We start from the raw sequence: 110,491 nt of genomic DNA on the forward strand, positions 1-110,491 counted from the left end.
GCCGTTTCCTCTCGGGTTACTCGTCGCGCGGGCGCTTAGGCCGCTGCCGCCCACTGGCTGTTGCCGTAGGTTGGACGACATGGCTTGCAGCGAGGTTCGTAGTCCGCACGGGCATAGCGCTGAAGCCCGCAGTCTTTGACAGTGCACGTTCTCATGCTGCGGCCCACCATCTTTTGAATGGCGCGACGGACGCCAGGACGTCGGCGTCGAGTTCCTGGTTTCCCGATGCCGCCCAGCCGTATTCGACGTCGTCAACGCGGTGCTTGTTGAGCGCGCCGGCGACGTTTTCTCTGCGGTCATAGAAGCGGCTCGCCTGGACCAGGGTGGCGTACTTGATTGGGTAGGGCACGTTGGCCCAACCGAATTCGGCGGTTACTGCCACTTCGCCGCGCGGGCCGGTGTACTCGATGCGGGTCCACGGCCGGCCCTTGGCGGGTGCGTTCCTCGGTAGCAGCGTGACGTCGACAACGGTCCCCTCGACCTCGACAACGGGCTCAGTGCATATGTCGTCGGTCGAGACCGTCCAACGGTCGCGGTGCCATTGCGGTGCGTAGTAACGGGTTTGGGAATCCGTTCTACCGAACTGTCGGCTGCAGGCCCGGTCGATGGCGCGTGATGCGGCGTCGATGGCTAGGACGAGCTGGTCGGTGTCCTCATCGACACCGAGCCAGCTCGCCAGCTCGTCGGCAACCGCGTAGGCGGGTGCCCACATTTTTAGACCCCCGAACCGACCGCGTAGACCTTCGCCGTGGCGGTAAAGCTGTCGGCGGTGCCCACCTTAGAGACACGGCAGCGCAGCCACGGCCGCCCCGACTGCACGCGCACGAAGGTGTGTGCATGCGCGTCACCGGGACCCAATTCGGTCAGCGTGCCATCGGTGGCCGCAGCGGCGGGGGTGCCAATGCCGTCGTCGTCGGGTGCGTCCTGCACCGAGAACGACACCAGGTCACCGCTTCCCGACGTGGTGGCGGTGAACACGACAAGCACCTTGTCGCTGTGGGCGTAGGCGGTGTCGGGCAAGTGGATATCGTTGGGGTCGCCGAAATCGAAGTTGTTCCAATCGGTGTTGGACACGGCGACCTTGGCCGACCCCAATAACTTGAGGTCGGCGCTCGCAAGATCGTTTACTGCCATAGGTTTACTGCTCTCCCGTCAGGGCAATGTAGGCGTGGGGATTCTGCGGAACGGCGTCCATGCGGGCATAGACGGCGTACTGGACCTCGCGGTTGGACGCCATGCGGGTAATCGGGTCGACAATCAACTGAATGTCGCGCACCCGGCGGATCACGTAACCCTCCGCCAAGTTGCCGAACGCGCCCCAGTTGACGGTGTTGTTGTCGACGTCGATGTTGGCGAAGGCCTGATCGACCACGACCGGGTAGCCCAGCAGCACACCGCCACCGGTCGAGGTGGCCATGTCGGCATCGGCGGGACGCCAGATGGGATCACCGTGGGAGTCTTTGATTTTCTTGATCGCGGCCAGCGACTGGTCATTGAACGCCCACACCGCACCGTTGCGGTATGACGGGTCCACGGAGTGGATGAAGGTGATCAGGTCGTCGTAGGTCACGCCGTCGGTGTCGTCGGCCAATTCGACGCCTGTCTTGCCGTGGATGAGGCCCTTGGGCTGTCCCGTGCCACTACCGGTTACCAGGTGGGTCGACTGCAGACGTGCCACACGTTCGCCGAGCTTGCGCGCCACGAACGACTCGATATCGAAAGCGCTGTCCTGCAACAGTTCAATCGACACCCGCAAAGGGTTGTTGCCAGCCCCGCCGGCAGTGTAGGTGTAGGCGCCAAGCGAGGCGGTGCCGAAGGTCAGATCAGCGCCAGAGGCGAAGGTGCCGCCCTCGGCGACGATCTCGCCGACGTTGGCGGTGTCGTCCACGGTTGGCCACTCAAGGGACTGACCGGTTTCGGTGTTGATGGTTTCGGCGACATTGGCGATTCCGCCGAACGCCTTCATCCGGTCGATGATCTTGGTGCGGAAGCCATCGGGCACGGTGTAACCACCGGCCGATGGGGTGCCTTCACTCTGGGCGCGAAGCTCGGTCAGGTCAGCGTTGGCCTGTCCGGTGCGCAGATATGCGGTGAATGCACGCTCAAGGGTGTCATCTTCCTTGGGCGCAGCGACATGCACAGTGGCCTGCGGGGTCACATACACCGCGTGACGGGCACGGAACTCCTCGGTTTCGTTGGCTCGCTTGAGCTGGGTTTCCAGATCCTTGGCGCTCTCGAACTCGTCGTCGGTGAGACTGCGCTTCTCGGCGATCTCGTTGAGTTCATCGAGCTTTGCGAGGATTTCCTCTTTGGTCAATTAGATACCTTTCGGGTGAGTGCCGCGAATCTTGCGCGGAACAATTGGGTGCGGCCGTTGATGGCCGGGGTGAGCGTGCGCACGCTCGCTGAGGTGGTGGGGTTGGCGCCGAAGTTCACGACCGAAACATCGCCCTTGTTCAGGTCGACGCGCTGAATGATGCGCAGTGACTCGGGATCGGTGAAGCCGGGCGCGGCTTCCCATTTCTGTGCTTTGACGCGGAAGGCGAAAGACATTTCGTCCATATCTCCGCGGCGCATCTTCGGCTCGAGCCGCTGCACGTCGGGGTCTGAGCGGTCCAGTACGGCAACGACCTTGAGGCCATGGTCATCCACGGACAGGCTCAAGGTGCCCGACTTGGTGCGCGCCAGGGGCATTCCCTGGTGGTTGATCAGCAGATGCAGATCGGGTGTGGCGCGTAGTGTTTCATCGAACGCATGCCGATCCAACTGTTCGATCCAGCCGTGATTAGCCGGCCCGCCGTACATCTCGTAAGGCTGAAACGTGGAGGCGTATCCGGTGAGGGTCAGCGTGTCGGGGTCGCTGTTGACGTCGAACGGGGTCCGGTATTCCCAGAGGTTTAGATCAAGGTTGTGTTTCGTTGTTCTGTTCCTGCTCTTGAGGTTCCGGTAGCGGTGGCCGGTTCAAAATGGCTCGCGCCTCGGCTTTGGTCAGCAGACCGGCGTCTGTCTGCTTGATCAGAAGGTTGATTTCGGTCTCGGGGTCAGGTGACACCAGGGAGCGGAAATCAAACTCAGCCTTACGCCCTTCCGGCAGCAGCCGGGTCAACCGTGCCTCGATGCGGCGCGTCCACGGTTCCAGGGTGTACTTGGCGTAGCCGCGGTTTTGTTCTGACAGACCGGCGCCGAAACTCGTCTGCTTCTCGGTCTGTCCCAATAGGTGCGGCGGGATGCCGAACCATCGGGAGACCTCATCGACAGCGAACGCGCGGCTTTCCAGAAACTGTGCCGCCTCGGGGTCGATAGACCACGGCGTGACCTTCAGCTTGCGGTTGATGACGCTGATGCCGCCTGCGTTGGTCTCACCGCCGGATTTGCGGTCCAGGGCTTCTTTGACCGCGGTGGCTTCGTCTTCGGTCAGCGTGTCTTCGGGGGTGACGATCGCTGATGCGAGCAGCCCGTTTTGAAACAGTCGGGTGGCGCTGCGTTCAGTCGCGATTGCTTGCCCCAGAGAGTTTTTCGCAATCTGGATCGGGGAGACGCCGGTGCAGCCGTCAAGCGAGATGCCGGGGATATGGACGATCTCGCGGTCGCTGAACTGTTGGGTCTGTCCGTTGTCCAGTTGGACGCGGTAGAGCTTGCGGCCGTTCTTCACCTCGACACCGACGCATTGCGGCGGGATGGGTTGCAGCCCGAGCAACTGCAGTGCACCGCCGCGTTGCTGAAAGAAGTAGGCGTTTCCGTGCAGCAAGAGGCTGACCATGAGGAACTCGACCCATTCAAAGCCGGTAACCCCGTCGGGTCCGGCCGGGTCGTCGAGCCACGATGTGGCGCGTTGGGTGGTGCCGTCTGGGTTGGTGACGACCGTACGTAGGGGTAGCGATGCGATGGAGCCGCTGATCAGCGAGACGCATCGGTAGACCGCCGATAACCCCAACGCGGAGCGGTCATTGACCGAGACGCCGGCCAGCGACGGTGCGCCGCCGAACAGGGTGACGATCTGCGGGTCGCTGATCGACCAGTTGCGGGTTTCGGGTGGTTCGTAGGGTGGATCGGGTGCGCGGAATAGCCGTGAGAATAGGCTCAAATGGTTCTCCGAATGCGTTAGAGGCAGACAAGTTTGGGAAGTGGCTTCACCGGGTGCTGGGCACGGTCGTGACACATCGCCAGCGCGGCGGCGGCGTCGATCTTGCCGCGGGACTTGTTCTTGGACAGCACAAACCCGCGCTCGTTGGGTCGCGGTATGGCGTTCAGTATCTGGCGTGCGTACTGTTCGTTGCCGTCGTGGCTGATCGCGCCCTTGACGATCGCCTCGTAGAGGCTTACGTAGGCCGGGGTCATGCGTTCCAGCGATTGCGGGAACTCGACCATCGGTAGGCCCTCGTCGGCGAGCATCTGGCCGGGGATCTCGAAAAGTCGAGGGTCGTAGGCACACTCTTGAAGGTCGTAGTGGCTATCCAGCTCGCGCAGAAACGCCATGACTGACGACAGGTCGATTCGTTCGTCTTTGGTGGGCTGCCAGATTCTGGCGACCGTGTGCAACATGCCGTCTGGGCGGCGTTGTGCGTACACCACGGCGGTCGTGTCGCGCTTGATACCGACGTCGATGCCGACCCACGTCGGGGCCTTCGGGGCGAGTTGGTAGTCACTTTCCAGTGCGCCCCACACGGTGCGTCCGTCAGGGCCTAGCCAGCAGTCGGTCCCGTCGACCCAGCGGCCCAGGTGAAAGATCTCGAAATGACTTAGGGGTGAAGTCTCAATCGCCACCCGCAGCGCGTCAATGGACTGATAACCCGCATCCAGTGCGGGACAGGCGATGCGCCAGGTCTTCTCGTCGTAGGGGGCGAGTTCCTCGGGGGCGCTGTACTCGGTGAACGAGAACCCTGGTGGGCGTTTGCCGTCGAGCCAGGCCTCCCGCAGATGCCACAGGGCGTTGTCGCGGTCCAGGCCGGGTGTGCCGATGGCCACGATCACCGAACGGGATCGCTTACCAGAGGCCAGCACCATCGAGGACCACGACTCGATGGGCTGGAATCCGATCTCGTCCACGACAGCGATAGGGCCGGGGTCCAAGCCCTGCAACCCATCGGGGTCGTGGGAGACCGGGAAGCAGACGCCGCCGTTGTAGCCGACGACGAAGCGGCTATCGCTGATGGCGGTGTAGCAGATGCTTCTACGGGACAACTCCAGTTCGGCCTGGATCATCGCCACCGCGACGTCGTAGACACTCCGCTTGGCTTGTCCCACAGTCATTGCCATCACCGGCACCTGTGGCGCGCCGTCCTCGTAGCGGTCGAACGTCGCCCACACCGCCAACGCGGCCAGCAGCGTTGACTTTCCCTGTCCGCGCGGACACTGCAGAACCGCCTGCCGAACACCGGGCGCCAGGATTTCGGCGAGCCACTCTTTTTGGAATCGGGCCAACTTCAAGGGCTTGCCGTAGCCGTGACCCTTCGGCGAGCGGCAGTAGGCCTCGATGAAGCGGATCGCGCGCTTGACGGGTTCTTTCGTCTTCCAGCGGTACCAGGGCGGTTCTGACAGATCCTCGAACTTGGCTCGCGCGTTACCGCCGAGCGCCACTACAGTTCGATGTCCCGCCAGCGTGCGGCGGCCTTAGCGAACATGTAGAACGCTTCGGTGGCGCCGTGCTCAGACGTTGCACCGCGGCCGTATTCCAGGGTGTTCACCTTGGCCGGGTCATCGTCTGAGCGGACGGTGCCGATCTTGATCGGCCGGTACCCGATCCGCTTGTACGGGGTGCGGCGAGCCTTCACGTCGATGCTGGCTTTCGCGGTGCCGGTATCGACGGGCACGAACGACCGAACCGTCTCGGCCACCCGGTCGGGGATGCGCTCCAGTTCGGCGCGTAGTTCGGCGTCGTTCGCGATCTCGCTGAGGATGGCTCGCTCGATCTCGTCAACGTCCATTGTTTGCTGACTTCTGCATAAAATGCTGCATGAAAATTCCTTTATAAGCGTGCGGGGCGGGCCGGGCGTCCAGCAGGGCCTTTGACCTGCGAACTTTTAATGCCCTCTGACCTGCGAATATGGCGTGCTCGACGCGATAGGTGCCCGTTGACCAGCGGCAATGCGAAGGCATAACTATGCACGACAGTATTCGGCGAGAATTTGCTGGTCAGCGGTCAGCGGTTTCCGCGGCTGCTGTTGCAATGGGCACAGGCGGGACGCACGTTGCCCCGGCCATGCCCGCCACCCTTGGACACCGCCACGATGTGATCCCATGTGCTCGCCCGTCCGGTGCATCCCGGTAGTCGCAGTTGACACGGACCCGATGGGCGACCCAACGACCGATAGTCGCGATGCCCATACGTGGCGCGTTTGCGGGCGCGTCGACAGGTTGTGCAGCGGCTGGCGTCTGTCAGTCGTCCGCAGTCGAGGCACGGGCGCTGGACCTTCATGCCATGTCGATCAGTAGTTGGTTCTGCAGTGCCTGCATCGCCGGTTCAGCACCGCCGGCCAGCATGGCCAGATGCGTTGCGGACGTGGCGAGTAGCCGCGCCGCTACTCGGCCTAGGCAGTAGCTGCAGTCGCGAACATCTTCCATCATCCATTCGACAACATCGGGTGCGGCGTTCAGCGTGGCTAGTAGAAGCCGCTGCACGCGAACCGATTCGGCGTTCTCGGCGCGGGTCGGGTCGGCCTCCCACAACGCGCAGCGGCTGCAATCGACTGTATGTGACGTAGTCATCGGCCCAGCGCCGGAACCCCTGCGCTGAACCGCATATCTGAGAGCGACTTAGCAGTGTCCCGATGAGGTGCCTGCACCCAGCTCTCGATGTTGATCATCGGCGCGTTCGGGTTCTGCCCCTGCTGCTGCTGCCCTTGCTGGGCTTGCTGACCCTGCTCTTCCGGAGACAATGGCGCCTCGGTCTGGCCCGAGGTGTTAGGAATCGCTGGACGCGCTCCGGCGAAGCCGGCTACAGCGCGGCCGAACCATGAGTCCTGCAGCGCACCGAGGCCAAGGGTTTCCATCACGCCCTGAACCCCGATACCGCCCAACTCTCCGCCGAGTTTGATGGTGCGTTCGAGCATCTTCTTGCCCGTTTCGGCGGCGATGGCTGCGGCCTGGCCTGCGCCGGGCGCCTGGGCGTCAATTGCCAAGGCACCTGCGGTGATACCGGCGCTCAAGGCGCTTGAGGCTAGGCCGGGCATTCCTAAGCCGCCACCGCTGGGCTGCCACCCCTGACCGGCCGCCTGACCAACAACTTGCGGTGTCGCCGTGGTGTTGGCGAACGGGGCGGCCTGGGGCATGCCGGCGCTTAATGGGCCACCGGCCATCGAGGGGACTCCGGTTAGCGGCCCTGGTGCGGTTGGCGGGTAGCTAGGTGCGTACTGCGGTGCGCTGGGATACGTGGGCGCGACGGGGCGGTAGTAGTGCTGCGTGAGCGCCGGATCGTCTGCCCCTGTGCCGCCGATGCCACGATTCGCCGCCGCGGAGTCGCTGCCCCAGTTGAACGGTGTACCGCCGGGCAGGGTGGCCTGCATGTGCGAATCGTTGTATGCCACACGGAAGTCTCCAAGCCCACCCGTACCGGGCAGGAATCCACGTGAGCGCAGCCATTCGGCGGCGTTGCCGGTGCTCATCGAGCGCCCACCTGTGGGCCGGCCGTCCAAGATGTTGATGAGATCTTCAATGGCGCTAGAGCAGTCGGCCAAACCCTGTGTGAGGTCGGCGCCTTCGGTCCGCGTGTAGCGGCCCGCGGGGACATTGGCCAGCAGCGCTGTGTCGCCGGGGTAGTAGCCCTGCGCTGCGTACTGGGGATAGGCGTACTGCTGCGGCGTCCCGGTGAACTGCGGGCCGAATGTGCCTTGCGCGGCAAGCATTCCGAATAGGCCGTGGCCACCCTGAGCCGTGCTGGCCATTGCGGACAGTTGTCCCAAGGCCGGTGCTGCGGCGAGCGTGGCGACAAACCGAATCAAGTTGTCGGCGATGCCCGCTAGGCCGTTTGAGATACCAAGATCGTCATCGAGTGCGGCGCTGATGTTGTCGAATTGCTTGGCAGCGCCCTGCATTTGGTTGGCGAACTTCTCGGCGCTTGATTGCTTGGCCTCTTGGAGTCGAAGCTCTGCCTCGTAGGCCTCGCGCTCGGCCTTCGCGCGGTCGTTACGCGCGTCTTGGATCTCCTCGGCGGTCGCATCGTTGCGCTGCAACAGCGCGTTAAGTTCGGCTTCGCTCTGGGCCAAGCGGTGACGAGCATCGAGAACGCTCCCGGCGGCGCTGTAGAGGCTCGAAGAGACCGGGAAGCCTTGCAACAGTTCCATCGGGTCGCCCGTGAACGGCACGACGGGTTTGGTCGCATCCGAGCCGGTGCCACCACGGGCGGAACTCGGCGGATCGAAGTAACTCCCACGCGGACCCCAACTCGGACCCCGCTCGTTGAGACCACCGACAGAGGCCCCGATACGGCCAGCGGTCGCCCCCGGCGGAAGCGGCAGACCGGTGAACGGGTCGATACCCGCGGTGGGTAGCGGGTCGGTTGGCTTGGGTATCCAGCTCCCGCCGCGCTCGGGGCCGGACAGGTTCAACGGTCCCGCGTTTTGCCACTTCGGGATATTGGGGAAGTCGATTGGCGAAAACTTGTTGGCGGTGTCGATTGCCTTCCGAATGGGGTCCAGCATCGCGTCAAATGCCTGGCCGATTTTATTGATGATCGGCAGCACGGCATTACCGACGCCCTCGACAATCCCCTTAAAGCCCTCCATGGCCTTGGACGCCAGGTCAACGTATTTCGCCCAGGGCAACAAGGTGCCCGACACTATCACCGCGCCAGCGCTGATCGCGGGCATCATCGCGTTAATCGCAGGCAGCAACCGGTTGATCTCGGGGAGAATCTTCTGGCCGATGGGCGCCAAGGAAAAGAACGCCTTTCCAAGCTGCCAGGCAGCCTCACCCAGTTGCTTGACGGTGGTCAAACCCTCGGCGAGCCACTGCTGAAGTTGGCCGGATTGCTGTGCTTCGCGCACGAAGGCGGCAAACGACTCCGCAGCCCGCGCAGCCGAATTGGCCAGATCGGGCAGAAAGTCCGACCCGGCCGCCATCAGGTCGGCCAGCGCCGATGTCAGCGGCCCAGCGGCACCGCTGAGATTCTGGAACGCCGACACGATGTTGCTGACCGTGGTCGATATCGCCTGCTGAGATTCCGGGGTTATTAGCTGATCGACAACACCGGCAAACATTTGGTTGAACGCACCCGCAACACCGGTCGTCAACCGCTGGATGGTGGGCAGGAATTGGTTGGTGAGAGCGGTAAGCTGCTGGCCCACATCGGCGAAGAGCGCATTCTGCGTCGCGTTCTTCAGTTGGTCGAACCGCGGCAACAGATTCTGAATCGCCATTGCCGCCTGCTGGGCATTAGGGGCCAACTCTCGCAGGGCCTCGGCGAACTTCTCTGGGTCTGTGATGTTCTCAAGCGCATCGCCGAATCCCAGAGTTGCGATTTTCAGCGCCCCGAACCCGGCGGCGGCAGCGCCGACAGCGCCGGGCAGCAGCCACAAGGATTGCGCCGCCGATGCCGCTATGCCAGCGGCATGCACCAGGGCCGCGCCAATGGCGCTAATCGCCACAGGCGCGCCAACGGCGCCCAAGGCGCGAAAGACGGCCCCAGTGCGTACCACCTCGTTGCGGACATGCTCCCAGTCGAACCCGCGCGCGGAGTCTCCGACGTTGGCCATCGCCTTTTGCGCCGCCCGCGCATCAGATTCCAGGCCTCCGTACGACGTTCGTAAGTCACGGACGGCGCGATCATGCTCACGGTGGCTGCGCAGAACACGATCCGACGCCTTGGACAGCTTGTTCATGTTCTGCTCGCCGGCGTCCAGCATCCGGTTGAGATTCCGTTGCTCGGTCTCGACTTTGCGGGTGGCGTCGGCCAACTTGAGCTGCGCGGCTTGGATTCTCGCGCTACGCGACTCGTACCCGCGGCCGAAATTGGTGGCGAAGTGTTGACCCGCGACGCGGCCTGCCTTTTCGAGCGGGCGCTTGATGTTTTCCGCGGCGCGGTCGATCGAGCGCCGATGGACGCGCGCCAGGACGTCGACGTGGACGTCGGCCAATGGGACTCCTTAAATGGAAAGTTGGAAGACGACGCCGCGCCCGCTGGAACCCGGCGAGCAAGCTCAAGCGCGGGTTGGCACACCAGCGGGCACCGGGCGACCGAAGAGGCTTAGGAGGTCGCCACCGGAGTGCGGCGTCGTCGTAGGGGTTGGGGGAGAAGGCCCAACCCACGAAAGGCGGTTTAGTTCACGGGGAATGCGGGATTCCCCCGTGTCAGCGAAACGCTGGGACGGCGAACAGGCCGCCCGGGTGAAAGGATGGGCGATGGCGTCTCTGCCGTCAGATATTTTCTGCTGCGCTTAATCGAGTTGTTCGGCGGCATCGACTAAGGCATCGGCGATGGCAATCGCGTCGGTGGGGCCGATGATCAAATGATGCGTGCGCCCGCGCACGGTGCGGCTCAAGCGGATGAGACCCGAGTGCGTGCGGTCGACGACATATGGCCCGCCCACCGTCGCCGGGATAGTCGTCGTCATTGCGTCGGGGCGGTGGGGTCGGTGCGCACGACGGTGACATAGACGGCCGTGCCGTCGTATGACCCGTGCCATCCGCACGGGTCGGCCGTAAGTGGAATGTCGACCACCGAGCCGTCATTGGTAGCGGCGATGATCGCGATGATGTTCAAGTCTTGAGTTCCCCTATTGGTGTGAAGTCGGCCCAGCGGGAAGCCTTAAGCGAGCCGGGATGGCCCCGACTCGCGCTCGGCGCTGCTGTTCAGTTGGGGCGAGCCATTTTTCCTCGCTGATCAACCCGGTCGCTGATCATCAACCGGCGACCGCCGTCAACGACTCGACGACAGCTCCATTCGGAAGGTGAGTGCCTCCGCAACGGGAGGTGCAACCTCCCGAAGGGAAGAAACCCCGAGATTTCTTCAGAGGTGTCGGTTCGCTTCGCGAGTGCGTGCCTGCGCGCTGCCGCGCGTGCGGGGCGTGTTTTGCCTTCGGTCGACCCTCAGCGGCGTCGGCCCGTAGTAGGGGCGAATGCCCCACTGGTACGCAGTGAAAGAGAGTCATATAGCGAACTGCCTTTGCGCAGTTCAGAGGGTATGGCTGTCACAGATTTAATGACATTTGTCATAGATTCTGTGACAAATTCCAGCGTTTCCGCAGGTCGCGTCATTTTGCCGTCACAGATTCGGTGACGGGGTGCAGTTGGCATTTTGCGTGGACGTTGCCCTCGGCCCCACCGCAGATGCCGCTCGGCAAGACAAGGCACATGATGTTGGACCCTTCATCGAGGAACCCGTTTTTGACGGCCTTGCGCACCTCGTTTTGTGCGTGACGCTTACTGATGCCGAGCGTCTCGGGCAACGTCGATTCACCATTGAGGCAGAACTTGGCATGGCCATTCTTGGTGTGCCCCGAGTAGGCCAACCCGACCACGCGCAGCCAGTGCGGTAGCGACTTATCCTGCGCGCGTTCGAACCAAAATTCGAAGAAGTGAATCCCGGCCGGGTCGGCTCTGCCCATATCTGACGGTCGTTTACGATCGAGTGTCAATCTTGTTCATCGTTTCCGCCCGTGGTGGGCTATCAGCGGATATCAAGTTCTGCATATCGGCAATGAGCTTTAGCGCTTCATCGCGATCAAGCAGGACAAAGCTTTTCCCTTGGATGATGTGCACGCCACCGTTTTGGCGCTTGGACAGCCGAATTGGGTTATTCACTGGTCCTGTTCCTTTGTCGGTGCGGCCGAGATAAAAGACGCCGCGACCTCGAAGTCGCGAATTCGTTCCTCAATTTGTTCAATCGTCGGCTTATCGACACCTTGCGCCCATAAAGTACAAAGTGCGGTCGTTCGCTGGAAATGGACTTCGTCAATTCCGCCATTCGCGTACGCGGCTGCGGCGCCGAGCGCTATTGCGGCAATGTTGTTCACCGGATGCCCCGCGATTGGCATTCCTGCAATGTTTTGTAATCGGCGTTCTGCAGCACGGCGATAGCTTCGCCGCCCGACAACCCGCGCGCCTCCGCGGCGTGCAACAAGGCCATTGCCAGCCGCTGCCGGCGGCGATATTTGGCCTGCCGCGCCCGCGTGGCCTCTTTCGATTCGCCGGTACTCACGTAGTACTCGGTACTGCTTAATGTCATCTGGTCGCGTCCTTTCGCAGACGATCGCCATACGGAAAAAGGTCAAAAAAATAGCGAGAGGATGTTTCTCTCTACCCCTAGGGTGAAAGTGGAGAACTAATCAACCAGCGCCGATGCCGACCATTGGCGACAGGCAACCCGGCGACCATTTACTGCCGCCCCACGGCGTCCCGGCGACCTCGCAGAGCAAGCTGACCCATTCGCGCGGCATGACGTGTACCCGCGGGAACTCGCCGCGGGGGTACTCACCGCTCAATGTCTTGATCTGCCAGCCGTGGGCCGAAGCGGTCATGTCGTCCACCTCAGGGGCCAAGCGCGGAGCGATCCTCATCGTCTCCCGCTGGGGCGGATGCTTGCACGTCTTCGGCGGGGGCTGCCAGTCGGGCGAACAAGTTAGACAGACACGGTTGCCTGTGCCCCATACCGCGACGTTTTCACCGATCAGCGGATGCCCGCGGCGGCAATGGAATTGAGCCTTCCCATAGCCGATCTCGGGCCAGTAGCGCCGGTAGAGCGCCGCCACCGCCACCCGCATCGTTGCGCCGTCGATGCGCAGCGACACCCGGCCAGCACCATCAGGCCTTAGCCGCCGAGCTTGCAGGACTCGTAATGAGCCCGCCTTGCCAGCCACGGTGCGCGGACGTGACCAGACTTCGCCGCCGGCGGTGATGGCATATGCCGGGGCCTCGGTGATGGTGCGAGTGGTGCTGTCGGCGTCGGTGAGCGGGACGCTCACCGACCGCCTTGCTGCTCGCTATGTGCAGCAGCTTGATTCAGTAGGTCCGCCAGCTCCCGCGCCTTTGTCGGGGACAGCTCAAGGTCGCCTGCTACTTCATCGGTGACGCGAATCCGAATCCGATGGTTGCGGTACCTAACTGTGCCGCCGTCAAGGTATTGATCACCGATTACCGTCACGACAATGCGACCGTCGAGTGTCGAGAAGCCCCCAACCCAAACATCGGCGCTCATCTGGCATCACCCGGCCGTGTCGTCTCCCGCTTGTCCATCGCGCCACGACGGCGACGGGCGCGGGCGGACTTGTAGGCCAGCTCGGCAAAATACGCCTTGCGCAGACTCTCTGCCCGCACCGGATCTCCGCCGGCCTCGGTGAGGAATCGTTGCTCGAATGCCCTGCGGGCCGGTGCCGTGCGGGCGGTGCGGTCGATGGTGCGCGCCCAGCTCAAATGTGCTCGATGCTTGGCGCGAAGAGAATTTTCAGCGGTTGTCATTGAGTCTCCCGTTTCAGGCAGGTTTCGCACGACGGCCGAAGCCGTCGCGGGGTCACAAGGCGCCTGATTACGGGAGATGCTGTGCGCGCCTTAGCGGGCGGGTGCCCGCTCCGATGCTTACTTTATCGCGTCGATGCGCTGTGCCAGCCCTCGAAAAGTATCAAAAATGACAATCGCCGTGACGTCGGTCACAGGTCGCCGAGCCCGAGTTTGCGGGCCTCTGCGATTGAGCGTTCGGACGCCGACGCCGATGTGTAGCGGTCCAGCATGGCGCGGTCCGACCAGCCAGCCACAGCCATCAGGCCCGCCTCCGAACCACCCGCACGTAACCAACGGGTCGCGGCGGTGTGGCGAAGAAGGTGCAAATGAAAGTTGTTAATACCAGCGGCCTTGGCACGCTTGCCCAGTGTCAACCGCATCCCGTAATAGGCGAACGTGGTGCCCCGTGCGCCGACCCACAGCGGCCCGTCATCGGGTACGCCTTGCCGCCTGCGCATCCGTAGGTAACGGTCGATAGCAGCGGCGCACTGACTACTGAACGGGACCACACGGCCTTTGCCGCCCTTGCCCTTGCGGATGACTGCCGTCATCGCGGCGAGGTTCACATCGGCCGTGTCCAGCGCCAGCGCTTCACCCGCGCGTACGCCGGTTTCCACCAGCAGACGCACCAGCGCTTCGTCCCTGCGATCAACGAACGCCTTACCTTGGCAGGCGCGGATCATGGCGCGCACCTGGTCGTCGGTCAGCGCTTCGGTGACCTTCGTATTCAACTTCGGCGGTGGAAGATCCTTGATGAAGTTCTCATCAATCTCGCCCTCGTCGGCGAGCCATTTGGAGAACATCTTGAGGGCGTGCTGGCGCGCCTTGGCGGTAGTTGGTTCGGCCCCACTAGCCAGCATGTCGGCTACGAACCTCGTCACTGTCGGCTTGTCCAGCGTGGGCGTCGTGCCGGTGTCCTGGCACCACTTTTGGAAGCTCCGCACCCCGCGGGTGTACGTTTCGACTGTGCCTTTCGACTTGTTCGCCGACACCAGCGCCAGTTGCCAACTGGGCAGCAGATCCAGCAAAGATGCACCCATACCGTTTATTGTGACATGGAGCGGTGTGCAAGGGAAAGTTTCATTGATTTTACGCCAAAACCGCTGGTAGCGTCACTGACCAGCCAGGGTATCCTACTCAAAGAAATCTGGATATTCGTGGACCTCATTCCGCCGCGGCTCAAAGAACCGGCGTACCGGATCTATGAGATGCGGTTGCGCCATGAGCTGGCGCAGTCCAAATCCCAACTGCCCCGGCATATCGCGGTGCTCTGCGACGGCAACCGCAGATGGGCACGTGATGCTGGTCACGATGACGTCAGCTACGGCTACCGGATGGGTGCCCGCAAGATCGCCGAGATGCTGCGCTGGTGCCAGGAGACCGGCATCGAGATGGCCACCGTGTACCTGCTGTCCACGGAGAACCTACAGCGTGACCCCGACGAGCTGTCATCGCTGATCGAGATCATCACCGACGTCGTCGAGGAGATCTGCGCGGCCGACAACCGGTGGACCGTGCGCACCGTGGGGGACCTGGAACTGATCGGCGAGGAGCCGGCCCGGCGGCTGCGCGACGCCGTGGAGTCCACGCAAGCCGGTGGGCCGTTCCACGTCAACCTGGCCGTCGGCTACGGCGGCCGCCAGGAGATCGTCGACGCGGTGCGTCAACTGCTCAGCAAGGCGCTGGTCAACGGCGCCAGCGGCGAGCAACTGGTCGAGGCCGTCACCATCGACGCGATCTCGGAAAACCTCTACACCTCCGGGCAACCCGACCCCGACCTGGTCATCCGCACATCGGGGGAGCAGCGGCTGTCGGGGTTCTTGTTGTGGCAGAGCGCCTACTCGGAGATGTGGTTCACCGAGGCGTATTGGCCGGCGTTTCGGCGGGTGGACTTTCTGCGGGCGCTGCGTGATTACACCGCGCGCCACCGCCGTTACGGCATGTGAGGGAAACTGGAGCCATGGCTGCGCTGTCGGCGGTGGTCTTCGCGCTCAGCTGGTGGTTGGGGCTGTATCTGCTTGCCCGCGATCCGCGCAAACCGGTTCTGGTGCTCGCCGCGCTCGGCCTGACGAGTTTTGCCGTGGTGGTGGCGCTGGACGCGGTGCGGGTGGTCGCCGGTTCGGACACGCTGAGCCGCATCGAGATCTATCTCGTCGCGGTGCCGGGCATCGCGTGGTTCGCGGTGCTGCTGGAAATGTCGCGGCCGCGGGAAACGTGGCGCAGCCGCGCCGGTGAGATCGCGCTGGTGGCCGCGGTGGCCGCGGTGGCGTTCGTCGGCGCGGCGATGGTGGGCAGCGTCGACGGCCCGCTGCGCGCGGGGCACTGGGTGATGTTCGCCGCGATCTCGGTGTCCGCGCTGGGCGCGATGGTCCACTGGGTGCTGCGGCGGTCACAGCCCGGGCCGGTGGTGGGCTTCGTCGTCATCGCGACGCTGTTCTTCGCGCTCGGCAACGCGATCCTTATCATTCCGCTGGGCCTGGTGCCGAGCTGGTTGGCGTTGGCAGGCACCGGTTTTGACGTGGCGCTGTTGGGGGTGGCGGTCGCGATCGGCGATGCGTTCGACGAGGGTCAGGCGTTGCGTGCCGACATGTTGCGCTCCTTCGCGGCGACGGCGGTGGTGGCGGTGCTGTTCGGCGGGCAGGCGCTGATCGGGTTGGCGGTGACCGGCTACGACACCGCGTTGACGGTGCTGCTGTTCACCAGCGTGGGCATCGCGATCGCGATCAACGTGCTCGCCGACCCGCTGGCCGGTCTGCTGGACCGGCTGGCGTTCTCGCGCTCGCCGACGCTGCGCGCCGACCGTGCCGCCCTGCGCGATGCCGAAGCCGCGCTGCCGCGCCGCTCCACCAACCCGCTCGACGACGTCGACGACGAGACCTTCGTGCGGCTCACCCGCCGCGCGCTCGGCCACTACGGCGACCTGTCCAAGCTGGTGGCCAGCCCGCTGACCGCGCTGCCGATCATCGACGAGCGGCTCGCCGCCCGCGGCGCACCCGACCAGCCGCTGGAGCGAGCCAACGAACTCAAGGCGCTGCTGGCCGACCGCATTGCCCGGCTCAAGCCGCGCGACGGTGGCGACTTCGGCACCACCGAGCAATGGCGTTACTACAACTCGCTGTACTTCCCGTACGTGGTGGGGGTGCGGGCGTACGCGCAGAACGCCACCGCGTCCGGGCTGGATCCGGTGGCGCGCCAGGCGTGGCAGTGGTTCGTCACCGAGGTGCCGCAGCGCTCGCTGCACAACTGGCAGAACGCCGCGGCCCGGCTGATCGCCGCCGATCTGCGCGGCAGCCTGGTGGTCGCCCGAGACTAGGCGGTGCCGCTGACCTGCGGTTGGCAGTGGTTGGCAGCGTGTGGTGTCGATCTGGCAGCACCGCGACAGCAGCATCGGTGTCATGACCGCAATCGCCACCCGCCCGGTCCGGGATACGACCGGGGATGCCCTGTTACGTGTCGCGCTGCGCGCCGACGCCACCCTCTGTGGTGCGCTCGGCCTGCTCGTCGTGATGGCCTCCGAGCCGCTCTCGGAGCTGTCCGGATTGTCGGCCACCGCCGAATGGCTCGGCGGCACCGCGCTGGTCGGCTACGGGCTGCTGCTGTTCGTGCTCGCCGGTCTGCCCGACGTCCGCCCCGTCGGGATCGGCGTGCTGGGCGCCAACATCGCGTTCGCGGTGTCGGTGGCCGTCGTGCTCGTCGCAGGCTGGCTGCCGCTGACCGAGTTCGGCGTCGCGGCCACGATCGCGTTCACCGTCGTCACCGTGGCTTTCGCCTACGGCCAGTACCTCGGGGTGCGTCGCCTCGGCGCGCCTCCTTCATGACTGGTCCGGAGCCGCCGTCGTCAGAGGTTGCGGCGTCGGCTCCGGAACGGTCCCATCCACCCCCACAGAAAGGAACAGTTCGATGGCCGCTGTCACCACACCGAAACTCAACGAGTCCACCGACTCGCTGCTGCGCTTCGCCATGCGCGCCGACGGGATACTCACCGGCCTTGCCGGTATCGCGGCGCTTCCGCTCGCCCGCCGGCTCGCCGACATCTCCGGCACCACAACCGCATTCGAGTACGCGATGGGCGCGTTCTTCATCGCCTACGGGGTGTTGGTGCTCGGGCTCGCGGCGCTGCCGTCGGTGCGCGCCGCCGGCATGGCGGTGATCATCGCCAATGTGGTCTACACGGTCGCCGCGGTGGTGTTCGTCCTGGCCGGCGTGTTCCCGCTGACCACGATCGGGGTGGTGCTGACGCTGGCCACCGGCGCCTACACGCTGGTGTTCGCCGAACTGCAGTACCAGGGCTGGCGCCGCATCGGGTAGTTCTTTTCGCCGAGCAGACGTGAAAACCCCCAAAAAGTACCACTTTTGGGGGTTTTCACGTCTGCTCGCGCCGGCGTGGGAATGCTACAGCTTGCGCAGCCGCAGCCGGTTGATCGAATGGTCGGCGTCCTTGCGCAACACCAGCGTGGCCCGCGGCCGGCTCGGCAGGATGTTCTCGATCAGGTTGGGCCGGTTGATGGAATGCCAGATGTCGCGGGCGGCGAACACGGCCTGGTCGTCGGTCAGCGTCGCGTAATGGTGGAAGTGCGAGGCGGGGTTGGCGAACGCCGTCGAGCGCAGGCCGAGAAACCTGTTGATGTACCACTGTTCGATGTCCTCGATGCGGGCGTCGACGTACACCGAGAAGTCGAACAGGTCCGACACCATCAGCGTCGGCCCGGTCTGCAACACGTTCAGCCCCTCCAAAATGAGGATGTCAGGATGGCGAACCACCTGCTTCTCGCCCGGCACGATGTCGTACAGCAGGTGTGAGTAGACCGGCGCGCACACCTCGTCGGCGCCCGACTTCACCGAGGTGACGAACCGCATCAACGCTCGGCGATCGTAGCTTTCCGGAAACCCTTTGCGGCCCATGAGGTTTCGACGGACCAGCTCGGCGTTGGGGTAGAGGAACCCGTCGGTGGTGACCAGGTCGACCCGCGGGTGGTGTTCCCAGCGGGCCAGAAGTGCCTGCAGCACACGGGCGGTGGTGGACTTGCCGACGGCGACGCTGCCCGCCACGCCGATGATGAACGGCACCGGGCGGTCCGGGTTCTGCTGCGGCTCACCGAGGAACTCCGCGGTGGCCTCGAACAACCGCTGCCTGGCGGCGACCTGCAGATGGATCAACCGCGCGAGCGGCAGGTAGACCTCCTCGACCTCGAGCAGGTCGATCTTCTCGCCGAGGCCCCGCAGTTTCTGCAGTTCTTCCTCGGTGAGCTTCAACGGCGTCGACATGCGCAACGCACGCCACTGACTTCTATCGAACTCCACGTAAGGGCTGGGTTCGCTCAGCCGCGCCATGCGCCCAGTGTTGCATTTAACGTTGAGGCCATGGGCGCCAGCACCTCATTTTCGATCGTCCGGGAGTACCTGCTGCTCGGTTTGCGCTTCGACCGCGTGGAAGAGGGATACGTCGACGCGTTCACCGGCGACCCCGAGTTGCGCCGCGTCGTGGCGGCCGAACCGCAGCCCGACCCGGTTGAGCTGGCCCGCCAGGCCGAGCGGCTGCTGGCCAAACTGCCTGCTGGGTTGGAACCGGCCCGTGCCGATTTCGTCGCCGCCCACCTGCGCGCGCTCGCCTGCGCCGGACGCAAGTTGGCCGGCGAGGACGTCGGGTTCGTCGACGAGGTCGAGGCCTATTTCGACGTGCGCATCAGCAAGGGCGACCCGGAGCGCTATCGGCAGGCGCACCGGCAGCTCGATGAGGCGCTGGGCGGCGACGGGCCGCTTGCCGACCGGATGCAGGCCTACCGCGCCGGCGAGGAGATCCCGCCCGAGCGCCTCGAGGAGTGCATACACGCGTTCTCCAGCGCACTTCGTGATCGCGTGCGCGCCGAGTATCCGCTGCCAGAGACCGAGACCATCACGTACGAGGTGGTGACCGACAAGCCGTGGTCGGGGTTCAACTACTACCTGGGCGACTACCGCTCCACCGTCGCCGTCAACGCCGACCTCAAGCAGCAGATGTCCAACCTGCCCCGGCTGGTCGCGCACGAGTCCTATCCCGGCCACCACACCGAGCACTGCCGCAAGGAGGCCGGCCTGGTCGAGGGCAAGGACCAGCAGGAACAGACGATCTTCCTCGTCAACACCCCGCAGTGCCTGATGGCCGAGGGCCTGGCCGACCTGGCGCTTTACGCGGTGGTCGGGCCGGACTGGGGACCGTGGGCCGCCGAGATCTACGCCGACCTGGGGTTGCGGTTCGACGGCGAGCGCGCGCAGGCGGTGACGGATGCGACGGCCGCGCTGGCTGACGTGCGCCAGGACGCGGCGTTGATGCTGCACGACGAACACCGCGACGTCGACGACGTCGTCGAGTTCCTCGAGCAATGGCTGCTGGTCGACGACGACCGGGCCCGCCAGATGCTGCGGTTCTTGTCGTCGCCGCTGTGGCGGGCCTACACCAGCACGTACGTCGAGGGTTACCGGTTGCTGCGCGGCTGGCTCGACGACCGCCCGGCCGGCGTCGGGCTGACCGAGCGGTTCGCCAGGCTGCTGGACGAACCGTTGATCCCGTCGGCGTTGCGGACCGCCTGACTTTCTCCCGCCGAACGTGGGTTACCCGCACGCCTTCGGCGCATGTGGCGTGCGTTAATCCCACACTCGGCGGCCTGAGGCGCCCGACTAGGCTGGACCCCATGACTGCAGACCCCGCGACCACCCACGGTGCTGCTCCCGGTGCGGAGTACGCCGAGACTGCCAGCCAGGCCTACCGGGCAGCGCTGCAGGTGATCGAGTCCGTCGAGCCGCGCATCGCCGCCGCGACCCGCAAAGAGCTTGCCGACCAACGAGATTCGCTCAAGCTGATCGCCAGTGAGAATTACGCGTCTCCCGCGGTGCTGCTGACGATGGGCAGCTGGCTGTCGGACAAGTACGCCGAGGGCACGATCGGGCACCGCTTCTACGCGGGTTGCCAGAACGTCGACACCGTCGAGAGCGTCGCCGCCGAGCATGCCCGCGAGCTGTTCGGCGCGCCGTATGCATACGTCCAGCCGCACTCGGGGATCGACGCGAACCTGGTCGCGTTCTGGGCCATCCTGGCCACCCGGGTCGAGGCGCCGGCCCTGGCCGAGTTCGGCGTCAAACACGTCAACGATCTGTCCGAACCGGACTGGGAGAAGCTGCGCAACAAGCTCGGTAACCAGCGGCTGCTCGGGATGTCACTGGACGCCGGTGGCCATCTCACGCACGGGTTCCGGCCGAACATCTCCGGCAAGATGTTTCACCAGCGCAGCTACGGCACCGACCCGAACACCGGCTTCCTCGACTACGGCGCCGTGGCCAAGGCCGCCCGCGAATTCAAGCCGCTGATCATCGTCGCCGGCTACTCGGCGTATCCGCGGCGGGTCAACTTCGCCACGATGCGCGAGATCGCCGACGAGGTCGGCGCGACGCTGATGGTCGACATGGCGCACTTCGCGGGCTTGGTTGCGGGCAAGGTGTTCACCGGCGACGAGGACCCGGTGCCGCACGCCCACGTCACCACCACGACGACGCATAAGTCGCTGCGCGGGCCGCGCGGCGGGATGGTGCTCGCCCAGCCGGAGTACTCCGACGCCGTCGACAAGGGCTGCCCGATGGTGCTGGGCGGCCCGCTTTCGCACGTGATGGCGGCCAAGGCCGTCGCGCTGGCCGAGGCGCGCCAACCCGCCTTCCAGGCGTACGCGCAGCGCGTCGCCGACAACGCCCAAGCCCTGGCCGACGGGTTCCTCAAGCGCGATGCGGGCCTGGTCACCGGAGGCACCGACAACCACATCGTGCTGCTCGACGTCACCTCGTTCGGCCTGACCGGTAGGCAGGCCGAGTCGGCGCTGCTCGACGCGGGCATCGTCACCAACCGCAACTCCGTGCCCGCGGACCCGAACGGGGCCTGGTACACCAGCGGGATCCGGCTGGGCACCCCCGCGCTGACCACCCGCGGATTCGGCGCCGACGACTTCGACCGGGTGGCCGAGCTCATCGTCGACGTGCTGACCAACACCACCCCGGACGGCACCTCGAAGGCCAAGTACAAGCTGGCCGACGGCACCGCCGACCGCGTGCACGCCGCCGCGGCCGAGCTGCTGAGCGCCAACCCGCTGTATCCGGGCCTGACGCTCTGAACACGCGCGACGCGACGTGCCGCGTGGGAATTTTACGATTCCCACAGACTTGAGTTACTGTAACCGCATGGCACAGAAACCTGTACCTAATGCGTTGACCGTTGAACTCGAGCCGGTCGTGCAGCAGGAGTTGCGACGCCACATCGACTCCGAAGACCTCTGGTACGCGCACGACTATGTGCCGTTCGACCAGGGCGAGAACTTCGCCTTCCTCGGCGGCAGGGACTGGGATCCCTCGCAGGTGACGCTGCCCAAACACGTCACCGACGCACTGGAAATCCTGCTGATCACCAAGGACAACTTGGCCAGCTTCCACCGTGAGTTCGTCTTCAGCTTCATCCTCGAGGAGAAGTGGGGCCGCTGGATCGGCCGGTGGACTGCCGAGGAGCACCTGCACGCGATCGCGCTGCGCAACTATCTCGTCGTCACCCGCGAGATCGATCCGGCTGCCAACGAGGACGTCCGCGTCGCGCACGTGATGAAGGGCTATCGTGCCGACACCTACAGTCAGATCGAGCGGCTGGTGTTCATGGCGTTCTCCGAGCGTGCCCACGCGGTGTACTGCCGCAACCTCGAAGCGCAGATTTCCGAGCCGGTGCTCAAGAGCCTGATGGGTCGGATCGCCAGGGACGAGGAGCGCCACGAGGAGTTCTTCGCCAACCTCGTCGCACACCTGCTCAGCACCCACCGCGACGAGACCGTCGAGGCGATCGCCAACCGCGCCGCCGAACTCCACGTCGTCGGTGCGGACATCGACGCGTTCGCCGACAAAGTCCAGCACGTCGCCGAGGTGGGCATCTTCGGTCCCGATTCACTGCGCAAGGTCATCACCGACCGGATCGCCGCGTGGGGGCTGGCCGACGAGCCGAAGCTCAAGCAGTTCGCCGCCGCGTAACCCGCGGCCACGGCGCGCCTGCCGGGCGTGGACGCCGCGACGGGAGTAGCGTCGCTAGCGATGGCTAGTGACGTGCTGTGCTATCCCGGCGGTACCGATCGTTTCTTCGACGAGAGGACCGGCCCCGGTCCTCGTGCCGCAGTGTCCACCGACGTGTTCGTGTGGGGCCGCGCGGGCTCGAGGAGCGCTACGTGACTGATTCGGTCGTGCGGACCTATGTGCTCGACACCTCTGTGCTGCTGTCCGATCCCTGGGCAACCATGCGGTTCGCCGAACACGAAGTCGTTGTCCCGCTGGTGGTCATCAGCGAACTGGAGGCCAAGCGCCATCACCACGAGCTGGGTTGGTTCGCCCGTCAGGCATTGCGGATGTTCGACGATCTGCGCCTCGAACACGGGCGGCTCGATCAGCCGATTCCCGTTGGCGCCCAAGGCGGCACGCTGCACGTCGAGCTCAATCACAGCGATCCGTCGGTGCTGCCCGCCGGTTTCCGCACCGATACCAACGACGCGCGCATCCTGACCTGCGCCGCCAACTTGGCCGCGGAAGGCAAGAAGGTCACCTTGGTCAGCAAGGACATTCCGCTGCGGGTGAAGGCCGGCGCGGTCGGGTTGTCGGCCGACGAGTACCACGCCCAGGACGTCATCACCTCCGGCTGGACGGGCATGGACGAGCTGGAAGTGACCGCCGACGACGTCGACGCGCTGTTCGCCGACGGCGAGGTCGATCTCGAAGCGGCCCGCAATCTGCCTTGCCACACCGGAATTCGGCTTCTGGGTGGCACGTCGCACGCGCTGGGCCGGGTCAACGCCGAAAAGCGGGTGCAGTTGGTGCGTGGCGACCGTGAGGCGTTCGGCCTGCGCGGCCGCTCCGCCGAGCAGCGGGTGGCGCTGGACCTGCTGCTCGACGAGTCGATCGGCATCGTCTCGCTCGGCGGCAAGGCGGGCACCGGTAAGTCCGCGCTGGCGCTGTGCGCCGGGCTGGAGGCGGTGCTGGAGCGTCGCACCCACCGCAAGGTGGTGGTGTTCCGGCCGCTGTACGCGGTCGGCGGGCAGGATCTCGGCTATCTGCCCGGCAGCGAGAGCGAGAAGATGGGTCCCTGGGCGCAGGCCGTCTTCGACACCCTCGAGGGACTGGCCAGTCCCGCGGTGCTCGACGAGGTGCTGGCGCGCGGCATGCTCGAGGTGCTGCCGCTGACCCACATCCGGGGCCGCTCACTGCACGACTCGTTCGTCATCGTCGACGAGGCGCAGTCGCTGGAGCGCAACGTGCTTCTCACCGTGCTGTCGCGCCTGGGTGCCGGGTCGCGGGTGGTGCTCACCCACGACGTGGCCCAGCGCGACAATCTGCGGGTGGGCCGCCACGACGGGGTGGCCGCGGTTATCGAAAAGCTCAAGGGCCACCCGTTGTTCGCGCATATCACGCTGTTGCGCAGCGAGCGGTCACCGATCGCGGCGCTGGTCACCGAGATGCTCGAGGAGATCAGCCCCGGCGCGCTGCCCTGACGCGATTTGTGCGTAGTTGGTCACACTCAGCGTGACGAACTACGCCCAAACCACCGATCAGCGACGGCGGCCGCCTCGCACCAGGTACCACCCGGCGGCCGCGGCGCCGCCGAGGGCCACCACGCGGTCGGCCCGGTCCGCGCGCTGCAGGTCGAGCAGCGCCGCCAACCCCAGCGCCGCGAACCCGGTGCGCAGCGCCGGCTGACAGGTGCCGGCGGTCACCAGAGCAGAGGTGGGGGAGTTCACTGCGGCGGAGGTGTGATCGGCGAGCACCAGTACTCCTGAAGCGAATCGATGAATCTGGCGTCTCGACGCTAGTTCGTCTCGGCGCGTTGGGGAATAGGTGTATCGCCTATGCGTCGGAATTTTTCTCCGGACCTCCGACATGGCGGCCCAGTTCGGCGCGGGACTTGATACCGAGCTTGCGGTAGATGCGCGCCAGGTTCGCCTCGACGGTCTTGGGGCTGATGAACAGCGCCGCGGCCACGTCGCGGTTCTTCATTCCGGAGGCGGCCAGTTCGGCGACCCGCTGTTCGGACGGGGTGAGCTGACCGGAGTGGCGCGGCCCCACGCTCGCGCGCACCAACTCCGACCGCGCCCGGTCGGCCCACAGCGGCACGTTGAGCCGCTCGAAGATGTCGAAGGCCTCCTGCAGCCGCACCGACGCGGCCTCCTTCTTGCGTTGTCGGCGCTCGATCTGGCCTAGCAGCACCAGGGTGCGAGCCCGCTCGAACGGCATCGGTAACCGTTCGTGCGCGGCCAACGCCCGCAGCGTCGCCGCGTGGGCGCCGTCGAGATCGCCGTGCGCGGCCAGCAGCATGCCGCGTGCGCGTGCGCCGACGGCGATCATCCAGGGCCGGTCCAGTCGCTGCCCGTTACGTTCGAGCGCCTCGATCAACGGTTCGGCCTCGTCGGGCCGTCCCGACTGCACCAGCGCCTCGATGGCGTCCGGCAGCCAGGTCGCATTGGGCAGCTCCGTCGGGGTGCGGTCCGGATCGAACGTCGACATCATCGGCGCCACCGCCGCGAGCGCGCCATCATAGTGCCCCAGCGACAGCTCAAGGAACGCCAGAGCGCTCAGCACCCGCTCCGACAACCGCGAAGTTCCTGTGCGCTTGCCGATTTCAAGGGCGTCGGTGATGGCCTGTCGCGCTTCGGCTTCGTGGCCCGCGTACGCCGCCAGCTGTGCGCGAAGGCTGTGGGCGAGGAAAAGCGGCGTGTTCTCACCGAGGTGGCGCGCGTACTCCATGGTGTCCTCGGCGACCAGGTTGGCGGTGACGAAGTCGCCGAGCCACACCGAGTTCATCACCGCGTGCTGAGCGATGAAGACGTGCTCACCCTCCTCGCCCCTCTCCATGCACCTGGCCCGGATCTTCTCGAGCAGTTGATCGGCGAGGTCGAACTGGTTAGCCCACTGCAAGAGCAGCGTGTGCTGGACGCTGGGACGAAAAACCAGTGGCGTCACCGCTTCTTGGTCCTCCAGGTCCAGCGCCCGCCGGATGGATTCTTCGTCGAGCCCCTGTCCGGCGATGAACGTCAGAATCGAGCGCATGCCCAGCGCCATGCTCAACAAGTGTGGCTGGTCCAGCTGCTCGGCGTGGGACACCGCCCGATCGGCCGTTCGAACGCCCTCGTCGACCTGGTTGTTGTGAAACAGGCAGAACGCCAACGTGATCAGCAGCTGTACGCGCAGCGGGCTGTCCTCGGACACATCGTTGAGAGCGTCGCGAAGCAGGCGCGCCGCCTCGAAGAAGCCCTCACCGTAGAGGCGTACCACCGCCAGGCGGCTCAACGTCTCGGCGCGCATGTCACCCTGAGGCAATCGGTCGACGGTCTCTTCGAGGACAGCGGCCGCGCGACGGTGGTCACCCGCGTCGAAATGGTATAGCGCACTGCGGAGTCGGCGGTCGGGCGTGTCACCGCCGAGGCCGATCGCGAGGTCCACCAGTTCGGCGGCCGCGACAGGGGCACCGCGGGTACGCGCCGATTCCGCCGCCTCGTCAAGGGCCGTAAGGGTGACCTGATCGCCGCTGGTGGCGGCCAGCGCCAGGTGCCTGGCGCGCAGCTCGGGTTCGTCGACGATCTCGGCGAGCCGGCGGTGCATCGAGCGACGACGGCCGGGCGCGGCCTGGCTGTACACGCCCCTGGCCAGCAGCGGGTGCGCGAACTGAATCCGATTGCCGTCGATGGTGATGATGCCTTTGTTCTCAGCGACTTCGAGAAGCTCGACCAGTCGGTCGTCGTCGGCGATGGTCGCGCTGGACACCGACTCGACAGTCGGTGCGGCCATGCAGGCCGCGGCCAACAATGCCTCGTGCACGTTTGAATCGAGATCACCGATACGACGGCGCACCACGTCGGTCAGCGTGCGCGGCAGCGGCGTGCCGATGCTTGCCGGCCGATCTTCGATGGCACGGGCCAGTTCGATCGCGTAGAACGGGTTTCCGCCCGACACTTGATGAATTCGTCCGATTGTAGGACGCGAGAACGGCTTTCGCAGCCGCGTCGCAACCGCGGTATGTAAATCCTGAATACTCAAGGGGTGCAACCGGATACGTTTGAGCGCCTCCGGCCGCGGCAGCTGCAGCCACGCCGCGCCGGTGCCGTCGCGGGGTTCGGTCCGTACGGTGGCGAGGAGTCCGGCCGGCCCCATGAGCCGTCGCGCCGCGAACGCGATGACATGCATGCTGGACGGATCCAGCCACTGCAGATCGTCGATCGCCAGCAACACCGGACCCTCGTCACCGAGTCTTTCGACGATCGAAAGGAACGCCGCGGCCACCGCGCGTTGGTCGGTGGCCGCCCCGTTGTCCGCGCGCAGCAGCACCTGGTCGAGGGCGAGCAGCTGCGGGCTCGGCAGATCCGCCCACACGCGCGCGTCGACCTCGTCGAGCAGGTCGGCCAGCGCGGTGTAGGCCAGCACCGATTCCGCCTCCGCCGCGCGTGCCGACAGCACACGGAACCCGCGCGCCTGGGCCTGTTCCAGCGCGGCCAACCACAGTGTGGTCTTGCCGATGCCGGCCTCGCCCTCGATCAGCAACGCCGAGGGGCCCACGGTCGTCGACTCCAAGAACCCGTCGATCGTCCGCTCGTGCGTCCGATGGGTCCGCACAGCATCCCCGGCCATACCCAACAGAATCTCAGCAAACTGTCGGGATCACCCGCGGTTCGGCTGATTCGTGCGCGAAGCCATCACCCGGCCGAGCTCGGCGCGGGACCGGATGCCCAGCTTGCGGTAGGCCCGCGCCAGCGTGGCCTCGACGGTCTTGGCGCTCAGCGACAGTGCACCGGCAACATCGCGGTTCGTCATGCCCGACGCGGCCAGCTCGGCCACCCGTAACTCGACGGCCGTCAACTCGCGCCGCTTGCGCGGCGCGCCCGCTCCGCCCGGCAACCAGGCGCGCGCACGGGCCGCCCACAACGGGGTGCCGAGCCGCTCGAAAGCCTCGAGCGCCTCCTGCAGCGTCACCGAAGCCTCGCGCTGTCGCAAACGTGCCTGAAGCGTGCCGAGGACGAGCAGTGTGCGCGCGCGCTCGAACCGCATCTGAAGCCGGTCGTGGTACTCGATCGCACGCTGCGCGGTGGCCACGGCCGCCTTGTGGTCGCCGCGGGCAGCCTCCACCAAGGCCCGGCAGCGCGCGCCCATCGCGAGCATCCAGGCTCGGTCCAGCCGGTGCCCATTTCGTTCCAGATCTTCGATGAACCTCTCCGCCTCGGTCACCCGGCCCGATTCGATGAGCGCTTCGACGGCGTCGGGCAGGTACGCCGCCGCCGAAAGTTCCGTGGAGCTCGGCGAGTGCCGGGACATCAGCGGTTCCAGCGTGTTCACCGCGGCCTGGTGATTGCCCAGTGAGACCTCCAACAACCCCAGCGCCGTGTTCGCCTGGTCCTCGTGCCACGCGGTGCCGCTGACCTTGCAGGCGTCGATCGCGTCGGCGATCGCGAGCCGGGCGTCGTCTTCGGCGCCGTCGTAGACCGCAAGCCACGCCTTGAGCAGCATGCTCAGCATGGTCGGGAACTCACCGCCGAGCTGGCGCGCCAGCCCGGTGACGTCCTTGGCCAGCCGGTCGGCCTCGACGAAGTCCGCGCGCCAGATCCGGTTCAGCGCAACGTAGAACTTGACGAAGATCAGCTCGCCTTCCTCGCCCCGCTCGACGCAGCGCCGCTCCACGGCCCGCAGCTGGTCGAACGACGCATCCAGGTCGCCGCTGCAGGCCAGGATCAGGGCGCGTTCCACACTCGGACGAAGCATGGTGGGGATGGGCGCGTCGTGGTCCTCCAGTTCGAGGGCCCGCTGCATGCCGGGCTCGTCCATCCCGCCGCCACCGAAGAACTGCAGTGTCGCGCGGACGCCGAGCGCTTGGCTCAGCAGGCCGGGGTCGTCGAGCGGCTCGGCGTGGGTTACGGCCTCTTCGCCGATACGCCACGCCGCCTCGGGATGACCGGTCATGTACAGCGCGTAAGCCAGCGCGATCAAGATGCTCACCCGCAGGCGGCCGGTGGGTGCGTCCTCATCGAGCGCGCGCTGAAGCAGCTGGCAGCCCTCGAGGTAGCCGTCGTTCATGAAGCGCACGAACGCCAGTGAGTGCCGGGCCTGCGCGCGAAGGGGTCCCGGCTCCAGATCCACGATGGCCTGCTCAAGCAACTTGCGGGCCTGTGCCGGATCGCCGGCGTCGAAAGTGTGGGTAGCCAACAGGATCCGGCGCTGGGGGGTGTCACCGCCGAGCGTGATGGCGTGGTTGAGCAGTTCCGCCGCCGCGGCAGGTGCGCCGCGCGCGTGCGCTGAGGCGGCTGCGTCGTCGAGCGCGCGCAGCGTCTCGGCGTCACCCGTCGTCGCGGCCAGCGCCAGGTGCCGTGCGCGCAGCTCGGGCTCGGCGACGATGTCGGCGAGCCGGCGATGCATCGCGCGCCGCCGCTCCGGTGAAGCGTCGGAGTACACACCGGCGGCCAACAGCGGATGGGTGAACCGGATCCGGTGCCCCTCGATGGCGATGATCTCCTGCTGTTCTGCGGCCTCGAGCAGTTCGATCAACCGATCGCGGTCGGTGCCGGATGCGGCAAGAACCCGCTCGACGGTGGGGGTAGCCAGTGCGGCGGCGGCCAGCAGCGCGTCATAGGTCTCGGCGTCGAGGCCGCTGAGCCTGACCCGCACTAGTTCGGCCAATGTGCTTGGCAGTTCGAGATCGGCGTTCTCGTCGATAGCACGTGCCAATTCGATGGCGTAGAAGGGGTTTCCGCCCGAGACCTGGTGGATGCGGGTGAACGCCGCGCGTGACAACGGGCGGTCGACGTTATCCGACACCACCTGATGCAGTGCACGAGCAGACAGGGGGCGCAACGTGATTCGCCGGATCGCATCGGGCCGGGGAAGCTGCAACCACGATGCGGCGTCGCCGCTGGCGGCTTCGGTGCGGATCGTGGCGATCAGTCCCACCGGCCCGGTCAGGCGCCGCGCGGTGTAGGCGATCACGTAGGCGCTGGAGGGGTCCAGCCAGGGGAGATCGTCGACGGCCAACAGCAGCGGGCCATCGTCGCTCAACCGTTCGATAATCGACAAGAACGCTGCAGCGACCGCGCGTTGGTCGGTCGCCGCAGCGGAATCGGCTGTCCTGGAAAGGATGTGGTCTACCGCGGTCTGCTGCGGAACGGGCAGGTCCGCCCAGGTGGTCGGGTCGACCTCGGCGAGCAGGTCGGTCAACGCGGTGTAGGCCAACACCGACTCCGCCTCAGCCGCGCGGGTCGTGAGCACCCGGAAGCCGCGGTGGCGCGCCCGATCCGATGCCGCCATCCACAGCGTGGTCTTGCCGATGCCCGCGTCACCCTCGATCAACAGCGCCGACGGCGTGCTGGACGCGGAGTCCAGGAACTCTGCTACCGCCGCCTCCTCGGCGAGGCGGTGCGCCAGATACACGGGCATAACGGGATAACTCTCGGCAGTACGCGGTCTCGGTCAGGAGGTCAAAATCTCAGTTGTCGTGTGCTGGTCGAGCGTATCGACATCTCGTCGAAAGCAACGATCTGACCCCATGGTGACGCGCCAGGTGCGGACCGCCGCGACGGCCGTTGGTCCGTTTCATCAGGGACCAAAGACTCCAGAACCGTTGCCTGCTCGCGCCATATCGTCAGAGGCACGTCCAAGTGCACAAAGGAGCGTTTCGATGGCAACCGCATCCGGCCGACACGGCATCGTCGTCGGCGTCGACGGCTCGCCGGCGTCAAAGGTGGCCGTCGACTGGGCCGCCCGGGAAGCGGCGATGCGCGATTCCGCCCTGACGCTGGTGCACGTCATGCCGACCGCGAGATTCTGGCCCGAAGGGGCGACCCCGTCCAGAATCGACCGGCTCTACCGGGCCCAAGCCCAGCAGTGGCTGCGCGAGGCCGCCAAGGTCGCCGGGGAGGCGACGGGCGCGCACGGCCGAATCGACACCCGGCTACTCGACGGCGCTGTGCTGCCCGCACTCGTCGACCTGTCCAAGGACGCCCAGCTCATCGTGGTCGGATGTCGCGGGCAAGGCTCGATCGCCCGACGGCTGATGGGGTCGATCAGCCGGGGGCTCGTCCAACGTGCTCATTGCCCCGTCGGCATCATCCACGACGAGGACCCGCTGATGCCCCGCCCCGTCGCGCAGGCACCCGTGGTCGTCGGCGTCGACGGCTCCGCGGCGTCGGAGCCGGCCGCCGAGATCGCCTTCGACGAAGCGTCGCGCCGCGGTGTCGAGCTCGTCGCCGTGCACGCGTGGATGGACGACACCACCTTCGAGTTGCCGGCAGACGAATGGTCGGCGACGCACAAGGACATGACAGAACAGACGCTGACAAAGCAGCTGGCACGTTGGCAGCAGCGTTATCCGGAGGTGCCCGTGCGACGGGTCGTGGTCCGCGATCAGCCGGCACGCCAGCTGGTCAAGCAGGCCGACGACGCGCAACTGGTGGTGGTGGGCAGCCACGGCCGGGGCGGTTTCGCCGGGATGCTGCTGGGCTCGGTGGCCACCGCGGTCGCCGAATCGGCGCGCATGCCGGTGATTGTCGCGCGGTCGTCCTGACGGCGAGCCGAATCAGTCTCGGCTGGAGCGGATCTCCAGCACCTCCTCGAGCGGTCGCCGCGGCGTGGGCGGCGGCACGTCATCGATCGACGGTGCCAGGCCGACGCGGACGAGAACCTGCGGCGTGGCGTCCTGCCCGATCAGCTCGGCAACCATCTGACGGCTCTCGGGATCCTCGGTGATGTGGGTCAACGGGCAGGTGGCCATGCCGGCCATGGTGGCCTCGAGCAGCACCGCCGAGAGCCGTTCGCCGCACCGGAGCACGCTGTCGCGGGATTCGTCGTACGTGGACAGCGCCAGAATCCTGGACCGATCTTGGTCGACACCCGCCCGGCGATCGCGATTCTGTGTGACAGGGAACCTGCGGGCCACATCCACTCGATCCGCCTCGGACGCCGAGACCAGCGAGCTGCGCGGAATTCCCTCGGTGGTTTCGAAACCCGCGGTCCACCACTCCAATTCGGCGTGGTAGGAGGAGTCGTATTGACGCAAGGCTTCGGTGAGCTTCGACGCTTCGGCCAGCTTCGGGCGCGCCTCGTCGGCGATCACGTCCAGACGCGCGGCCTCGCAGTTGACGACGTTGCGCAAGTGCGGCTCAAGGGTTTCCCAGTCGGGCGGCGCGGCGAACGGCAGGCGGTCGGTGCGCCGCAGCAGGATGGCGTTGGCGCGCCGCCGATGTCCCTCGGTCACAAAGTCCATCGGGCCGAAGTCGATCGACGCCAGATGCAGGCGGTTGTTCGGGTTCGGGAAACGGCTCACGAACGTCGCCCATCCGGCCGCCGCCATCGCGACCCGCAGGTGGTCGAGAACCGCGCCGCAGCTCAGAAGCGTCTCGCGACCGGATTCGTCGGTGCTGCGCACATTGCGTGAGGGATCGGCGAAGAGCTGAAGCTCACTGCCCTCGGCCACCCACCGCCACGGTTGGCTGTTGTGCAACGACGGAGCCCGGCACGCCAGTTGTACGGCGTTGGCGATGGTGCCCGGATCCACCGTGGGCTGTGCGGGTTGCGTCATGGAAACCTCCACCTACCTGTCCAACCCTCAAGCTTTCATGGCGGCCCGCGTCTCGGCTAGGGCCTTTGTGCCTCCCCGGGTAGGGCCCGACGGCCGCTGCACGGGTGGGCGAGCAACCTGCAAGATGAGTGCATGGCTTGGATGGCGCCCGGCAACCTGTCCGCTGAAGTGCACGAGACCCACACCGGGCTGGTTGTCCTGCTCGGGGAGCGGGCCTACAAGGCGAAGAAGCCGTTGGTCACCGAGTTCCTCGACTTCCGCACCGCGCAGCAGCGCGAAGACGCGTGCGCCCACGAGATCGAGCTCAACAGCCGGCTCGCCCCCGACAGCTACCTGGGGTTGGCTCATTTCAGCGGGGTCGAGGGCGACCCGCCCGAGCCGGTGATCGTCATGCGCCGATATCCGGACACCTGCCGCCTGACCTACCTGGTGCGCCACCGAACCCCGGTGGACGCGCACCTGGCGGCGATCGCGGAGAAGCTGGCGGTGTTTCACGCCGACGCGAACCGCGGCGACGCGATCGACGCCGGCGGCACCGCCGATGCCGTCAGCGCGCGGTGGCAGGACAACATCGACGAGCTTCACCACCACGCGGTGTTGGCGCCCGAGCTCATCGACGAGGTGTGGCGCCTTGCCGCCCAGTTCATCTCGGGCCGGTCGGCGCTGTTCACCGAGCGCATCGCCGACCGCCGCATCGTCGACGGGCATGCCGATCTGCTGACCGACGACATCTTCTGCATGCCCGAAGGGCCGGTGCTGCTCGACTGCCTCGAGTTCGACGACCGATTGCGCTATGTCGACGGTCTGGACGACGTCGCGTTTCTCGCCATGGACCTGGAGTTCCTCGGACGTACGGACCTGGCGGAGTTCCTGCTGAACCGTTACCGTCGCGCCGCGGGTGACACAGCGCCGGCGGCGCTGGCCGATTTCTACATCGCCTACCGCGCGGTGGTGCGCGCCAAAGTGGACTGCGTACGGGTGGCCCAGGGGCACCCCGAAGCGGCTGCCGATGCCCAGCGCCACATCGACATCGCCATCGACCATCTGCGGGCGGGCACGGTACGGCTGGTCATGGTCGGCGGCGGGCCGGGAACCGGGAAGACGACGTTGTCGCGTGCCCTTGCGGAACTGATTGGCGCCCAGGTCATCTCAACCGACGACGTGCGTCGTGAGCTGCAGTCCGAAGGGATGATCTCCGGAGAGGTCGGTGAGCCCGAAGCGGGGCTCTACAGCGCGCAGAACGTCGCGGCCGTCTATGACGCCGTGTTGCGGCGCGCCCGTCACCACCTGGAACGGGGTGTGTCGGTGATCCTCGACGCGACATGGCGCGACGAGCGTCAGCGCGAACGGGTGCGCAGGCTGGCGGGCGAAACCCACGTGCCCGTGGTGGAACTCAGCTGTCACGTCCCGGTGCAGGACGCGGCGGCCAGAACCGTCAGCCGCGGACCAACGAGCTCGGATGCCACCCCTGAGATCGCCGCCAGGCTCGCCCAAGCCGAGGACGCCTGGCCGCAGGCCCACCGCATCGATACGAGCGGCCCGCTGACCGAATCGGTCGCCGAGGCCGAAAAGGCGGTGCGCGAATCGACGGCAGCCCTGCGGTAGGGACCTTGGTCCTTTGCATCGATGGCCTTCGGCCGACGATGCCAGCCGATTCGCTACGTAGCGTCGTGACCATGACCTACGTGATCAGTTCAGCGTGTGTGGACGTGATGCACAAAGCCTGCGTCGAGGAGTGTCCGGCGGATTGCATCTACGAAGGTGCCAGGGTGCTCTACATCAACCCCGATGAATGCGTGGATTGCGGCGCCTGCAAGCTCGTGTGCGAGGCCGACGCGATCTACTACGAGACCGACCTACCCGACGAAGAGCTTCAGCATCTGGCCGACAACGCCGCGTTCTTCACCGAGATCCTGCCGGGCCGAGACGCCCCGCTGGGTTCACCGGGCGGCGCCGCCCGGCTTGGTCCTGTGGGGGTGGACACGCCGCTGATCGCGGCCATGCCGCAGCGCGCTTGACGTTCGGCCCGGGTCGCTACCGGGTCGCTACCGGGTCGCATTGTGGCACACAAGCACCGGGACGGGGCTGTGGTGCAGCATGTTCATGCTGGTCGAGCCCAACAGCGCGCCGGCGAGGAGCCCTCGGCCACGGTTGCCGACGACCACCAGCTGCGCGTCGCCGGCGTGCTGCAGCAGCGCCTGGCCGGCCCCGCCCGTCTCGATGAAGTATCTGACCTCGACGTCGGGATACCGTTCGCTCCACGGCTCCACCGAGGCCATGACGTATTGCCATTGCGCGGCTTCGACAGCGCCCCAGTCGATCATCGACGGGATCTCGATTCCGCCGAGCACGCGACGTCCGGGCCAGGCGTTGACCGCGTAGATCGAGACGCCGAACCGGTCAGCGAACTCGAACGCGGTCCGGTACGCGTCCGCGCCGGTTTGTTCACCGTTGGCTCCGAGAACGATCGGCTGATCGGTGGGCGCGGTGATCCCGCCGCGCCAGGCGACGACCGGACACGATGAATGTGTCGTTACCGCAATGGTTGTCGAACCGAGCAGCAGGGCAGCACCGACGCGCACCTCGGGGCTGCCGAGGACGACCAGTGAGGCGTCCTCGCTCAGGTCCGCCAAGACCTTCGAGGCCGGTTCGTCGGACTGCGTGACGGTGATCGTCAGCTCGCCGTATCGCGACCGCACCGCGTCCTCAACGGATTTGAGGACTTCTTCGGCGGATGCCCGCTGCTCGGCGATCAGCGACGCGCGTAGCGCGGCGGCGGCGTCGGTGAGGAGGGGACCGGCGTCGGGGATGGCGTGCACGATGTGCAACGGCACCTCGAACTTCTCGGCGACGGCGCCCGCCCACACCGCGGCGTTGAGCGCGTCCTCGGAGCCGTCGACCCCGACGATCACCGGCCCTGTGCGCTCGGACATCCCGGCCATTTTCTAGCGGTCCCGCACAACGATGACCGGGACCTTGGCGCCCTGGGCGACCTTGGAGGCAACCGAACCCAACGGCATGCCCTTGAAGCCGCCACGACCGCGACTGCCCACCACGACAAGCTGCGACTGGTTGGACTCGTCAAGCAACCAGCGGGCGGGCTGATCACACACCAGACGGCGGCGCACGTGCACATCGGGATACTGTTCCTGCCAACCCGCCAGGCGTTCGGCAAGCACCTTGTGGCCTTCTTCTTCGTACTTCTGCCAGTCGACTCCGACGATCGGAAAGACGCGGTTGTCGCTCCAGGCGTGCAAGGCCACCAGCTCCACGCCTCGACGCGACGCCTCGTCGAACGCCAGCGCGGTGGCGCCTTCCGAGGCAGGCGATCCGTCGATGCCGAGCAACACCGGCGCCGCGGGATCAGGGGTCGGGGCCTCGTCGGCGGGGATGATCGCGACCGGGCCGCGGGCGTAGTGCAGCAGACCGCTGCTGACCGAACCCAGAAGCGCGCGGCCGAGCGCACCCATCCCGCGGTTACCCGCGACGACCATCCACGCGTCCGCGGAAGCCGCGACAAGCGTCGAGGCGATCGGGCCGTGCTCCACCACGGAATTCACCGCGGGCGGCTCGGCCGCGTCGACACTTGCCTGGAATGTCTTCTGTGCTTGCTCGAGAACCTGTTTGGCGTTTTCCTCCTGCCACTCGTCGAAGCTCGACTGCAAGTACGTGACGGGCCAGGTCACCTCCACGGGCGCGATGACGTGCATCAAGGTGACGGGCATGCGGCGCATCACGGCCTCGCGGGCAGCCCAGCCGACGGCGGCTTCGGACTCCGGGGACCCATCGACCGCTACCAGGATTCCGTACTTGGTGGACTCCGCCATTTCGCTACCCCTCGATTCGGTCTGAGCGGACTGCCGCTGTGGTCCGGGCGACGCACGCGCACCGCATCGCCAACACTAGGTCGGTGGGCCCGGCTCGCGCAGGGCCTTTGGTCCCGCGTGGTGGTGCCAGTGGTCCTCGGCGGTACTGACTACTGGTCGCCGTCCTTGACCTTGGCCATGGCCAGCACGTCGAGGCGCTTGTCGAGCTCCTCGAGCGAGAGCTTGTCGCCGATCAGCCCGCGGTCGATGACCGTCTGGCGGATCGTCTTCTTCTCCTTGAGGGCCTGCTTGGCCACCGCGGCGGCTTCCTCGTAGCCGATCGCGGAGTTCAGCGGCGTGACGATCGACGGCGAGGACTCGGCCAGTTCGCGCAGCCGGTCCTCGTTGGCGACCAGACCGTCGATGCACCGCTCGGCGAACAGCTTCGAGGAGTTGGTCAGGATCTTGAACGACTCGAGCAGGTTGCGCGCCATCATCGGGATGTAGACGTTGAGTTCGAACGCGCCGGAGGCCCCGCCGAAGGCGATCGCGGCGTCGTTGCCGATCACCTGCGCGGCCACCTGGGTCACCGCCTCGGGGATGACGGGGTTGACCTTGCCCGGCATGATCGAGCTGCCCGGCTGCAGATCCGGCAGCTGAATCTCGCCGAGGCCGGTGAGCGGGCCCGAACCCATCCACCGGATGTCGTTGGCGATCTTGGTCAGCGAAACCGCGATGGTGCGCAGCGCCCCGGACGCCTCGACCAGCCCGTCACGCGCGGCCTGCGCCTCGAAATGGTCGGCGGCCACCCGCAGTTCGGCCAGGCCGGTCTGTTGGGCCAGCACCGCGACGACGCGCACATCGAAGTCGTCGGGCGCGTTGAGCCCGGTGCCCACGGCGGTGCCGCCGATGGCCAGCTCACCCAGCCGCGGCAGGGTGGCCTTGACCCGTTCGATGCCGGCTTCGATCTGGCGGGCGTATCCGCCGAACTCCTGCCCCAGCGTCACGGGCACGGCGTCCATCAGGTGGGTGCGGCCCGACTTGACCACGGTGCGCCACTGCCGCGCCTTGGCCGCCAGCGACTCGTGCAGCACCTCGAGCGCCGGGATGAGGTGGCGCACAGCGGCTTCGGTGGCGGCGATGTGCGTGGCGGTGGGGAAGGTGTCGTTGGACGACTGCGACATGTTCACGTCGTCGTTGGGGTGAACGGTCACGCCGTTGCGCGCGGCGATGCTGGCGATCACCTCGTTGGTGTTCATGTTCGAGCTTGTGCCCGAACCGGTTTGGAACACGTCGATGGGGAACTGGTCGTCATGGCGGCCGTCGGCGATCTCCGCGGCGGCGGCGATGATCGCGTCGGCCTTGTCGGCGGCCAGCAACCCGAGGTCCTTGTTCACCTGAGCGCACGCGCCCTTCAGCAGGCCCAGCGCCCGGATCTGGGTGCGTTCCAGGCCGCGGCCCGAGATCGGGAAGTTCTCCACCGCCCGTTGCGTCTGCGCGCGCCACAACGCGTTGACCGGGACGCGGACCTCGCCCATGGTGTCGTGCTCGATGCGATATTCGGTGTTGACGTCGTTCTCGACGCTCATCTGTGTGTTCCTCGCTGGTCGGGTTGTCAGGGCAGCGGCCGGATCGCGCTGGCGTCGCCGGTGAAGTCGATGGCGGAGTACTCGTTGAGCTTGGAGAGCCGGTGATAGGCCTCCACCATGCGGACCGTGCCGGACTTGGACCGCATCACGATCGACTGGGTCGTGCAGCCGCCGCTGTAGAAGTGCACGCCCTTGAGCAAATCGCCGTCGGTGACGCCGGTGGCGGCGAAGAAGATGTTGTCGCCCGACACCAGGTCTGCGCTGGTCAGCACCTGGTCGAGGTCATAGCCACGGTCGATGGCCTTCTGTCGTTCCTCGTCGTCGCGCGGGGCCAGCTGGCCCTGGATCTCCCCGCCCATGCAGCGGATCGCCGCGGCGGCGATGATGCCCTCGGGGGTGCCGCCGATCCCGGCGAGCATGTCGGTGCTGGTGGTCGACCGGCACGTCGAGATGGCCCCGGCGACGTCACCGTCGGAGATCAGGCGGCACCGAGCGCCCGCCTCGCGCACGTCGGCGATGAGCTGCTCGTGGCGGGGGCGGTCCAGGATGCACACGGTCAGGTCGGACACCGAGAGGTTCTTTGCCTTGGCGACCTTGCGGATGTTCTCGCCGATCGGGGCGGTGATGTCGATGGCATCGACCGCGTCGGGGCCGACGGCGATCTTGTTCATGTAGAACACCGCCGACGGATCGAACATGGTGCCGCGCTCGGAGACCGCCAGCACCGAGATCGCGTTGGACAAACCCTTGCTCATCAGCGTGGTGCCGTCGATGGGGTCGACGGCGAAGTCGCACTCCGGTCCGTCGCCGTTGCCGACCTCCTCGCCGTTGTAAAGCATCGGGGCGTTGTCCTTCTCGCCCTCGCCGATCACCACGACACCGCGCATCGACACCGAGTTGACCAGTTCACGCATGGCGTCGACGGCGGCACCGTCGCCGCCCTCCTTATCGCCGCGGCCGACCCAACGGCCTGCCGCCATCGCGCCGGCCTCGGTGACTCGGACGAGCTCAAGGGCAAGATTTCGGTCTGGGGCTTCTCCACGAGCTGGCGTCATGCGCCAGATTGTCCCATTATCGGGTCGTTCCGTGGCAGCTGGGATACTGGCGGCTATGAGTACGCAGCCGCCACCGGCGCCCAAGCCTGCGAAGCCCCGGCTTCTGCAGGACGGCCGCGACATGTTCTGGTCGATGGCCCCGCTGGTGCTTGCCTGCATCGTGCTGGCCGGCCTGCTGGGCATGTGTTCGTTCCAGCTCAGCGGCCCCGGCACGGGGCCCGCCCCGTCCTACGACGCGGCCGCGGCGCTGCGGGCCGACGCCGACGCCCTCGACGTCCCCATCCGGCTGCCGCAGCTCCCCGAGGGCTGGCAGTCCAACTCCGGAAGCCGCAAGGGCATCGAGGCGGGCCGCACGGACCCGACCACCGGGCAGCCGGTGCGCGCGGTGAGCTCGATCGTCGGCTACCTCGCACCCAGCGGCATGTACGTCAGCCTCACGCAGAGCAACGCCGACGAGGCCAAGCTGGTCGCCTCGATCAACACCGACACCCGCCCGGTCGGCGCCGAGGACGTCGCCGGCGTCACCTGGGTGGTGTACGAAGGCGGCGAGCAGGCCGACCAGCCCGCCGAGCCGGTGTGGACCACGCGGCTGCAGGGCCCCACCGGCCCGGCGCAGATCGCGATAACCGGCGCCGGCAGCGAGGACGAGTTTCGTACGCTGGCCGCGGCGACCCAGAGCGCAGCGCCGCTGCCCGCCGACTGACGTAAGGGAGGCCATGACCAGCGCAGGCCAGACAGCTCCGGAAGCCGATCTGAGCGGCTGGACCGCCGAACCGTTCTCCGCGGCCGGGTTCACCTACGACGTCTACCGCAAGGGGCAGGGCCCCGGTGTGGTGCTGATCCCCGAGATGCCGGGCCTGCACCCCGGCGTGCTGGCGTTGGGAAACCACTTGGTGGACAACGGCTTCACCGTGGCCGCGCCGTCCCTGTTCGGTACGCCCGGGGCGGCCGCGGTGCGGCCCGGCATGGTGCCGATACTGCTGCGCGGATGCGTGGCGCGCGAGTTCGCCGCATTCGCCACCAACGCCGACCGCCCGGTGGCGCACTACCTTCGCGCGCTGGCCCGCGACCTCAACGAGAAGACGCCGGGCAAGGGCGTCGGGGTGATCGGGCAGTGCTTCACCGGCGGCTTCGCGCTGGCGGCGGCCGTCGAGGACAGCGTGCTGGCCCCGGTGCTGAGCCAGCCGTCGCTGCCGCTGCCGCTCACACCCAAGCAGCGACGCGACCCGGGCCTGTCGGAGGCCGAGCTCCGCATCGTCGAACAGCGCGCCGCCAGCGAGGGGCTGTGCGCGATGGGGTTGCGGTTCAGCGAGGACCCGCTGGTGCCGGCCGAGCGGTTCAAGACGCTCAAAGCGCGGCTCGGCGACGCGTTCGAGGTCATCGAAATCGACTCGGGCAAGGGCAACGCACACGGGTTCGCCAAGATGGCGCACTCGGTGCTCACCGACCAGGTACGTGAGGTCGACGGGCACCCGGCCTACGAGGCCCGCAAGCGCGTTGTCGAATTCCTCACCGAGCGGCTGACTTAGCCGGCTTCCGGTCCTGCTTTCGAGCCTGCTTGAGGCGGTTGGCCAGCCGGCTGAACCACTTGGGTCGCCGGGGTTCTTCCTCGTCGTCCTCGGGTTCGGTGATCGGCACGCCCTTGTACACCGACAGGTACACGCTGATGGTGGTGACGATGATGATCATCAGCACCGGGCCGATGACGATTCCCCAGAACCCCCACAGCGCGATACCAGAGAACACCGCCAGCAGCATCAGGGCGGGATCCAGCCGCGCCTGTTTGGGCACCAGGATCGGGCGCAGGAAGTTGTCGATGTTGGTGACCACCAGGACGTGGAAGATCACCACGAACGCCCCGCCGATGATGTTGCCGAAGAACATCATTCCGATTCCGAACGGGATCGTGACGATACCGCCGCCGAGCGGGATGACCGATAGCGCCGTCAACAGGATCGCGAAGATGAAGAAGCCGTCGTGAAAGCCCGCGATGTAGATCGAGATCGCGCCCGAGACGCCCTGGCACAGCGCGATGACGAACTGCCCCTTGACAGTTCCGCGGACCATGGCGCCGGTCTTGGCCAGGTACAGGTCGGTGATCTCCTCGCCCAGCGGGTTGAGCTGTCGGATCAGGGTGCGGATCTTCTCCCGGTTCACCAGCAAAGAGATGAACACGTACAGGAAGATGATGGCCGCGGCGATCGCGGCCACCACGTTGCCGACCGCGCCCTGCAGCAGCTGCAGAAGCCATTCCCCGACTCGCTGCGAGACCGTGATGATCGCCTGGCGCAGCGAATCCGGCGTCACGTTGATGTTCAGAAACGGTATCTGCGAAAGCAAATCGTTGATCAGCTTCAGGGTGCGGTCACCCAGCGTGGACAGGTCGGTTTGGGCCACCCAGTCGCTGACCGCGTTGACCATGTGGGTGATCTGCACGATCGCCAGGAACACGATCCCGGCCACCGGAACGGCGACCATCAGCAGCGCGGCGAGCAGCGTGATGGCCGCCGACAACCCGGTACTGAGCCGTCGGCGTAGCCGCTCGTAGAGCGGGGTGAACAAGTACGCGAACACCGCCGCCATGACGATCAACACGAAGAACCCGCGCAGGAAGTACGCGCCGACGAGCAGGGCGATCACCGTGATGACGGCCAGCGCGCGTTTCTGGGTGGGGTTGAATTCGTCGGTCATGGGCGCGTTCAGACTACGGGCACCGCGACGGGATCGGCGGGAGTTCAGGCTTGTGCGCGCTGACGAGCCCGCTGCGAGGCGATGAACCGCATCGACATCCGGTTCATCAGGCCCGGCGCCAACCGCGCGAACAACCACTGGGCATGGGCGATACGGGGTTTCACCAACAGCGGCTTGTTCTTCTGCACGGCGCGCAGAATGTCGTCGGCCAACCGGTCGGCGTCGTAGGGCTTGCCGCCCTGGGCCTGGAGAAAGTAGTCGCGGCCGACGAAACCACCGATGGCACCCTTGTCGAGGATCGGGGTTTCCACGGCGGCGGGGCAGACCGCCAGCACGCCGACGCCGCGCGCCACCGCCTCGGAGCGCAGCGCCAACGACAGCCCGACCACCGCGTGCTTGGTCATCACGTAGCTGGTGACCTGGCCCGCCGCGGTCAACCCGGCCATCGACGCGGTGTTGATGATGTGGCCGTGGCCCTGCCGCAGCATCAGCGGGTAGGCGGCCGCGACCCCGTGCACCACCCCGCGGATGTTGACGTCGATGATCGCGTTCCACTGATCCAGCGTGAGCAGTTCGCTGTCACCGCCCCATACGATTCCGGCGTTGTTGAACATCAGGTCCAACCGGCCCGCCCGGTCCACGACGTGGTCGACGGCGGCCTGTACGGCGGACGCGTCGGTGACGTCGAGGCGCAGCGACCGCGCCCGCGCACCCAGCGCCGACGCCGTGCGCTCGGCCGCGTCGCCGTCGACATCGGTACACAACACCTGCGCGCCCGCGCTGGTCAACGCCCGGCACAGCGCCGCGCCGATACCCGAGCCCGCCCCGGTGACGATCGCGTGCTTTCCGTCGAATGTCATTGCGCGGCAAGCTTCATGACGTGACCCATCACATCCGGGTACCGCTTCATGTGGGCGCCGCCGTTGATGTCGAGCACCTCACCGGTCAACCAAGATGCGCTCGGCGAGCACAGATAACGGACCGCTTCGGCGATGTCCTTCGGGGTGCCCGCACGGCCCAGCGCGGTGTTCTCGACGTACTCCTCGACTACGCCGGGCACCGCGGCGGCGGGCGCCGTCAGCGGGGTGTGCACGAAGCCGGGCGCGACGGCGTTGACGCGGATGCCGCGCGGGCCGAGTTCGAGCGCGGCGACCTGGGTGAGCATCGACAGCCCGGCCTTGGCGGCGCAGTACGCGCTCATGCCTGCGGCTGGCTGGCGGCCGTTCAGCGAGCTGATCGACACCAGCACACCGCCTTTGCGCAGCGTGCGGCCGGCGTGCTTGGCGACGATGAACGCGCCGTTGAGGCAGACGTCGATGACCGCGCGGAAGTCCTCGACGGGCATGTCGGTGATCAGCCCGACGTTGGAGAAGCCCGCGCAGTTGACCACGACGTCGAGCGGACCGGTCTGGTCGAACAACGCCTGCACCGACGCTTCGTCGGTGACCTCGACGGGGGCTGCGGTGTGCGGGTCGCCGAGTTCGGCGACCCGCTCCCGGGCGCCGTCGATGTTGCGGTCGGCGAGCGTGATCTGGCAGCCGTCGGTGGCCAGCGCCCGCGCCGACGCCCATCCGATCCCCGACGCCGCGCCGATGACCAGCGCTTTCCTGCCCGCATGCTCGTTACTGTTGTCCATCCGGTTGACCCTTCGACGCTGAGTAGAACGTGTTTCAACTTAGCCCTTTGGCACACTCGGGGCGTGACGGATCTGAAGATGTCGGAGTCGATCCATGTCGCGGTGTCGCCCGACGAGCTGTACGCGATGGTGTCGGACGTGACCAGGATGGGCGAGTGGAGCCCGATCTGCCGGGCGTGCTGGTGGGACGAGGGCGCGGGCCCGCACGTCGGCGCCTGGTTCACCGGTCGCAACGAGACGCCGGAACGCACGTGGGAGACACGGTCACAGGTGGTGACCGCCGACCCGGGTGAGGCGTTCGCGTGGGAGGTCAACGACGGCTGGGTGTACTGGGGCTACACCTTCGAACCCGAGGACGGCGGCACCCGGCTGACCGAGTCGTGGGAGCTGCGGCCGAAAGGGATCGCCGGCTTCCGCGAGCATTTCGGCGATCAGGCCGACGACGAGATCGACAAGCGGCGTGAGGCGGCGCGCACGGGCATCCCCGCGACGCTCGCGGCGATCAAGGCCGCGGCCGAAACACGCTGACTCTCAGGGCACGACGACGGCGCGGCCGCGGACCTTTCCGTCCCGCAGATCGTGGTACGCGCGCAGGGCGTCGTCGAGTGAGTACGTGGTGGTTTCGACGTGGATCAGGTTTCGAGACGCCAGTTCGAGGACCTCGATGAGCTCGTGGCGTGATCCCCAGTAGGTCGTCTGCAAGCTGACCTCGTAGGGCTGGGAGAAGAACGAGAACGGTACGGAGCCGCCGGCGATGCCGATGATCGTCGCGTCGCCGAGCGGGCGGGCGGCCGTGCGGGCCAGCTCGATCGTCGCCTCGGACCCGACGAAGTCCAGCATGACGTCGGCGCCGCGGCCTCCGGTGAGGTCCCGGATCGCGTTCGCGGTCTCCGCGTCGGAGGCGACGGTGTGGTCGGCGCCGCTGCGGGCCGCCAGATCGAGGGCCTCGGTGCGGTTGTCGACGGCGATGAGCCGCGCCGCCGTCGTCGCCTTCAGCAGCTGCAGCGCCACGTGGCCCAGCCCTCCGACGCCGATGACGACCACGGTCGACGTCGGCGTCATCTTCGGCCACGACCGGCGGATCGCGTGGTAGGGGGTGAGCCCGGCGTCGGTGAGCGGCGCGGCCGTCGCGGGCTCGAGGCCGTCGGGCAGCCGAACCAGCGACCGCGCCGAGGGCACCAGCAGGTATTCGGCCATTCCGCCGTCGAGGCCGAGCCCGCCGCCGCCGCTGAGCACGGGCGCTTCGGCGGGGTTCTCGCAGTAGTTCTCGACGCCGTGCCGGCAACGCTGGCACTTGCCGCACCCCCACGGGCCGTACACCGCGACGGCGTCGCCCTCGGAGACGGTGCTGACGCCGTCGCCGACCGAGTCGACCCAGCCGGCGTTCTCGTGGCCCAGGGTGAACGGCAGCTGCCACGGCATCATCCCGGCGTCGAAGTCGTGCATGAGGTGCAGGTCGGAGTGGCAGGCCCCGGCGCCGCCGATCTTGACGACGACCTGTCCCGGGCCCGGCGTCGGTTTCGGCACCTCGACGAGTTCGGGCTCGGTCTTCCAGTCCATCAGTCGCAGTGCTTGCATCGCTCCTCCACCTTCGAACTCAGCGCTTCACGCAGCGAAAGCCGATGTGGCTCATGCCGGTGTCGACTTGTTGGGGTCGCCGTGCCGCAGGGCGGTACCGCAGACAGTAGCTGTCCGCGCACAGGAATGAGCCGCCCTTGACGACCTTGCGCGGGATTCGAAACTGCGGTTGGGCGGGATCCTGGCTGTCCTCTTCACAGCGGGCGTCCTCGGCGGGGCCGTCGGCGTACCAGTCGACGGTCCACTCCCAGACGTTGCCCGCCATGTCGTACAGGCCGTAGCCGTTCGGTGCGAAACTGCCGACGGCGGCGGCACTTCCATAGCCCGTCTCGGGCAGGTAGGGAACTCGCCGTGCCAGTAGTTGGCCATCCGCTGACCGGGTTGCTCGGGTTCGTCGCCCCACGTGTACGTGGCGCCGCGGATCCCGCCGCGGGCGGCGACCTCCCACTCGTGCTCGGTCGGCAGCGCAAGACCGGCCCATTGGGCGTACGCCGCGGCGTCCGGTCAGGTAGGGCAGCAGGTTGAAGCCGTCGATGTGTACCCGATAGGTCTGGTCGCCGATCGTACGGCCCTGCTTGAGTTTCTCGACAACGTCGGGCTCACCGGCCGCCGCCAGAAACGTCGGAAGCCAATCGTGGTGTTGGACAATTTCATTGGACACCGCACCCGCCGGCTCCTTTCTAGCCAACGGATCATCTCGAGAATCCGGAAGGCGCCCTCCCAGTTGGTGTTCTTCTCACTGCGGAACGGGGTGGTGGCGCCGTCGGGCCAGGTGTTGGCGTGCGGCCCGTTGTCGGTGGAGTAGATGACGATGGTGTCCTCGGCGATCCCCAGTTCGTCGAGGCAGTCGAGCGGCAGCCCGACGTGCTTGTCGTGGTCGACCATGGTGTCGTGATAGCCGGACTGCCAGCGTCCGGCCTGCCCGACGCTCTCGGGCTTGGTATGCGTCCGGAAGTGCATGTGGGTGGTGTTCATCCACGCGAAGAACGGTGTGTCCGCCGCGTGCTGCCGCTTGATGAAATCGATGCACGCCTCGGTGGTCTCGTCGTCGACGGTTTCCATCCGCTTCTTGGTCAGCGGCCCGGTGTCCTCGACGCGCTGCTTACCCAGTGGCCCGAACCGCTCGTCGACCTCATCGGAGGCTTCATCGGTGGCCCACGATCTGACGACACCGCGCGGCAGGATCGCCTTTCGCAGCGTCGGTGCTTCCTCGGCGGTGGGGTAGTCGGGGTGCTCGGGCTCTTCCTCCGCGTTGAGGTGATACAGGTTGCCGAAGAACTCGTCGAAGCCGTGCGCTGTCGGCAGGTATTTGTTGAGGTCGCCGAGGTGGTTCTTGCCGAACTGGCCGGTGGCGTATCCGAGCGGTTTGAGGGGCGTGGCGATGGTCGGGTCCTCCGGGGACATGCCGACGTCGACCCCGGGCATGCCGACCTTGCTCAATCCTGTTCGGTAGACGCTTTGTCCGGTGAGGAACGATGATCGGCCCGCGGTGCAGCTTTGCTCCCCGTAGGCATCGGTGAATCGCATGCCCTCGGTGGCGATGCGATCGATGTTGGGTGTGCGGTAGCCCATCAGGCCATCGCTGTAGCAACTCAAGTTCGTGATTCCTATGTCGTCGCCCAAATGGCCAGAATGTTGGGCCTACCGCCAGGCACATCGACTCCTCACACCGTTGTGAATTTCGAATCTCTCGCAGTTTCAACGCTATGCCTGTGCGCTGGGGATGCGAGGCCTTGTCGAAGTCGCTTTGTCGCCGAACGTGGGTTACCCGCACGCAAGGCGGTGGCAGATTCACACGGTCAGGCGTGCGGGTAACCCACGTTCGCCCCGGCAATTGTGGGGCTGCGGCCGCGGCCCGGTTGACCCCAGGAGGAACCGGCCACTGCTACGGTTACGGCGTCGTAGGTTCGTCGCTGCGACCAGACACCTGACTGACGGGAGCACCGCATGGTGCACATCACGTCCCAGCGTTCGAGCCGCAGAAAAGTGGTCCGACGGTGAGCCGGTTCTGCGACACGATGTATGCGAACGCCCAGTTGGGTGGTCGGGGCATGGTGACCGGCGAACCGTTTGCGCCCGTCCGGCATACCTGGCACCAGGTCCATCAGCGTGCCCGCCGTATCGCTGGGGGTCTTGCGGCAGCGGGTGTGGGCCCCGGCGACGCGGTCGCGGTGCTGGCCGGGGCCCCGGCAGAGATCGCGCCAACCGCCCAGGCGGTGTGGATGCGCGGCGCCCACCTCACCATGCTGCACCAACCGACGCCGCGCACCGATCTGATGCTGTGGGCCGCCGAGACGAGCTCGGTTGTCGACGTGATCGATGCCGAGGTGGTCGTGGTCTCCGAACCGTTCATGGCGGCCGTTCCCGCATTGGCGGGCAAAGGTTTTCAGGTCGTCACCATTGCAGAACTCCTGGATCACGACGGGATCGACCCCCTGGATGCGGGTGAGGACGACCTTGCGCTGTTGCAGTTGACGTCGGGATCGACCGGCCCGGCGAAGGCGGTGCAGGTCACGCATCGCAACCTGGTCTCCAACGCCGAAGCGATGTTCACCGGCGCCCAGTACGACCTGGAGACCGACGTCATCGTGAGCTGGTTGCCTCTGTTCCACGACATGGGGATGACGGGTTTCCTGGTGGTGCCGATGTACTTCGGCGCCGAGCTGGTCAAGGTCAGCCCGATGGACTTCCTGCGTGACACGCTGCTGTGGGCCAGGCTCATCGACAAGTACAAGGGCACCATGACCGCCGCACCGAACTTCGCCTACGCGCTGTTCGCCAAGCGGCTTCGCAGGCAGGCCAAGCCGGGCGAGTTCGACCTGTCGACGCTGCGGTGGGCGTTGTCGGGTTCCGAGCAGGTCGAACCCGCCGATGTCGAGGACCTGTGCGACGCCGGTGCGCCGTTCGGGCTCCGCCCGGACGCGATCCTGCCCGCGTATGGGATGGCGGAAACCACTGTGGCGGTGTCGTTCTCCGAATGCGGTGGCGGCTTGGTGGTCGACGAGGTCGACGCCGATCTGCTCGCCGTGCTGCACCGCGCGGTCCCCTCGACGAAGGGGCGCACCAGACGCCTCGCGACGCTGGGGCCGCCCCTGCCGGGGCTGGAGGTCAGGATCGTCGACGAAGACGCCAACGTTCTGCCGACCCGTGGCGTGGGTGTCATCCAAGTCCGCGGTGAACCGGTGACCACGGGATACACCACCATGGGCGGTTTCCAACCCGCACTGGACGCGCAAGGCTGGTATGACACCGGCGACCTCGGCTACGTGACGGAGGAGAACCGCATCGTCGTGTGCGGCAGGGTCAAAGACGTCATCATCATGGCCGGCCGCAACATCTACCCGACCGACATCGAACGGGCGGCGTGCCGGGTCGCCGGGGTGCGGCCGGGATGCGCGGTCGCGGTGCGTCTGGACGCCGGCCACTCGCGGGAGGGGTTCGCGGTCGCCGTGGAGTCCAACACGTTCGACGACAGCGCCGATGTGCGACGGATCCAGCACCAGGTCGCCCACGAGGTGTTCGCCGAAGTCGACATGCGACCACGCAACGTCGCGGTGCTCTGCCCGGGCACCATCCCGAAGACGCCGTCGGGCAAGCTGCGTCGTGCGCACGCGCTCGCCCTTGTCGGCCGCTAGTTCAGGGCGCACCCTGGTGGGTGGAAGGTGATCGCAATGTACGACAAGGTTCTGGACAACAAATGGCACGTCGAGGTGGAGTTCTCCGAAGACGAGGTGCACACCCACGCTTCCGCGTGCGCCACGCTGGCCGACGACACCACGATGACGACGACCGGGGACGCCTACCGCAATCCCAGGGACGACAGCCAGCCGATGGTCGGTGAGGAGATCGCGGCGGCTCGCGCACTCTTCGCGCTGGCCACCCAGCTGCTGGAGGAGGCGTCGGCGCGGATCGCGCAGAACACGCGCCAACCGGTGCACCTGTACCACTGAACGCCGGCCCGGCCCGGCCCGCCGAACGTGGGTTACCGGCACGCAGAATCGCGGTTGGGCGTGCGGGTAACCCACGTTCGCGCCCGCGGATCGTGATCAGGCTGTCGCCGCGGCTGCCCTCATCTGGTTGAACAGGTCGACGTAATACGGCAGGCAATCGGCCATCGCCTGCTGCGTGCTGAACAGCGGGCGATAACCCAAGTCGCGCTCGGCCTTCGCGATCGAGAAGTGGTTGTCGAGGTAGAGGCGTTCCACGCCAAGGGGTTCGATCATCGGCTTGGGCAGCCCGAACCGGAAGTGCAGCCACTGCCAGGCCGTCATCGCCGCCCACACCAACCGGCCGGGCACCCGGATTTTGGGATAGCGCCGTCCGCAGGCCTCCACCACCGGGCGGGAGAACTCGAACATGTTGATCGGCTCGCCGTCGTTGATGAAATACGCCTGACCGGGCGCCGTTCCGCCGGGCACCAGATGCTCGGCGGCCAGGATGAATCCGTGAGTCAGGTTGTGCACGTACGAGTTGTCCAGCTTGACGTTCTTGCTGCCGACGAGCACCTTGACGTGACCGGCCAGCACGCTCTCGAACACCTTGCGGAACATGGTCTGGTCACCGCGTCCCCAAATCCCGCTGGGCCGAATGGAACACGTCAGCAGACCGCCAACTCCGTTCTGCGACAACACGAATTTCTCGGCGATGACCTTGGTCTCGGTGTAAAGGTCGTTGAAACGGTCGGTGTAGGGCAGCGTTTCGTCGGCGCCGGCCAGCTTCTTGCCGCCCATCACCACGCTGTTGGACGCGGTGTAGACGAACCGCTTGACCCCTGCGGCCTGCGCTGTGTGCACCAGGTTCTCTGTCCCGTGCACGTTCACCGCGAAACTGCGCTGCCGGTACTCCTCGGTGACCGAGGCGCCGCCCATCAGATCGATGATCGCGGCGGTGTGAAAGACGGTGTCGATGCCCGTCACCGCGGCCGCCACGGTGTCGACGTCACAGATGTCGCCCTGGAGCACCTCGAGCCGCGGATGGTCGGTCACTGGGGACGGTGCGCGGTCGAACGACCGCACCTGATACCCGCGGTCGAGAAGTTCGGTCACCAGGTTGGCGCCGACGAACCCGGAACCGCCGGTGACCAGCACCCGGCCGAGCTCGGTGGTCAACGCTGAATCGCCCATAGCGGAAAAGAGTAACTGAAACGTGTTACAGTTTCGACCCCCGAGGGGCGAATTGCTTGAAAACTCAACCTTCGTCGGCGTCCCTGGCGGCCAGCACATCCTCGACACGTTTGCGGGCACCAGCTAAGTGATCCTCACAGCGTTTAGCCAGTTCTTCGCCGCGTTCCCATAGCTTCAGCGACGCATCGAGGTCGAGCCCGCCCTGCTCGAGCTGCTGCACGACGCCGATCAGCTCGTCGCGAGCTTCTTCGTACCCCATTTCACTAATAGGCTTCATTCATCCGTCCCTTCGGGTCGTTCCGGGCCGTCGCTGACCGCCGCGATCGCGCCGTCCGCCACCCGCACCCGCAGCCGTCTGCCCGCCGGCGCGTCGGCCGTCGTGCGCAGCACCTGCGCGTCGGGCATCGTCTGCACGACGGCGTAACCCCGCGCCAACGTCGCCGCCGGCCCCAACGTGGACAGCCGCGCCGACAGGTGGCCGACGCGGTCGGCCTCCGCGGCCACCAGCCGGGTGATGTCGCGTCGGGCCGCGGCCAGCGCGCGATGCACCTCGTCGGCGCGCGTGTCGATCGCGGCCAGCGGCCGGGCCAACACCGGGCGGCTGCGCAACTGGTCCAGCGTGTGCTGTTCGCGGTGCACCCAGTTGCGCAACGCGCGCCCGCCGCGACGGCACAGGTCGGCGATGCGCGCCTGCTCGGCCGCGGCGTCGGGCACGATGCGCTTGGCCGCGTCGGTGGGGGTGGCGGCCCGCACATCGGCCACCAGGTCGCACAGCGGGTTGTCGGGCTCGTGACCGATCGCGCTCACCACCGGCGTGGTGCACTTGGCGATCTCGCGGCACAGGGTCTCGTCGTAGAACGGCAGCAGCGCATCGATGTCACCGCCGCCGCGGGCGATCACGATCACGTCGACCTCGGCGTTCGCGTCGAGTTCGCGTAACGCCTCGACGATCTGCGCGACGGTGTTGGGTCCCTGCACGGCCGTGTTGCGGATTGTGAATCGCACTGCGGGCCAACGGCTCTGGGCAACAGACACCACGTCACGCTCGGCGGCCGACGCGCGCCCGGTGATCAGCCCGACGGTGTTCGGCAGAAACGGCAGCGGACGTTTGAGGCGCGGATCAAAGAGCCCTTCGGCCTCCAGCAGCCTGCGGAGGCGTTCGATGCGGGCGAGCAGTTCGCCGAGCCCGACCGCGCGGATCTCGCTGACCCGCAGCGAGAAGGAGCCCCGGCCGGTGTGGAACTGCGGCTTGCCGTGCATCACCACCTGCACGCCCTCGGTCAGCTCCACCGGCGCGTTGGCCACCAGGTCGCGCGGGCAGACGACCGAGAGCGACATGTCGGCGGCCGGATCGCGCAGCAGGATGAACGCCACGGTGGGCCGGAAGTTGAGCTGGGCGATCTGGCCCTCGACCCACACCGTGCCCAGCCGGTCGATGTACTTGGCGACGCGGGTGGCCACCGCGCGCACCGGCCAGGGGTTGTCGGGCGACTTGCCCGGCTCGGCCTCGGTCACGGGCTCACTTGGCGGTGGCGCGGGTGATCCTGTTGGCCAGCAGAGTCTGGAACGGTGCGCGCGCCCTGGTCGCCTCCTCGTAGGCCAGCAGCGCCTCGAGGTCGGCCACCTGCAGCGACGCCAACCTTGCGCGCAGTTGCGCCAGCGTCAGCGACTCGTAATCCAGCTCGGTGACGATCTCGGGGACCTCCACCTCGTCGGTGGCCACCGAGGAGTTGTTGACGGCGGGTTCGGCGGCGGGTGTCTCGGGCTCGCCGCCGCTGAACAGCGCGAACCGGCCCTCGGTGAGCCGCTGGCCGTCGGTGCCTGCCGCGCCCGCATCCTCGAGGTCCTCGTCGAACGTCGCCCACTCCGGCTGCTCCTCCTTCGGAGGGAACATCGCTTCGAGGGCCTCGTCGCCCTTGATCACCAGGTCGGCGACGTCCTGCTGCACCTTCATCACGAGGTGGGCGACCTGACTGGCGACCGTCATCGGATACATCAGGATGGTCTGCGGAAGCTTGCGGGTTTCCTCGATGGCGGTGACCGCTGCGCCAACGAGCAGACGGACACCATACGGTGCAGTTGCCATGGCCCCAGCCTACGGCTGGCTGCTCAGCTGGTCTGGGAAGGCTGCCGATGCGTACCCTGGAAGCCATGCCACCGACAATCGACATGGGGATTCCGGGCGTCAGCCAGACGGCAGCGGGCTCGGGCACCGGTGGCGTCATGGGCAAACGGGTGTTGCTGGCCGAACCACGTGGTTACTGCGCCGGGGTGGACCGGGCGGTGGAGACCGTGGAGCGCGCGCTGGAGAAGCACGGGGCCCCGGTTTACGTGCGTCACGAGATCGTGCACAACCGGCACGTCGTCGACACGCTGGCCAAGGCAGGCGCGGTGTTCGTCGACGAGACCGACGAGGTGCCCGAGGGCGCCATCGTGGTGTTCTCCGCCCACGGGGTCGCCCCGACCGTGCATCAGAGCGCCAAGGAGCGCGATCTCAAGGTCATCGACGCGACCTGCCCGCTGGTGACCAAGGTGCACAACGAGGCCAAACGGTTCGCCCGCGACGACTACGACATCCTGCTGATCGGCCACGAGGGCCACGAGGAGGTCATCGGCACCGCCGGTGAGGCACCCGACCACGTGCAGCTGGTCGACGGGCCCGAATCGGTGGACCAGGTCACCGTGCGCGACGAGAACAAAGTGATCTGGCTGTCGCAGACCACGCTGTCCGTCGACGAGACGATGGAAACCGTGCACCGGCTGCGTGAGCGCTTCCCCAAGCTGCAGGATCCGCCCAGCGACGACATCTGCTACGCCACCCAGAACCGCCAGGTCGCGGTGAAGGCGATGGCGCCGGAGTGCGAGCTGGTCATCGTGGTCGGGTCGCGCAACTCGTCGAACTCCGTGCGCCTGGTCGAGGTGGCCCTGGGCGCCGGCTCCGACGCCGCGCACCTGGTCGACTACGCCGACGACATCGACCCCACCTGGCTGGACGGGGTGACGACGGTGGGGGTCACTTCCGGCGCGTCCGTGCCCGAGATCCTGGTGCGCGGGGTGCTGGAACGGCTCGCCGAGTTCGGCTACGACACGGTGCAGCCGGTGACGACGGCCAACGAGACGTTGGTGTTCGCCCTGCCTCGCGAGATCCGGCCTGCACGCGCGTAACCTCCCCCTTCGCCGAGCAGTCGTGAAAACCCCCAATTTCGGCTGTTTGAGGGGGTTTTCACGACTGCTCGCCGGGATGGCGGTGGTGGCTCTGGTGCTCTCGGGATGCTCGGATGCCCAGGACCGCCTGACGGTCACCGTCGACAAGTTCGCTGAGGCCCTGTCGAAGGGCAACGCGTCGGCGGCCGGCGCGCTCACCTCCGACCCGACACAGGCGTCGGCCACGCTGGCCGAGCTGTTCGCCAGCCTGGGCACCGACGTGCAGGTCGAGGTCTCATCGGTGCAGCACGAGGACGACGAGCCGTCCACCTTCTCCCTCGACACCATGTGGAAGTTCCGTGACGGCCAGACGGAATGGAACTACACCACGACCGGCACCGCGGTCGCCTCGAGCGACGGGTGGACGATCGAGTGGTCGCCCGCGACCGTCGCTCCCGGCCTCGACGCCGGCCCCCTGTCCTACAGCACGCTTACCCCCGACCCCGCCGCGCGGGTGCTCGACCGCACCGGCGCGGACCTGTTGACCCAGCACATCGTCACGCTGGTCAACGTGTCGCCGGGCGCCGATGTCAACGCGCTGGCCGCGCTGCTGAACCCGCTGGCGCCCGGCATCACCGCCGAGTCGCTGCGGCAGGACCTCGACGAGGCCAACGGCGGTCCGATCACCGCAATCACGTTGCGCCAGGACGACTTCGGGCCGATCGAGGCGCAGCTGGCAGCCCTGTCCGACGTCACGTTGGCGCCGCAGACCCGGCTGCTGGCCACCGACAAGACGCTGACCTCACCGGCGCTGTCCGGGCTGGCAGACCTGTGGCAGCAGCGCACCGACGGCGCGTCCGGATGGGCGGTGAACGCCGCGACCAGCGCGGGGCCGCGCCGCGTCGGCGGGCAGGACGCCGCACCCGTCGCGGACATCGACAGCACGCTGGACATCGGCATGCTGCGGGCGGGCGAGCAGGCGCTGGCGCCGCTGCCGACCCCCGCGGCGATCGTGGCGATCCAGCCGTCGACCGGCGAGCTGCTGGCCGTCGCGCAGAACACCGCCGCCGACGCGCAGGGCCCGATCGCGCTGACCGGGCTGTACCCACCCGGCTCGACGTTCAAGACGGTCACCGTCTCGGCCGCGCTGCAGGCCGGCCAGGTGACGCCCGACACCGTCGTCGCCTGCCCGGGCACCGAGAACATCGAGGGCCGCCAGATCCCCAACGACGACAACTTCGACCTCGGGCAAGTGCCGTTGCACACCGCGTTCGCGCGGTCCTGTAACACCACGATGGGGCGGCTGGCGGTGAATCTGCCGCCGGACGCGTTGACCAAGGCCGCCGAACAGCTCGGCCTGGGTATCGACTACACCGCGCCCGGCATGACGACCGTGACCGGCACGGTGCCCGTCGCCGACACGGCGGCGTTGCGGGTCGAGGAAGGCATCGGCCAGGGCCGGGTCACCGCGTCACCGTTCGGGATGGCGCTGGTGGCCGCCTCCCTGGCGCGGGGCTCGGTGCCGGCGCCGGCGATCGTCGCCGGCGAGCCGGGAAAACCTGACCGAACCCCCGAGCCGCTGGCGCCGACGGTCGCCGAGCAGGTCAAGACGATGATGCGCGAAACCGTCACCGATGGGACCGCGACTGCGCTGCAAGACATTCCGGGCCTGTTGGGCAAGACCGGGACCGCCGAGTACATCGACGACACGCATGCGCACGGCTGGTTCGTCGGGATCCGCGGCGACGTGGCGTTCGCGGTGTTCGTCAGCGACGCGGGCAGCTCAGGTCTCGCCGTGGCGGCCGCGGGCCGCTTCCTGCGCGCGCTGCCTTAGATGTCGTACTCCCAGTTGTCGGGTTCGCGGCCGTGGGACGGGCGGCGGGTGCGGTAGTTCGCGCGGTCGTCGTAGTCCTCGCCGCCGCGGTAACGCACGCGCGTTACCGGGTGATGGGTGCCACTTCCGTTACGGCCGTGCGGTTCGCGGGGCTGGAAGTCGTCATAGCGGCGGCGCTCGGGGCGTTCGTAGGCCGAGCGCCGGTCGACCGGTGGGGGACCGGGCTGACGCGGATTGGCCGCCTTGCGCGGGCGGCGCCGGGGTTCGGGCGCCGGCTCCTGCCGTGCCCTGCTGCGGCGCGGGCGCTCGGCCAGCGGGTCGAAGGACTCGGCTTCCGGCGGCCGGACATGGCGCGACTTCGACGCCGTCGTGCTTCTGGCCGGTTTCCCGCTGCGAGACGTGCCCGCTGGGGTCCTGGCGGGCCGGCGGGGCCGGTCTGTGGCGCGCTGTTGGCGAACCGGGCGCTGGGCGGGGCGCCGCTTGCGCGGGGGCGCGGCGGCCGCCTCGGCGTCCTGCTCGATATGTGGACGGGCCAACAGCGCGGAGAGCTTCGTAGTCAGCGTCGATATCAGGCTGGGGGCGTCGGTGTTGGCGCCGCCGCGCGGGGTCGACGTCCGCGTCAGCATGCCGTAGTACCAGCGACCCGCCCCGATGAGCAGCACCGCCGCCGACGTGAAGAACATCAGCGGGAAGCGCTCGATGAGCGGATAGCCGCAGTTGATCAGCATGTCCTTGACGCTGGTGATCTGGGCTTTGTGAAACAGGAAGTACGACCCCGGCACCGTCAAGAACAGGATCAGCGGAGGCTGGATGACGGCGGTGAACAGGCCGGCCTGGCGCACCGCGAGCACCGCGGCCAGGCATCCGACGACGTAGGTGGCCGCGAACACCGAGCTGAGCTCTCTGCTGCCCGAACCGGCGTCGAACGCGAAACCGATCGTGGTGGCCGTGATAGCGATCAGCGTGGCACCCCACCACGGAACACCCGGAATGTTGGGATGCACGGAACGGTGGTCGGCGGTCACTGCCGACCGTGCGCGCTGTGCTGACACAGGTAGACCGTACCGGCTCCGGCTGAGTGAGGCGGTCAGCGCGGTGCTGGCGTGCCCGTCACACTCTCTACACTCTGGACCCTGTGGGCCTGAATCTTGGAATCGTCGGACTGCCGAACGTCGGTAAGTCGACGCTGTTCAACGCGCTGACGCGCAACGACGTGCTGGCGGCCAACTATCCGTTCGCCACGATCGAACCGAACGAGGGCGTCGTTCCGCTGCCCGACCCGCGGTTGGAGGAGCTGGCGCGGATCTTCGGCTCGGAAAAGATCGTCCCGGCGCCGGTGACGTTTGTCGACATCGCCGGGATCGTCAAGGGCGCGTCCGAGGGCGCGGGGCTCGGCAACAAGTTCCTGGCCAACATTCGCGAATGCGACGCGATCTGCCAGGTGGTGCGGGTTTTCGCCGACGACGACGTGGCTCATATCGACGGGCGCATCGACCCGAAGGCCGATATCGAGGTCATCGAAACCGAGCTGATCCTGGCCGATCTGCAGACCCTCGAGAAGGCGCTGCCGCGGCTGGAGAAGGAGGCGCGAACCCACAAGGACCGCCGTCCGATCTATGACGCGGCGGTGGCCGCTCAAGAGATTCTCAACAGCGGCAAGACGCTGTTCAGCGCGGGCTTCGACGCGACGTTGCTGCGCGAGCTGAACCTGCTGACGATGAAACCGTTCCTGTACGTGTTCAACGCCGACGAAACGGTGCTGACCGACGAGGCGCGCAAAGCCGAGCTGCGCGAGTTGGTTGCGCCGGCCGACGCGGTGTTCCTCGACGCGAAGATCGAGGCCGAGCTTCAGGAACTCGACGACGAGTCGGCCGCCGAACTGCTCGAGTCGATCGGCCAGTCCGAACGCGGACTGGATGCGTTGGCGCGGGCGGGGTTTCATACATTGAAGCTGCAGACCTTCCTGACGGCCGGGCCGAAAGAGGCGCGGGCGTGGACGATTCGCCAAGGTGACACCGCGCCGAAGGCGGCGGGCGTGATCCACAGCGACTTCGAGAAGGGGTTCATCAAGGCCGAGGTCGTGTCGTTCGACGACCTCGCCGAGGCCGGTTCGATGGCCGCCGCGAAGGCCGCGGGCAAGGTGCGCATCGAGGGCAAGGACTACGTCATGCAGGACGGCGACGTCGTCGAGTTCCGGTTCAACGTGTAGCCGGGCGTCGTCGTTGTTCGCGAGATGTACGTGACGGCTGTGGATCGGGTGCCGGGAACGACCCTCCTGTAGATCTCGCGAAAACAATGACGCCGCAGGCTACGGTGATCGCGGTTCGTTCCCGATGCGAGTGCAGATGGGGCTGAGATGAGCAAGGTTCCGAGCCGTAAGGCGCGTCTGGCGCACGCCGCCAAGCACACCGAACTGTGGAATGCGGGCAAGAAGGACGAGTGGGTGGCGTCATGGCGCACGATCTGTCCCGGTGAGGTCCGCATGTTCGATCCCGTCGGCACCGAAGGGAAGCATGGTTTCGCCGCGGCCACCTCGGATGCCTTCGACATGTTCCAACCGATCCTCAAGATGAAGATGATCACCGTTCAGGTGAACGGAAACGAGATGGCGTGGGTCTGTGAAAACCACTTCGGCACCGAACCGAACGTGGCGGTGGCCTACAGCATCGAGACATTCGCCTGGGACGACGACGGCAACCTGCTCATCAAGACCTACTATCCGATGCCGGAATCGGTCGGTGCCGACGCCGATCCGTATACCCATCTGTTGGAGGGGCAGAAGTAGCTCACGGCGGCGGCGGACCCCATGTTAATGTGCGTCGGGTGGGGGCCGATGCCCGCCACATCAAGCGCTTCCAGGTGAGCGATCACCTGAATCATTGCGGAGAGGCCTGAGCTGAATCAGGACATGTCCGAATGGGGTGCTGCGCCTTCTGGCGCGCAATCCATTGCGCCGAAACCGGTTTCGGCGGACGAAAGGACATGAGAGTGGCCTCCAAGGACGACAAGAACCTCAAGCGGGTGCTCGACAAGATCGCTTCGATGGATGAGCCCGCGCGACGTGTCATGCGGCGCATGCACGACGTGATCGTCTCTGCCGCACCCGAACTCAAGCCGCGCATCTGGTACGGCATGCCGGGTTACGCCAAGTCCGCGAGCAGCCCCGTCCTCGTCTTCATCCGAAACGACGACCTGATGAGCCTCGGGGTGAGTGAGAAGGCCACGCTCGAGCCCGCCGGGGGCAGCGACGGCCTGTTGATTCCCGCGGCCTGGTACTTCCACGACCTAGACGAGGCCACCGAGGCGCGGGTCGCCGAGATCGTTCGCGCCGCGATCGAGTAACCCCACGCGATCGAGGTGGGGCAGGGGTCGTCAATGTCGGCGGCGGGTAACCGGTTCGGGTCTGGGCCAGGATGAGGCTCCCACGCGTCTTCGTTACCGTCGCATCGACATCGCGTGGGCTCCTTCTGCCGGTGCAGTGTTCGCCGGTGCGGCGCTGTTAGGGTTCGCGGCGATGCCGGATATGTCACGACGTCCTCTCGTCGCCGATCGGCTGCCTCGAACCGAGGGCGACGTCACGGTGCGGCGGCTGCGCCACGACGACGCCGACGCCTTCGCCGCGGGCAGCGCGGATCCTGCCGTTCGCCGCTACGGGCACCTTCCGCTGCAAAGGTACTCACCGCAGGTCGTGCGCCAACAGATCGACGGCGTCATCGCAGACGGCCTGGCCGACGGCTCGCTGGCGGTGCTCGCCATCGCCGACGCCCGCACTGACGAGTTCCTGGGCAGCATCGTGGTGTTCGACGTCGGCGAAGCCGGTGCCGAAGTCGGGTTTTGGCTGTCTCCGCAGTCGCGCGGTCGCGGCGCCGCACAGCACGCCCTGCGGGCGGTCGCCCGTGTCGCCGGTGCCGCTGGGTTGAGCCGGTTGACGGCCAGAACCGTCCCGGAAAACGCGGGATCGCGCCGCGTTCTGGAAGCGGCCGGCTTTGATCAGACGGGCGAGCCGCACGCTCAGGTCACGCCGTCCGGTGAAACGGCGACGGTGGTGACGTTCTCGCGTTCGCTGGAATGACGACCCGACGTCGGGTCGCTTTCGCGAGACGTTAGGGCTGTGGATCGAGCGCCAACCACGATCCTGCTGTACCTCTAGCGAAACAGAGAAACCTAGCCGGCCGCGGCCAATTCCGGCTCGCGGACCTGCCGTCGCAGTGTGTCGAGGGACTTGGCGAGCAGTCGCGAGACGTGCATCTGCGAGATGCCCATCCGCTCGGCGATCTGGGTCTGCGTCATGTCCTCGAAGAACCGCAGCGTGAGCAGCGTGCGCTGGCGTTCGGGCAGCGCGGCGATCAACGGCCGCACTGTCTCGAGGTCGAGCACCTTGTCCATCCCTGGGTCGTCGTCGCCGAGGGTGTCCATGACCGCCCGCGAGTCGTCATTGGGGCCGGCCTGCACGTCGGTGGACAGGGTGGAGTAGTTGCTGCTCGCGATCGTCGCGTCGACCACCAGCTCGCGCGGCACGTCCAAGTGTTCGGCGATCTCCGAGGCGTTGGGCGCGCGACCCAACAGCTGCGACAACTCCGAGCGGGCCCGCACGAGCTGCGCCTGGATGTCCTTGCACCGGCGCGGCACCTTGACCGCCCAGCCGTGGTCGCGGAAGTGCCGGCGCACCTCACCCATCAGGGTCGGAACGGCGAACGACAGGAACTCCGTGCCGGTGTCGACGTCGTAGCGGTTCACCGCGTTGAGCAGACCCACGCGTGCCACCTGGATGAGATCGTCCAGCGGTTCACCGCGGTCGCGATAACGGAAGGCGATGTGATCGGCCAGTGGCAAGCACCGTTCGATGATCGCCTCGCGCTGACGCCGGTGCTGGGCAGACCCCTCGGGGACGGTCTTGAGCCGCCGGAACATCTCGGTCACATCTTTGTAGTCGCCAGACAACGCAGCCATCGCGGCAATCCCCATCCATCAAATGATTCGGCGGCTCGAGTCTGAACCTGGTGACGGCGGTGTACCCCCCGGTGATCATGGTTGAAACATCGGGAATCTCGGCCGCGGCGCGATCGCAGACGAAAATGGCCGCCACCGGAGGTCAAGCGGTGGCGGCCGACGAGGTGGCCGTCGTGGTCTGAAACCACCCCTGCACCAAGGTAGGTAGTGAGCGCTGCAGATGAATCGGGTGTTTCCCTATGGTTGCGCCGGCTGCTCGGCGCCGCAGCACGGCTGCGACGAGCTCCCACTGAACGTGTCCGAATCGGCCAGCACGGTGTAGACCTCCCACTTCTCCCCAGCCGGGCCGGTCACCCAGGCCTTGTCCTGGGTGGCGAAACAGCATGTGGTGTTGAGCTCCTCGGCGGTGCCCAGGCCCGCGCTGGACAGGCGTGCGATCTCCGCGTGCACCTGCTCGCTGGTCTGCACCTCCACCCCGAGGTGGTTGAGCGTGCCGCCCTGGCCGGGGTTTTGCAGCAGGACCAGCTTGAGCGGCGGGTCGGCGACGGCGAAGTTCGCGTAGCCGTCCTTGACCTTGTTCGGCGCGCTGTTGAACAGCTTCGAGTAGAAGGTGATCGCCTCGTCGAGGTCGTCGACGTTGAGTGCGAGCTGGATGCGGGACATGGGGACCCTCCTGGGTTCTTGACATATATCGAACTACTGACCGCTACAGAATGCTCCTAAAGTTCGATATATGTCAAGAACCTTGGTTACGATGGGCTCCATGCCGAAAGCACTGCCCACGATCGACATGTCTGCGCCCGTGTGTTGCGCCCCCATCGTGGCCGGCCCCGTGACGGATGACGCCGCGCTGGAGGTGGCACTGCGGCTGAAGGCGTTGGCCGACCCCGCCAGGGTCAAGATCATCTCGCTGCTGTTCGGCGCCGCCGACAGTGAGCAGAACAGCGGTGACCTCGCCGCCGCCCTCGGCCTCACCGAGTCCACCGTCAGCCACCACGTCGCCCAACTCCGCAAGGCCGGTCTGGTGGTGTCCGAACGGCGCGGCATGAACGTCTACCACCGAGCGCATCGTGACGCGCTGGCCGCCTTGTGCGGTGTGCTCGACCCGAACTGCTGTGACTGAAAGGCTATAGCACCACGGCGATTTCGTCGCTGAGTCGGTAGCCCGGCGTCAACGGCAGCGAGTCGCCACTCCAAAACGATCCCGGGTCGAACCAGTTGTAATGCTTTTCGGTCGACAACAACCCCATCTCCTCGTAGGTGATGGCGACCGTCTCCGCGCAGTACGCGGTTTCCAACCCGACCTTGAGCTTCTCCTCTTTCTTGCGTCGGCTGGCCTCGCTGACCCTCTGGTGTAGGAAGGGGATACCGCGCGTCAGACTCGACACCGCCAACCGGCCGCGAAACCACCGGCCGGTCAAGCGCGCGGTGCTGGGAAACGGCGTGCCGTCCATCCGCGCCACCACCTGCAACGCGCGATCTTCCTGCTCGCGGGTGGCATGCGGGATCAGCTGTCGCAGCCAGCAGCGCTGGTGATAGTGGTTCACCCAGCGCTCGACCACCTCACCTGCATCGTTGAGCTGCACGCCACGGTGCTTGTCGCCCGTCCACATGTCGGTCAGCTTGTCGCCCAGCTCGGCATGCCAGATCAACGGCGGCAGGTCCTCGATCGCGATCGTCATGCCCACATGGTTGACCGGGCTGTTGGTCAGCGACTGAATCGCGCGGTCGGGCCCGGAACGCCCGCGAAACAGCCACAGATCCCCGGTTCGGGTCACATCGAGCGCCTCTTGCAGCGTCACCTCGGTTGGTCCCACGCTGGCAGCTTAGGCAGACTCTTGCCATGCGCCGGATATGGAAGTGGGTCGGTTTGGCCAGTGTCGCCGGCGTGGTCGCCGGTGGGGTGTTGGTCGCCCGTGATCAGCGCCGGCGAAAGGCCTATACGCCCGAGGAGATCCGCGCCCGATTGCACCAACGGGTGGCGGAAGGCGGCCGGGCGGGCGACGACGGCGACCCGCACGACGGCTAGGACCCCACCGCGTACAACCGGTGCGCGCCGCTGAATCCCTTGAGTTCGGCGTCGCTGCCGTCGTCGAACTCGATGTCGTCGGCGTCGGCGAGGGCGTCGCGCACTACCTCGCTCACCAGGATCTGACCGCCGCGCGCCTCGCCGGCCACCCGCGCCGCCATGGCGACGTTGCGGCCGAACAGGTCGTCGCCGCGGCGCACCGACCTGCCCATGTGGATCCCGATGCGGACGCGAATTCTGTTGGGCTGACGGCGAAGTGAGCGCTGGATGTCGATGCCGCACCGCACCGCCTGCCCGGGTTGGGCGAAGGCCACCATGAAGCCGTCGCCCTGACTCTTCACCACGTGCCCCGAGTGCTTGTGCACGTGCCTGCGCACCATCTTGTCGTGGCGCCCGATGAGCCGGACCCACGCCCGGTCACCGATGCGCTCGTTGAGCGCGGTGGACTCCTCGATATCGGTGAACAGGATGACCACCACGCCGCTGGAGGCGAGCCGGGCCAGGTCGGGACGCTCGACCTCGGCCCAGTCGGCCAGGTCCTCGATGGAGGACCGCACCGCGGCGCCGAGACCGTCCTTGCGCAGGATGTTGGCGGTCTGCCAGACCTGTTTGACCGCCTCACGGCCACCGGACAGCAGCATGTTCCTGGTGTCCACGCGGCGGAGCGCGTCGTCCAGCTCCCGCTGTTGGCGCCGGTTTCGGCGCCACAGCACGACGAGCCCGACGGCCTCCACGGCGGCGAGCGCGCCGAGCACGTAAGCGACGATCTGGGCTGTCATCACCGATCAAGTATTGGATGCTGAACCCGTGACGTCCGCGAAGGCCCCGTATTACGAGAGTCGCTACCTCCGCGCCAACCACCCTGACCTGCCGCAGGCCGTGTGGCTGCGCGAAACACTGCTGTTTCCCACCGCGGCAGAGCCGGTCGCAGATGTGTGGGTGATGGTGTTCGACCCCGACGGCGCGGGCAACCATGCGCTCAAGGAGCCTTACCCCGTCGACATGGCCAGCTACGACGACGCGCCGTGGTCGGCGCGCATCGCATCGACCGTCCTCGACGACCGGTCCGCTTACGGGGTGGTCACCGGCGGCGGCCGTTCGGCGCGTTGGGATCTGCGGATCACCCCCGGCTCCGCGGAGCCGGTCCGGCTGCTCTCGGAGCGGGCCTATGCGGCGCGGTTCCCGACGGCCAAGACGACGGTGCGAGATCCGCTGGCGCGGTTCGACGGCCGACTCGAACTCGACGACGTGCGCGTCGTGCTGGACGGCTGGACCGGCAGCGTCAACCACAACTGGGGCACCAGGCACACCCCGGCCTACGCCTACGGGCAGATCTGCGGGTTCGACAACGCGCCCGATTCGACGCTGGAGATGGTCACGGCACGCGCGGCCGTCGGCCCGCTGCTGACCCCTGCCGTGACGTTGTTCGTGTTCCGCCACGCCGGAGAAGAGTTCGCGGTGCGTTCGATCCTCGGCAGCCTGAACACCCACGGCCGGTATCGGCCGTTCAGGTGGACGTTCGGCGGCAGGGTCGGGGAGCGGATGATCGAGGGCGAGATCGTCGCCGAACCCTCCGATGTCATCGGGCTGACCTATACCGACACCGACGGCCGGTCGAAGTACTGCTACAACTCCGCCCTCGCGACATGCCGAATGCAGGTGGCGGGCAAGGCTTTCGAGCGTGCGGAGTTGGTGGCCCAGCGCCGCGCGATGGTCGAGATCCTCACCGACACCCCGCACGAGGGCGTCGCGCTGCTGGCCTAGTTTCGCGCGCTAGGCCTTGTCGCCGCCCGCTGAGTCGGATCCGTCCTGCCCAGCACCGCCCGCGGTGGTGTCGCCGGCCCCGTCGCCGGCGTCCGGGCCGTCGGAATCGGCATCGTCAGACGGCGTCGTGGTCTCCTCCACGGCCGCGGCGTCGCCCCCGGTCTCCGCATCGTCGTTCTGCTCGACCGATGTGGAGAAGTTCGGCGAGTTCCGCACCAGATTTCGGTCAGGCTTCGGGTCATCGGCGGGTTCATCGGCGTCCTGCGGGTCCTCCACCGCCGGTTCCTGCTCTGGAGACGGGGCATCCTCGTCGAGCGCCGATGACACGGCCGGCTCGCTCTCCGACGGCAGATTCACCACGCGCGCACGCGAATTCAGCGTCGAGTCGGCCGCAGGCCCGGAGAACGTATCGGCCGCGGCAATCTCGGTGTCGTCGGCGGCCTGAGACGCCGGCGCCTCAGACACTCCGAGAGCGGAGCGAATCGCCGCATTGATTTGTTCGGTGGCCGACCACACTCCGTCGCGGAGGGATTCGACCAACGCGCCGGCACCGCCGTAAGGGGCGGGAAGTGCATCGCGCAGCGCGTACACCAGGGGATCGGCCACCCACAGCGGGCCGTCGACGATGTTCTCGATGAGGTCAGCCACCGCTTCGGGGCCAGCGCCTTCGGCGATCGCGGGCAGCAGCGCGACCACGCCCAACGGGGTGCGAACGGCGGCCTCGACGAGCCGCAGTCCGGTGGCGATGGCGCCCGCGAGGACTCGCGTCGACGGGCCGATCGGCCCGGTCACCGGCGTGAACGGAACGGGCCCGGGCCGCTGGTAGGCCAGGATCGTCGCCTCGATGAAGTCTTGGAGCTCGTCGATGGGATCGGTAAGCCCGGCGCTGATCTCTTGGGTGAGCGCCCACAGGAGGTCGTTGCGGAGGCTCTCGATCAGCCCGCCGGTGCCGCCGAGCGGGAAGGGCAGGGCGTCGCGCAGCCCGTAGAGGGCGGGGTCGACCACCCACAGGGGACCGTCGACGATGTTCTCCACCAGAGCAGCGAGCGCCTCGAGGCCGTTACCTTCGAGCACGGCGGGCAGAAGCTCCACGAAGCGCAGCGGGGTGAAGACGGTGGCGCCGAGCCGCAGCCCGGATGCCGCGAAGCCCTGCCCGATGCGCGACAGCCCGTCGATCGGCCCGGTCGTCGGCGTGTACGGCACGGGCCCCGGGCGTTCGAAGGCCTCGATCGTGCCCTCGATGAACGCCAGCAGCGCGGCGGCCGGGTCGAAGCCGTCCAGCAGCGCAAGGTCCGCCGCGAGCGCCTGGCGGGCCTGGGCGGCTTCGACGTGAGCCATCAGGCTCACCTCGTGGGTGTGGCTGGCGTCGGAGATGGGCTCCGGTGGCGGTGCAATCGAGCCCGCGGTGATGACACCGGCTCCGACAATTGCGACGCCCGTCGTCAGGTACGACTTGGCGCTGCTTTTCATTCTCAGATCCTTCCCACTGCTGCGGCTGCTTGCCCCAGCAACTTACACCCTGGTTGATTATGACTGAAGGCCGTGGGGCATATTTCTTCCGATTGCGGCTGCCGGGATGGTCGGCAATTGCAGTCTTACAAGTAGCTCAATTGGCACCTGACTTGCAATCGCCACTGTAAATCACGGCATTTATCAACAAAATCGGCCGATGTCCGATTTGCGAAGCTTCGCGTGCGTCGTCGCTGCCCAGCATCGCCTCGCCGACGGCGCCAAACCGCGCCCACCGGCCAAGTCGCGCGCAATAGCAAACGGAAATGAGTCGCGGACGCAGGTCTGGGCCATGGTTTTCGGTCACCGGCAGACGAACTGCACGACGACGTCGGAGAACGCGTCGTTGTCGTCGCCGGCGGCGGTGTGGCCGGCGTCGGAGAGTTCCACGAATTCCGCGCGCGGCACCTTGTTCAAGAAGTCCGTGACGCCTTCGGGGCTGACCACGTCGGAAAGCTTGCCGCGGATGAGCAGGATCGGGATGGTCAGGTTCATCACGGCCCGGTCGAGTTTCTCCACCCGCACGAACGGATCATCCATCGGCGCTGTCAAGAACGCCGGATCCCAGTGCCAGTACCAGCGGCCGTCACGGAAGCGCAGGTTCTTCTTCAGCCCCTCCGGGTTGCGGGGCCTGGTCCGGTAGGGCAGGTAGGCCGCAACGGCGTCGGCGGCCTCGTCCAGGGTTTCGAAGCCGTCCATGCCGCTGGCCATGAAGTCGCGAATGCGGGCGCTGCCGTCCTTCTCGTAGTGCGGCACGACGTCGACGAGCACGAGTTTGGTCACCTTCTGCGGGCCCGCCGCGTCGGCGACCAGCATCCCCGTCATCCCGCCCATGCTCGCCCCGATCAGGGCCACCGGCCGGCCGATCTGGTCCAGCACGTTCAATGTGTCGGCGCACAGGGCGTCCACCGTGTAGTCGGCGTTGGGGGCGCGGTCGCTGTCGCCGTGGCCGCGGCTGTCCATCGCGACCACGTGCAGACCGTGATCGGCCAGGATCTGGCCGGTGTTCTTCCACGAGAAGCGGTTCTGGCCACCGCCGTGCAGCAGCAGCACCGTGGGCTGGTCGGCCGAGGAGGCCGCGTGGTTCCATTCGTCGGCGACCAGGGTGATGCCATCGCTGCCGCGAAACTGCACGGTGCGCGGCTCACTGTGGGTAGTGCTCACGGACATCCTCTCGGCCGGCTCCGAGCGATCACGTTACCCAGCGCGGATTTGCACCGATCCGCGGCCCGGCCGCCGGCCGCTCCCTAGAATCCGCCGTGTGCGGCCCGAGACCGGTGACGACGCACGCGGCTGCATCATCGAGGCCGCCTACCGTTGCCTGTCCGAGCCGCACAGCGGGGCGATATCAGTGGCGGCGATCCTGGCGCGCGCCGGGGTGTCGACGCGCGCGTTCTACCGCCACTTTCAGTCCAAGGACGAACTGTTCCTCGCGATGCTGCGCCGGGAAACCGACGCGCTGGCCGAACGGCTGGACCGCATCGTGGCGGAAACGCGCGGCGGGCCCATCGCACAGCTCGCGGCGTGGATCGACGGGATGTTCGCGTTGCTCACCGACGAGCAACTGCGCACCCACTTCACGGTCATCGACTCCCACGAGGTCCGCGCGACGCGCGGATACCGTGAGACCCGCGAGAAGGCGCACACCGACCGGGAACGCTCGCTGGTGACGATCCTGCGCCGAGGGCGCGACGACGGGACGTTTCCGCTCGCCGTCCCCGAAGACGACGCGGTCTCGATCAACGCGATCGTCAGCCGGGTGATGATGACCCAGTCGTATCGCGACCGCGAACGGGTCGAACGGTCAAAGGCCCGCGTGCTGGACTTCGCGCTGCGGGCGCTGGGCGCCGAGCGGCCGATGAGTTCTGCGCGTGCCTGCGGTCAACACTGACATGCCGACGATCACACCGTCCCTCTGGTTCGACGACAACCTCGAGGCGGCCGCGCAGTTCTACACCGCGGTCTTTCCGAACTCGACGATCGAGAACGTCAACCGATACACCGAGGCCGGGCCCGGCACGCCGGGTGAGGTGGCTTCGGCCACCTTCGTGCTCGACGGCAACCGGTTCATCGGTATCAACGGCGGCCCGCAGTTCGGCTTCACCGAGGCGGTGTCGTTCGTCGTGGTGTGCCAAGACCAGCAAGAGATCGACTACTACTGGAACCGGTTGACCGAAGGCGGCGAGGAGTCGCAATGCGGCTGGCTCAAGGACCGTTACGGCCTCAGCTGGCAAATTGTTCCGTCGCGCCTCTACGAACTGCTCGACGACCCGGATCCGGCGTGTGCGGCCGCGGCAGCCGCCGCCATGCTGGGCATGCGCAAGATCGTCATCGCCGATTTGGAAGCCGCTGTGCGCGACGGATAGCCTGACGCTCCGTATTTGGCAATACTCAGCCGCGCAGCGGTGGCATGTCGGCCCAACCGCATATTCTCGATATCCGGTTCCCCCACGTCCTCCCCTGTGTACCCTTGCGCCACAGCCAGTCACAGGCGCGGGTTGTTGGTGTCGAGGAAGGTTGGCGACCTATGACAGGTCAGTGCATCGGGACGAGACCTGATTGATGGTCGCCTCCACCGCTATTGCCAAACCCGTTGCCGCCTTCGGCGGCTTCTATTCGATGGCGCTCGACACCTTCGTCTGGATGTTCAAGCCGCCCTTCGCGTGGCGCGAGTTCATCTCCCAGGCGTGGTTTGTCGCCCGCGTGTCGATCGTGCCGACGCTGTTATTGACCATCCCGTATACGGTTCTGCTGACCTTCATCGAAACCATCCTGCTGAACGAGATCGGTGCCGCCGACTTCTCTGGTACCGGCGCGGCGCTCGGCACGGTCCGGCAGATCGGGCCCATCGTGACGGTCTTGGTGGTCGCCGGCGCAGGCGCCACCGCGATGTGCGCGGATCTGGGTGCTCGGACGATTCGTGAGGAGCTCGACGCGCTAAGGGTGATGGGCGTCAATCCCATTCAGGCCCTTGTGGTTCCGCGGGTGCTGGCGGCCACCGTAGTGTCGCTGGCGTTGTCTGCCACCGTGATTCTCGTCGGCCTGTCGGGCGCTTACTTTTTCGTCGTCTACATTCAGAACGTCTCGCCGGGTGCCTTCGCGGCCGGCCTGACGCTGATCATCGGGGCCGCCGATGTGACGATCGCGTTGGTGAAGGCCGCGTTGTTCGGGCTTTCCGCCGGCCTGATCGCCTGTTACAAGGGTATCTCTGTGCGTGGGGGGCCCGCCGGTGTCGGTAACGCGGTGAACGAAACCGTGGTGTTCACCTTCATGGCGCTGTTCGCGATCAACATCGTCGCAACGGCCGTAGCGATCAAGATCACGCTATGACGGTATCGCGGCCCCATTCCCAGTTCCCTTGGCTGAAGGCCCGGTTCCGAACTGTCGCCGACCCCTGGAACCGCATCGGCGCGCAAACCAAGTTCTACGGGCGCACCCTGCGCAACATGCATTACGTCTTGATCCATTACCGGGTCGAGTTGGTTCGGATCATCGCGCAGATGGGTCTCGGCGCGGGAGCGCTCATCATCATCGGAGGCACCGTCGCGATCGTCGGCTTCTTGACCGTGACCACCGGTGCGCTGGTGGCGGTGCAGGGCTACAGCGACTTCTCCGAACTCGGTGTGGAGGCCTTGACGGGATTCGTGTCGGCCTACTTCAATGTGCGCCTGATCGCACCGGCCACGACGGCGATCGCGCTGTCGGCCACCATCGGCGCGGGAGCCACCGCCCAACTCGGCGCCATGCGCATCAACGAGGAGATCGACGCGCTCGAGGTGATGGGCATACGCAGCATAGCGTTCCTCGCGTCCACCCGGGTCATTGCCGGCTTCCTCGTGGTGATCCCGCTGTACTGCGTGGGTGTGCTGATGGCGTTCTGGGCGGCACGCTTCGGAACCACCGTTCTCTACGGTCAGTCGACGGGTGTCTACGACCACTACTTCCGAACGTTCCTCAACCCGACCGACTTGATGTGGTCGTTCGGCCAATGCATCGCGCTGTCGGTGGTGATCATGCTCGTGCACACCTTTTACGGGTTCACCGCACGAGGCGGCCCGGCGGGGGTGGGGGAGGCCGTCGGCCGCGCGGTGCGCACATCGCTGATCGTCTCGGCATTCGTTCTGGTGATGCTCTCGCTTGCGGTGTATGGCCAATCCGGCAACTTCAACCTGGCCGGGTGACGATGGAGGAAAGAGACGAAGGCCTGCACCCAGCGTGGTGGACGTTGTTCTTGGTCGTGCTCATCGCGGTCGCCCTCTGGGCGACGTATGTGCTATTCCTCGGCACCTACAAATCGACCGAGACCGTCACGTTGACCTCCGACCGGTCGGGCCTGGTGATGGACCCGAACGCGAAGGTCAAGCTGCGCGGAGTCCAGGTGGGGCGGGTGTCCGCAATCCAGGGCGGCAGCGCGCCGGTGGCGTTGAAGCTGGAGATCGACAAAGACAAGATCGAGTACATCCCATCGAACATCGAGGCGCAGATCAGGGCGACGACCGTGTTCGGCGCCAAGTTCGTCGACCTGATCTATCCGAGCGACCCCAGTTCACAGCGACTCGCCGCCGGTCAGGTGATCCAGTCGCGCAATGTCACCGTCGAAGCCAACACGGTGTTTCAGAACGTGGTCGACGTGCTCGAGAACATCGACCCGGCCAAGCTCAACAGCACCTTGTCCGCGCTCGCCGAGGGTGTCCGAGGGCAGGGCGAGCTGATCGGAGAGGCCACTACCGCCGCGAATCAGGTTCTGCTCGAAGTCAATCCGCGCCACGAGACGATCACCGAGGACCTGCGTGCGCTGCGCGATTTCAACGACACGTACAGCGCTGCGGCACAGGACATCCTGACCACCCTCGATGCGCTCAGCACCACGAGCACCACGATCGCCGGTCAGGCCAGCCAATTGGATGCGCTGCTGCTGGCCACCATCGGACTCTCCAACAGCGGGATCAACCTGCTGGCACCGAACCAGGCGAACCTGATCAAGTCCATCAACGTGCTCGAGCCGACGACCAACCTGCTGCACAAGTACAGCCCCGAGTACACGTGTTTGCTGACCGGCGCCAAGCACCTGCTGGACCACGGTGGGTACGAAGCGCCGGGCGGTAACGGCCGGACGCTGGTGTTGGACGTGGCACTGGGCGTCGGCGACGACTCGTACCGGTACCCCAATCACCTGCCGATCATCGGCGCCAAGGGCGGGCCGGGGGGCAAACCCAGTTGCGGCTCGCTACCCGTCGTCGCGAAGAACTGGCCGGTGCGCAATCTCGTCACGAACACCGGATTCGGGACCGGACTCGACTGGCGGCCCAACCCGGGCATCGGCTTCCCGGGGTACGCCAACTACCTGCCGACCACCCGGGCTGTGCCCGAACCGCCGAGCGTCCGCAACCTCTTCGGCGGACCCGCGATCGGGCCGATCCCGTACCCGGGGGCTCCGGCTTACGGTGCGGACCTGTACGCAGACGACGGCACCCCGCTGTGGCCGGGCCTGCCGGCCGCACCGCCGCCGATGGCGCCGCGGGACCCGGGCCCGACGCCGGGTTCGGAGCCGTTCATCGTCCATTCGCCTGCGCAGATGCAGCCCACGCCCCTACGACCGACACCCCTGCCGACCCCGGCGCGACCCGGCCCGCCGTTCGGATGAGGTACGACGCCATGAGAGGTGACACGCCATGTCCAGCATGAACGCCAGGGTTCGACGAGACGCGGTGCGTCTCGCCGCGTTCCTGGCTGTGTGCCTGCTCGGCGTGTTCGGACTGTTCGCGGTCTTCGGCGAGATGCGTTTCGGGGAAGCCGCCAACAGTTATGTCGCGGAGTTCACCAACGTCACCGGTCTGGAGAACGGCGACTTCGTCCGCATCGCCGGCGTCGAGGTCGGCAGTGTCAAAAGCGTTGCCATCCAACCCGATACGACCGCCCGGGTTGAGTTCACCGCGGACGAGTCGGTGGTGCTGACCGAGGGCAGCAGGGCCGTCATCCGATACGACGACCTCATCGGCGGCCGCTACCTGGCACTCGAGGAAGGCGCAGGCGGAACCAAGAGGCTCGAGCCCGGCGGCACGATTCCCTTCGCCCGCACGTCTCCTGCGCTCGACCTCGACGCGCTGATCGGCGGCTTCCGGCCGCTGTTCCGGGCGCTGGATCCCGATCAGGTCAACGCGCTGTCGGGTCAGCTGATCCAGGCCCTGCAGGGCCAGGGCGCGACGATCAACTCGTTCCTCGCCCAGACCGCCGCGCTGACAACGACTCTGGCCGACCGTGACCGACTGATCGGGGATGTCATCGTCAACCTCAACGTGGTGCTGGGCTCCCTCGGCGACCAGAACGAGCAGTTCGCCAAGGCAGTCGACGCGCTCAACGAACTGGTGGCAACGCTGGCTGAGCGCCGAGAGGACATCAGCAACGGGCTGGCGTACACCAACGAAGCGGCCGGAACGGTCGCCGATCTGTTGGATCAGGCTCGTCCACCGTTCAGCAAGACGGTCCAGGAGACCGACCGCACCGCCGGAATCGTGGTGGCTGACCACGAGTACTTCGACAACCTGCTGAACACTCTGCCGGAGGCCCATCAAGCGCTCGCGCGACAGGGACTCTACGGCGACTTCTTCAACTTCTATCTCTGTGACATCGTGCTCAAGCTCAACGGCAAGGGCGGCCAACCGGTCTATGTAAAAGTCGCCGGGCAGTCCACCGGGAGGTGTGCGCCGAGGTGAGGTCCTTCTCTGAACGGAATCAGACCGTCATCGGTGCCGTAGGGCTGGCGTTGACGGTCGGCATCGTGCTCGGGTCGTTGAACTACGACCGACTGCCGTTCCTGCAGGGCACCGAGTACTCGGCCTACTTCGCCGAGGTGGGCGGGCTGCAAGCCGGTAAGGCCGTACGTGTTTCGGGATTCGAGGTCGGCCAGGTCAAGTCCATCGAATTGGACGGGCCGCGCGCCCTGGTGACGTTCACCGTCGACAGCGACATCCGGCTGGGCGATCGCACCGAAGCGGCGATCAAGACCGAGGGCCTGCTGGGCACCAAGATCCTGGAGGTCACCTCCCGCGGTGACGGCCGGCAAGAGGGCACGATTCCGCTCGATCGCACGACGTCGCCCTACGAACTTCCCGATGCGCTGGGAGAACTGGCCGCGACGATCAGTGGCCTGAACACCGACCAGTTGTCGGATTCGTTGAGGGTGCTGTCGGAGACATTCTCCGACACGCCGCCGGAACTGAAGATCGCGATCGAAGGGGTGGCGCGGTTCTCCGACACGCTGAACGAACGTGATGCGCAGCTGCGAGGTCTGCTCGGCAACGCCAACAAGGCCACCACGGTGCTGGCCGAACGCAGCAACCAGATCGTGAGCCTGGTCAACAACACCAACGCGCTGCTGGCCGAGCTGGAAAACCAAAGCGCCGCACTGGATGAGGTCTCCGGCAACATTTCGGCGCTCAGCGCGCAGTTGCAGGGTTTCATCGGCGAGAACCGCGAAACCCTGCGACCCGCCCTGGACAAGCTCAACGGCGTGCTGACGATCATCGACAACCGCAAGGAACGCCTGCAGAAGTCGCTCGAGTTGGTGACCGACTACGTCATGTCACTGGGCGAATCGGTGGCGAGCGGGCCGTTCTTCAAGAACTACGTCGCCAACCTGCTGCCGGGCCAGTTCCTGCAGCCGTTCATCGACGCGGCGTTCTCCGATCTCGGCCTGGATCCCAACGTGAAACTGCCATCCGAACTCAGCGACCCGCAGGTCGGTCAGCCGGGGACACCGGCGCTGCCGGTGCCGTTCCCGCGCACAGGTCAAGGCGGAGAGCCGCGGCTGACCGTGCCCGACGCCATCACCGGTAATCCCGAAGACCGGGCGTGCGGGCTACCCGGTCTGCCGTTGCCCGGGCCCGGTTGCTATCCGTACCGCGAGCCGCCCCCGGCGCCGGCCCCCGGCGGGCCGCCGCCGGGGCCGCCGGCCGAGGCGCCGGCCGGGATGCAGTCGACCCCGGATCCGACACCATCGCCGGTGGCGGTGCCGGGTCCCGGTGCCGTGGCCCACCTTGCACCCGCGGAGGCCGGACGATGACGCGCTCCGCCCGGAACCTGTTGGCCGTCGCGCTGGTCGTGATACTGGCGGGCGGTGCAATCGTGGTGTTCCGCAACGTCGAACGGATCAACCGCACACACGTCGTCGCCTACTTCGACAACGCCAACGGCATCTACCCCGGCGATGACGTCACGATCGTCGGCGTGCCCGTGGGCAGGATCGAATCGATCGAACCGCAGCCCGAGCGAGTCAAGATCTCGTTCTGGTACGACAGCAAGTACAAGGTGCCGGCCGATGCGAAGGCGGCGATCCTGTCGCCGACGCTGGTGACCGCGCGCGCCATTCAGCTGACCCCGCCCTACACCGGCGGACCGGTGATGGGCGACGACACGGTCATCCCGCAGGAGCGCACCGCCGTTCCGGTGGAGTGGGACGAGGTCCGGCAGCAGTTGGAGAGGCTCGCCGAGACCCTGCAGCCCACCGAGCCGGGAGACGTGAGCCCGTTGGGGTCGGTCATCAACACCACTGCCGACAACCTGCGTGGTGAAGGCGCCAACATCAGGGATACCGTTATCAAGCTGTCGCAAGCGGTGACAGCCCTGGGCGATCACAGCACCGACATTTTCTCCACGGTCAAGAATCTCGCGACCCTGGTTTCGGCGCTGCAGGACAGCACCGACGTGATGCGCCAGCTCAACCAGAACCTCGCGAGCGTGACCGGACTGCTCGCCAACGATCCCAACGAAGTCGCCGACGCGCTGCGCGACCTCAACAACGTGGTCGGAGAAGTCCAGACATTCGTCGCCGACAACCGCGAAGCGCTTGGCACCACGTCGGACAAGTTGGCCGGGGTCACCCAGGCGCTGACCGACAGCCTCGCCGACGTCAAGCAGTTCCTGCACGTGGCGCCCAACACGCTGCAAAACTACGTCAACACCTGGCAACCCGCCCAAGGTGCGGTGAGCAGCCTGCCGATGCTCAACAACTTCGCCAACCCGATCTCGTTCCTGTGCGGCGCAATTCAGGCGGCGTCCCGGCTGGGCGCCGAGCAGTCGGCCAAGCTGTGCGTGCAGTATCTGGCGCCGATCGTGAAGAACCGCCAGTACAACTTCCTGCCCATCATGCAGAACGTCTTCTCCGGTGCCACGACACGACCGAACGAGCTGACCTACAGCGAGGACTGGCTGCGGCCCGATTACATTCCGCCGCAACCTGTTCCGGCCGCTGCACCGCCGCAGGCCTCAGGTTTAGCGGCACCGCCGCCGGCCGCAGGCCCACCGCTGCCGGCGGAGGCGCCGATCACCCCGAATCCGGCCGACGGTCTGCACGGGCTGATGGTGCCTCAGGGAGTCGGACCATGATGCGGCGCAGGATCTTTCGTAGGGCAGCGGTCGTGCTCGTGGCGGCCGGGCTGTTGTCCGGTTGCTCCGACTGGCAGGGCTTGAATTCGCTTCCGTTGCCGGGCGTCAAGGGCACCGGGCCGGGTGCGTTCACGATCCAGGCTCAGATGCCCGACGTGGACAACATCGAGCCGAACTCCCGTGTCCGCGTCGGGGATGTGAACGTCGGCACCGTGCGGAAGATCGAACGCCAGGGCTGGCATGCGCTGGTGACGATGGAACTCAACGGTGACGTCGAGCTGCCCGCGAATGCGACGGCCAGCCTCGGGTTGACCAGCCTGTTGGGTTCTCTGCACATCGAATTGGCGCCGCCGACCGATGTTCCGCCGGTCGGCAAGCTGAAAGAGGGCTCGCTGATCCCCTTGGAGTCCTCGAGCGCGTACCCGAGTACCGAGCAGGCGCTGGCCGCCGTCGCGCTGCTGCTCAACGGGGGCGGGATCGCCAACATCCACGACATCACCGAGGCCCTGAGCGTCGCGTTCACCGGCCGCGAGAACGACCTGCGCAGCCTCATCGAGCAGCTCGACATCGCGATCGGCCACCTCGATGACCAGAAGCAGGACATCATCGACGCCACCGAGAGCCTGAACAATCTGATGGGTCAGATCGCCGAGCAGAAGCCGGTGGTGGACAAGGCCCTTCGGACCGTTCCCGATGCTCTGGCCGTGCTCAGGGATCAGCGGCAGAACCTGGCCGAGGTGCTGACCCAGCTCGGCCGGTTCAGCGCGCTGGCCGCCGACTCGGTCAACCAAACCAAAGAGGCTCTGGTGCAAGAGCTCAAGGACCTCGGCGTGGTGCTGGAGGAACTGGCCGACGCCGGTCCCGCGCTGACCCGTGCGCTGAGCTTCCTACCAACCTTCCCGTTCCCCAAGGAGACATTGCTCAATTGGATGCGCGGCGACTACGCGAACCTGACGTTGGTCGTCGACCTGACGTTGAGCAGAATCGATTCGGCGATCTTCACCGGAACGCGGTTCGAGTGCAACCTGACCTGGTTGGAGCTGCAATGGGGACGGACCGTCGGCCAGTTCCCCAGCCCGTGCAACCACAACGTGCCGCCACCAGGCGGCAACCCGTTGGTCGCTCCGTACCGCTGGGATCAGGGGCCGTAGCATGCGAATGACCCGGCGGATTCTCATCCAGATGGCGATTTTCTCGGCCATCGCGATCCTCGCGTTGGGCATCATGGTCTTCGGATACATGCGGCTCCCCACCCTCCTCGGCGTCGGTCAGTACCGTGTCACCGTCGAATTACCGGAGACGGGCGGGCTGTATCCGAGGAGCAACGTCACCTACCGCGGTGTGCAGGTCGGTCAGGTGAAAAGCATCGAGTTGACCGACACCGGTGTCGCAGCAGTGCTTTCGCTGGACTCGGGCATCCGGATTCCCGCCGACCTCGAAGCCGAGGTGCACAGCGTGTCCGCCGTCGGCGAGCAGTACGTCCAGTTGCTCCCGCGTAGCGGCGAAGGTCCGGAGCTCAAGGACGGCGACGTGATCCCGTTGGGCCGCACCAGGGTTCCGACGGATATCAATGCGGTCCTCGACGATACGGCGCGCGGCCTACAGGCGATTCCGCAGGAGAACCTGAGGACCGTCGTCGACGAGGCGTATATCGCGGTGGGCGGGCTCGGGCCCGAGTTGCGCCGCCTGGTGACCGGCAGCGCCGAACTTGCCGTCGACGCCCGGGAGAACCTCGACCCACTGCTCACGCTCATCGATCAGTCCAAGCCGGTGCTCGACACCCAGACCGACACCGCAGGCTCGATTCAGGCGTGGGCGGCGAATCTGGCGGACATCAGCGGTCAACTGCAGAACCAGGATCCGGCTGTGAGAGGAATTCTGGCCAAGGGGCCGGGGGCCGCCGACGAGGTGCGCGCCCTGTTCGACCGGCTGCAGCCGACGCTGCCGATCGTGCTGGCCAACCTGGTCAGCCTCGGCGAGGTCGCGCTGGCGTATCAGCCGAGCCTCGAGCAGTTTCTGGTGTTGTTGCCGCAGGGCACCGCGGTCACGCAGGCCGTGGGTGTGCACAAGCGCGGCACCAAGCAGGACTACATGGGTGATGCGTTGATCTTCAACCTGAACGCGATCCTGCCTGCCCTCCCGGCTCCGCTGCCGCTGCCGCCGCAGAACCTGCCGCCGCCGTGCATGACGGGGTTCCTGCCGGCCCAGCAGCAGCGGGTGCCGGTCTTCGAGGACTACCCGGACCGACCGACGGGCGACCTGTACTGCCGAACACCGCAGGATGCGCCGTTCAACGTGCGTGGCGCCCGCAACCTGCCGTGCGTCACCGTCCCGGGCAAGCGCGCCCCGACGTGGCAGATGTGCGAGAGCGATGAGCAGTACGTGCCGCTCAACGACGGCTACAACTGGAAGGGCGACCCCAACGCGACGCTGTCCGGCCAGCCCATTCCGCATGTGCCGCCGGATGTCCCGGTCGCCGTCACGCCCCCTCCGCCGGGTACGCCGCCGCTGCCCGTCGCGGCCGCCGAATACGACCCGGCGTCCGGGAAGTACGTCGGTCCGGATGGCCGCGTCTACACGCAGTCCAACCTGGCGCGGGACGGGTCGGAGCAGACGTGGCAGTCGCTGCTGGTGCCGCCTGGCAACTGACATCCCTTTGCGCCGAACGTGGGTTACCCGCACGCCCCGAGCGCAACGCGCGTGACACAACCCCACACTCGCGCGGAGGTGGCCGGTGGCTGGCCCGCGCTAATCCATGATGTCGCGGACGCGGGTCTTCTCGTGGCCCCGAAGCATCGCCGCGCCGGCCACCTCCATATGCCGACGCCAGTGCGACTCCGCCGCGTCGCCCTTGCGGGCTTCCACCAGGTCGGCCAGCTTGCGGTAGGACTTGAGCATCTTCGAGAACTCCGCCTCGGCCATCACGACCTTGTTATCGGCTCCGAGAAGTGCTGCCGCGGTGTGTCTTTCATCGATCTCGTGCAGCATGCCCGCGATCATGCCGAGCGTCGCATTGCCCGAGAGCTCGACCATGCGACGGTGCAGGCGCGCCGTGGCCGTCGCCAACGTGCCGGCTTTCCACGCCCGCGGTATGTCGTCGACCAGCTCCCGGAGTTCCCGGTGCGCCTCGGCGGTACCGTCCTGGGCCAGCAGCTTGGCCGCCGGCGGCTCGATCGCCGTGCGCGCCGTCAGCACGTCGGCGAGCGTGGTGCCGGACAAGGCGAGCAGCAGCGCGGCGGGGCGCGCGACGATCTCCGCTCCCGGGACCCGAACCCGGGCACCCGTGCGTGAGCCGCGACGGACCTCGACGAGCCGTTCGGATTCCAGCACGCGGACCGCTTCGCGCAAGGTCGGTCGGCTGACCTGGAAATGGGCCATCAGTTCGGCCTCGTGCGGCAGGAAGTCACCGTCTTTCAACTGGCCCTCGACGACCATGCGTCGAAGTGTCCGCGCCACCAGCTCGGCCGTCTTGGGCGACCGGACGGCCCCCGGCGCCACATCGGGCGAAATCATCGGCGCGAGCGGTTCACGTCGTGACACCGCGGTCCCTCCTCGGTGCTCAGTTGTAACACTCAGTAAACCATGTCGGTTCGTGGAGCGCGGTTTGCCGCAAACGGGGTGGAAACCGGAATCCGATTTGATAGTGATGTTCCCTGGACTATCGGGCTCCGACGATATGGTGTCCGAGCACGTAAGTTGGAGCCGACCCGCCCGACCCGACCAGGCCCGCAGAGGAACCTAATGGCAGACGATCCGAACCCTACTGCCGGGAAACCGGACGACTCGACGTCAGAAGAACCAGCCGAAGAGACCTCGGTGAAGGTCGACCCCGACGTCGGCGAGGAGGGGGAGGACTACGACGCCGCCACCGGCGAGGATGACGCCGCCACCGGCGAGGATGACGCCGTTGAGGCCTCGGACGCCAAGCCGCGGATGTCTCACGTGCGGCTGGCGACGATCCTCGGCGTGGTCCTTGTCCTGGGGCTGGGCGGACTCGTCGGCTGGCTGGGCTACCAGGCCTATCAGGCGAAGCAGGCCGAGGATCTGCGCAACCTGTTCGTGCAGGTGGGCCGCCAGGGCGCGCTGAACCTCACGACGATCGACTGGGAGAGCGCCGAGGCCGACGTGCAGCGCATCCTGGACTCGGCCACCGGCACGTTCTACGACGACTTCCAGCAGCGATCGCAGCCGTTCATCGAGGTCGTCAAGCAGGCACAGTCGAAGTCGGAGGGCGAAGTCACCGAGGCGGGCCTGGAGTCCGAGTCCGACAACGAGGGCCAGGTGCTGGTGGCGGTGACCGTCAACACGAGCAACGCGGGCGCACCGGAGCAGCAGCCGCGGGCGTGGCGAATGCGCATCACGGTGCAGAAGATCGACGACGAAGCAAAGGTGTCCAACGTGGAGTTCGTACCGTGAGCCGGCACAGGATGCCCAAGGGCAGCGACAGCACCGGAGCCGACGACGAGAAGGTCGACGAGCCGGAGGCCACGACGGAGACGCAGCAGGCCGACGGCACCGAGTCGGCGGCCGAGGAGACGGCGGCGGCCGAGTCGGGGCAGGAGACGGTGGCGACCGAGGAGCCGGTCGCGGCCGACGAGCCCGAAGCCGCCGAGGACTCCGAACCCGCTTCCGACAGCACGCGACGCATCGACTGGTCCCGGGTGCTGGCCTACGGCATTCTGCCCGGGCTGGCCCTGGTGCTCGCCATCGCCGCGGGCTTCTTCAAGTGGCAGCACGACTCGGTCGCCAACGCCGAAACCGCCCGCATCGAGTCGGTGCAGACGGCCAAGGACAGCACCATCGCGATGCTGTCCTACAAACCCGAGTCCGTCGATCAACAGCTCAACGACGCGCGCGACCTGCTGACCGGCGAGTTCCGTGAGTCGTACACATCGTTGATCAACGACGTGGTGATCCCGGGCGCCAAGGAGAAGCAGATCTCCGCGGTGGCCACGGTTCCCGCGGCCGCCTCGGTGTCGGCCGACCCGAACCACGCCGTGGTGCTGGTGTTCGTCAACCAGACGGTGGTCGTCGGGCAGGACGCCCCCACCGACACGGCGTCGAGCGTGCGCGTCGGGTTGGACAAGGTCGGCGACCGCTGGCTGATCTCGCAATTCGACCCCGTCTAGTGGACGAGCCCGGCTTCATCGACGTGGCGGCACCCGGCGTGACGCTGCGCGTGCTGACGTGGGGGCCGCCGGACGCGCCGATCGCGTTGTGCCTGCACGGCTTTCCCGACACGGCCCACGGGTGGCGCAAGGTCGCACCGCTGCTGGTGGACGCGGGCTGGCGGGTGGTCGCGCCGTTCATGCGCGGCTACGCGCCGTCGTCGCTGGCGTCGGACGGCAGCTACCACATCGGCGCGCTGATGGACGACGCGCTTCGGGTGCTCGACGCCGCGGGGCCGACCGGCCGTGACGTGTTCATCGGCCACGACTGGGGCGCGATCGCCGGCGCCGGTCTGGCGGCGATGCCCGACAGCCCGTTCACCAAGGCCGTGATCATGTCGGTGCCGATGCCGGCGTCGTTCCAACCGCTGGGCAGGGTGCCGGACGCGGGACGCCTCGCCACGCAGATACCCCGCCAGCTGCTGCGCAGTTGGTACATCATGTACTTCCAATTGCCTTGGCTTCCAGAGCGTTCCGCGAAGTGGGTGGTGCCGAGGTTATGGCGTCAGTGGTCGCCCGGATATCGGGCCGACGAGGATGTGCGCCATGTCGAGGAGGCCATCGGCGCCCCCGACCGGTGGCGCGCGGCGCTCGGCTACTACCGCGCCGCGGTGCGCAACACCAAGCCGCCCGCGCAATATGCCGAGCTGCACAGTCACTGGCTGTCGGCGCCGCGGATGCCGACGCTGTACCTGCACGGCCTCGGCGACGGTTGCGCCTCAGCCGATTACGCCCACTGGGTCGAACGTGTCCTGCCGGAGGGCAGCGCGGTGGCGCTGGTCGAACGGGCGGGCCACTTTCTGCAGCTGGAACAGCCCGAGGCCGTCGCGCGCCATATCGTCGACTTCATAGGGCGCCCGTCCGGCTAGCCGATGGCCGCCAGGAACCTCGCCGCGGTCGACGCGCAGACGTACTGGATGTCGGCGAAGATCCCCAGCGACCAGTTCCTGCTGTACGGTTTCGCCGGCGCGCCTGCGGATCTGGGCCGCGCGGTGCAGCAGATCCGGGCGCGTGCCGATCGTTGCCCAGAACTGCGGCTGCGGGTGCGCGACCGCGAGCTCGGCTATCCTGAATGGGTGAGCGGCTCGGTGGCCGCCGAGCAGTTCGTGGTGCACGAGGCACCGGGGTCGTGGCGCGATTGCCTGGCCGCGGTCGCGGGACTCGCCGACGATCAGCTGGACCCGCGGCACCTGGCCTGGCGGCTGCATGTCCTTCCCGACGTGTCCGGGCTGTTCGACGGCGGCGCCGCGACGGTGGCGGTGTTGCAGGCCGCGCACGTGCTGGGCGACGGCGTCCGGTCCTCGGCGTTGGCGGCGCTGCTGTTCGGGCGCGCCCAGACGGTGCCCGCCGTTCCGGCGCGGCCGGGGTGGCAGAGCGCCACCCTGCCGTGGCGCGCGTATCACGCCGCGCGGGCCCACCGCAGGTTGAGCCGTGACACCGACGCGGGCCTTGTTGCCCCACAAGCGGATTCACGACCCGCGTTGCGCAGCAATTCGCGTCCCGACGGTGTTCGCAGTATCCGCACGGTGATCCGGCACCGTTCGCAGATACCGGGTCCGACCGTGACGGTCGCGGTGCTCGCGGCCGTGTCGACAGCACTGTCCGGGCATCTACGCGAGCTCGGCGACGACCCCGCCCGGTTAGGCGCCGAAGTGCCGATGGCCAAGGCGGGGATCCGGACCGCGCACAACCACTTCGGCAACGTCGGCGTCGACCTGCACCCGGAGCTGGCCTATCCCGAGCGGGCCGCACGGATCGCCGAGGAACTCGACCGGCGTCGTCGTCGCGCCGCGCATCCGGCGATGCTGGCCGCAAGCCGCGCAACGGCGGCGGTGCCCGCGGCGCTGCTGCGTTGGGGAGTGGCGCAATTCGATCCGACGCTGCGCTCGCCGACGGTCACCGGCAACACCGTGGTGTCCAGCGTGAACCGCGGTGCCGCCGACTTGAGCTTCGGTGACGCGCCGGTGCGGATGACGGCCGGCTATCCGGCCCTGTCACCGATGATGGGCGTGACCCACGGCGTGCACGGCATCGGGGACATTATCGCGATCAGCGTGCACGCCGCCGAGTCGGCGATCGGCGATGCCAACGCCTACGTCGACCGACTGTCGGCGGCGTTGGCAGAAGCCCGGTAGGGGTGTGCGGGCGTTAACACATGGCCTAAGTTTTGTTGCATGACTGCTTACGACTCGGCACTGGACTTCGGGTTGCTGTTCCTGCGGGTGGTGCTCGGCCTGACGATGGCCGCGCACGGCTACAACAAGTTCTTCGGCGGCGGACGTATCCCCGGCACCGCCGGCTGGTTCGAGAGCATCGGGATGAAGCCGGGCACCTTCCACGCCCGCGTCGCCGCCACCACGGAGATGGCGGCAGGCATCGGCCTGGCAGTCGGGCTGTTGACGCCCATCCCCGCCGCGGGTTTTGTGGCGTTGATGCTGGTCGCGGCCTGGACTGTGCACCGGCCCAACGGCTTTTTCATCGTCAAGGAGGGCTGGGAGTACAACCTGATCCTGGCGACGACGGCGGTGGCCGTCGCGACCATCGGCGCCGGCAAGTACAGCCTCGACTACCTGCTGTTCCGCGACACCGGCTTCGCCGACCTGCTGCACGGCTGGTGGGGGCTGGTGATCTCGCTGGGGCTCGGCCTCGCAGGCGGCATCGGCCAGCTGGTGATCTTCTACCGCCCACCGGCCAAGACCCAGTAACCCCGTCGCGGGCAGACGCCCTGCGGCGAAATCTGCCGCAGGGCTGCGCAGCGGGCGCCAACCACGACCCTCCCGCAGATTTCGCGAACCGGGGTCGTCTCGAACCCGGACCGCGAAGCTAGAACACGTTCTAGTCTTTGAGCCATGGGGTTCTTGAAACAGGACGCACCGGTCATCGAGGACTTCGAGCAGTGGAGCAAGGGCACCCGCGCCGAGAAGATCGTGCCGATGGCGCGGCACTGGGCCGAAGTCGGCTTCGGGACGCCGGTCGTGCTGCACCTGTTCTACGTCGCCAAGATCGCGCTCTACATCCTCGGCGGTTGGCTCGCCGTGCTCACCACCGCCGGCATCGACGGGTTCACCAACGTCGCCTCCTGGTATGCCGAACCGATCGTGTTCGAGAAGGTCGTGCTCTACACGATGCTGTTCGAGGTGGTCGGTCTCGGATGCGGCTTCGGCCCGCTGAACAACCGGTTCTTTCCGCCGATGGGTTCGATCCTGTATTGGTTGCGGCCCAACACGATTCGGCTGCCGCCGTGGCCGCAGCGGATCCCGATGACCAAGGGCACCAGACGCACCCCGGTTGACGCACTGCTGTACGCCGCGCTGCTGGTGATGCTTGTCGTGGCGCTGTTCTCCGACGGCACCGGCCCGATCCCCGAGCTGGGCACGGAGGTGGGCGTGCTGCCGGTCTGGCAGATCTGGGCGATCCTCGGCATCCTCGCGGTGCTGGGCCTACGCGACAAGGTGGTCTTTCTGGCCGCCCGCGGCGAGGTGTACGCCTCGCTGGCGGTGTGTTTCCTGTTCGCGGGCGCCGACATCATCCTGGGCGCCAAGTTGGTTCTCCTGGTGATCTGGCTCGGCGCCGCGGTGTCCAAGCTCAACAAGCACTTCCCGTTCGTCATCTCGACGATGATGAGCAACAACCCGGTGATCCGGCCGCGGTGGATCAAACGCAGGTTCTTCGAACGCTTTCCGGACGATCTGCGGCCGGGCCGGCTGTCGCGTTGGCTCGCGCATGTCAGCACCGCCATCGAGGGCCTGGTGCCGCTCGTGCTGTTCTTCTCCCACGGCGGCTGGCCCACGGCGATCGCCGCGTTCGTCATGGTGTGCTTCCACTTCGGCATCCTGTCGGCGATCCCGATGGGCGTGCCGCTGGAATGGAACGTCTTCATGATCTTCTCGGTGCTGGCACTGTTCGTCGGGCACGCCGGGATAGGCCTGGGCGATCTGCAGAGTCCGTGGCCGATCGTGTTGTTCGCGGTCCTCGCCACCACCGTCGCGTTGGGAAACCTGTTCCCGCGCAAGGTTTCCTTCCTTCCGGGCATGCGCTACTACGCGGGCAACTGGGACACCGGGCTGTGGTGCATGACGCCGTCGGCCAGCGAGAAACTCGAGAACGGCATCGTTTCGATCGCGAGCATGCCGCAGGCGCAGATGGAGCGCTACTACGGCAGCCCCGAGACCGCGCAGATGTACCTCTACATGGGATATGCGTTCCGCGCCTTCAACACTCACGGCCGCGCGATGTTCACCCTCGCGCACCGCGCGATGGCCGGACACAACGAGGACGACTACGTGCTGACCGACGGCGAACGCATCTGCTCCACCGCGATCGGCTGGAACTTCGGCGACGGCCACATGCACAACGAACAGCTCATCGCCGCCCTTCAGGAGCGCTGCCACTTCGAGCCCGGCGAGGTTCGCGTCGTGCTGATCGACGCACAACCCATCCACCGCCAGACCCAGCAGTACCGGCTCGTCGACGCGGCGACGGGCGAGTTCGAACGGGGTTTCGTCAGGGTCGCCGACATGGTGACCCGCCAGCCCTGGGACGACACCGTCCCCGTGCATGTGACGCGGTCGGACCCCGCCGCACCGCGGGCGGATCGCGACCCCGCGCACTAGGCCCAACTACCAACCAGTAGGTTGACCTAGTAAACCTTGTTCGTTTACGTTCAGGGGTGACCCGGTTCAGGGGTGAGCCCTGCGTGGGACCAACATCGAACTTCGAAGGAGAAGTGTCATGGCTGAAGCCGTCATCGTCGAGGCCGTACGGTCGCCCGTCGGCAAGCGTAACGGCGGGTTGTCGGGGATCCATCCCGGTGAGTTGTCCGCGCAGGTGCTCAACGGGCTGGTGGAGCGCGCGGGCGTCGATCCCGCGATTGTCGAGGACGTCATCTGGGGCTGTGTCATGCAGGCCGGCGAGCAGGCGCTCGACATCGCGCGCACCGCGGTGCTGGCCGCCGGCTGGCCCGAGAGCGTGCCAGGCGTGACCGTTGACCGGCAGTGCGGCTCGAGCCAGCAGTCGGTGCACTTCGCCGCGGCGAGTGTGATCGCCGGCCACTACGACGTGGTTGTCGCGGGCGGTGTGGAGTCTATGTCGCGCACGCCGATGGGGTCGTCGTTGGCCAACGGCGGACACCCCTACCCCGAGGCGTTCCGCAACCGCTACAGCCAGACCCCCAACCAGGGCATCGGTGCGGAGATGATCGCCGAGCAGTGGGGCTTCGACCGCACCGCGCTGGACCAGTTCTCGCTGGACTCGCACGAGAAGGCCGCCGCCGCGCAGGATGCGGGCGCGTTCGACGACCAGATCGTGGCGATCAAGGACCAGGACGGCAACCCGGTGCTCAAGGACGAGGGCATCCGTCGGGGCACCACGCTGGAGAAGATGGGTCAGCTCAAGCCGGCGTTCAAGGAGGACGGCGTGATTCACGCCGGCAACTCCTCGCAGATCTCCGACGGCTCGGCCGCGCTGCTGTTCATGTCGGCCGAGAAGGCCAAGTCGTTGGGTCTGAAGCCGATCGCGCGGGTGCACACCGCCACGCTCGCCGGCGCCGACCCGGTGATCATGCTGACCGCGCCGATCCCGGCCACCCAGAAGGCGCTGAAGAAGTCGGGCCTTTCGCTCGACGAGATCGGCGTGTTCGAGGTCAACGAGGCGTTCGCCCCGGTCCCGTTGGCGTGGCTGAAGGACATCGGCGCCGACGAGAAGAAGCTCAACCCCAACGGCGGCGCGATCGCGCTGGGCCATCCGCTCGGCGGCTCCGGCGCACGGATCATGACCACGATGCTCTACCACATGCGCGACAAGGGCATTCGCTACGGCCTGCAGACCATGTGTGAGGGCGGCGGTCAGGCCAACGCCACCATCCTCGAGCTGCTGTGACCGATGCGGTGACCAGCCCCGCCGCGCTGACCGAGCGACGGGGCAACGTCCTCCTGATCACGATCAACCGCCCGGAGGCGCGCAACGCCGTCAACAGCGCGGTGAGCACCGCCGTCGGCGACGCGTTGCAGCAGGCGCACGACGATCCCGAGGTGCGTGCAGTCGTGCTCACCGGCGCCGGCGAATCGTTTTGTGCCGGAGCTGATCTCAAGGCGATCTCGCGACGGGAGAACCTCTTTCACCCCGACCACCCCGAATGGGGATTCGCCGGCTACGTCCGCCACTACATCGACAAGCCGACGATCGCCGCGGTCAACGGCACCGCGCTGGGCGGGGGCACCGAACTGGCGCTGGCCAGCGACCTGGTGGTGGCAGAGGAGCGCGCGCAGTTCGGCCTGCCGGAGGTCAAGCGCGGGCTGATCGCCGCGGCCGGCGGGGTCTTCCGGATCGTCGATCACCTGCCCCGCAAGGTGGCGATGGAGTTGTTGTTCACCGGTGAACCGATGACTTCGGCCGACGCGCTGAAGTGGGGGTTGATCAACCAGGTCGTGCCCGACGGCACCGCCGTCGACGCGGCATTGGTTCTGGCCGAACGGATTACGTGTAACGCACCGCTTGCCGTGTGGGCAAGCAAGCGCGTCGCGATGGGCGTCGACGACGGAGTGATCGTCGGTGACGAACCGGGGTGGACCAGAACCATGCGCGAGATCTCCACCGTGATCCGCTCCGAGGACGCCAAAGAAGGACCGCTGGCCTTCGCCGAGAAGCGCCAGCCCGTATGGAAAGCAAAGTAAGCAGAGCATGAAACGACTGGTTTTCGAACCCGAGCACGAGCAGCTGCGCGAGACGGCGCGACAGTTTCTGGAGAAGGAATGCGCGCCCTATGCCGAGCAGTGGGAGAAGGACCGGCTGGTCGCGCGCGAAGCCTATGCTGCCGCAGGCAAATACGGACTCATCGGGTTCAACATGCCCGAGGAGTACGGCGGTGGCGGTGTCGACGACTTCCGGTTCAACGCTGTCATCGTCGAGGAGTTGGCGAAGTTCGGCCCGGCCACCCCGGGGCTGAGCCTGCAGAACGACATCGTCGGGCCCTATTTCGCGTCGCTGGCCAACGAGGAGCAGAAGCAGCGCTGGCTGCCCGGGTACATCAGCGGTGAGCTCATCGGCGCCATCGCGATGACCGAGCCCGGCGCCGGCAGCGACCTGGCGGGCATCAAGACCACGGCCGTGCGCGACGGCGACGACTGGATCCTCAACGGCTCCAAGACCTTCATCTCCGCGGGCATCAACAGCGACCTCGTCATCGTGGTGGCCCGCACCGACCCCGACGCCGGGCACAAGGGTTTCTCGCTGCTGGTCGTCGAGCGCGGCATGGACGGCTTCGAGCGCGGCCGCAAGCTCGACAAGATGGGGCTGCACGCCGCCGACACCGCCGAGCTGCACTTCGAAAACGTGCGGGTGCCCGGCAAGAACCTGCTCGGCACCGAGGGGCGCGGCTTCTACCATCTGATGGCGAACCTGCCCTCAGAACGGTTGTCGATCGCCGTCGCCGCCATCGCCGGTGCGCGCGCAACATTCGACGAGACGCTGCAATATGTCAAGGACCGCAAGGCTTTCGGGCAGCCGATCGGCAGCTTCCAGCACAACCGGTTCGTGATGGCCGAGATGGACACCGAGCTCGAGATCGCCGAGCAGTACATCGACCGGTGCCTGCGCGCCGTCGTCGACGGTGAGCTGACCGCCGTGGAGGCGGCCAAGGCCAAATGGTGGTGCACCGAGCTCGGCAAGCGCGTGGTCGACCACTGTGTGCAGCTGCACGGCGGCTACGGCTACATGAACGAGTACAAGGTCGCCCGCGATTACGTCGACGTGCGCATCCAGACGATCTTCGGCGGCACGACCGAGATCATGAAGGAGATCATCGGCCGCGACCTCGGCCTGTAACCCCACGCCGAGATCGACGTTTTGGCGAGTTCTACTCGCGCTTTCCCGCCCGTTTGTCCCTTTGGGCGAAACAACGGGCGAGAAAGCGGGTCAGCCGATCGGGGCGTCCGCGGCCGGGATCGGCGTCTGCTCCGGTGACGGCTCGGCCGTCTCCGCCGCAGGGGTCTCGGTCTCGGCCGTCTCCGCCGTCTCGGTGGCTGACGTCGTCGGGGTGAGCGCATCAGGCGCGCCGGCCGGATCGAGCACCGTGTCGATCAGGTAGATGCGGGCGTTCTCAGCCTGGATTCCGCCGCAGACCACCTTCGCGGACTCGTTGACGGTGATGTCACCGCCCTCACCGGACACCTTGATCTCCGCGCCCTGCTGGGTCGGGCGCTGACCCTTGACGTCCTTCGGGCCGAGAAGGCCGAGGAACACGTGGTAGTAGTCCAGGTCCGTCAGCGCGGCCGGATCCGCCTTGAGCGCGTCGAGCTGCGCGGCCGGCAGCGCCGCGAAGGCCTCGTTGGTCGGCGCGAACACCACATACGGCCCGTTCTCCAGCACCGGCACGACGTTGACCGCGGGGTTCAGCCCGCCCGAGACCGCCGCGTAGAAGGTGCTGGCCTCCGGGATGGCGGCCAGCGCCTGCCCGACGGGCAGATCGGCCAACGACTTCCAGTTCGGCACCGACTCCTTGAACGCGCCGCAGTCCGGCCCCTCAGGATCGGGGATCTCGACGACGGGCGCGGTTTCCTCCGGATCGGCGTATGCCGTCACCGCCAACGGCACAGACAGGGCGATCGCCGCGATGCCTGCGGCGGCGCCAATGGTCCTGCTGGTGCGAGTCTTCACGGACAGCTCCTCGGCTCGGTTCACGTCGCAAGGCATGTTAAGGGCACCGACGCGCCAATACCAAAGCGATGACCACGCAATATGCCCACCCCGGCCCCATTGAGCTGCGGGTTTCGCAGGCTGACGGCCTGGTCACACCGGACGCGTCAACCGTCGCACAGCTTCTCCGACAAGTCCCACAGCGCGGCGGCGTGCGCCTCGTCGAGCGCGTGCGGCGCGACGTTGTCGCGGATCCGGCAGCCCACCAGATACACCGCGCCCACATCGGCCAGATCCGCACCGACCGCCGCCCACACCTGCGTCGCCGCACCGTGTTCGGGAGTCGTGAAGTCGCGTCGGACGTCGACCTTGTCGGCCTGGGGATCGGTGGCTGCCGCCGCCAGCCGACCCAGGTCGGTGAAGTCCTCGCTGGTCATGTGTCGGGCCAGGGCCGTCGCGACGATCCCGGGATGCACGGCGTAGGCCCGAACCCCCTGGTCGCGCAGGCGCTTGTCCAACTCGATGACGTGCATGATGTTCGCGGTCTTGGAGGCGCCGTACGCGACGAACTTGTCGTATTCGCGGCGCTCCCAGTTGGGGTCGTCCAAGTCGACGTCGCCCAACCGGTGTCCGTCCGAGGACAGCGTGACGATGCGCGCACCCTCGGCGGCGACCAGCTGCGGGGTGAGCAACCGGGTCAGCTCGAAGTGACCGAGATGATTTGTGCCGAACTGGATTTCGAACCCATCGGTGGTTCTGCGCAACGGTGTGAACATCACGCCGGCGTTGTTCATCAACACGTGCAGCGCCGGCGCGATGTCCTGGATTTGGGTGGCGGCGGCGCGAACGCTTGCCAGCGAGGTCAGGTCGAGCTGCACCGTCGACGTCCGCGCCTGGGGCACCTCGTCGTGCACCCACTGGTCGACGTCGGCGAGTGCGGCGGGGTTGCGGCCCGTCAGCACGACGTGCGCGCCCGTCGACGCCAGCGCCCGCGCCGACTCCTTGCCCAGCCCCGAGGTGGCGCCGGTGATCAAACAGGTCTTGCCGGTCAGGTCGACGCCGTCGACCACGTCCATCGCAGTGTTCACGGTGCTCACGTTAGGTGAGCGGGTCATGCCTACGATGACGCCCATGCCCGAACCGCTGATCCTGCCCATTCGTGGCCGAGCGCCCCAGTTGCATGCCGAGTCCTGGGTGGCGCCGAACGCGGCCGTCATCGGTCAGGTCACGCTTGCGGCCCGGGCCAGCGTCTGGTACGGCGCGACGCTGCGTGCCGAGGCCGAGCCCATCGAGATCGGCGCCGGCACGAACCTTCAGGACGGCGTCACCGTGCACGTCGACCCCGAGTTCCCGGTCAGCGTCGGCGCCGGCGTGACCGTCGGGCACAACGCCGTCCTGCACGGCTGCGTCATCGAGGACGACGTGCTCATCGGCATGGGCGCCGTCATTCTCAACGGCGCGCGGATCGGGAAGGGGTCGCTGATCGCCGCGGGCGCGTTGGTGCCGCAGGGCATCGTGGTGCCGCCACGCTCGCTGGTCACCGGCGTACCCGGCGCCGTCCGCCGCGACCTCAGCGACGCCGAGGTCGCCGGCAACCGGCACAACGCGCAGGCCTATCAGCGGCTCATCGAGTTGCACCGAGAGGCGACAACCTAGATTTCCGGCCGGTCGATTGGGTACAGCCCTAATGTGAAAAACGTGCGGATCCTGGTCACCGGCGCGACCGGCTATGTCGGTTCCCGTCTGGTCACAACCCTGCTCGACGAAGGCCACCACGTCGTCGCCGCCAGCCGAAACCCGGCCCGGCTGGCCGATTTCGGCTGGTATGACCGCGTCACGGCGGTGGCGCTCGACGCGCAAGACGCGGCGTCGGCGAAGCAGGCCTTCAGCGACGCCGGCCCGATCGACGTCGTGTACTACCTCGTGCACGGCATCGGCGAACCCGACTTCCGCGGCGCCGACAACCGCGCCGCGGCCAACGTGGCCGACGCCGCCAAGGATGCCGGCGTGCGACGGATCGTGTACCTGGGCGGCTTCGTGCCCGACGAATACGACCTGTCCGAACACCTGACCAGCCGCGCCGAAGTCGCCGAGGAGCTACGCGTTGACGGCGGCGCGGACGTGGTCTGGCTCGGCGCGGCGATGATCATCGGGGCCGGGTCGACGTCGTTCGAGATGCTGCGCTACGTCGGTGACCGGTTCGTGGTCATCCCGCTGCCGGCGTGGTCGGCCAACCCGATCGATCCGATCTCGATCCGAGACGTGCTGTACTACTTGGCCGCTGCCGCCGACACCGAGCGCGTACCCGCGGGTGCCTATGACATCTGCGGCCCGGAGACCACCTCCTACGGTGACCTGATGCGCAGCTATGCGCGCATCGCGGGCAAATGGCGGGCTGAACTGCCGGTGATCGGTGTGGATGTCGGGGTGGTGTCCTGGATGACGGCGGCGGTGCTGCCGGTTCCGGGCGGGCTGGCCGCCGATCTCGTTGAGTCGCTTGACCATCCGATGATGGCCTCGGAGTCGGGGCTGCATGACATCGTCGGTGAACCGCCCGGCGGGCTGGTGGGCATCGCGGAAGCGATCTCCCGGGCGTTGTCGAGTCGACGGCCCCTGCCGGTCGATGCGCTGGCCGATCCGCACCATCTGGCCGACACCGATCCGGTGTGGGCCGGCGGCGACACGCTGCGCATCCGCCAACTCGCCGGTGCGGTGACGCCGTCGATCGTACGGCCCGCGCTCGGCCTGATCGGTGCGGTGCCGGGGCCGGTGGCGGCCGCCGTGCGGACCGGACTTGACACCTTGCTGGACTTGGTGCCGAAGGCGCGCACCGCATGACCTCCTCGGGCGGGTTCTTCGCCGAGGTGCGCGATATCGCCACCACCGTGGCCGTCCCGCATCACGAGCCGCCGGGGGTGATCCGGCGTCGACGCGTGGTGGTGGCCGTGGTGTTGGTGATCGGCGCTGTGCTGCTTGGCTACTCGTTGACCCGGCCGCCCGGCGACCGGTCCTTCTACTGGTTGACGTTGGCGCTCGCGGCGGTGTGGGCGCTCGGCGCGCTGGCGTCGGGACCGCTGCATCTGGGTAGTGTCCGGTTCCGCGGGCGCAACCAACGCCCGGTGATCACCGGCACCGTCGTGGGGCTGGTGCTGGGGGGCGCGTTCGTCGTGGGCGGGCTGATCGCGCGGGAGATTCCCGGTGTGCGCGAATACATCACGCGGGTGTTGGAGTTCGCCGATTACGGACCGCTGGTGCTGGTCGTCTTCATCACGGTGATCAACGGCCTCGCCGAGGAGATGTACTTCCGCGGCGCGCTGTACACCGCGCTGAAAGGCTTTCACCCGGTGCTGGTCTCGACCGTCCTGTATGTGATCGCGACGTCGGCGACGACCGGAAACCCCATGCTGGGCTTCGCCGCGATCATCCTCGGCACGGTTTGCGCGCTGGAACGCCGAGCGACCGGCGGCGTGCTGGCACCGATGCTCACCCACTTCTTCTGGGGGTTGGTCATGGTGCTGGCACTGCCGCCGATCTTCGGCGTGTAGTTCACTGTGTAGCTCACCGCAGCGGATGCGTCAGCTCGTCGTGGCGCATCCGCGCCGCCCACAGTGCGACCGCCGCCAGCAGCGGCGGTGCGATGCCGGCCACCAGGAAGATCGCCTGCATGGAAACGACTTTGGCCAGCGGACCGACGATCGCGAACGACACCGGCATGAACGCGAGCGAGACGAAGAAGTCCAGGCTGGACACCCGGCCCAGCATCGCCCGCGGCACTCGCCGCTGCAGCAGCGTGCCCCAGATGACCATCCCGGCGCCGTCGGTGGCGCCGATGACGAACGTCGCGACCACCATCAAGGCGAACGACGAGGTGAACCCGAACACCACCAGCGGGATGGAGCCCAGACCCCACATCGCCATCATCACCGTGAGATAGCGGCGCGGCAGCCGTCCCGACGAAACCGCCAGCGCACCAAGGGCGCTGCCGATACCGAAGAACGCCAGGATGAAACCGTACTTGCGGGCGCCGTCGTCGAAGCTGTCGTTGGCGATGAACGGTAACAGCACCTCGATCGGTCCGATCACCACGAGCACGAACAGGCTGGCGAACAACAGCGTCCACAGCAGCCACGGTGTGGCCAGCACGAACACGAAGCCGTCCCGCAAGTCGCGCAGCATGTGCGGGCGTTCCGATTGGGGCTCAGGGCTTCTCAGCGTTGGCCGGGTGGCCAGCAGAAGCAGCAGGCCGACCGCGAACAGGGCGGCGACGCATACGGTGCCCAACGCCGGAAACGTCGCACCGACCACCAACCCGGCGACCGCGGGACCGACCGCACGTTGGAAGACCGGGCGTACGACGCCCTCGACGCCGTTGGCCGCCAACAACTGTTCGGCGGGCAGGATTCTCGGCAGGATCGCGCTGTAGGCGGGGAAGAAGAACGCCGCCGCGGTCCCGAGAAGCGCCGCGGCCACCGCCATATGCCAAATACGCAGTGCACCAACGAGTCCCAGCGCAGCGATCGCCGACACCGCCAGCACGTTGACAGCTTCGACGGTGATGATGATCGCGCGCTGGTTGAACCGGTCGGCCGCGATGCCGCCGACGAGGACGAACGCGACAAGCCCGGTGCCCAGACAGGTCGCGACCAGCGAGAGCGACGCCGGGTCGTTGGACAACTCGATGACCTGCAGCGCCATCGCCACCGCCCACATGCCCTCGGCGAAGATGAACAGTGACACCGCGGCGATCAGCAGCCGATACTCGCGGATACGGAACGGTGCGAGCACGCGCCAACCGCCGGTGGTGCGGACCGGTGTTTCGAGGTCGAGTTGCGTACTCACTATGCGATGGTCGCCGAACGTCATCGCGACGTCCACCGAATTTTGCCGCCTCCGCCGCGCCCCGCTTCACGCCGAGACCGACGAAAGGGTGAAAGTTACTCGCACTTTCCCGCCCGTTTGTCCCTTTGGGCGAAAAGTCGCTAGCTGTCGGTGAAGTTGGGTTTTCTGCGCTGCTGGAACGCCTTGGTGCCCTCGCGGAAGTCGTCCGAATCGAGCAGGTGCAGCTGGCCTTGCCTCTCCAGCTCCAGCGCCGCCTCGAACTCGGTGAGCGTGGCCGCGTTGATGGCGTGCTTGGTTTTCCGCAGCGCCACCGCGGGCCCGCTCTGCAGCGTGGCCAGCACCTCGTCGACCTTGGCGTCGAACTCGTCGACCGGGTAGACCGCCGTCACCAGACCCCAGTCGAAGGCGTCGGCCGCGGAGATCCGCTCGGCCAGCAGCGCCATTCGGAACGCGCGGATCCGGCCCACCGCCGCGGCGATCAACGCCGTCGCCCCACCGTCGGGCATCAGCCCGATCTTGGTGAACGCCAGCATGAAAAACGCCTTCTCCGAAGCCAATACGACATCAGAGGCCAGCGCCAACGACACCCCGACCCCCGCCGCCGGGCCCTGCACCACCGCGACCACCGGCTGCGGCACGTTCTTGATCGAGCGCACGGCGCGGTTGGCGGCGTCGAGCACATCGGCCGGCGTGCCGCTGGCACCGGGGTTGGCGTGGTCCTCCTCGCTGATGCCCGCTCCAGAGCAGAAGCCGCGGCCCGCACCGCCCAGGCGCACCACCTTCACCCGAGGATCAGACGCCGCCTGTTCAAACGTCTCGGCGATGGCGACGAGCATGGCGGCGGTCAGCGAGTTGAGGCTGTCCGGCCGGTTCATCGTCACCGACAGCACGCCGTCGGACAGCTCGACGAGAAGATCGTCGATGCCGGAGTAGGTGTGCACGCTGGAGTCTGCGGTTGTCATGGCTGCACCCTAGATCCGGCCCACTTGGTTAAACAAGTAAGCTATGTCGGCGGCCGACAGCGTTCGCGGGGATGAAGGGCGGTTGGAGTATGGCTGGACCACTGCACGGGCTGCGAGTCATCGAACTGGCCAGCATTGGCCCCGGCCCGCACGCCGCGATGATCCTCGGTGACCTCGGTGCCGACGTGGTGCGCATCGAGCGCCCCGGCAAGCTGGGCGGGATCCCGAGCAAGAACCGCGAGGCCACCCTGCGCAACCGCCGGTCGGTGACCGCCGATTTGAAGAGCGAGGAGGGCCGCGACCTGGTGCTGCGCCTGGTCGCCAAGGCCGATGTGCTCATCGAGGGTCTGCGCCCGGGCGTGACCGAACGGTTGGGCCTGGGCCCCGAGGACTGCGCGAAGGTCAACGAGCGCCTCATCTACGGCCGCATGACCGGCTGGGGCCAGACCGGACCCCGTCGGCTGCAGGCCGGCCACGACATCAACTACATCTCGCTCAACGGCGTGCTGCACAGCATCGGCCGCAAAGGGGAGCGGCCGGTGCCGCCGCTGAACCTGACCGGCGACTTCGGCGGCGGGTCGATGTTCTTGCTCGTCGGGATCCTGTCGGCGCTGTGGGAACGGCAGAGCTCCGGCAAGGGCCAGGTGGTGGACGCCGCGATGATCGACGGATCCAGCGTGCTGGCCCAGATGATCTGGAGTTTCCGCGCCGACGGAATGTGGTCCGACGAGCGCGGCGTGAACATGCTCGACGGCGGCGCCCCGTACTACGACACCTACACCTGCGCGGACGGCCGCTACATCGCCGTCGGCTGCATCGAGCCCCAGTTCTACGCCGAGTTCCTCAAGGGTCTCGGCATCGACGGGGAGGACCTGCCCGACCAGAACGACATGAGCCGCTGGCCCGAGCTTCGGGCCCGCTTCACCGAGGTCATCGGCTCCAAAGACCGCGACCACTGGGCCAAGGTCTTCGCCGACAGCGACGCCTGCGTGACGCCGGTGCTCTCGTTCGGCGAGGTGGAATCCGAACCCCATGTCACCGAACGCAATACGTTCTATCGGCTCGGCGATCACCTGCAGCCCATGCCTGCGCCGCGGTTCTCCCGCAGTGTGCCGCCGACCCCGACCCCGCCCGGCGAGGCCGGCGCGGACACCGAAGCCGTCCTGCGGGACTGGACCTAGAGAGGAATTGTTTCAGTGGAGATCAAAGACGCCGTCGCCGTCGTCACCGGCGGAGCTTCCGGGCTCGGCCTGGCGACCACCAAACGACTGCTCGACCGGGGCGCGTCCGTCGTCGTCATCGACCTCAAGGGCGCCGACGCGGTCTCCGGGCTCGGTGATCGCGCCAAGTTCGTCGAGGCCAACGTGACCGACCCCGACGCGGTGACCGCGGCGCTCGATGAGGCCGAGAAGATGGGCCCGCTGCGCATCAACGTCAACTGCGCGGGTATCGGCAACGCGATCAAGACGCTGAGCAAGGACGGGCCGTTCCCGCTGGACGGGTTCAAGAAGGTCATCGAGGTCAACCTGATCGGCACCTTCAACGTGCTGCGGCTGGCCGCGGAGCGGATCGCCAAGCAAGAGCCGATCAACGGTGAGCGTGGCGTGATCATCAACACCGCCTCGGTCGCGGCGTTCGAGGGCCAGATCGGGCAGGCCGCCTACTCGGCGTCCAAGGGCGGTGTGGTCGGCATGACGCTGCCGATCGCGCGCGATCTGTCCCGCGAGCTGATCCGCGTCGTGACGATCGCGCCCGGACTGTTCAAGACCCCGCTGCTGGGCTCGCTACCCGAGGAGGCGCAGCAGTCGCTGGGCAAGCAGGTGCCGCATCCGGCCCGCCTGGGTGATCCCGACGAGTACGGCGCGCTGGCCGTGCACATCGTCGAGAACCCGATGCTCAACGGCGAAGTGATCCGCCTGGACGGCGCGATCCGGATGGCCCCGAGGTGATCTGATGACTCTGACGACGAAATTCACCGAGACATTCGGGATCGAGCATCCCGTCGTGCAGGGCGGCATGCAGTGGGTCGGCCGCGCGGAACTGGTTGCGGCGGTGGCCAATGCGGGCGCATTGGGGTTCATCACCGCGCTGACCCAGCCCACACCCGCGGACTTGGCCAAGGAGATCGCGCGCTGCCGCGAGCTCACCGACAAGCCGTTCGGGGTCAACCTGACGATCCTGCCGACCATCAACCCGCCGCCGTATGACGAGTACCGGCAGGTGATCGTCGACTCCGGCATCAAGATCGTCGAGACGGCCGGCTCCAACCCGGCGCCGCACCTGCCGATGTTCCACGAGAATGGGATCAAGGTGCTGCACAAGTGCACGTCGGTGCGCCACGCGGTCAAGGCGCAGAGCCTGGGCGTCGACGGCATCAGCATCGACGGGTTCGAATGCGCCGGCCACCCGGGTGAGGACGACATTCCCGGTCTGGTGCTGATCCCGGCGGCCGCGACCAAGATCGAGATCCCGATGATCGCCTCCGGCGGTTTCGCCGACGCGCGAGGCCTGGTGGCCGCGCTGGCGCTGGGCGCCGACGGCATCAACATGGGCACCCGTTTCATGTGCACCGTCGAGTCGCCGATCCACCAGAAGGTCAAGGACGCGATCGTGGCCGGCTCCGAGCTCGACACCGAGCTGATCTTCCGCCCGCTGCGCAACACCGCGCGCGTGGCCAGCAACGCGGTGTCACGTGAGGTGGTGCAGATCCTCGATCGCGGCGGGCAGTTCGAGGACGTCAAGGACCTCGTCGCCGGTGTGCGCGGCAACAAGGTCTACGAGACCGGCGACCTAGACGCGGGCATCTGGAGCGTCGGCACCGCGATGGGCCTCATCGACGACATCCCCACCTGCGGGGAGCTGGTGTCGCGCATCGTGGCCGAGGCCGAGGAGATCATCACCGGCCGGCTGGCCGACATGATCGAGTCCGACGAAGAAGAGAACGTGGCTTAACAGGGATCAGCGGGAAACCGCCCGCCGTGGGCAAACTGTCGGTCCCGAGCGCGCCCGCGCTCGGGACCAGGCGGGTCAGACCGCCTTGCGCAGCGGCTGCTCGTCGTCGAGCTGTTCCGAGGTGTCGCCCTCAACCAGGACATCGCCGTGGTAGAGCGCGTCGAAATCAACCTTGATGACATCAGCACTGGTGTCGTCGATCCACATGTACTGAAGAGTAACCAGCACCTTTAAGGAATCATTGAGTCACGGTTCGGAATATCGTGGCAATTCTTACCGCCGGGTAGGTTCCGGGGGCGACAAGGCGTTGACCGCCGCGATTGTGCGGTCTCATACGGGCTTCCCGGCGTGTCGCGGATAAAACCGCACAATCAGGACTCCGCCGACCTAGGCGGCGGGTGCGGTGACGTGGATCGGGTTGGTGCCGTTGAGCGCGACCCATGTCAACACGGCCGCGACGACGGCCGCGACCAGCAGACCCACCGCGAGCCGCGGCGACCAGGCGGTGCGGCCGAGGAGACGGGCGTCGACCGAATGCGCCCCCGCGCCGGCGAACAGCAGCGCGGTCGCCCCGATGAAGATCAGGAACGGCGCGTTGAACGGCTGTGACCAGAACGCGGCGGTCGACACGTTGACCGCCCAGGCGTCGATCATCGCCGCGATCACCGCGAACGCCGCCAGCGGCGTCAGCACGCCCAGCAGCAGCCCGATCCCGCCGAGCGTCTCGGCGGTGGTGACCATCAGCGCGGCGAACGTGGGCATTCGCCAGCCGCCGGCCGCCATGAACTCCACCGTCGTGCCGAAGTCGAACGCCTTGATCAGGCCGGCCTGAATCATCGCCGCGCCGATCCCCACGCGAAGGATCAACAGGCCGAGATCAGTGGCGGTTGGTGCGCTCACATCGGTACTCACGTCCGTAGTCGTCATGTCGGATACGACTACCAGAATCACCTGAATTCATCGCGGCGCCGTCATGAACGATGCGGGGTACTCCGGCCGTGTCACCTACGGGCGCATTGACCCCACTGGGTTATCGCTGTTAAGTTACCCGTGCTAGCCAGCTCCGAGAACCGAAAGGCACGACGTGCTGCAACGAATCGCACAGCTGGCGCTGGCCGCGCCGCGGCGCATCCTCGCCATCGCGATCCTGGTCATGGTGGCCTGCGGAATCTTCGGAATACCGGTCGTCAAGCACCTGTCCGCAGGCGGCTTCGCCGACCCGACCTCGGAGTCCGCGCAGGCCAACCACGTGCTCGTCGACAAGTTCGGCCAAGGCGACATGGAGCTGCTGATCAGCCTCACCGACGACCACGGCGCGCTCAGCCCGGCCGCGGAATCGGCCGCCGCCGACATCACCGCCCAACTCCAGGCCTCGCCGCACGTGGTCCAGCTCGTCTCGGCGTGGACCGCCCCGCAGACGGCGGCTCCGGCGTTGATCAGCAAAGACGGCAAGACCGGGTTGATCGTCGCCGGGATCACCGGCGGCGAGACCGGCGCGCAGAGGCACGCCAAGGAACTCACCGACCGGCTGGTGTACGACCGCGGCGAGGTCAGGGTGCGCGCCGGCGGCGAGGCGATGATCTACGTCCAGATCAACGGGCAGACCGAACGCGACCTGCTGCTGATGGAGTCGATCGCCATTCCGCTGAGCTTCGTGGTGCTGGTGTGGGTGTTCGGCGGCCTGGTGGCGGCCGCGCTGCCGCTCGCGGTCGGCGGGTTCGCCATTCTGGGCTCGATGGCGGTGCTGAGGGCCATCACGCTCGTCACCGACGTGTCGATCTTCGCGTTGAACCTGACGGTGGCCATGGGGTTGGCGCTGGCCATCGACTACACGCTGTTGATCATCAGCCGCTACCGCGACGAGCTGGCCGACGGTGCCGACCCCGATCGGGCACTGATCCGCACCATGGCCACCGCGGGGCGCACCGTGTTGTTCTCGGCGCTCACCGTCGCGCTGTCGATGGTCGCGATGGTGCTGTTCCCGATGTACTTCCTCAAGTCGTTCGCCTACGCCGGCGTCGCGGTGGTGACGTTCGCGGCGCTGGCCGCGATCATCGTTGCGCCCGCGGCCATCGTGGTGGCCGGCGACCGGCTCGACAGGTTCGACGTGCGCCGGTTCCTGCGCCGGGTGCTGGGCCGTCCCGAGCCGGTGCGCAAGCCCGTCGAGCAGATGTTCTGGTATCGCTGCGCGAAGTTCGTCATGCGCCGTGCAGTGCTGGTCGGAACGGCGATTGTGGCGTTGTTGCTGGTGCTTGGCGCGCCGTTCCTCGGCGCCAACTGGGGTTTTCCCGATGACCGGGTGCTGCCGCCGTCGGCGTCGGCGCGCCAGGTCGGCGACGAACTGCGCACCGACTTCGCCGTCGACTCCGCCCGAAACGTCACCGTCGTCATCCCCGATGCCGGCAACGTCACCCCGCCCGATCTGGACCGCTACGCCGGCGCGCTGTCACAGGTGGCCGAGGTGTCGTCGGTGTCCGCGCCCGGCGGCACGTTCGTGGACGGTCGGCCGGTGGGCCCGCCGTCGACGGCGACCGGCATCAAGGACGGCAGCGCGTTCCTCACGGTGGCCAGCACCGCGCCGCTGTTCACCGAGGCCTCCGAAACCCAGCTCGACGCGCTGCGCGAGGTGAGCACACCGGCCGGCGCCGAGGTGCAGTTGACCGGCGTCGCACAGATCAACCGCGACAGCTCCACGGCGATAACGTCACGGCTGCCGTTGGTGCTCGGGGTGATCGCCGCCATCACGTTCCTGCTGCTGTTCCTGTTGACCGGAAGCCTGGTGCTGCCGCTGAAGGCGTTGGTACTCAACGTGTTATCGCTGACCGCCGCGTTCGGTGCGTTGGTGTGGATCTTCCAGGACGGCCACCTGGGTGCGCTCGGCACGACGCCGACGGGCACGTTGGTGGCCAACATGCCGGTGCTGCTGTTCTGCATCGCGTTCGGCCTGTCGATGGACTACGAGGTGTTCCTGGTGTCGCGGATCCGCGAGTACTGGCTCAAATCCGGCCGCACCCGGGCGGATAACGACGAGAGCGTCGCGCTCGGGCTGGCCCGCACCGGTCGGGTCATCACCGCCGCGGCGCTGATCATGTCGATCACGTTCGCCGCGCTGATCGCCGCCGAGGTGTCGTTCATGCGGATGATGGGCCTCGGCCTGACGCTGGCGATCCTGGCGGATGCGACACTGGTGCGCATGGCGCTGGTGCCCGCGTTCATGCACGTGCTCGGCCGGTGGAACTGGTGGGCACCCAAGCCGCTGGCCCGGCTGCACTCGCGCATCGGGATCAGCGAGTCCGCCGAGGACCGGCTGCCGGTCGCCGACCCGTCGACCCAGGTGGTCGGATCGCGATGAAACGGCGGAGGGCGCCGCGCGGGTCCGGGGAGCAGCTGCGCGAGGAGATCCTCGACGCCACGACGGACCTGCTGCTGGAGACCGGCAACGCCAAGGCGGTGTCGATCCGGTCGGTCGCGCAGCGGGTCGGGGTGACGCCCCCGTCGATCTACCTGCACTTCGCCGACAAGGATGCGCTGCTCGATGCGGTATGCGTGCGCTACTTCGAGAAGCTCGACGAACAGATGCAGAGCGTGGCCGCCGGTGCGCCCTCGGCGATCGAGGTGCTGCGCGCCCAGGGTCTGGCCTACGTGCGGTTTGCCGTGAAAACCCCTGAGCTGTACCGGATCGCGACGATGGGCGAGGGCCGGCCCGGCAGCGACGTCGACATGATGCTGAACACGTCGGCGTTCGTGCACCTGCGCAGCTCGGTGGAGACGCTGATGGCCGAGGGCGTCTTTCCGCCGGGCGATCCGGTGGCGCTGGCGCTGCAACTGTGGACGGCGGCCCACGGGGTGGCCGCGATGCTGATCTCGCGGCCGTATCTGCCGTGGGGTGACGTCGAGGAGTTCGCCGACCGAGCGCTGCGGGCGGTGGTCGTGGGGGAGATCGTCTCGGGCGCAGTCGATATCAAGACCGACCCGCAGGAAGCTGTACGCATGTTGAAAGGACTGCTGAATGAGCAACACCGTTGACAATCCGTTCTTCGCGCGGCTGTGGATGTTCATGTCCCGGCACGAGACGGAAGCGATTCAGCGGCTGCGCCGCGAGAACCTCGCGGGGCTGCGCGGGCGTGTGCTCGAGGTCGGCGCGGGCACCGGCACCAACTTCGCGTTCTATCCCGACACCGTGACCGAGGTGGTGGCCGTCGAACCCGAGCGGCGCCTGGCCGAGCAGGCCCAGCGCGCCGCCGCCGTCGCACCCGTGCCGGTGACCGTCACCGCCGACACCGTCGAGCACTATGCGGGTAGCGCGGGCGAGCCGTTCGACGCGGTGGTGTGCTCGTTGGTGCTGTGCTCGGTCGACGAGCCCGAAACGGTGTTGCGCCAACTGCGTTCGATGCTGCGTCCCGGTGGCGAGCTGCGCTGCCTGGAGCACATCGCCGGCACCGGGGCGCGCGCCCGGATGCAGCGGCTCGCCGATGCCACGCTGTGGCCGAGGCTGTTCGGCAACTGCCACACGCATCGGCATACCGAGCAGGCGATCGTCGGCGCGGGTTTCCAGACCGCCGATGCGCGCCGTGAGTGGACCCTGCCGGCCTGGGCGCCGATCCCGGTGGCGGAGTTCGCGTTGGGCCGCGCCGTCAAGTAGTGATTTGGGCGTAGTTCGTCACGGTCAGCGTGACAAAGCGCGCCGAAGTCCCTAGTTCAGGAGGGCCGGCAGCCGCTGCAGCAGGTTCGGCAGCGCTTCGACGGCGGTTTCGCGCAGCGACACCGTCGCGGCGTCCGACAGCGGGGTGCGCTCCGGGTTGACCTCGATGACCGCGACGCCGCGGGCCAGCGCCATCTCGGACAGCCCCGCTGCGGGATAGACGATCGATGACGTACCGACGACGACCACCAGATCGGCGGCGCTGACCGCCTCCACCGAGCGTTGCCACGCCTCGTCGGGGAGCGCCTCTCCGAACCACACCACGTTGGGCCGGATCAGCCCGCCGCACGGGCACACCGGCGGGTCGACGGCCTCCACCGGTTCGGGCATCTCCGGCAGATCCCCCTCGAAGGCTGAATGGCAAGCGTCGCAACGGAATTCGAACAAGCTACCGTGCAGGTGGTAGACCTTGGTGCTGCCGGCGCGTTCGTGCAGGTTGTCCACGTTCTGGGTGACGACGTGCACGTCGGCGTAATCCTGCCAGGCGGCGACGGCCAGGTGGCCGCTGTTGGGCTGCACCGAGCCCATCATGTAGTGGCGCCACAGGTACCACGCCCACACCTTCTCCGGATGCGCGCGCCAGCCCTCGGAGCTGGAGATCTCATACGGGTCGACCTTGGCCCACAGCCCCGTCTCGGCATCCCTGAACGTGGGCACCCCGCTCTCCGCCGAGACGCCCGCACCACTGAGAACCGTTACCTGCACATGTCCAAAGTAGCCGGTTTGGGCAATACTGAAGCATGTGGCGGGGTTGGCGGAGTGGGTGCGCATCGAGCACCGCGGCTCCGGCGCCCTGTTCGACCAGCTGAGAACCCAGATCATCGAGGGGATCCGCGACGGCAGGCTGCCCCCGGGCACCCGGCTGCCGACGGTGCGCGAGCTCGCCGGTCAGCTCGGGTTGGCCGTCAACACCGTGGCGCGGGCTTACCGCGAGCTGGAGGCCAGCGGCATCCTGGAGACCCGCGGGCGGTTCGGCACCTATGTGGCGCGGGTCGATCCCTCCGATGAGGCGATGGCCGCCGCGGCGCACAGTTACGTGTCGACGGCCAAGGCCTTGGGTGTCGACAAAGCCGAGGCCCTGCGCTACGTCGAAGCCGCGTTCGGCTGAGCGGTCAGCCGAACTCCAGCAGCGTGAACACCGGCCGCACCGGGTCGAACACCGGGATCCGCTGCGCTGCCCACACCAGCGCGTTGAACACCCTGCCGCGACCGGGCGGGATCGGCACGTCGTGCACGGCACGGATGCCGGGGATGTCGTGCACCAGGCCCGCCGCCTGCGACGGCGTCAGGCTGAACGGCATGGGCGGCACCCGGTAGCGCAGCGACGGCCGCAGCAGGCCACGGGTGATGCCGGACGCGAACCAGGCCGGTGGCAGGTCGAACATCATCTGCCCGCCCGGAAACCGCGTGGCGCACTCGCCGATCAACCCGAGTGCCTCCTCGGGTTGCAGGTACATCAGCAGACCCTCGGCGGTGACGAACACCCCGTGCTCGGTGTCCACGCGGTCCATCCAGCTGAAGTCCAACGCCGACTGAGCCGCCATCTGCACCCGCTCGGAGGCGGGAAGCAGTTTGCGGCGCAGCTCGATCATCGGCGGCAGATCCACTGTGAGCCAACGAAACTCATGTCCGACATCGGCGGCGTCGAGCCGGTAGAAGCTGGTCTGCAGACCCTCGGCCAACGCCACCACCGTGGCCTTCGGGTGATCTTGCAGGTAGCGGCGGGTGTGCCGGTCGAAGGCCAGCGACCGCACCGCCATGTCCTGCCGACGCGGGGTGCCGAACTTGGCGAAGTCGAAGTCGATGGAGTCCATCAACTGGATGGCCATCGGGTCGTCGAGGATGGCGTCGGACCTGCGCGCCTCGGTGGCGCGGACCTGCAGCGTCATCAGCGCGGTCTCGGACACGCCGGTCAGCACGGTGCCGTCGGCCTTCGCGGAGGGTGTTGAGCTCACCTGTCCGAATCTACCTACCGCAGGACCTTCTCGACGGTGCGCAGGTTGCGGGTGGTCGTCGAGGACTTGTAGCGCTTCTTGCTCATCGTCTTGCCCATGACCGAGCCGACGGTGGCGGTTCGGGCCACCTGCCAGTAGATGACGCCGTCGCCGCGCTGGATTCTCTCGAGGTCGCCGGCGTCGTCGGCCAGCCGGGCCAGTTCGTCGAGCACCTGCGGGTCGGTGACGAACGTGACGTAGGAGTGGTGTCCTTCGACCTCGCGCTCGAACGGGTAGGCGTCGGAGATCGCCCGGACCGTGTCCAGGTCATAGGCCAGCACCCAGGCGTCGTATCCGAACCGGTCGCGCAACGCCTTCTCGGCGCGCCGGCGGACCGCGGCCACGTCGGCGGAACTGTCCAACAGCACGTTGCCGCTGGCCAAAATCGTTCGCACATCGGTGAATCCGGCCACCTCGAGCGCTTCGGCGACGTCGGCCATCTTGAGGTTGACGCCACCCACGTTCACCCCGCGCAGGAAGGCGGCGTAGCGGGTCACGATTCGATCGTAAAGCCCGTAGGCTCGACCCATGGGACGTCATGTGTTCGACGACAAGCTGCTGGCGCTGATCGGCGGGAACTCGATGGGGGTGCTGGCCACGATCAAGCGCGACGGGCGACCGCAGTTGTCGAACGTGACCTACTACTTCGACCCGCGGGAGCTGACGATCCAGGTGTCGATCACCGAACCGCGGGCCAAGACGCGCAACCTGCGCCGCGACCCGCGGGCGTCCCTTCACGTCAGCTCCGACGACGGCTGGGCGTATGCCGTGGCCGAGGGCGACGCGGTGCTCACCTCGCCTGCCGCCGCGCCCGACGACGACACCGTCGAGGCGCTGATCGCGTTGTACCGCAACATCGCCGGTGAGCATCCGGACTGGGACGACTATCGCCGCGCCATGGTCGACGACCGGCGCGTGATGATGACGCTGCCGATCTCACACCTCTACGGCATGCCGCCCGGCATGCGATAAAAAGTAGGCGACGACGGTCCGGTCGGCGCGTAGGCTGCCAGTCATGGCTGAGTCGGCGCGCGAAGACGACACCAAACGTAAGTTCCGGGAAGCGCTGGAGCGCAAGAAGGCCAACGCCGCTGTCGGCGGTGCGCACACAGACGGCGGCGCTAAACAGCCGCGGGCGCACGGCCCGGTCGAGCATCGTCGGGAGTTTCGGCGCAAGAGCGGCTGAACGCTCGCGCCGCCACAAGCGCAGCCAGCATCACCGCCACACAGAGCAGGCCCGCATCCTTCAGGCCCCACCCGACCGAGGCCAGCGTCGCAGCCCCGGCGAGGCAGAGCAGCGCACCGACCGCGGCGCTGCGCCAACCGGGCCCCTCGACGTATCCGCCGTCCCACAGCGGCAGCGGGTCGGTCTCCAACGGGCGCAACGTGACGAACAGCAGCGCGATCACCCCGGCCATGATCAGCACCTGCAGCACCGACAGCACGACGAAGCCGGGCGCGGTGGGATCGAAACGTGGGTGGCCGAGGTAGGCGAAGGCCAGGTGCATCATCAGCAGCGCAGGCATGTGCCACAGGTACAGCGTCATCGCGCCGCTGTTGCCGATCGCGGCCAGCCACCACACCCGCGGCCGTCGCGCCCACCGGGAAATCGTCGGCGCGGCGGCAATTGCCAACGCGCACATCATGATCGCGTGCCCGGCCAGCAGCAGCGACGGCGGAGTCATGTTTTTGAGCTGCTGGGTGTCGATGCCGACCAGGCTCACCTCGTACGGCCCGAGCACCAGCAGGGCCAGGTTCACCGCCAGCATCCCCGCCGCGAGCTTCACGGCAGCGGGTGCGGTCAGCAAGGCGCGCCGATAGGCCACCGCGAGCATGCCCGGGACTAGCCAGACGAGCAGGTTGAGGTAGCCCAGCGCGGCCCAGCCGTCGACGTGGATCCGGACCGCGTCGACGACGGCCACCACCGCGTAGGTGCCGAAGACGGCGCCCGCCAACCGGGCCGTGGTGGTGATGCGGGCCAGTACCGGCACCGCGGCGAGCACCAGCACGTAGGCGCCCAGGAACCACAGCAGCTGGATCGAGACCCCGGCGATCGGCCGGTACACGTGCTCGGGCAGCACGAAGCGCAGCGCGCTCAGCGCGACGGCCCAGAAGCCGAGGTAGTAGAACACCGGGCGGTAGAGGCGGGTGCAGCGGCGCAGCAGCCAGTTGCCCCAACTGCTGCCGGGGCGCCAGGAGTCGACGCAGGCCGCCACGCCGGCGAAGAAGAACAGCGGCATGATCTGGAACACCCACGTGAGCGCCTGAAAGACCGGCGATGCGGTGAGCAGGTTACTCCAGATGAACACGTCGTCGCGCAGGGTGCTGGTGGCCATCACGGTGTGGCCGACCACCACACCCAGCAACGACACGATGCGGATGACGTCGATGGCACGGTCACGGGTGGCCGGGGTGCCCGCCTCGACGTCGGCAGGGCTCGGGAACATCGCCATGCCACCGATCGTCGGCGCCGACGCCGGCGTCGCACATGAGTAGAAGCACTCAAATCGCGGCGGTGCGGTCGTCCCGAGCCTCCCGCGCTTCTCTGGCTTCTCGCACCAGGATCGCGACCAGGCAGATGATCGACAGCACCGCGACCACGACCGCGAAAGTCACACCCGCGGTGCGCAATCCCCAGGTCTCGGCGGCCAACCCTTCGCCGACCACCGGCACCGAGATCGCCACGTAGCCGATGACGAAGTAGGTCGAGTTCACCTCGGCGCGACGATCCGCCGGGGTGCGTTCGGCGATCGCGGCGAGACCGCGGCTGAACGCGATCCCGTGCCCGACCCCGGACACCAGCCCGGCGCCGATCAGGCCGAGGAACGACGAAATCGCCAGCGCCACAGCCAAAATGACCATGCCCGCGATCAGGATCGCGCAGCCGATCGCGACCGCACGTTGCGGCTCCATGGCGCCGACGGCGACCTGGGTCACCGCTGAGGCGATGAAGATCGAGCTGGCGACCAGTCCGGCGACGGCGGAATTGTCGATACCGGCGACGTCGGCGACGAAGGACGGCGCCACCGCCATGAACAGCCCGGTCACCGCGAAGCCCGCGAAGCCGGCGATCGCTGCGATGACGAACACCGCGCGCACCTCGGCGGGCACCGACAACCGCTGGACGCCGACGCGGCCGGTGCGCTCGGAGGTTTCTGGCGCGATCAGCACGGCGGCACCTGCCAGCAGCGCGAGCACGATGTGCACCGCGAAGCTCAGCCGCAGCGGTTGCGGCGCGTACTGCACCAGCAGGCCGGCGACCAGCGGCCCGGCACCGAGGCCGCCGATGTTGGCGATGGTCGCGACCGCGGCCGCCCGGGTGCGCCAGCGCGGTGGTGCCGCCTCGATCACCGCCGCGGTCGCGGTGCCGGTGAACAGCCCCGCCGACAGCCCCGACAACACCCGGCCGACCGACAGCACGGCCACCGAGTCCGCGGTCAGGAACACCGCGGCGCTCAGCACCGCGGCCACCACGCCGGCGAGCAGGATCGGCCGTCGCCCGATGGCGTCGGACCAGCGGCCGAACCCCAGCAGTGCGAACAGCACCCCGCCGGCGTACATCGCGTAGATGACGGTGGTGGTCAGCACCCCGAAATTCAGCTGCTCGGCGTACAACGCATACATGGGCGTCGGCATCGTGGTGCCGAGCATGATCGCCGCGAAGGCGTAGGCCAGCAGCGGGAAGGCGAACCGGTTTCTGGGCACGCCGTGGTGCAACTTGGCGCGGCGAGGCGGTATTCCGGCCCTGTCGACGGCGCCGATTAGTGGCTCACCGCCTTCTCGGCCCCCACACCGGTCAGCGCACGAACCTCGAACCCGGCGTTGATCTCCGGGTCGCCCCGGTCCGGCGATGTCAACGTGCCGACGATGCCGAGCGCGAACGCGAGCGGAATCGACACGATGCCCGGGTTGGCCAACGGGAACCACGCGAAGTCGACGCTGGACAGCATCGCCGTCTTCGCCCCCGACACCGCGGGGGAGAACACGATCAGCACGATGGTCGAGATCAGCCCGCCGTACATGCTCCACAGCGCTCCGCGGGTGTTGAACCGCGGCCAGTACAGCGAGTACAGGATCGTCGGCAGGTTGGCCGCGGCGGCGATCGCGAACGCCAGCGCCACCAGGAACGCGATGTTCTGTTCGGCCGCCAGGACACCGAGGCCGATCGCCAGCACGCCGAGCACCACCACCGTGATCCGCGAGACCCGGACCTGCTCGCTCTCCGACACCTCGTCCTTGTCGTGGGCGCGGCGCAGCACGTTGGCGTAGATGTCGTGGGCGAACGACGTCGCCGCGGTGATGGTCAGCCCTGCGACCACCGCCAGGATCGTGGCGAACGCGACCGCCGAGATGATGCCGAGCAGCAGCACCCCGCCCAGCTCGAACGCCAGCAGCGGGGCCGCTGAGTTCTGCGCGCCGGGGGCGGCCAGGATGACGTCGGGCCCGACGAGCGCCGCCGCGCCGTAACCCAGCGCCAACGTGAACAGATAGAAGGCGCCGATCAGCCAGATCGCCCACACCACCGAGCGGCGCGCCTCTTTGGCGGACGGCACGGTGTAGAAGCGCATCAACACGTGCGGCAGCCCGGCGGTGCCGAGCACCAGTGCCAGCGCCAACGAGATGAAGTTGATCTGCGACGTCAGCGACGCGCCGTATTGCGCACCGGGGGCGAGCACGTCGCGGCTGGCGACGGCCTCGTTTCCGGACGCCGACACCGCCGACTGGGCGGCGCCGAGGATCTGGGAGAAGTTCACCCCGAACTTGGTCAGCACCATGACCGTCATCAACGCGGCGCCGCCGATCAGCAGGACGGCCTTGATGATCTGCACCCACGTGGTGCCCTTCATGCCGCCGATGAGCACGTAGAGGATCATCAGCACGCCGACGACCGCGATCACCACAGCCTGGCCCAGGTCGCTGGACACGTCGAGCAGCAGTGCGACCAACCCGCCGGCGCCTGCCATCTGCGCCAGCAGATAGAACAGGCACACGGCCAGGGTGGTGGTGGCCGCGGCCATGCGCACGGGGCGTTGCCGGAGCCGGAAGCTGAGCACGTCAGCCATCGTGAATTTGCCTGCGTTGCGCAGTAATTCGGCCACCAGCAGCAGTGCGACCAGCCAGGCGACCAAGAACCCGATGGAGTACAGGAAGCCGTCGTAGCCGTAGACCGCGATGGCGCCGGCGATGCCGAGGAAGCTGGCCGCCGACAGGTAGTCACCGGAGATCGCGATGCCGTTCTGCGGGCCGGTGAACGCGCGGCCGGCGGTGAAGAACTCCGTGGCGGTGGCGTTGCGCTTGCTGGCCCTGATCACGATGTAGAGCGTGACGACGACGAACAGCGCGAAGATGCCGATGTTGGTGACGGGGTTGCCGACGGTGGAGTTTTGCGCGACGACGTCGGCGCTCATGCGGTGTTGCCTTCGAGTCGGGCGGCGATGGCCTCGGCGCGCGGATCGAGATCCCGGTTGGCGAACCGGACGTAGATCCAGGTGATGACGAACGTGGACACGAACTGGCCCAGCCCGATCAGCAGGCCGACGTTGATGTCGCCCCACACCTTGACCGCCATGAAGTCATGGGCGAACGCGCCAAGCAGCACGTAGGCGGCGTACCAGATGAGGAACACCGCGCTCATCGGAAAAACGAAGCGGCGCAGCCTACTTCGTAAGTCGGCGAACTCGGGGCTGGCCTGTACGGCCACGTAATCCTGGCCGCTGATCTGGGTCACTCCGGACGAATGGTGGGTCTCGGACAAGGCGGCTCCTGACCTCGGGGTGCAACTGTGCGTGCGCCAGCCTATGAGACGTGCGTCACATCCGCCGCGTTCCCGCGTGGCCTGCGGCTCAAACTTCGCATCTAGACTGGCGGCGTGGCGAAACTGCAGCTAGTTCAAGATCCGGCGGCTGACGCGCTGCTGGAGTCCAACGCGTTCGCGCTGCTGGTCGGCATGTTGCTGGATCAGCAGTACCCGATGGAGGCGGCGTTCGCCGGTCCGAAGAAGATCGCCGACCGCATGGGCGGCGAGCTCGATCCACGCGCGATCGCCGAGTACGACCCTGAGAAGTTCGCCGCGCTGTGTTCGAAAACCCCTGCCATCCACCGTTTTCCAGGGTCGATGGCCAAGCGGATCCAGGCCCTGGCGCAGCTCGTCGTCGACCGCTACGACGGGGACGCGGCCGCGCTGTGGACGGCCGGTGACCCCGACGGCGCCGAGGTGCTGAGCCGGCTGAAGAACCTGCCGGGCTTCGGCGAGCAGAAGGCGAAGATCTTTCTGGCGCTGCTGGGCAAGCAGTACGGGGTGACGCCCGAGGGCTGGCGCAAGGCGGCCGGTGATTACGGCAAGGCCGGGTCGTACCTGTCGATCGCCGACGTGGTCGACGCGGGCTCGCTGGAGAAGGTGCGCTCGGCCAAGAAACAGGCCAAGGCCGCGGCGAAAAAGCAGGCCGCCAAGTAGGTCTTGCGCCGACACTGCGGACAGATCGCGATCTACCGCGATTTCACGATCTGTGCGCAGTCTCGGAGTCCAGCTCGGCCAGCGTCGTGATGATGCTGGCGACCACACGCCCGGTCGTGGTGCCGGTGTCCAACCCCTCCTTGAGGGTCCGCAACCGGATTCCCCGCTCGGTGAGGTGGGCGATCGTGCGGGTCACCTCGGCGGTGGTGCGGCCGAGCCGATCCAGCGCGACGACGATGACCGTGTCACCGGTGCGGGCGTAGCTCAGCATGGCGTGCAGACCCGCGCGGATGCGGTCGGCCGAATCGGACACGGTGTCGGTGAACACCCGCCGGGGATCGACGCCCGCGTCGGTGAGCGCCGTGAGCTGACCTTCGAGGTTCTGCCCGACGGCGCTTGCTGTGGCGTAGCCCAGCATGCAGGTCACGAACCTTAAGGTCTCACGATCGCCATCGGCTGGCAAAGGGGTTGCGCCCATCGAGTCGGGTCGGCGGCCGAACTGTGACCCAACGTCGACCTGCGGGACGCGGTCTAGCGGCCCAGCGGCTCACCGTCGAACCGCTCCTTGGTGGCGATCTCGGATACGGGCTTGCGGCTGAGCTTGGTGAGTTGCCGGGTCGGCTTGCCGAGGGGCAACAACGCGGCGACGGCGTAGTGGTCGGGGATGTTGAGCAGTTCCC

At 67.2% G+C, this 110,491-nt stretch carries 115 protein-coding genes and 3 pseudogenes (1 of these 118 only partly in view); 58 read left to right on the top strand and 60 right to left on the bottom strand.

The features are described 5' to 3' along the window. Nucleotides 1-151: 151 nt before the first annotated feature. The 18 genes and pseudogenes from G6N28_RS17040 to G6N28_RS17120 form a co-directional block, all read right to left on the bottom strand. Nucleotides 152-712, bottom strand: coding sequence for a hypothetical protein (locus G6N28_RS17040; protein WP_163902236.1), 561 nt, complete (start codon nt 710-712; stop codon nt 152-154). Nucleotides 713-714: 2 nt separating this feature from the next. Further along, complete coding sequence (locus G6N28_RS17045; RefSeq protein ID WP_163902238.1) at nt 715-1,134, bottom strand: hypothetical protein; 420 nt, start codon at nt 1,132-1,134, stop codon at nt 715-717. Between the two features lie 4 nt (nt 1,135-1,138). Further along, entirely contained in the window at nt 1,139-2,317 is a 1,179-nt protein-coding gene (locus G6N28_RS17050; RefSeq protein ID WP_163902240.1) for a phage major capsid protein, read from the bottom strand. Further along, nucleotides 2,314-2,853: pseudogene (locus G6N28_RS17055) on the bottom strand (HK97 family phage prohead protease); the annotation flags it as partial. The gene G6N28_RS17050 and the pseudogene G6N28_RS17055, both read right to left, overlap by 4 nt. 49 nt (nt 2,854-2,902) lie before the next feature. Beyond that, entirely contained in the window at nt 2,903-4,159 is a 1,257-nt protein-coding gene (locus G6N28_RS17060) for a phage portal protein (RefSeq protein ID WP_235674612.1), read from the bottom strand. Continuing rightward, entirely contained in the window at nt 4,102-5,577 is a 1,476-nt protein-coding gene (locus tag G6N28_RS17065) for a terminase TerL endonuclease subunit (RefSeq protein ID WP_163902242.1), read from the bottom strand. Before G6N28_RS17065 ends, G6N28_RS17060 begins: the two co-directional genes overlap by 58 nt. Beyond that, a complete protein-coding gene (locus tag G6N28_RS17070) occupies nt 5,577-5,924 on the bottom strand; it encodes a hypothetical protein (RefSeq protein WP_163902244.1) in 348 nt (115 codons plus the stop codon). Before G6N28_RS17070 ends, G6N28_RS17065 begins: the two co-directional genes overlap by 1 nt. Nucleotides 5,925-6,139: 215 nt before the next feature. Beyond that, nucleotides 6,140-6,415 (bottom strand): HNH endonuclease, encoded by a 276-nt coding sequence (locus G6N28_RS27310; protein WP_163902246.1) that lies wholly within the window; start codon nt 6,413-6,415, stop codon nt 6,140-6,142. After that, nucleotides 6,412-6,705, bottom strand: coding sequence for a hypothetical protein (locus G6N28_RS17080; protein ID WP_163902248.1), 294 nt, complete (start codon nt 6,703-6,705; stop codon nt 6,412-6,414). Before G6N28_RS17080 ends, G6N28_RS27310 begins: the two co-directional genes overlap by 4 nt. Then, the gene (locus G6N28_RS17085; RefSeq protein WP_163902250.1) at nt 6,702-10,070 is read right to left on the bottom strand and encodes a hypothetical protein; all 3,369 of its coding nucleotides are present in this window, start codon (nt 10,068-10,070) and stop codon (nt 6,702-6,704) included. The genes G6N28_RS17080 and G6N28_RS17085 overlap by 4 nt, the downstream gene beginning before the upstream one ends. 300 nt (nt 10,071-10,370) lie before the next feature. Next, nucleotides 10,371-10,547 carry a hypothetical protein gene (locus G6N28_RS26930; RefSeq protein WP_220097463.1) on the bottom strand — a complete coding sequence of 59 codons (177 nt, stop codon included), beginning with the start codon at nt 10,545-10,547 and terminating at the stop codon, nt 10,371-10,373. Then, nucleotides 10,544-10,696: a hypothetical protein gene (locus G6N28_RS17090; RefSeq protein WP_163902252.1), complete on the bottom strand. Its 153-nt coding sequence runs from the start codon at nt 10,694-10,696 to the stop codon at nt 10,544-10,546. Before G6N28_RS17090 ends, G6N28_RS26930 begins: the two co-directional genes overlap by 4 nt. A 490-nt stretch (nt 10,697-11,186) precedes the next feature. Further along, the gene (locus G6N28_RS17095) at nt 11,187-11,540 is read right to left on the bottom strand and encodes a hypothetical protein (RefSeq protein WP_163902254.1); all 354 of its coding nucleotides are present in this window, start codon (nt 11,538-11,540) and stop codon (nt 11,187-11,189) included. A 192-nt stretch (nt 11,541-11,732) separates the two neighbouring features. Beyond that, the gene (locus G6N28_RS17100) at nt 11,733-11,948 is read right to left on the bottom strand and encodes a hypothetical protein (protein ID WP_163902256.1); all 216 of its coding nucleotides are present in this window, start codon (nt 11,946-11,948) and stop codon (nt 11,733-11,735) included. Then, a complete protein-coding gene (locus G6N28_RS17105) occupies nt 11,945-12,133 on the bottom strand; it encodes a hypothetical protein (protein WP_163902258.1) in 189 nt (62 codons plus the stop codon). The genes G6N28_RS17100 and G6N28_RS17105 overlap by 4 nt, the downstream gene beginning before the upstream one ends. A gap of 127 nt (nt 12,134-12,260) precedes the next feature. Beyond that, on the bottom strand, nt 12,261-12,896 hold the full coding sequence (locus G6N28_RS17110) for a hypothetical protein (protein WP_163902261.1): 636 nt from the start codon (nt 12,894-12,896) through the stop codon (nt 12,261-12,263). A gap of 229 nt (nt 12,897-13,125) precedes the next feature. Beyond that, a complete protein-coding gene (locus G6N28_RS17115; RefSeq protein ID WP_163902263.1) occupies nt 13,126-13,389 on the bottom strand; it encodes a hypothetical protein in 264 nt (87 codons plus the stop codon). A gap of 188 nt (nt 13,390-13,577) precedes the next feature. Next, nucleotides 13,578-14,468: a tyrosine-type recombinase/integrase gene (locus tag G6N28_RS17120; RefSeq protein WP_163902265.1), complete on the bottom strand. Its 891-nt coding sequence runs from the start codon at nt 14,466-14,468 to the stop codon at nt 13,578-13,580. Nucleotides 14,469-14,585: 117 nt separating this feature from the next. Here G6N28_RS17120 and G6N28_RS17125 point away from each other — a divergent pair, with 117 nt between their 5' ends. The 4 genes from G6N28_RS17125 to G6N28_RS17140 all read left to right on the top strand — a co-directional run bounded on the left by G6N28_RS17125 (nt 14,586) and on the right by G6N28_RS17140 (nt 17,736). Then, nucleotides 14,586-15,374 carry a (2Z,6E)-farnesyl diphosphate synthase gene (locus tag G6N28_RS17125; protein ID WP_163902267.1) on the top strand — a complete coding sequence of 263 codons (789 nt, stop codon included), beginning with the start codon at nt 14,586-14,588 and terminating at the stop codon, nt 15,372-15,374. 14 nt (nt 15,375-15,388) lie between these two features. Next, complete coding sequence (locus G6N28_RS17130) at nt 15,389-16,741, top strand: hypothetical protein (RefSeq protein WP_163902269.1); 1,353 nt, start codon at nt 15,389-15,391, stop codon at nt 16,739-16,741. A gap of 82 nt (nt 16,742-16,823) precedes the next feature. Continuing rightward, nucleotides 16,824-17,246 (top strand): hypothetical protein, encoded by a 423-nt coding sequence (locus G6N28_RS17135; protein ID WP_163902271.1) that lies wholly within the window; start codon nt 16,824-16,826, stop codon nt 17,244-17,246. A gap of 82 nt (nt 17,247-17,328) precedes the next feature. Then, entirely contained in the window at nt 17,329-17,736 is a 408-nt protein-coding gene (locus G6N28_RS17140; protein WP_163902273.1) for a hypothetical protein, read from the top strand. Nucleotides 17,737-17,820: 84 nt separating this feature from the next. Here the strand turns inward: G6N28_RS17140 and coaA are convergent, their stop codons facing one another. After that, the gene (coaA, locus tag G6N28_RS17145; RefSeq protein WP_163902275.1) at nt 17,821-18,759 is read right to left on the bottom strand and encodes a type I pantothenate kinase; all 939 of its coding nucleotides are present in this window, start codon (nt 18,757-18,759) and stop codon (nt 17,821-17,823) included. 30 nt (nt 18,760-18,789) lie between these two features. Between coaA and G6N28_RS17150 the strand changes: the two genes are divergently transcribed. From G6N28_RS17150 to G6N28_RS17165, 4 genes are all read left to right on the top strand, one after another. After that, nucleotides 18,790-19,995, top strand: a complete 1,206-nt coding sequence (locus G6N28_RS17150; protein WP_163902276.1) for a DUF885 domain-containing protein — start codon at nt 18,790-18,792, stop codon at nt 19,993-19,995. A 101-nt stretch (nt 19,996-20,096) separates the two neighbouring features. Next, nucleotides 20,097-21,560, top strand: a complete 1,464-nt coding sequence (locus G6N28_RS17155) for a glycine hydroxymethyltransferase (protein WP_163902278.1) — start codon at nt 20,097-20,099, stop codon at nt 21,558-21,560. A gap of 67 nt (nt 21,561-21,627) precedes the next feature. Continuing rightward, complete coding sequence (locus tag G6N28_RS17160; RefSeq protein ID WP_163902281.1) at nt 21,628-22,455, top strand: acyl-ACP desaturase; 828 nt, start codon at nt 21,628-21,630, stop codon at nt 22,453-22,455. Nucleotides 22,456-22,646: 191 nt separating this feature from the next. Then, on the top strand, nt 22,647-23,960 hold the full coding sequence (locus G6N28_RS17165; RefSeq protein ID WP_163902283.1) for an RNA 5'-3' helicase PhoH2: 1,314 nt from the start codon (nt 22,647-22,649) through the stop codon (nt 23,958-23,960). Between the two features lie 57 nt (nt 23,961-24,017). Here G6N28_RS17165 and G6N28_RS17170 read toward each other — a convergent pair whose 3' ends face one another. The 3 genes from G6N28_RS17170 to G6N28_RS17180 all read right to left on the bottom strand — a co-directional run bounded on the left by G6N28_RS17170 (nt 24,018) and on the right by G6N28_RS17180 (nt 29,877). Next, entirely contained in the window at nt 24,018-24,233 is a 216-nt protein-coding gene (locus tag G6N28_RS17170) for a hypothetical protein (protein ID WP_163902285.1), read from the bottom strand. 79 nt (nt 24,234-24,312) lie between these two features. Next, a complete protein-coding gene (locus G6N28_RS17175) occupies nt 24,313-27,087 on the bottom strand; it encodes a helix-turn-helix transcriptional regulator (RefSeq protein ID WP_163902288.1) in 2,775 nt (924 codons plus the stop codon). A 30-nt stretch (nt 27,088-27,117) separates the two neighbouring features. Beyond that, the gene (locus G6N28_RS17180) at nt 27,118-29,877 is read right to left on the bottom strand and encodes an AAA family ATPase (RefSeq protein ID WP_163902290.1); all 2,760 of its coding nucleotides are present in this window, start codon (nt 29,875-29,877) and stop codon (nt 27,118-27,120) included. A gap of 241 nt (nt 29,878-30,118) precedes the next feature. On the opposite strand from G6N28_RS17180, the gene G6N28_RS17185 reads away from it, so the two are divergent. After that, complete coding sequence (locus G6N28_RS17185; RefSeq protein ID WP_163902292.1) at nt 30,119-31,003, top strand: universal stress protein; 885 nt, start codon at nt 30,119-30,121, stop codon at nt 31,001-31,003. Between the two features lie 12 nt (nt 31,004-31,015). On the opposite strand, the gene G6N28_RS17190 is transcribed toward G6N28_RS17185, so the two are convergent. Continuing rightward, entirely contained in the window at nt 31,016-32,017 is a 1,002-nt protein-coding gene (locus tag G6N28_RS17190) for an Acg family FMN-binding oxidoreductase (protein WP_163902295.1), read from the bottom strand. Nucleotides 32,018-32,149: 132 nt separating this feature from the next. Between G6N28_RS17190 and G6N28_RS17195 the strand changes: the two genes are divergently transcribed. Then, nucleotides 32,150-33,622 (top strand): bifunctional aminoglycoside phosphotransferase/ATP-binding protein, encoded by a 1,473-nt coding sequence (locus G6N28_RS17195; protein WP_163902297.1) that lies wholly within the window; start codon nt 32,150-32,152, stop codon nt 33,620-33,622. Nucleotides 33,623-33,693: 71 nt separating this feature from the next. Next, nucleotides 33,694-34,035 carry a ferredoxin gene (fdxA, locus tag G6N28_RS17200; RefSeq protein WP_163902299.1) on the top strand — a complete coding sequence of 114 codons (342 nt, stop codon included), beginning with the start codon at nt 33,694-33,696 and terminating at the stop codon, nt 34,033-34,035. A 27-nt stretch (nt 34,036-34,062) separates the two neighbouring features. Here fdxA and G6N28_RS17205 read toward each other — a convergent pair whose 3' ends face one another. The 4 genes from G6N28_RS17205 to glpX all read right to left on the bottom strand — a co-directional run bounded on the left by G6N28_RS17205 (nt 34,063) and on the right by glpX (nt 38,467). Then, entirely contained in the window at nt 34,063-34,950 is an 888-nt protein-coding gene (locus G6N28_RS17205) for a universal stress protein (RefSeq protein ID WP_163902301.1), read from the bottom strand. A 12-nt stretch (nt 34,951-34,962) separates the two neighbouring features. Continuing rightward, on the bottom strand, nt 34,963-35,844 hold the full coding sequence (locus G6N28_RS17210) for a universal stress protein (RefSeq protein WP_163902304.1): 882 nt from the start codon (nt 35,842-35,844) through the stop codon (nt 34,963-34,965). Between the two features lie 149 nt (nt 35,845-35,993). After that, complete coding sequence (locus tag G6N28_RS17215) at nt 35,994-37,412, bottom strand: class II fumarate hydratase (RefSeq protein ID WP_163902306.1); 1,419 nt, start codon at nt 37,410-37,412, stop codon at nt 35,994-35,996. Between the two features lie 26 nt (nt 37,413-37,438). Next, a complete protein-coding gene (glpX, locus tag G6N28_RS17220) occupies nt 37,439-38,467 on the bottom strand; it encodes a class II fructose-bisphosphatase (protein WP_163902308.1) in 1,029 nt (342 codons plus the stop codon). 55 nt (nt 38,468-38,522) lie between these two features. On the opposite strand from glpX, the gene G6N28_RS17225 reads away from it, so the two are divergent. Both G6N28_RS17225 and G6N28_RS17230 read left to right on the top strand, forming a co-directional pair. Then, nucleotides 38,523-39,170: a DUF4245 domain-containing protein gene (locus G6N28_RS17225; protein ID WP_163902310.1), complete on the top strand. Its 648-nt coding sequence runs from the start codon at nt 38,523-38,525 to the stop codon at nt 39,168-39,170. A 13-nt stretch (nt 39,171-39,183) separates the two neighbouring features. Beyond that, a complete protein-coding gene (locus G6N28_RS17230) occupies nt 39,184-39,996 on the top strand; it encodes a dienelactone hydrolase family protein (protein WP_163902312.1) in 813 nt (270 codons plus the stop codon). Here the strand turns inward: G6N28_RS17230 and G6N28_RS17235 are convergent. From G6N28_RS17235 to G6N28_RS17245, 3 genes are read right to left on the bottom strand one after another with little or no spacing between them, the layout of a single operon-like run. Then, nucleotides 39,977-41,158, bottom strand: coding sequence for an AI-2E family transporter (locus G6N28_RS17235; protein ID WP_163902314.1), 1,182 nt, complete (start codon nt 41,156-41,158; stop codon nt 39,977-39,979). The two genes, G6N28_RS17230 and G6N28_RS17235, sit on opposite strands and share 20 nt — an antisense overlap. Before the next feature lie 44 nt (nt 41,159-41,202). Next, nucleotides 41,203-42,018, bottom strand: a complete 816-nt coding sequence (locus tag G6N28_RS17240) for an SDR family oxidoreductase (RefSeq protein WP_163902316.1) — start codon at nt 42,016-42,018, stop codon at nt 41,203-41,205. Further along, complete coding sequence (locus tag G6N28_RS17245; RefSeq protein WP_163902318.1) at nt 42,015-42,794, bottom strand: SDR family NAD(P)-dependent oxidoreductase; 780 nt, start codon at nt 42,792-42,794, stop codon at nt 42,015-42,017. The genes G6N28_RS17240 and G6N28_RS17245 overlap by 4 nt, the downstream gene beginning before the upstream one ends. Before the next feature lie 78 nt (nt 42,795-42,872). Between G6N28_RS17245 and G6N28_RS17250 the strand changes: the two genes are divergently transcribed. Further along, entirely contained in the window at nt 42,873-43,322 is a 450-nt protein-coding gene (locus G6N28_RS17250) for an SRPBCC family protein (RefSeq protein WP_179962210.1), read from the top strand. A 3-nt stretch (nt 43,323-43,325) separates the two neighbouring features. On the opposite strand, the gene G6N28_RS17255 is transcribed toward G6N28_RS17250, so the two are convergent. The 3 genes and pseudogenes from G6N28_RS17255 to G6N28_RS17265 form a co-directional block, all read right to left on the bottom strand. Next, nucleotides 43,326-44,372 carry an NAD(P)-dependent alcohol dehydrogenase gene (locus tag G6N28_RS17255; protein WP_163902322.1) on the bottom strand — a complete coding sequence of 349 codons (1,047 nt, stop codon included), beginning with the start codon at nt 44,370-44,372 and terminating at the stop codon, nt 43,326-43,328. A gap of 19 nt (nt 44,373-44,391) precedes the next feature. Further along, nucleotides 44,392-44,873 (bottom strand): annotated as a pseudogene (locus tag G6N28_RS17260) (formylglycine-generating enzyme family protein); the annotation flags it as partial. Continuing rightward, a pseudogene (locus G6N28_RS17265) lies at nt 44,854-46,027 on the bottom strand (arylsulfatase); the annotation flags it as partial. The pseudogenes G6N28_RS17260 and G6N28_RS17265, both read right to left, overlap by 20 nt. Nucleotides 46,028-46,369: 342 nt before the next feature. Here G6N28_RS17265 and G6N28_RS17270 point away from each other — a divergent pair. After that, complete coding sequence (locus G6N28_RS17270; RefSeq protein WP_163902324.1) at nt 46,370-48,007, top strand: fatty acyl-AMP ligase; 1,638 nt, start codon at nt 46,370-46,372, stop codon at nt 48,005-48,007. A gap of 36 nt (nt 48,008-48,043) precedes the next feature. Next, nucleotides 48,044-48,322: a dsRBD fold-containing protein gene (locus G6N28_RS17275; RefSeq protein WP_163902326.1), complete on the top strand. Its 279-nt coding sequence runs from the start codon at nt 48,044-48,046 to the stop codon at nt 48,320-48,322. A 96-nt stretch (nt 48,323-48,418) separates the two neighbouring features. Here the strand turns inward: G6N28_RS17275 and G6N28_RS17280 are convergent, their stop codons facing one another. The 4 genes from G6N28_RS17280 to G6N28_RS17295 form a co-directional block, all read right to left on the bottom strand. Beyond that, on the bottom strand, nt 48,419-49,495 hold the full coding sequence (locus tag G6N28_RS17280; protein WP_163902328.1) for a 3-beta-hydroxysteroid dehydrogenase: 1,077 nt from the start codon (nt 49,493-49,495) through the stop codon (nt 48,419-48,421). Nucleotides 49,496-49,559: 64 nt separating this feature from the next. Then, nucleotides 49,560-49,772 (bottom strand): exodeoxyribonuclease VII small subunit, encoded by a 213-nt coding sequence (locus tag G6N28_RS17285; RefSeq protein WP_163902330.1) that lies wholly within the window; start codon nt 49,770-49,772, stop codon nt 49,560-49,562. Then, nucleotides 49,769-51,010, bottom strand: coding sequence for an exodeoxyribonuclease VII large subunit (gene xseA / locus G6N28_RS17290; RefSeq protein WP_163902332.1), 1,242 nt, complete (start codon nt 51,008-51,010; stop codon nt 49,769-49,771). The genes G6N28_RS17285 and xseA overlap by 4 nt, the downstream gene beginning before the upstream one ends. A 4-nt stretch (nt 51,011-51,014) precedes the next feature. Next, nucleotides 51,015-51,581 (bottom strand): lipid droplet-associated protein, encoded by a 567-nt coding sequence (locus G6N28_RS17295; protein ID WP_163902334.1) that lies wholly within the window; start codon nt 51,579-51,581, stop codon nt 51,015-51,017. Nucleotides 51,582-51,646: 65 nt separating this feature from the next. Between G6N28_RS17295 and G6N28_RS17300 the strand changes: the two genes are divergently transcribed. Both G6N28_RS17300 and G6N28_RS17305 read left to right on the top strand, forming a co-directional pair. Beyond that, nucleotides 51,647-52,660 carry a 4-hydroxy-3-methylbut-2-enyl diphosphate reductase gene (locus tag G6N28_RS17300; protein WP_163902336.1) on the top strand — a complete coding sequence of 338 codons (1,014 nt, stop codon included), beginning with the start codon at nt 51,647-51,649 and terminating at the stop codon, nt 52,658-52,660. Between the two features lie 76 nt (nt 52,661-52,736). Next, complete coding sequence (locus G6N28_RS17305) at nt 52,737-54,473, top strand: penicillin-binding transpeptidase domain-containing protein (protein ID WP_163906343.1); 1,737 nt, start codon at nt 52,737-52,739, stop codon at nt 54,471-54,473. On the opposite strand, the gene G6N28_RS17310 is transcribed toward G6N28_RS17305, so the two are convergent. Further along, on the bottom strand, nt 54,470-55,525 hold the full coding sequence (locus tag G6N28_RS17310; RefSeq protein ID WP_163902339.1) for a DUF6542 domain-containing protein: 1,056 nt from the start codon (nt 55,523-55,525) through the stop codon (nt 54,470-54,472). The two genes, G6N28_RS17305 and G6N28_RS17310, sit on opposite strands and share 4 nt — an antisense overlap. Nucleotides 55,526-55,608: 83 nt before the next feature. On the opposite strand from G6N28_RS17310, the gene ychF reads away from it, so the two are divergent. From ychF to G6N28_RS17330, 4 genes are all read left to right on the top strand, one after another. Beyond that, entirely contained in the window at nt 55,609-56,682 is a 1,074-nt protein-coding gene (ychF, locus tag G6N28_RS17315) for a redox-regulated ATPase YchF (protein WP_163902341.1), read from the top strand. A 147-nt stretch (nt 56,683-56,829) separates the two neighbouring features. Beyond that, entirely contained in the window at nt 56,830-57,258 is a 429-nt protein-coding gene (locus G6N28_RS17320) for a hypothetical protein (protein ID WP_163902343.1), read from the top strand. Between the two features lie 197 nt (nt 57,259-57,455). Then, nucleotides 57,456-57,815, top strand: coding sequence for a DUF1801 domain-containing protein (locus tag G6N28_RS17325; RefSeq protein ID WP_163902345.1), 360 nt, complete (start codon nt 57,456-57,458; stop codon nt 57,813-57,815). 181 nt (nt 57,816-57,996) lie between these two features. Beyond that, nucleotides 57,997-58,545, top strand: a complete 549-nt coding sequence (locus G6N28_RS17330) for a GNAT family N-acetyltransferase (RefSeq protein ID WP_163902347.1) — start codon at nt 57,997-57,999, stop codon at nt 58,543-58,545. Between the two features lie 92 nt (nt 58,546-58,637). On the opposite strand, the gene G6N28_RS17335 is transcribed toward G6N28_RS17330, so the two are convergent. Further along, the gene (locus G6N28_RS17335) at nt 58,638-59,423 is read right to left on the bottom strand and encodes a SigB/SigF/SigG family RNA polymerase sigma factor (protein WP_170307902.1); all 786 of its coding nucleotides are present in this window, start codon (nt 59,421-59,423) and stop codon (nt 58,638-58,640) included. Between the two features lie 50 nt (nt 59,424-59,473). On the opposite strand from G6N28_RS17335, the gene G6N28_RS27315 reads away from it, so the two are divergent. Next, on the top strand, nt 59,474-59,605 hold the full coding sequence (locus tag G6N28_RS27315; protein WP_264072871.1) for a hypothetical protein: 132 nt from the start codon (nt 59,474-59,476) through the stop codon (nt 59,603-59,605). A 55-nt stretch (nt 59,606-59,660) separates the two neighbouring features. On the opposite strand, the gene G6N28_RS17340 is transcribed toward G6N28_RS27315, so the two are convergent. After that, the gene (locus G6N28_RS17340; protein WP_163902349.1) at nt 59,661-60,086 is read right to left on the bottom strand and encodes an ArsI/CadI family heavy metal resistance metalloenzyme; all 426 of its coding nucleotides are present in this window, start codon (nt 60,084-60,086) and stop codon (nt 59,661-59,663) included. A gap of 100 nt (nt 60,087-60,186) precedes the next feature. Between G6N28_RS17340 and G6N28_RS17345 the strand changes: the two genes are divergently transcribed. Then, nucleotides 60,187-60,546 (top strand): Rv2640c family ArsR-like transcriptional regulator, encoded by a 360-nt coding sequence (locus tag G6N28_RS17345; protein ID WP_163902351.1) that lies wholly within the window; start codon nt 60,187-60,189, stop codon nt 60,544-60,546. A 4-nt stretch (nt 60,547-60,550) separates the two neighbouring features. Here G6N28_RS17345 and G6N28_RS17350 read toward each other — a convergent pair whose 3' ends face one another. Then, nucleotides 60,551-61,225, bottom strand: a complete 675-nt coding sequence (locus G6N28_RS17350) for a guanylate cyclase (protein WP_163906348.1) — start codon at nt 61,223-61,225, stop codon at nt 60,551-60,553. A 41-nt stretch (nt 61,226-61,266) separates the two neighbouring features. Here G6N28_RS17350 and G6N28_RS17355 point away from each other — a divergent pair, with 41 nt between their 5' ends. Then, complete coding sequence (locus G6N28_RS17355; RefSeq protein WP_163902353.1) at nt 61,267-61,452, top strand: hypothetical protein; 186 nt, start codon at nt 61,267-61,269, stop codon at nt 61,450-61,452. Here the strand turns inward: G6N28_RS17355 and G6N28_RS17360 are convergent. Continuing rightward, nucleotides 61,449-62,231 carry an adenylate/guanylate cyclase domain-containing protein gene (locus G6N28_RS17360; protein WP_163902355.1) on the bottom strand — a complete coding sequence of 261 codons (783 nt, stop codon included), beginning with the start codon at nt 62,229-62,231 and terminating at the stop codon, nt 61,449-61,451. The two genes, G6N28_RS17355 and G6N28_RS17360, sit on opposite strands and share 4 nt — an antisense overlap. Before the next feature lie 28 nt (nt 62,232-62,259). Here G6N28_RS17360 and G6N28_RS17365 point away from each other — a divergent pair, with 28 nt between their 5' ends. Beyond that, nucleotides 62,260-63,216 (top strand): hypothetical protein, encoded by a 957-nt coding sequence (locus G6N28_RS17365; RefSeq protein WP_179962101.1) that lies wholly within the window; start codon nt 62,260-62,262, stop codon nt 63,214-63,216. Between the two features lie 9 nt (nt 63,217-63,225). Here G6N28_RS17365 and G6N28_RS17370 read toward each other — a convergent pair whose 3' ends face one another. Continuing rightward, nucleotides 63,226-64,686 carry an ICP22 family protein gene (locus G6N28_RS17370; RefSeq protein ID WP_163902360.1) on the bottom strand — a complete coding sequence of 487 codons (1,461 nt, stop codon included), beginning with the start codon at nt 64,684-64,686 and terminating at the stop codon, nt 63,226-63,228. A 342-nt stretch (nt 64,687-65,028) separates the two neighbouring features. Next, nucleotides 65,029-65,889, bottom strand: a complete 861-nt coding sequence (locus tag G6N28_RS17375) for an alpha/beta fold hydrolase (RefSeq protein WP_163902362.1) — start codon at nt 65,887-65,889, stop codon at nt 65,029-65,031. Nucleotides 65,890-65,986: 97 nt separating this feature from the next. Here G6N28_RS17375 and G6N28_RS17380 point away from each other — a divergent pair, with 97 nt between their 5' ends. The 10 genes from G6N28_RS17380 (at nt 65,987) to G6N28_RS17425 (ending at nt 76,758) form a co-directional block, all read left to right on the top strand. Further along, nucleotides 65,987-66,616, top strand: a complete 630-nt coding sequence (locus tag G6N28_RS17380) for a TetR/AcrR family transcriptional regulator (RefSeq protein ID WP_235674613.1) — start codon at nt 65,987-65,989, stop codon at nt 66,614-66,616. Nucleotide 66,617: 1 nt separating this feature from the next. Continuing rightward, nucleotides 66,618-67,091: a VOC family protein gene (locus G6N28_RS17385; protein ID WP_163902364.1), complete on the top strand. Its 474-nt coding sequence runs from the start codon at nt 66,618-66,620 to the stop codon at nt 67,089-67,091. A gap of 196 nt (nt 67,092-67,287) precedes the next feature. Further along, nucleotides 67,288-68,055 (top strand): MlaE family ABC transporter permease, encoded by a 768-nt coding sequence (locus G6N28_RS17390; RefSeq protein ID WP_163902366.1) that lies wholly within the window; start codon nt 67,288-67,290, stop codon nt 68,053-68,055. Next, nucleotides 68,052-68,906, top strand: a complete 855-nt coding sequence (locus G6N28_RS17395) for an ABC transporter permease (protein ID WP_163902368.1) — start codon at nt 68,052-68,054, stop codon at nt 68,904-68,906. Before G6N28_RS17390 ends, G6N28_RS17395 begins: the two co-directional genes overlap by 4 nt. Nucleotides 68,907-68,908: 2 nt before the next feature. Then, nucleotides 68,909-70,369, top strand: a complete 1,461-nt coding sequence (locus G6N28_RS17400) for an MCE family protein (protein WP_163906352.1) — start codon at nt 68,909-68,911, stop codon at nt 70,367-70,369. 37 nt (nt 70,370-70,406) lie between these two features. Further along, nucleotides 70,407-71,438, top strand: a complete 1,032-nt coding sequence (locus G6N28_RS17405) for a virulence factor Mce family protein (protein WP_163906354.1) — start codon at nt 70,407-70,409, stop codon at nt 71,436-71,438. Further along, nucleotides 71,435-72,787, top strand: a complete 1,353-nt coding sequence (locus tag G6N28_RS17410; protein ID WP_163902370.1) for an MCE family protein — start codon at nt 71,435-71,437, stop codon at nt 72,785-72,787. Before G6N28_RS17405 ends, G6N28_RS17410 begins: the two co-directional genes overlap by 4 nt. After that, nucleotides 72,784-74,109 carry a virulence factor Mce family protein gene (locus G6N28_RS17415; RefSeq protein WP_163902372.1) on the top strand — a complete coding sequence of 442 codons (1,326 nt, stop codon included), beginning with the start codon at nt 72,784-72,786 and terminating at the stop codon, nt 74,107-74,109. The genes G6N28_RS17410 and G6N28_RS17415 overlap by 4 nt, the downstream gene beginning before the upstream one ends. Next, nucleotides 74,109-75,260, top strand: coding sequence for an MCE family protein (locus G6N28_RS17420; protein WP_163906356.1), 1,152 nt, complete (start codon nt 74,109-74,111; stop codon nt 75,258-75,260). The genes G6N28_RS17415 and G6N28_RS17420 overlap by 1 nt, the downstream gene beginning before the upstream one ends. A gap of 1 nt (nt 75,261) precedes the next feature. Beyond that, complete coding sequence (locus G6N28_RS17425) at nt 75,262-76,758, top strand: MCE family protein (RefSeq protein ID WP_163902374.1); 1,497 nt, start codon at nt 75,262-75,264, stop codon at nt 76,756-76,758. Between the two features lie 99 nt (nt 76,759-76,857). Here the strand turns inward: G6N28_RS17425 and G6N28_RS17430 are convergent, their stop codons facing one another. After that, complete coding sequence (locus tag G6N28_RS17430; protein WP_064891384.1) at nt 76,858-77,649, bottom strand: FadR/GntR family transcriptional regulator; 792 nt, start codon at nt 77,647-77,649, stop codon at nt 76,858-76,860. Nucleotides 77,650-77,850: 201 nt separating this feature from the next. Here G6N28_RS17430 and G6N28_RS17435 point away from each other — a divergent pair, with 201 nt between their 5' ends. The 9 genes from G6N28_RS17435 to G6N28_RS17475 all read left to right on the top strand — a co-directional run bounded on the left by G6N28_RS17435 (nt 77,851) and on the right by G6N28_RS17475 (nt 87,098). Then, nucleotides 77,851-78,525 carry an Rv1363c family protein gene (locus G6N28_RS17435; RefSeq protein WP_163902376.1) on the top strand — a complete coding sequence of 225 codons (675 nt, stop codon included), beginning with the start codon at nt 77,851-77,853 and terminating at the stop codon, nt 78,523-78,525. Beyond that, nucleotides 78,522-79,238 carry an Rv1363c family protein gene (locus tag G6N28_RS17440; RefSeq protein WP_163902378.1) on the top strand — a complete coding sequence of 239 codons (717 nt, stop codon included), beginning with the start codon at nt 78,522-78,524 and terminating at the stop codon, nt 79,236-79,238. The genes G6N28_RS17435 and G6N28_RS17440 overlap by 4 nt, the downstream gene beginning before the upstream one ends. Then, nucleotides 79,238-80,146: an alpha/beta fold hydrolase gene (locus tag G6N28_RS17445; RefSeq protein WP_163902380.1), complete on the top strand. Its 909-nt coding sequence runs from the start codon at nt 79,238-79,240 to the stop codon at nt 80,144-80,146. Before G6N28_RS17440 ends, G6N28_RS17445 begins: the two co-directional genes overlap by 1 nt. Nucleotides 80,147-80,149: 3 nt before the next feature. Next, the gene (locus G6N28_RS17450; protein ID WP_163902382.1) at nt 80,150-81,412 is read left to right on the top strand and encodes a wax ester/triacylglycerol synthase domain-containing protein; all 1,263 of its coding nucleotides are present in this window, start codon (nt 80,150-80,152) and stop codon (nt 81,410-81,412) included. A gap of 39 nt (nt 81,413-81,451) precedes the next feature. Further along, complete coding sequence (locus G6N28_RS17455) at nt 81,452-81,982, top strand: DoxX family protein (protein WP_163902385.1); 531 nt, start codon at nt 81,452-81,454, stop codon at nt 81,980-81,982. Nucleotides 81,983-82,126: 144 nt separating this feature from the next. Then, on the top strand, nt 82,127-83,890 hold the full coding sequence (locus G6N28_RS17460; RefSeq protein ID WP_163902387.1) for a DUF3556 domain-containing protein: 1,764 nt from the start codon (nt 82,127-82,129) through the stop codon (nt 83,888-83,890). A 118-nt stretch (nt 83,891-84,008) separates the two neighbouring features. Further along, nucleotides 84,009-85,154, top strand: a complete 1,146-nt coding sequence (locus G6N28_RS17465; RefSeq protein WP_163902389.1) for a thiolase family protein — start codon at nt 84,009-84,011, stop codon at nt 85,152-85,154. Beyond that, entirely contained in the window at nt 85,151-85,948 is a 798-nt protein-coding gene (locus tag G6N28_RS17470) for a crotonase/enoyl-CoA hydratase family protein (RefSeq protein ID WP_163902391.1), read from the top strand. The genes G6N28_RS17465 and G6N28_RS17470 overlap by 4 nt, the downstream gene beginning before the upstream one ends. Nucleotides 85,949-85,955: 7 nt before the next feature. Further along, on the top strand, nt 85,956-87,098 hold the full coding sequence (locus tag G6N28_RS17475; protein WP_163902393.1) for an acyl-CoA dehydrogenase family protein: 1,143 nt from the start codon (nt 85,956-85,958) through the stop codon (nt 87,096-87,098). A gap of 90 nt (nt 87,099-87,188) precedes the next feature. On the opposite strand, the gene G6N28_RS17480 is transcribed toward G6N28_RS17475, so the two are convergent. Together G6N28_RS17480 and G6N28_RS17485 are read right to left on the bottom strand one after the other, a co-directional pair. After that, nucleotides 87,189-87,929, bottom strand: coding sequence for a fasciclin domain-containing protein (locus G6N28_RS17480; RefSeq protein ID WP_163902395.1), 741 nt, complete (start codon nt 87,927-87,929; stop codon nt 87,189-87,191). 146 nt (nt 87,930-88,075) lie between these two features. Continuing rightward, nucleotides 88,076-89,023: an SDR family NAD(P)-dependent oxidoreductase gene (locus G6N28_RS17485; RefSeq protein ID WP_163906358.1), complete on the bottom strand. Its 948-nt coding sequence runs from the start codon at nt 89,021-89,023 to the stop codon at nt 88,076-88,078. Between the two features lie 16 nt (nt 89,024-89,039). Between G6N28_RS17485 and G6N28_RS17490 the strand changes: the two genes are divergently transcribed. From G6N28_RS17490 to G6N28_RS17500, 3 genes are read left to right on the top strand one after another with little or no spacing between them, the layout of a single operon-like run. Next, nucleotides 89,040-89,564 carry a gamma carbonic anhydrase family protein gene (locus G6N28_RS17490; protein WP_163902397.1) on the top strand — a complete coding sequence of 175 codons (525 nt, stop codon included), beginning with the start codon at nt 89,040-89,042 and terminating at the stop codon, nt 89,562-89,564. A gap of 33 nt (nt 89,565-89,597) precedes the next feature. After that, the gene (locus G6N28_RS17495) at nt 89,598-90,746 is read left to right on the top strand and encodes an NAD(P)H-binding protein (protein WP_163902399.1); all 1,149 of its coding nucleotides are present in this window, start codon (nt 89,598-89,600) and stop codon (nt 90,744-90,746) included. Beyond that, nucleotides 90,743-91,453, top strand: a complete 711-nt coding sequence (locus G6N28_RS17500) for a CPBP family intramembrane glutamic endopeptidase (protein WP_163902401.1) — start codon at nt 90,743-90,745, stop codon at nt 91,451-91,453. Before G6N28_RS17495 ends, G6N28_RS17500 begins: the two co-directional genes overlap by 4 nt. A gap of 13 nt (nt 91,454-91,466) precedes the next feature. Here the strand turns inward: G6N28_RS17500 and tet(V) are convergent, their stop codons facing one another. After that, nucleotides 91,467-92,771, bottom strand: coding sequence for a tetracycline efflux MFS transporter Tet(V) (gene tet(V), locus G6N28_RS17505; RefSeq protein ID WP_163902402.1), 1,305 nt, complete (start codon nt 92,769-92,771; stop codon nt 91,467-91,469). 116 nt (nt 92,772-92,887) lie between these two features. Next, nucleotides 92,888-93,709, bottom strand: coding sequence for an enoyl-CoA hydratase (locus G6N28_RS17510; RefSeq protein ID WP_163902404.1), 822 nt, complete (start codon nt 93,707-93,709; stop codon nt 92,888-92,890). An 89-nt stretch (nt 93,710-93,798) separates the two neighbouring features. Between G6N28_RS17510 and G6N28_RS17515 the strand changes: the two genes are divergently transcribed. From G6N28_RS17515 to G6N28_RS17525, 3 genes are read left to right on the top strand one after another with little or no spacing between them, the layout of a single operon-like run. After that, on the top strand, nt 93,799-94,890 hold the full coding sequence (locus G6N28_RS17515; protein WP_163902407.1) for a CaiB/BaiF CoA transferase family protein: 1,092 nt from the start codon (nt 93,799-93,801) through the stop codon (nt 94,888-94,890). Nucleotides 94,891-94,905: 15 nt separating this feature from the next. Beyond that, nucleotides 94,906-95,658, top strand: coding sequence for a 3-hydroxyacyl-CoA dehydrogenase (locus G6N28_RS17520; protein WP_163902409.1), 753 nt, complete (start codon nt 94,906-94,908; stop codon nt 95,656-95,658). A gap of 4 nt (nt 95,659-95,662) precedes the next feature. Then, nucleotides 95,663-96,661 (top strand): NAD(P)H-dependent flavin oxidoreductase, encoded by a 999-nt coding sequence (locus G6N28_RS17525; protein ID WP_163902411.1) that lies wholly within the window; start codon nt 95,663-95,665, stop codon nt 96,659-96,661. 75 nt (nt 96,662-96,736) lie between these two features. Here G6N28_RS17525 and G6N28_RS27320 read toward each other — a convergent pair whose 3' ends face one another. Beyond that, on the bottom strand, nt 96,737-96,868 hold the full coding sequence (locus G6N28_RS27320; RefSeq protein ID WP_128110767.1) for a hypothetical protein: 132 nt from the start codon (nt 96,866-96,868) through the stop codon (nt 96,737-96,739). Nucleotides 96,869-97,048: 180 nt separating this feature from the next. Beyond that, nucleotides 97,049-97,588 carry a DoxX family protein gene (locus G6N28_RS17530; RefSeq protein WP_163902413.1) on the bottom strand — a complete coding sequence of 180 codons (540 nt, stop codon included), beginning with the start codon at nt 97,586-97,588 and terminating at the stop codon, nt 97,049-97,051. A 157-nt stretch (nt 97,589-97,745) separates the two neighbouring features. On the opposite strand from G6N28_RS17530, the gene G6N28_RS17535 reads away from it, so the two are divergent. The 3 genes from G6N28_RS17535 to G6N28_RS17545 are packed head-to-tail and all read left to right on the top strand — an operon-like array spanning nt 97,746 to nt 101,303. Beyond that, complete coding sequence (locus tag G6N28_RS17535; RefSeq protein ID WP_163902415.1) at nt 97,746-100,013, top strand: MMPL family transporter; 2,268 nt, start codon at nt 97,746-97,748, stop codon at nt 100,011-100,013. Beyond that, nucleotides 100,010-100,687: a TetR/AcrR family transcriptional regulator gene (locus tag G6N28_RS17540; RefSeq protein ID WP_163902418.1), complete on the top strand. Its 678-nt coding sequence runs from the start codon at nt 100,010-100,012 to the stop codon at nt 100,685-100,687. Before G6N28_RS17535 ends, G6N28_RS17540 begins: the two co-directional genes overlap by 4 nt. Further along, a complete protein-coding gene (locus G6N28_RS17545; RefSeq protein WP_163902420.1) occupies nt 100,671-101,303 on the top strand; it encodes a class I SAM-dependent methyltransferase in 633 nt (210 codons plus the stop codon). The genes G6N28_RS17540 and G6N28_RS17545 overlap by 17 nt, the downstream gene beginning before the upstream one ends. 51 nt (nt 101,304-101,354) lie before the next feature. Here G6N28_RS17545 and G6N28_RS17550 read toward each other — a convergent pair whose 3' ends face one another. Beyond that, on the bottom strand, nt 101,355-102,068 hold the full coding sequence (locus G6N28_RS17550; protein WP_163902422.1) for an NAD-dependent deacylase: 714 nt from the start codon (nt 102,066-102,068) through the stop codon (nt 101,355-101,357). 37 nt (nt 102,069-102,105) lie between these two features. Here G6N28_RS17550 and G6N28_RS17555 point away from each other — a divergent pair, with 37 nt between their 5' ends. After that, on the top strand, nt 102,106-102,471 hold the full coding sequence (locus G6N28_RS17555) for an Rv1152 family transcriptional regulator (RefSeq protein ID WP_163902424.1): 366 nt from the start codon (nt 102,106-102,108) through the stop codon (nt 102,469-102,471). Nucleotides 102,472-102,475: 4 nt separating this feature from the next. On the opposite strand, the gene G6N28_RS17560 is transcribed toward G6N28_RS17555, so the two are convergent. Continuing rightward, nucleotides 102,476-103,318, bottom strand: coding sequence for a class I SAM-dependent methyltransferase (locus G6N28_RS17560; RefSeq protein ID WP_163902426.1), 843 nt, complete (start codon nt 103,316-103,318; stop codon nt 102,476-102,478). 14 nt (nt 103,319-103,332) lie between these two features. Continuing rightward, the gene (locus tag G6N28_RS17565; RefSeq protein ID WP_163902428.1) at nt 103,333-103,854 is read right to left on the bottom strand and encodes a DUF1697 domain-containing protein; all 522 of its coding nucleotides are present in this window, start codon (nt 103,852-103,854) and stop codon (nt 103,333-103,335) included. A 31-nt stretch (nt 103,855-103,885) separates the two neighbouring features. Here G6N28_RS17565 and G6N28_RS17570 point away from each other — a divergent pair, with 31 nt between their 5' ends. Both G6N28_RS17570 and G6N28_RS17575 read left to right on the top strand, forming a co-directional pair. Next, the gene (locus tag G6N28_RS17570; RefSeq protein ID WP_163902430.1) at nt 103,886-104,329 is read left to right on the top strand and encodes a PPOX class F420-dependent oxidoreductase; all 444 of its coding nucleotides are present in this window, start codon (nt 103,886-103,888) and stop codon (nt 104,327-104,329) included. Between the two features lie 43 nt (nt 104,330-104,372). Then, the gene (locus G6N28_RS17575; protein WP_163902432.1) at nt 104,373-104,543 is read left to right on the top strand and encodes a DUF5302 domain-containing protein; all 171 of its coding nucleotides are present in this window, start codon (nt 104,373-104,375) and stop codon (nt 104,541-104,543) included. Here G6N28_RS17575 and G6N28_RS17580 read toward each other — a convergent pair. Genes G6N28_RS17580 through G6N28_RS17595 form a run of 4 tightly spaced genes read right to left on the bottom strand, consistent with a single transcriptional unit; the run spans nt 104,479 to nt 109,112 of the window. Continuing rightward, the gene (locus tag G6N28_RS17580) at nt 104,479-105,810 is read right to left on the bottom strand and encodes an acyltransferase family protein (protein ID WP_163902434.1); all 1,332 of its coding nucleotides are present in this window, start codon (nt 105,808-105,810) and stop codon (nt 104,479-104,481) included. The two genes, G6N28_RS17575 and G6N28_RS17580, sit on opposite strands and share 65 nt — an antisense overlap. Before the next feature lie 49 nt (nt 105,811-105,859). Further along, complete coding sequence (locus G6N28_RS17585) at nt 105,860-107,062, bottom strand: MFS transporter (RefSeq protein ID WP_264072851.1); 1,203 nt, start codon at nt 107,060-107,062, stop codon at nt 105,860-105,862. A 56-nt stretch (nt 107,063-107,118) separates the two neighbouring features. Next, nucleotides 107,119-108,765: a monocarboxylic acid transporter gene (locus G6N28_RS17590; RefSeq protein ID WP_163902436.1), complete on the bottom strand. Its 1,647-nt coding sequence runs from the start codon at nt 108,763-108,765 to the stop codon at nt 107,119-107,121. Further along, nucleotides 108,762-109,112 carry a DUF485 domain-containing protein gene (locus tag G6N28_RS17595; RefSeq protein WP_163902438.1) on the bottom strand — a complete coding sequence of 117 codons (351 nt, stop codon included), beginning with the start codon at nt 109,110-109,112 and terminating at the stop codon, nt 108,762-108,764. The genes G6N28_RS17590 and G6N28_RS17595 overlap by 4 nt, the downstream gene beginning before the upstream one ends. A gap of 114 nt (nt 109,113-109,226) precedes the next feature. Here G6N28_RS17595 and G6N28_RS17600 point away from each other — a divergent pair, with 114 nt between their 5' ends. After that, nucleotides 109,227-109,811 carry an HhH-GPD-type base excision DNA repair protein gene (locus G6N28_RS17600; protein ID WP_163902441.1) on the top strand — a complete coding sequence of 195 codons (585 nt, stop codon included), beginning with the start codon at nt 109,227-109,229 and terminating at the stop codon, nt 109,809-109,811. A gap of 43 nt (nt 109,812-109,854) precedes the next feature. On the opposite strand, the gene G6N28_RS17605 is transcribed toward G6N28_RS17600, so the two are convergent. Beyond that, entirely contained in the window at nt 109,855-110,238 is a 384-nt protein-coding gene (locus G6N28_RS17605) for a recombinase family protein (RefSeq protein ID WP_163902443.1), read from the bottom strand. Between the two features lie 104 nt (nt 110,239-110,342). Further along, nucleotides 110,343-110,491, bottom strand: the 3' end of a protein-coding gene (locus tag G6N28_RS17610) for a nitroreductase family protein (protein WP_163902445.1). It continues 511 nt past the right edge of the window; the window shows 149 of its 660 coding nt (coding positions 512-660); the start codon falls outside the window, past its right edge — the gene reads right to left on this strand; it ends in the stop codon at nt 110,343-110,345.

The organism is Mycolicibacterium pulveris (assembly GCF_010725725.1).
Taxonomy (GTDB): Bacteria; Actinomycetota; Actinomycetes; order Mycobacteriales; family Mycobacteriaceae; genus Mycobacterium; species Mycobacterium pulveris.

What these genes read in the sequence shown, in the direction of transcription:
- G6N28_RS17040 (WP_163902236.1), bottom strand. Translation starts at nt 712, where the DNA reads ATGTGGGCACCCGCCTACGCGGTTGCCGACGAGCTGGCGAGCTGGCTC.
- G6N28_RS17045 (WP_163902238.1), bottom strand. Translation starts at nt 1,134, where the DNA reads ATGGCAGTAAACGATCTTGCGAGCGCCGACCTCAAGTTATTGGGGTCG.
- G6N28_RS17070 (WP_163902244.1), bottom strand. Translation starts at nt 5,924, where the DNA reads ATGGACGTTGACGAGATCGAGCGAGCCATCCTCAGCGAGATCGCGAAC.
- G6N28_RS27310 (WP_163902246.1), bottom strand. Translation starts at nt 6,415, where the DNA reads ATGAAGGTCCAGCGCCCGTGCCTCGACTGCGGACGACTGACAGACGCC.
- G6N28_RS17080 (WP_163902248.1), bottom strand. Translation starts at nt 6,705, where the DNA reads ATGACTACGTCACATACAGTCGATTGCAGCCGCTGCGCGTTGTGGGAG.
- G6N28_RS26930 (WP_220097463.1), bottom strand. Translation starts at nt 10,547, where the DNA reads ATGACGACGACTATCCCGGCGACGGTGGGCGGGCCATATGTCGTCGAC.
- G6N28_RS17095 (WP_163902254.1), bottom strand. Translation starts at nt 11,540, where the DNA reads ATGGGCAGAGCCGACCCGGCCGGGATTCACTTCTTCGAATTTTGGTTC.
- G6N28_RS17115 (WP_163902263.1), bottom strand. Translation starts at nt 13,389, where the DNA reads ATGACAACCGCTGAAAATTCTCTTCGCGCCAAGCATCGAGCACATTTG.
- G6N28_RS17120 (WP_163902265.1), bottom strand. Translation starts at nt 14,468, where the DNA reads ATGGGTGCATCTTTGCTGGATCTGCTGCCCAGTTGGCAACTGGCGCTG.
- G6N28_RS17130 (WP_163902269.1), top strand. Translation starts at nt 15,389, where the DNA reads ATGGCTGCGCTGTCGGCGGTGGTCTTCGCGCTCAGCTGGTGGTTGGGG.
- G6N28_RS17135 (WP_163902271.1), top strand. Translation starts at nt 16,824, where the DNA reads ATGACCGCAATCGCCACCCGCCCGGTCCGGGATACGACCGGGGATGCC.
- G6N28_RS17140 (WP_163902273.1), top strand. Translation starts at nt 17,329, where the DNA reads ATGGCCGCTGTCACCACACCGAAACTCAACGAGTCCACCGACTCGCTG.
- coaA (WP_163902275.1), bottom strand. Translation starts at nt 18,759, where the DNA reads ATGGCGCGGCTGAGCGAACCCAGCCCTTACGTGGAGTTCGATAGAAGT.
- G6N28_RS17150 (WP_163902276.1), top strand. Translation starts at nt 18,790, where the DNA reads ATGGGCGCCAGCACCTCATTTTCGATCGTCCGGGAGTACCTGCTGCTC.
- G6N28_RS17155 (WP_163902278.1), top strand. Translation starts at nt 20,097, where the DNA reads ATGACTGCAGACCCCGCGACCACCCACGGTGCTGCTCCCGGTGCGGAG.
- G6N28_RS17160 (WP_163902281.1), top strand. Translation starts at nt 21,628, where the DNA reads ATGGCACAGAAACCTGTACCTAATGCGTTGACCGTTGAACTCGAGCCG.
- G6N28_RS17175 (WP_163902288.1), bottom strand. Translation starts at nt 27,087, where the DNA reads ATGGCCGGGGATGCTGTGCGGACCCATCGGACGCACGAGCGGACGATC.
- G6N28_RS17180 (WP_163902290.1), bottom strand. Translation starts at nt 29,877, where the DNA reads ATGCCCGTGTATCTGGCGCACCGCCTCGCCGAGGAGGCGGCGGTAGCA.
- G6N28_RS17185 (WP_163902292.1), top strand. Translation starts at nt 30,119, where the DNA reads ATGGCAACCGCATCCGGCCGACACGGCATCGTCGTCGGCGTCGACGGC.
- G6N28_RS17190 (WP_163902295.1), bottom strand. Translation starts at nt 32,017, where the DNA reads ATGACGCAACCCGCACAGCCCACGGTGGATCCGGGCACCATCGCCAAC.
- G6N28_RS17195 (WP_163902297.1), top strand. Translation starts at nt 32,150, where the DNA reads ATGGCTTGGATGGCGCCCGGCAACCTGTCCGCTGAAGTGCACGAGACC.
- fdxA (WP_163902299.1), top strand. Translation starts at nt 33,694, where the DNA reads ATGACCTACGTGATCAGTTCAGCGTGTGTGGACGTGATGCACAAAGCC.
- G6N28_RS17205 (WP_163902301.1), bottom strand. Translation starts at nt 34,950, where the DNA reads ATGTCCGAGCGCACAGGGCCGGTGATCGTCGGGGTCGACGGCTCCGAG.
- G6N28_RS17210 (WP_163902304.1), bottom strand. Translation starts at nt 35,844, where the DNA reads ATGGCGGAGTCCACCAAGTACGGAATCCTGGTAGCGGTCGATGGGTCC.
- G6N28_RS17215 (WP_163902306.1), bottom strand. Translation starts at nt 37,412, where the DNA reads ATGAGCGTCGAGAACGACGTCAACACCGAATATCGCATCGAGCACGAC.
- glpX (WP_163902308.1), bottom strand. Translation starts at nt 38,467, where the DNA reads ATGACGCCAGCTCGTGGAGAAGCCCCAGACCGAAATCTTGCCCTTGAG.
- G6N28_RS17225 (WP_163902310.1), top strand. Translation starts at nt 38,523, where the DNA reads ATGAGTACGCAGCCGCCACCGGCGCCCAAGCCTGCGAAGCCCCGGCTT.
- G6N28_RS17230 (WP_163902312.1), top strand. Translation starts at nt 39,184, where the DNA reads ATGACCAGCGCAGGCCAGACAGCTCCGGAAGCCGATCTGAGCGGCTGG.
- G6N28_RS17235 (WP_163902314.1), bottom strand. Translation starts at nt 41,158, where the DNA reads ATGACCGACGAATTCAACCCCACCCAGAAACGCGCGCTGGCCGTCATC.
- G6N28_RS17240 (WP_163902316.1), bottom strand. Translation starts at nt 42,018, where the DNA reads ATGACATTCGACGGAAAGCACGCGATCGTCACCGGGGCGGGCTCGGGT.
- G6N28_RS17245 (WP_163902318.1), bottom strand. Translation starts at nt 42,794, where the DNA reads ATGGACAACAGTAACGAGCATGCGGGCAGGAAAGCGCTGGTCATCGGC.
- G6N28_RS17250 (WP_179962210.1), top strand. Translation starts at nt 42,873, where the DNA reads ATGTCGGAGTCGATCCATGTCGCGGTGTCGCCCGACGAGCTGTACGCG.
- G6N28_RS17255 (WP_163902322.1), bottom strand. Translation starts at nt 44,372, where the DNA reads ATGCAAGCACTGCGACTGATGGACTGGAAGACCGAGCCCGAACTCGTC.
- G6N28_RS17275 (WP_163902326.1), top strand. Translation starts at nt 48,044, where the DNA reads ATGTACGACAAGGTTCTGGACAACAAATGGCACGTCGAGGTGGAGTTC.
- G6N28_RS17280 (WP_163902328.1), bottom strand. Translation starts at nt 49,495, where the DNA reads ATGGGCGATTCAGCGTTGACCACCGAGCTCGGCCGGGTGCTGGTCACC.
- G6N28_RS17285 (WP_163902330.1), bottom strand. Translation starts at nt 49,772, where the DNA reads ATGAAGCCTATTAGTGAAATGGGGTACGAAGAAGCTCGCGACGAGCTG.
- G6N28_RS17295 (WP_163902334.1), bottom strand. Translation starts at nt 51,581, where the DNA reads ATGGCAACTGCACCGTATGGTGTCCGTCTGCTCGTTGGCGCAGCGGTC.
- G6N28_RS17300 (WP_163902336.1), top strand. Translation starts at nt 51,647, where the DNA reads ATGCCACCGACAATCGACATGGGGATTCCGGGCGTCAGCCAGACGGCA.
- G6N28_RS17305 (WP_163906343.1), top strand. Translation starts at nt 52,737, where the DNA reads ATGGCGGTGGTGGCTCTGGTGCTCTCGGGATGCTCGGATGCCCAGGAC.
- G6N28_RS17320 (WP_163902343.1), top strand. Translation starts at nt 56,830, where the DNA reads ATGAGCAAGGTTCCGAGCCGTAAGGCGCGTCTGGCGCACGCCGCCAAG.
- G6N28_RS17325 (WP_163902345.1), top strand. Translation starts at nt 57,456, where the DNA reads ATGAGAGTGGCCTCCAAGGACGACAAGAACCTCAAGCGGGTGCTCGAC.
- G6N28_RS17330 (WP_163902347.1), top strand. Translation starts at nt 57,997, where the DNA reads ATGTCACGACGTCCTCTCGTCGCCGATCGGCTGCCTCGAACCGAGGGC.
- G6N28_RS17335 (WP_170307902.1), bottom strand. Translation starts at nt 59,423, where the DNA reads ATGGCTGCGTTGTCTGGCGACTACAAAGATGTGACCGAGATGTTCCGG.
- G6N28_RS17340 (WP_163902349.1), bottom strand. Translation starts at nt 60,086, where the DNA reads ATGTCCCGCATCCAGCTCGCACTCAACGTCGACGACCTCGACGAGGCG.
- G6N28_RS17345 (WP_163902351.1), top strand. Translation starts at nt 60,187, where the DNA reads ATGCCGAAAGCACTGCCCACGATCGACATGTCTGCGCCCGTGTGTTGC.
- G6N28_RS17355 (WP_163902353.1), top strand. Translation starts at nt 61,267, where the DNA reads ATGCGCCGGATATGGAAGTGGGTCGGTTTGGCCAGTGTCGCCGGCGTG.
- G6N28_RS17360 (WP_163902355.1), bottom strand. Translation starts at nt 62,231, where the DNA reads ATGACAGCCCAGATCGTCGCTTACGTGCTCGGCGCGCTCGCCGCCGTG.
- G6N28_RS17370 (WP_163902360.1), bottom strand. Translation starts at nt 64,686, where the DNA reads ATGAAAAGCAGCGCCAAGTCGTACCTGACGACGGGCGTCGCAATTGTC.
- G6N28_RS17385 (WP_163902364.1), top strand. Translation starts at nt 66,618, where the DNA reads ATGCCGACGATCACACCGTCCCTCTGGTTCGACGACAACCTCGAGGCG.
- G6N28_RS17390 (WP_163902366.1), top strand. Translation starts at nt 67,288, where the DNA reads ATGGTCGCCTCCACCGCTATTGCCAAACCCGTTGCCGCCTTCGGCGGC.
- G6N28_RS17395 (WP_163902368.1), top strand. Translation starts at nt 68,052, where the DNA reads ATGACGGTATCGCGGCCCCATTCCCAGTTCCCTTGGCTGAAGGCCCGG.
- G6N28_RS17400 (WP_163906352.1), top strand. Translation starts at nt 68,909, where the DNA reads ATGGAGGAAAGAGACGAAGGCCTGCACCCAGCGTGGTGGACGTTGTTC.
- G6N28_RS17405 (WP_163906354.1), top strand. Translation starts at nt 70,407, where the DNA reads ATGAACGCCAGGGTTCGACGAGACGCGGTGCGTCTCGCCGCGTTCCTG.
- G6N28_RS17415 (WP_163902372.1), top strand. Translation starts at nt 72,784, where the DNA reads ATGACGCGCTCCGCCCGGAACCTGTTGGCCGTCGCGCTGGTCGTGATA.
- G6N28_RS17420 (WP_163906356.1), top strand. Translation starts at nt 74,109, where the DNA reads ATGCGGCGCAGGATCTTTCGTAGGGCAGCGGTCGTGCTCGTGGCGGCC.
- G6N28_RS17425 (WP_163902374.1), top strand. Translation starts at nt 75,262, where the DNA reads ATGCGAATGACCCGGCGGATTCTCATCCAGATGGCGATTTTCTCGGCC.
- G6N28_RS17435 (WP_163902376.1), top strand. Translation starts at nt 77,851, where the DNA reads ATGGCAGACGATCCGAACCCTACTGCCGGGAAACCGGACGACTCGACG.
- G6N28_RS17450 (WP_163902382.1), top strand. Translation starts at nt 80,150, where the DNA reads ATGGCCGCCAGGAACCTCGCCGCGGTCGACGCGCAGACGTACTGGATG.
- G6N28_RS17455 (WP_163902385.1), top strand. Translation starts at nt 81,452, where the DNA reads ATGACTGCTTACGACTCGGCACTGGACTTCGGGTTGCTGTTCCTGCGG.
- G6N28_RS17460 (WP_163902387.1), top strand. Translation starts at nt 82,127, where the DNA reads ATGGGGTTCTTGAAACAGGACGCACCGGTCATCGAGGACTTCGAGCAG.
- G6N28_RS17465 (WP_163902389.1), top strand. Translation starts at nt 84,009, where the DNA reads ATGGCTGAAGCCGTCATCGTCGAGGCCGTACGGTCGCCCGTCGGCAAG.
- G6N28_RS17475 (WP_163902393.1), top strand. Translation starts at nt 85,956, where the DNA reads ATGAAACGACTGGTTTTCGAACCCGAGCACGAGCAGCTGCGCGAGACG.
- G6N28_RS17485 (WP_163906358.1), bottom strand. Translation starts at nt 89,023, where the DNA reads ATGACCCGCTCACCTAACGTGAGCACCGTGAACACTGCGATGGACGTG.
- G6N28_RS17490 (WP_163902397.1), top strand. Translation starts at nt 89,040, where the DNA reads ATGCCCGAACCGCTGATCCTGCCCATTCGTGGCCGAGCGCCCCAGTTG.
- G6N28_RS17500 (WP_163902401.1), top strand. Translation starts at nt 90,743, where the DNA reads ATGACCTCCTCGGGCGGGTTCTTCGCCGAGGTGCGCGATATCGCCACC.
- G6N28_RS17510 (WP_163902404.1), bottom strand. Translation starts at nt 93,709, where the DNA reads ATGACAACCGCAGACTCCAGCGTGCACACCTACTCCGGCATCGACGAT.
- G6N28_RS17515 (WP_163902407.1), top strand. Translation starts at nt 93,799, where the DNA reads ATGGCTGGACCACTGCACGGGCTGCGAGTCATCGAACTGGCCAGCATT.
- G6N28_RS17525 (WP_163902411.1), top strand. Translation starts at nt 95,663, where the DNA reads ATGACTCTGACGACGAAATTCACCGAGACATTCGGGATCGAGCATCCC.
- G6N28_RS27320 (WP_128110767.1), bottom strand. Translation starts at nt 96,868, where the DNA reads ATGTGGATCGACGACACCAGTGCTGATGTCATCAAGGTTGATTTCGAC.
- G6N28_RS17530 (WP_163902413.1), bottom strand. Translation starts at nt 97,588, where the DNA reads ATGACGACTACGGACGTGAGTACCGATGTGAGCGCACCAACCGCCACT.
- G6N28_RS17540 (WP_163902418.1), top strand. Translation starts at nt 100,010, where the DNA reads ATGAAACGGCGGAGGGCGCCGCGCGGGTCCGGGGAGCAGCTGCGCGAG.
- G6N28_RS17545 (WP_163902420.1), top strand. Translation starts at nt 100,671, where the DNA reads ATGAGCAACACCGTTGACAATCCGTTCTTCGCGCGGCTGTGGATGTTC.
- G6N28_RS17570 (WP_163902430.1), top strand. Translation starts at nt 103,886, where the DNA reads ATGGGACGTCATGTGTTCGACGACAAGCTGCTGGCGCTGATCGGCGGG.
- G6N28_RS17575 (WP_163902432.1), top strand. Translation starts at nt 104,373, where the DNA reads ATGGCTGAGTCGGCGCGCGAAGACGACACCAAACGTAAGTTCCGGGAA.
- G6N28_RS17580 (WP_163902434.1), bottom strand. Translation starts at nt 105,810, where the DNA reads ATGGCGATGTTCCCGAGCCCTGCCGACGTCGAGGCGGGCACCCCGGCC.
- G6N28_RS17590 (WP_163902436.1), bottom strand. Translation starts at nt 108,765, where the DNA reads ATGAGCGCCGACGTCGTCGCGCAAAACTCCACCGTCGGCAACCCCGTC.